The 111,586-nt window shown below is 70.6% G+C and carries 108 protein-coding genes, 3 tRNA genes and 1 pseudogene; 64 read left to right on the top strand and 48 right to left on the bottom strand.

The annotated features are described in order from the left end of the window. The first annotated feature begins 142 nt into the window (after positions 1-142). Together AB0J40_RS37715 and AB0J40_RS37710 are read left to right on the top strand one after the other, a co-directional pair. Positions 143-571 carry a MarR family transcriptional regulator gene (locus tag AB0J40_RS37715; protein ID WP_364463301.1) on the top strand — a complete coding sequence of 143 codons (429 nt, stop codon included), beginning with the start codon at positions 143-145 and terminating at the stop codon, positions 569-571. Next, entirely contained in the window at positions 568-1,647 is a 1,080-nt protein-coding gene (locus tag AB0J40_RS37710; RefSeq protein ID WP_364463298.1) for an FAD-dependent monooxygenase, read from the top strand. The genes AB0J40_RS37715 and AB0J40_RS37710 overlap by 4 nt, the downstream gene beginning before the upstream one ends. On the opposite strand, the gene AB0J40_RS37705 is transcribed toward AB0J40_RS37710, so the two are convergent. Further along, positions 1,625-2,098, bottom strand: coding sequence for an Lrp/AsnC family transcriptional regulator (locus AB0J40_RS37705; protein WP_364463295.1), 474 nt, complete (start codon positions 2,096-2,098; stop codon positions 1,625-1,627). The genes AB0J40_RS37710 and AB0J40_RS37705 overlap by 23 nt on opposite strands. 213 nt (positions 2,099-2,311) lie before the next feature. Between AB0J40_RS37705 and AB0J40_RS37700 the strand changes: the two genes are divergently transcribed. Next, entirely contained in the window at positions 2,312-3,301 is a 990-nt protein-coding gene (locus AB0J40_RS37700; protein ID WP_364463292.1) for a beta-ketoacyl-ACP synthase III, read from the top strand. Here the strand turns inward: AB0J40_RS37700 and AB0J40_RS37695 are convergent. Then, positions 3,289-4,788, bottom strand: a complete 1,500-nt coding sequence (locus AB0J40_RS37695) for an adenylate/guanylate cyclase domain-containing protein (RefSeq protein ID WP_364463289.1) — start codon at positions 4,786-4,788, stop codon at positions 3,289-3,291. The genes AB0J40_RS37700 and AB0J40_RS37695 overlap by 13 nt on opposite strands. 64 nt (positions 4,789-4,852) lie before the next feature. Between AB0J40_RS37695 and AB0J40_RS37690 the strand changes: the two genes are divergently transcribed. Then, positions 4,853-5,350 carry an FBP domain-containing protein gene (locus AB0J40_RS37690; protein ID WP_364463286.1) on the top strand — a complete coding sequence of 166 codons (498 nt, stop codon included), beginning with the start codon at positions 4,853-4,855 and terminating at the stop codon, positions 5,348-5,350. Here AB0J40_RS37690 and AB0J40_RS37685 read toward each other — a convergent pair. Then, entirely contained in the window at positions 5,347-6,159 is an 813-nt protein-coding gene (locus AB0J40_RS37685; protein WP_364463283.1) for a class I SAM-dependent methyltransferase, read from the bottom strand. The genes AB0J40_RS37690 and AB0J40_RS37685 overlap by 4 nt on opposite strands. Next, on the bottom strand, positions 6,159-6,842 hold the full coding sequence (locus AB0J40_RS37680; protein ID WP_364463280.1) for a FadR/GntR family transcriptional regulator: 684 nt from the start codon (positions 6,840-6,842) through the stop codon (positions 6,159-6,161). The genes AB0J40_RS37685 and AB0J40_RS37680 overlap by 1 nt, the downstream gene beginning before the upstream one ends. Positions 6,843-6,886: 44 nt before the next feature. Here AB0J40_RS37680 and AB0J40_RS37675 point away from each other — a divergent pair, with 44 nt between their 5' ends. The 3 genes from AB0J40_RS37675 to AB0J40_RS37665 all read left to right on the top strand — a co-directional run bounded on the left by AB0J40_RS37675 (position 6,887) and on the right by AB0J40_RS37665 (position 8,806). Then, positions 6,887-7,510 (top strand): GNAT family N-acetyltransferase, encoded by a 624-nt coding sequence (locus AB0J40_RS37675; protein ID WP_364463277.1) that lies wholly within the window; start codon positions 6,887-6,889, stop codon positions 7,508-7,510. After that, on the top strand, positions 7,507-7,860 hold the full coding sequence (locus AB0J40_RS37670) for a VOC family protein (RefSeq protein WP_364463274.1): 354 nt from the start codon (positions 7,507-7,509) through the stop codon (positions 7,858-7,860). Before AB0J40_RS37675 ends, AB0J40_RS37670 begins: the two co-directional genes overlap by 4 nt. Positions 7,861-8,032: 172 nt before the next feature. After that, entirely contained in the window at positions 8,033-8,806 is a 774-nt protein-coding gene (locus tag AB0J40_RS37665) for a sulfite exporter TauE/SafE family protein (protein WP_364463271.1), read from the top strand. Here the strand turns inward: AB0J40_RS37665 and hisC are convergent. Beyond that, entirely contained in the window at positions 8,796-9,851 is a 1,056-nt protein-coding gene (gene hisC / locus AB0J40_RS37660; protein WP_364463268.1) for a histidinol-phosphate transaminase, read from the bottom strand. The two genes, AB0J40_RS37665 and hisC, sit on opposite strands and share 11 nt — an antisense overlap. Positions 9,852-9,997: 146 nt before the next feature. Between hisC and AB0J40_RS37655 the strand changes: the two genes are divergently transcribed. The 8 genes from AB0J40_RS37655 (at position 9,998) to AB0J40_RS37620 (ending at position 19,487) form a co-directional block, all read left to right on the top strand. Then, complete coding sequence (locus AB0J40_RS37655) at positions 9,998-10,627, top strand: dienelactone hydrolase family protein (protein ID WP_364463265.1); 630 nt, start codon at positions 9,998-10,000, stop codon at positions 10,625-10,627. A gap of 18 nt (positions 10,628-10,645) precedes the next feature. Beyond that, positions 10,646-12,625 carry an acetoacetate--CoA ligase gene (locus AB0J40_RS37650; RefSeq protein ID WP_364463262.1) on the top strand — a complete coding sequence of 660 codons (1,980 nt, stop codon included), beginning with the start codon at positions 10,646-10,648 and terminating at the stop codon, positions 12,623-12,625. Between the two features lie 37 nt (positions 12,626-12,662). Then, positions 12,663-14,378 carry a phosphatidylglycerol lysyltransferase domain-containing protein gene (locus AB0J40_RS37645; RefSeq protein WP_364463259.1) on the top strand — a complete coding sequence of 572 codons (1,716 nt, stop codon included), beginning with the start codon at positions 12,663-12,665 and terminating at the stop codon, positions 14,376-14,378. Between the two features lie 65 nt (positions 14,379-14,443). Beyond that, positions 14,444-14,533 (top strand) — tRNA-Ser (locus AB0J40_RS37640). Between the two features lie 46 nt (positions 14,534-14,579). Continuing rightward, positions 14,580-14,653 (top strand) — tRNA-Arg (locus AB0J40_RS37635). 274 nt (positions 14,654-14,927) lie between these two features. Further along, complete coding sequence (locus AB0J40_RS37630) at positions 14,928-16,313, top strand: T3SS effector HopA1 family protein (RefSeq protein ID WP_364463256.1); 1,386 nt, start codon at positions 14,928-14,930, stop codon at positions 16,311-16,313. A gap of 205 nt (positions 16,314-16,518) precedes the next feature. After that, positions 16,519-18,141: a glycosyl hydrolase family 18 protein gene (locus tag AB0J40_RS37625; RefSeq protein WP_364463254.1), complete on the top strand. Its 1,623-nt coding sequence runs from the start codon at positions 16,519-16,521 to the stop codon at positions 18,139-18,141. Next, positions 18,138-19,487 (top strand): cellulose binding domain-containing protein, encoded by a 1,350-nt coding sequence (locus AB0J40_RS37620; RefSeq protein WP_364463251.1) that lies wholly within the window; start codon positions 18,138-18,140, stop codon positions 19,485-19,487. The genes AB0J40_RS37625 and AB0J40_RS37620 overlap by 4 nt, the downstream gene beginning before the upstream one ends. A 59-nt stretch (positions 19,488-19,546) precedes the next feature. On the opposite strand, the gene AB0J40_RS37615 is transcribed toward AB0J40_RS37620, so the two are convergent. From AB0J40_RS37615 to AB0J40_RS37605, 3 genes are all read right to left on the bottom strand, one after another. Then, positions 19,547-19,750 carry a DUF6186 family protein gene (locus tag AB0J40_RS37615; RefSeq protein ID WP_364463248.1) on the bottom strand — a complete coding sequence of 68 codons (204 nt, stop codon included), beginning with the start codon at positions 19,748-19,750 and terminating at the stop codon, positions 19,547-19,549. Then, complete coding sequence (locus AB0J40_RS37610) at positions 19,747-20,316, bottom strand: hypothetical protein (RefSeq protein WP_364463245.1); 570 nt, start codon at positions 20,314-20,316, stop codon at positions 19,747-19,749. The genes AB0J40_RS37615 and AB0J40_RS37610 overlap by 4 nt, the downstream gene beginning before the upstream one ends. 73 nt (positions 20,317-20,389) lie before the next feature. Beyond that, complete coding sequence (locus tag AB0J40_RS37605) at positions 20,390-21,715, bottom strand: aspartate aminotransferase family protein (RefSeq protein WP_364463242.1); 1,326 nt, start codon at positions 21,713-21,715, stop codon at positions 20,390-20,392. A gap of 87 nt (positions 21,716-21,802) precedes the next feature. Between AB0J40_RS37605 and AB0J40_RS37600 the strand changes: the two genes are divergently transcribed. Next, positions 21,803-22,723, top strand: a complete 921-nt coding sequence (locus AB0J40_RS37600; protein ID WP_364463239.1) for a LysR family transcriptional regulator — start codon at positions 21,803-21,805, stop codon at positions 22,721-22,723. Here the strand turns inward: AB0J40_RS37600 and AB0J40_RS37595 are convergent. The 5 genes from AB0J40_RS37595 to AB0J40_RS37575 all read right to left on the bottom strand — a co-directional run bounded on the left by AB0J40_RS37595 (position 22,720) and on the right by AB0J40_RS37575 (position 31,238). Next, positions 22,720-24,765 carry a hypothetical protein gene (locus AB0J40_RS37595; RefSeq protein WP_364463236.1) on the bottom strand — a complete coding sequence of 682 codons (2,046 nt, stop codon included), beginning with the start codon at positions 24,763-24,765 and terminating at the stop codon, positions 22,720-22,722. The two genes, AB0J40_RS37600 and AB0J40_RS37595, sit on opposite strands and share 4 nt — an antisense overlap. Next, a complete protein-coding gene (locus AB0J40_RS37590) occupies positions 24,762-27,581 on the bottom strand; it encodes a helicase HerA-like domain-containing protein (protein WP_364463233.1) in 2,820 nt (939 codons plus the stop codon). Before AB0J40_RS37590 ends, AB0J40_RS37595 begins: the two co-directional genes overlap by 4 nt. Then, complete coding sequence (locus tag AB0J40_RS37585) at positions 27,581-29,485, bottom strand: hypothetical protein (RefSeq protein ID WP_364463230.1); 1,905 nt, start codon at positions 29,483-29,485, stop codon at positions 27,581-27,583. The genes AB0J40_RS37590 and AB0J40_RS37585 overlap by 1 nt, the downstream gene beginning before the upstream one ends. 140 nt (positions 29,486-29,625) lie before the next feature. After that, positions 29,626-30,123, bottom strand: a complete 498-nt coding sequence (locus tag AB0J40_RS37580) for a hydrogenase maturation protease (RefSeq protein WP_364463227.1) — start codon at positions 30,121-30,123, stop codon at positions 29,626-29,628. Between the two features lie 71 nt (positions 30,124-30,194). Continuing rightward, on the bottom strand, positions 30,195-31,238 hold the full coding sequence (locus tag AB0J40_RS37575) for a tetratricopeptide repeat protein (RefSeq protein ID WP_364463225.1): 1,044 nt from the start codon (positions 31,236-31,238) through the stop codon (positions 30,195-30,197). Between the two features lie 178 nt (positions 31,239-31,416). Between AB0J40_RS37575 and AB0J40_RS37570 the strand changes: the two genes are divergently transcribed. From AB0J40_RS37570 to AB0J40_RS37555, 4 genes are all read left to right on the top strand, one after another. Continuing rightward, positions 31,417-32,097 carry an HNH endonuclease family protein gene (locus tag AB0J40_RS37570; protein WP_364463222.1) on the top strand — a complete coding sequence of 227 codons (681 nt, stop codon included), beginning with the start codon at positions 31,417-31,419 and terminating at the stop codon, positions 32,095-32,097. A gap of 10 nt (positions 32,098-32,107) precedes the next feature. Then, complete coding sequence (locus AB0J40_RS37565) at positions 32,108-32,749, top strand: alpha/beta hydrolase (RefSeq protein ID WP_364463219.1); 642 nt, start codon at positions 32,108-32,110, stop codon at positions 32,747-32,749. Positions 32,750-32,892: 143 nt separating this feature from the next. Beyond that, positions 32,893-33,636 (top strand): 3D domain-containing protein, encoded by a 744-nt coding sequence (locus AB0J40_RS37560; RefSeq protein WP_364463216.1) that lies wholly within the window; start codon positions 32,893-32,895, stop codon positions 33,634-33,636. 11 nt (positions 33,637-33,647) lie between these two features. Beyond that, complete coding sequence (locus AB0J40_RS37555; protein WP_364463213.1) at positions 33,648-34,970, top strand: cellulose binding domain-containing protein; 1,323 nt, start codon at positions 33,648-33,650, stop codon at positions 34,968-34,970. A gap of 105 nt (positions 34,971-35,075) precedes the next feature. On the opposite strand, the gene AB0J40_RS37550 is transcribed toward AB0J40_RS37555, so the two are convergent. Together AB0J40_RS37550 and AB0J40_RS37545 are read right to left on the bottom strand one after the other, a co-directional pair. Then, a complete protein-coding gene (locus AB0J40_RS37550; RefSeq protein WP_364463210.1) occupies positions 35,076-35,714 on the bottom strand; it encodes a nitroreductase family protein in 639 nt (212 codons plus the stop codon). Between the two features lie 18 nt (positions 35,715-35,732). After that, positions 35,733-36,710, bottom strand: a complete 978-nt coding sequence (locus tag AB0J40_RS37545) for an aldo/keto reductase (RefSeq protein WP_364463208.1) — start codon at positions 36,708-36,710, stop codon at positions 35,733-35,735. Between the two features lie 33 nt (positions 36,711-36,743). Between AB0J40_RS37545 and AB0J40_RS37540 the strand changes: the two genes are divergently transcribed. Further along, positions 36,744-37,235 carry a MarR family transcriptional regulator gene (locus AB0J40_RS37540; RefSeq protein ID WP_364463205.1) on the top strand — a complete coding sequence of 164 codons (492 nt, stop codon included), beginning with the start codon at positions 36,744-36,746 and terminating at the stop codon, positions 37,233-37,235. On the opposite strand, the gene AB0J40_RS37535 is transcribed toward AB0J40_RS37540, so the two are convergent. The 3 genes from AB0J40_RS37535 to AB0J40_RS37525 all read right to left on the bottom strand — a co-directional run bounded on the left by AB0J40_RS37535 (position 37,236) and on the right by AB0J40_RS37525 (position 38,903). Continuing rightward, positions 37,236-37,655: an ATP-binding protein gene (locus tag AB0J40_RS37535; protein ID WP_364463202.1), complete on the bottom strand. Its 420-nt coding sequence runs from the start codon at positions 37,653-37,655 to the stop codon at positions 37,236-37,238. A 61-nt stretch (positions 37,656-37,716) separates the two neighbouring features. Next, positions 37,717-38,490: a SigB/SigF/SigG family RNA polymerase sigma factor gene (locus AB0J40_RS37530; RefSeq protein ID WP_364463199.1), complete on the bottom strand. Its 774-nt coding sequence runs from the start codon at positions 38,488-38,490 to the stop codon at positions 37,717-37,719. After that, positions 38,487-38,903 (bottom strand): anti-sigma factor, encoded by a 417-nt coding sequence (locus AB0J40_RS37525; RefSeq protein WP_364463196.1) that lies wholly within the window; start codon positions 38,901-38,903, stop codon positions 38,487-38,489. Before AB0J40_RS37525 ends, AB0J40_RS37530 begins: the two co-directional genes overlap by 4 nt. 162 nt (positions 38,904-39,065) lie before the next feature. Here AB0J40_RS37525 and AB0J40_RS37520 point away from each other — a divergent pair, with 162 nt between their 5' ends. The 3 genes from AB0J40_RS37520 to AB0J40_RS37510 all read left to right on the top strand — a co-directional run bounded on the left by AB0J40_RS37520 (position 39,066) and on the right by AB0J40_RS37510 (position 40,780). Then, entirely contained in the window at positions 39,066-39,374 is a 309-nt protein-coding gene (locus tag AB0J40_RS37520; RefSeq protein ID WP_364463193.1) for a WhiB family transcriptional regulator, read from the top strand. 206 nt (positions 39,375-39,580) lie between these two features. Beyond that, the gene (locus AB0J40_RS37515) at positions 39,581-39,934 is read left to right on the top strand and encodes an STAS domain-containing protein (protein WP_086862300.1); all 354 of its coding nucleotides are present in this window, start codon (positions 39,581-39,583) and stop codon (positions 39,932-39,934) included. Between the two features lie 57 nt (positions 39,935-39,991). After that, positions 39,992-40,780 carry a metal-dependent hydrolase gene (locus tag AB0J40_RS37510; RefSeq protein WP_364463440.1) on the top strand — a complete coding sequence of 263 codons (789 nt, stop codon included), beginning with the start codon at positions 39,992-39,994 and terminating at the stop codon, positions 40,778-40,780. On the opposite strand, the gene AB0J40_RS37505 is transcribed toward AB0J40_RS37510, so the two are convergent. Further along, positions 40,743-41,513, bottom strand: a complete 771-nt coding sequence (locus AB0J40_RS37505; protein ID WP_364463190.1) for a nuclear transport factor 2 family protein — start codon at positions 41,511-41,513, stop codon at positions 40,743-40,745. The two genes, AB0J40_RS37510 and AB0J40_RS37505, sit on opposite strands and share 38 nt — an antisense overlap. Before the next feature lie 96 nt (positions 41,514-41,609). On the opposite strand from AB0J40_RS37505, the gene AB0J40_RS37500 reads away from it, so the two are divergent. Continuing rightward, positions 41,610-42,170: a TetR/AcrR family transcriptional regulator gene (locus AB0J40_RS37500; protein WP_364463187.1), complete on the top strand. Its 561-nt coding sequence runs from the start codon at positions 41,610-41,612 to the stop codon at positions 42,168-42,170. Here AB0J40_RS37500 and AB0J40_RS37495 read toward each other — a convergent pair. After that, positions 42,144-43,460: a helix-turn-helix transcriptional regulator gene (locus tag AB0J40_RS37495; protein ID WP_364463184.1), complete on the bottom strand. Its 1,317-nt coding sequence runs from the start codon at positions 43,458-43,460 to the stop codon at positions 42,144-42,146. The two genes, AB0J40_RS37500 and AB0J40_RS37495, sit on opposite strands and share 27 nt — an antisense overlap. A 9-nt stretch (positions 43,461-43,469) precedes the next feature. Next, the gene (locus AB0J40_RS37490) at positions 43,470-44,702 is read right to left on the bottom strand and encodes an MFS transporter (protein ID WP_364463181.1); all 1,233 of its coding nucleotides are present in this window, start codon (positions 44,700-44,702) and stop codon (positions 43,470-43,472) included. 127 nt (positions 44,703-44,829) lie between these two features. On the opposite strand from AB0J40_RS37490, the gene AB0J40_RS37485 reads away from it, so the two are divergent. Both AB0J40_RS37485 and AB0J40_RS37480 read left to right on the top strand, forming a co-directional pair. Further along, positions 44,830-45,153: a hypothetical protein gene (locus AB0J40_RS37485; RefSeq protein WP_364463179.1), complete on the top strand. Its 324-nt coding sequence runs from the start codon at positions 44,830-44,832 to the stop codon at positions 45,151-45,153. 40 nt (positions 45,154-45,193) lie between these two features. After that, entirely contained in the window at positions 45,194-45,664 is a 471-nt protein-coding gene (locus AB0J40_RS37480) for a hypothetical protein (RefSeq protein ID WP_364463176.1), read from the top strand. Here the strand turns inward: AB0J40_RS37480 and AB0J40_RS37475 are convergent. Both AB0J40_RS37475 and AB0J40_RS37470 read right to left on the bottom strand, forming a co-directional pair. Continuing rightward, positions 45,661-47,298 carry an ABC transporter permease gene (locus tag AB0J40_RS37475; protein WP_364463173.1) on the bottom strand — a complete coding sequence of 546 codons (1,638 nt, stop codon included), beginning with the start codon at positions 47,296-47,298 and terminating at the stop codon, positions 45,661-45,663. The genes AB0J40_RS37480 and AB0J40_RS37475 overlap by 4 nt on opposite strands. Next, the gene (locus AB0J40_RS37470; protein ID WP_364463170.1) at positions 47,295-48,191 is read right to left on the bottom strand and encodes an ABC transporter ATP-binding protein; all 897 of its coding nucleotides are present in this window, start codon (positions 48,189-48,191) and stop codon (positions 47,295-47,297) included. Before AB0J40_RS37470 ends, AB0J40_RS37475 begins: the two co-directional genes overlap by 4 nt. Positions 48,192-48,284: 93 nt before the next feature. Between AB0J40_RS37470 and AB0J40_RS37465 the strand changes: the two genes are divergently transcribed. Next, complete coding sequence (locus AB0J40_RS37465; RefSeq protein ID WP_364463168.1) at positions 48,285-48,773, top strand: MarR family transcriptional regulator; 489 nt, start codon at positions 48,285-48,287, stop codon at positions 48,771-48,773. On the opposite strand, the gene AB0J40_RS37460 is transcribed toward AB0J40_RS37465, so the two are convergent. Then, positions 48,770-49,342, bottom strand: coding sequence for a TetR/AcrR family transcriptional regulator (locus AB0J40_RS37460; protein ID WP_364463165.1), 573 nt, complete (start codon positions 49,340-49,342; stop codon positions 48,770-48,772). The genes AB0J40_RS37465 and AB0J40_RS37460 overlap by 4 nt on opposite strands. 84 nt (positions 49,343-49,426) lie before the next feature. On the opposite strand from AB0J40_RS37460, the gene AB0J40_RS37455 reads away from it, so the two are divergent. From AB0J40_RS37455 to AB0J40_RS37440, 4 genes are all read left to right on the top strand, one after another. After that, positions 49,427-50,035: an NAD(P)H-binding protein gene (locus AB0J40_RS37455; protein ID WP_364463163.1), complete on the top strand. Its 609-nt coding sequence runs from the start codon at positions 49,427-49,429 to the stop codon at positions 50,033-50,035. A gap of 9 nt (positions 50,036-50,044) precedes the next feature. Then, positions 50,045-50,710 carry an SGNH/GDSL hydrolase family protein gene (locus AB0J40_RS37450; RefSeq protein ID WP_364463160.1) on the top strand — a complete coding sequence of 222 codons (666 nt, stop codon included), beginning with the start codon at positions 50,045-50,047 and terminating at the stop codon, positions 50,708-50,710. A 423-nt stretch (positions 50,711-51,133) separates the two neighbouring features. After that, positions 51,134-51,739, top strand: a complete 606-nt coding sequence (locus AB0J40_RS37445) for a sigma-70 family RNA polymerase sigma factor (RefSeq protein ID WP_086673579.1) — start codon at positions 51,134-51,136, stop codon at positions 51,737-51,739. Then, positions 51,736-52,209 carry a carboxypeptidase regulatory-like domain-containing protein gene (locus AB0J40_RS37440; protein ID WP_364463157.1) on the top strand — a complete coding sequence of 158 codons (474 nt, stop codon included), beginning with the start codon at positions 51,736-51,738 and terminating at the stop codon, positions 52,207-52,209. The genes AB0J40_RS37445 and AB0J40_RS37440 overlap by 4 nt, the downstream gene beginning before the upstream one ends. On the opposite strand, the gene AB0J40_RS37435 is transcribed toward AB0J40_RS37440, so the two are convergent. Together AB0J40_RS37435 and AB0J40_RS37430 are read right to left on the bottom strand one after the other, a co-directional pair. Next, positions 52,206-52,952, bottom strand: coding sequence for a polysaccharide deacetylase family protein (locus AB0J40_RS37435; protein ID WP_364463437.1), 747 nt, complete (start codon positions 52,950-52,952; stop codon positions 52,206-52,208). The two genes, AB0J40_RS37440 and AB0J40_RS37435, sit on opposite strands and share 4 nt — an antisense overlap. Positions 52,953-53,073: 121 nt before the next feature. After that, entirely contained in the window at positions 53,074-53,511 is a 438-nt protein-coding gene (locus AB0J40_RS37430) for an SRPBCC family protein (protein WP_364463154.1), read from the bottom strand. Between the two features lie 68 nt (positions 53,512-53,579). Here AB0J40_RS37430 and AB0J40_RS37425 point away from each other — a divergent pair, with 68 nt between their 5' ends. Both AB0J40_RS37425 and AB0J40_RS37420 read left to right on the top strand, forming a co-directional pair. After that, a complete protein-coding gene (locus AB0J40_RS37425) occupies positions 53,580-55,547 on the top strand; it encodes an FUSC family protein (RefSeq protein ID WP_364463151.1) in 1,968 nt (655 codons plus the stop codon). Between the two features lie 23 nt (positions 55,548-55,570). Then, positions 55,571-55,768 carry an antitoxin gene (locus AB0J40_RS37420; protein WP_364463148.1) on the top strand — a complete coding sequence of 66 codons (198 nt, stop codon included), beginning with the start codon at positions 55,571-55,573 and terminating at the stop codon, positions 55,766-55,768. Here AB0J40_RS37420 and AB0J40_RS37415 read toward each other — a convergent pair whose 3' ends face one another. The 3 genes from AB0J40_RS37415 to AB0J40_RS37405 are packed head-to-tail and all read right to left on the bottom strand — an operon-like array spanning position 55,769 to position 59,327. Beyond that, entirely contained in the window at positions 55,769-56,722 is a 954-nt protein-coding gene (locus AB0J40_RS37415) for a prephenate dehydrogenase (protein WP_364463434.1), read from the bottom strand. It abuts the gene before it with no gap. Positions 56,723-56,772: 50 nt separating this feature from the next. Then, positions 56,773-58,785, bottom strand: coding sequence for an NADPH-dependent 2,4-dienoyl-CoA reductase (locus AB0J40_RS37410; RefSeq protein ID WP_364463146.1), 2,013 nt, complete (start codon positions 58,783-58,785; stop codon positions 56,773-56,775). Next, entirely contained in the window at positions 58,785-59,327 is a 543-nt protein-coding gene (locus AB0J40_RS37405; protein WP_364463143.1) for a PadR family transcriptional regulator, read from the bottom strand. Before AB0J40_RS37405 ends, AB0J40_RS37410 begins: the two co-directional genes overlap by 1 nt. Positions 59,328-59,431: 104 nt before the next feature. Between AB0J40_RS37405 and AB0J40_RS37400 the strand changes: the two genes are divergently transcribed. Then, the gene (locus AB0J40_RS37400) at positions 59,432-60,370 is read left to right on the top strand and encodes a patatin family protein (RefSeq protein ID WP_364463140.1); all 939 of its coding nucleotides are present in this window, start codon (positions 59,432-59,434) and stop codon (positions 60,368-60,370) included. On the opposite strand, the gene AB0J40_RS37395 is transcribed toward AB0J40_RS37400, so the two are convergent. Both AB0J40_RS37395 and AB0J40_RS37390 read right to left on the bottom strand, forming a co-directional pair. Further along, complete coding sequence (locus AB0J40_RS37395) at positions 60,367-61,209, bottom strand: SAM-dependent methyltransferase (RefSeq protein ID WP_364463138.1); 843 nt, start codon at positions 61,207-61,209, stop codon at positions 60,367-60,369. The two genes, AB0J40_RS37400 and AB0J40_RS37395, sit on opposite strands and share 4 nt — an antisense overlap. Next, positions 61,206-61,655, bottom strand: a complete 450-nt coding sequence (locus AB0J40_RS37390; RefSeq protein WP_364463136.1) for a MarR family transcriptional regulator — start codon at positions 61,653-61,655, stop codon at positions 61,206-61,208. Before AB0J40_RS37390 ends, AB0J40_RS37395 begins: the two co-directional genes overlap by 4 nt. 149 nt (positions 61,656-61,804) lie before the next feature. Here AB0J40_RS37390 and AB0J40_RS37385 point away from each other — a divergent pair, with 149 nt between their 5' ends. Both AB0J40_RS37385 and AB0J40_RS37380 read left to right on the top strand, forming a co-directional pair. Beyond that, positions 61,805-62,767, top strand: a complete 963-nt coding sequence (locus AB0J40_RS37385) for an alpha/beta hydrolase (protein WP_364463134.1) — start codon at positions 61,805-61,807, stop codon at positions 62,765-62,767. A gap of 146 nt (positions 62,768-62,913) precedes the next feature. Continuing rightward, the gene (locus AB0J40_RS37380) at positions 62,914-64,122 is read left to right on the top strand and encodes an alpha/beta hydrolase-fold protein (RefSeq protein WP_364463132.1); all 1,209 of its coding nucleotides are present in this window, start codon (positions 62,914-62,916) and stop codon (positions 64,120-64,122) included. 3 nt (positions 64,123-64,125) lie between these two features. On the opposite strand, the gene AB0J40_RS37375 is transcribed toward AB0J40_RS37380, so the two are convergent. Beyond that, a complete protein-coding gene (locus AB0J40_RS37375; RefSeq protein WP_364463130.1) occupies positions 64,126-65,028 on the bottom strand; it encodes a hypothetical protein in 903 nt (300 codons plus the stop codon). Positions 65,029-65,218: 190 nt separating this feature from the next. Between AB0J40_RS37375 and AB0J40_RS37370 the strand changes: the two genes are divergently transcribed. After that, complete coding sequence (locus tag AB0J40_RS37370) at positions 65,219-65,869, top strand: DUF4383 domain-containing protein (protein WP_364463127.1); 651 nt, start codon at positions 65,219-65,221, stop codon at positions 65,867-65,869. 12 nt (positions 65,870-65,881) lie between these two features. On the opposite strand, the gene AB0J40_RS37365 is transcribed toward AB0J40_RS37370, so the two are convergent. After that, a complete protein-coding gene (locus AB0J40_RS37365; protein WP_364463124.1) occupies positions 65,882-66,874 on the bottom strand; it encodes an SCO0930 family lipoprotein in 993 nt (330 codons plus the stop codon). A 118-nt stretch (positions 66,875-66,992) separates the two neighbouring features. Continuing rightward, positions 66,993-68,507: a lyase family protein gene (locus tag AB0J40_RS37360; protein WP_364463121.1), complete on the bottom strand. Its 1,515-nt coding sequence runs from the start codon at positions 68,505-68,507 to the stop codon at positions 66,993-66,995. Between the two features lie 68 nt (positions 68,508-68,575). Between AB0J40_RS37360 and AB0J40_RS37355 the strand changes: the two genes are divergently transcribed. Further along, positions 68,576-69,205, top strand: coding sequence for a TMEM175 family protein (locus AB0J40_RS37355; RefSeq protein ID WP_364463119.1), 630 nt, complete (start codon positions 68,576-68,578; stop codon positions 69,203-69,205). Between the two features lie 4 nt (positions 69,206-69,209). Here AB0J40_RS37355 and AB0J40_RS37350 read toward each other — a convergent pair whose 3' ends face one another. Next, on the bottom strand, positions 69,210-69,752 hold the full coding sequence (locus tag AB0J40_RS37350; protein WP_364463116.1) for a DinB family protein: 543 nt from the start codon (positions 69,750-69,752) through the stop codon (positions 69,210-69,212). A 213-nt stretch (positions 69,753-69,965) separates the two neighbouring features. Between AB0J40_RS37350 and AB0J40_RS37345 the strand changes: the two genes are divergently transcribed. Then, positions 69,966-70,808 (top strand): hypothetical protein, encoded by an 843-nt coding sequence (locus tag AB0J40_RS37345; protein ID WP_364463114.1) that lies wholly within the window; start codon positions 69,966-69,968, stop codon positions 70,806-70,808. Positions 70,809-70,815: 7 nt separating this feature from the next. On the opposite strand, the gene AB0J40_RS37340 is transcribed toward AB0J40_RS37345, so the two are convergent. Continuing rightward, the gene (locus AB0J40_RS37340; RefSeq protein WP_364463112.1) at positions 70,816-71,352 is read right to left on the bottom strand and encodes an AAA family ATPase; all 537 of its coding nucleotides are present in this window, start codon (positions 71,350-71,352) and stop codon (positions 70,816-70,818) included. A gap of 111 nt (positions 71,353-71,463) precedes the next feature. On the opposite strand from AB0J40_RS37340, the gene AB0J40_RS37335 reads away from it, so the two are divergent. After that, positions 71,464-71,536, top strand: a tRNA-Lys gene (locus tag AB0J40_RS37335). Between the two features lie 481 nt (positions 71,537-72,017). Here AB0J40_RS37335 and AB0J40_RS37330 read toward each other — a convergent pair. Next, positions 72,018-72,437 (bottom strand): tyrosine-type recombinase/integrase, encoded by a 420-nt coding sequence (locus tag AB0J40_RS37330; protein ID WP_364463431.1) that lies wholly within the window; start codon positions 72,435-72,437, stop codon positions 72,018-72,020. A 14-nt stretch (positions 72,438-72,451) separates the two neighbouring features. On the opposite strand from AB0J40_RS37330, the gene AB0J40_RS37325 reads away from it, so the two are divergent. The 4 genes from AB0J40_RS37325 to AB0J40_RS37310 all read left to right on the top strand — a co-directional run bounded on the left by AB0J40_RS37325 (position 72,452) and on the right by AB0J40_RS37310 (position 79,626). Further along, positions 72,452-72,577 (top strand): hypothetical protein, encoded by a 126-nt coding sequence (locus AB0J40_RS37325; RefSeq protein ID WP_364463457.1) that lies wholly within the window; start codon positions 72,452-72,454, stop codon positions 72,575-72,577. A gap of 925 nt (positions 72,578-73,502) precedes the next feature. Beyond that, complete coding sequence (locus tag AB0J40_RS37320; RefSeq protein ID WP_364463110.1) at positions 73,503-75,248, top strand: class I SAM-dependent DNA methyltransferase; 1,746 nt, start codon at positions 73,503-73,505, stop codon at positions 75,246-75,248. Beyond that, positions 75,245-76,489, top strand: a complete 1,245-nt coding sequence (locus AB0J40_RS37315) for a restriction endonuclease subunit S (RefSeq protein WP_364463107.1) — start codon at positions 75,245-75,247, stop codon at positions 76,487-76,489. Before AB0J40_RS37320 ends, AB0J40_RS37315 begins: the two co-directional genes overlap by 4 nt. After that, positions 76,489-79,626 (top strand): DEAD/DEAH box helicase family protein, encoded by a 3,138-nt coding sequence (locus AB0J40_RS37310; RefSeq protein WP_364463104.1) that lies wholly within the window; start codon positions 76,489-76,491, stop codon positions 79,624-79,626. Before AB0J40_RS37315 ends, AB0J40_RS37310 begins: the two co-directional genes overlap by 1 nt. A 295-nt stretch (positions 79,627-79,921) precedes the next feature. Here AB0J40_RS37310 and AB0J40_RS37305 read toward each other — a convergent pair whose 3' ends face one another. From AB0J40_RS37305 to AB0J40_RS37280, 6 genes and pseudogenes are all read right to left on the bottom strand, one after another. After that, the gene (locus AB0J40_RS37305) at positions 79,922-80,182 is read right to left on the bottom strand and encodes a contact-dependent growth inhibition system immunity protein (protein ID WP_364463101.1); all 261 of its coding nucleotides are present in this window, start codon (positions 80,180-80,182) and stop codon (positions 79,922-79,924) included. Positions 80,183-80,774: 592 nt separating this feature from the next. Beyond that, positions 80,775-81,191 (bottom strand): hypothetical protein, encoded by a 417-nt coding sequence (locus AB0J40_RS37300; protein ID WP_364463098.1) that lies wholly within the window; start codon positions 81,189-81,191, stop codon positions 80,775-80,777. Positions 81,192-81,195: 4 nt separating this feature from the next. Further along, positions 81,196-81,762 (bottom strand): hypothetical protein, encoded by a 567-nt coding sequence (locus AB0J40_RS37295; RefSeq protein WP_364463454.1) that lies wholly within the window; start codon positions 81,760-81,762, stop codon positions 81,196-81,198. Between the two features lie 100 nt (positions 81,763-81,862). Further along, positions 81,863-82,399: pseudogene (locus AB0J40_RS37290) on the bottom strand (putative T7SS-secreted protein); the annotation flags it as partial. Beyond that, positions 82,399-82,722 (bottom strand): hypothetical protein, encoded by a 324-nt coding sequence (locus AB0J40_RS37285; protein WP_364463095.1) that lies wholly within the window; start codon positions 82,720-82,722, stop codon positions 82,399-82,401. The gene AB0J40_RS37285 and the pseudogene AB0J40_RS37290, both read right to left, overlap by 1 nt. After that, entirely contained in the window at positions 82,719-83,150 is a 432-nt protein-coding gene (locus AB0J40_RS37280; protein ID WP_364463092.1) for a hypothetical protein, read from the bottom strand. Before AB0J40_RS37280 ends, AB0J40_RS37285 begins: the two co-directional genes overlap by 4 nt. 119 nt (positions 83,151-83,269) lie before the next feature. Between AB0J40_RS37280 and AB0J40_RS37275 the strand changes: the two genes are divergently transcribed. Both AB0J40_RS37275 and AB0J40_RS37270 read left to right on the top strand, forming a co-directional pair. Next, positions 83,270-83,770: a histidine phosphatase family protein gene (locus AB0J40_RS37275; RefSeq protein ID WP_364463090.1), complete on the top strand. Its 501-nt coding sequence runs from the start codon at positions 83,270-83,272 to the stop codon at positions 83,768-83,770. Positions 83,771-83,858: 88 nt separating this feature from the next. Continuing rightward, positions 83,859-85,154, top strand: a complete 1,296-nt coding sequence (locus tag AB0J40_RS37270) for an alginate lyase family protein (protein WP_364463087.1) — start codon at positions 83,859-83,861, stop codon at positions 85,152-85,154. Positions 85,155-85,195: 41 nt separating this feature from the next. Here the strand turns inward: AB0J40_RS37270 and AB0J40_RS37265 are convergent, their stop codons facing one another. Beyond that, positions 85,196-85,912, bottom strand: coding sequence for a trypsin-like serine protease (locus tag AB0J40_RS37265; protein WP_364463085.1), 717 nt, complete (start codon positions 85,910-85,912; stop codon positions 85,196-85,198). A 260-nt stretch (positions 85,913-86,172) separates the two neighbouring features. On the opposite strand from AB0J40_RS37265, the gene AB0J40_RS37260 reads away from it, so the two are divergent. Further along, on the top strand, positions 86,173-88,032 hold the full coding sequence (locus AB0J40_RS37260) for a glycosyltransferase family 39 protein (RefSeq protein ID WP_364463082.1): 1,860 nt from the start codon (positions 86,173-86,175) through the stop codon (positions 88,030-88,032). Here AB0J40_RS37260 and AB0J40_RS37255 read toward each other — a convergent pair. Both AB0J40_RS37255 and AB0J40_RS37250 read right to left on the bottom strand, forming a co-directional pair. Further along, positions 88,022-88,393, bottom strand: a complete 372-nt coding sequence (locus AB0J40_RS37255; RefSeq protein ID WP_364463428.1) for a hypothetical protein — start codon at positions 88,391-88,393, stop codon at positions 88,022-88,024. The two genes, AB0J40_RS37260 and AB0J40_RS37255, sit on opposite strands and share 11 nt — an antisense overlap. 22 nt (positions 88,394-88,415) lie before the next feature. Next, entirely contained in the window at positions 88,416-88,781 is a 366-nt protein-coding gene (locus AB0J40_RS37250) for a hypothetical protein (protein ID WP_364463080.1), read from the bottom strand. 450 nt (positions 88,782-89,231) lie between these two features. On the opposite strand from AB0J40_RS37250, the gene lanKC reads away from it, so the two are divergent. From lanKC to AB0J40_RS37230, 4 genes are all read left to right on the top strand, one after another. Continuing rightward, positions 89,232-91,793: a class III lanthionine synthetase LanKC gene (lanKC, locus tag AB0J40_RS37245; RefSeq protein ID WP_364463077.1), complete on the top strand. Its 2,562-nt coding sequence runs from the start codon at positions 89,232-89,234 to the stop codon at positions 91,791-91,793. A 37-nt stretch (positions 91,794-91,830) separates the two neighbouring features. Further along, positions 91,831-91,974, top strand: coding sequence for a SapB/AmfS family lanthipeptide (locus AB0J40_RS37240; protein WP_086673630.1), 144 nt, complete (start codon positions 91,831-91,833; stop codon positions 91,972-91,974). Between the two features lie 128 nt (positions 91,975-92,102). Next, positions 92,103-93,767, top strand: a complete 1,665-nt coding sequence (locus AB0J40_RS37235; RefSeq protein ID WP_364463074.1) for an ABC transporter ATP-binding protein — start codon at positions 92,103-92,105, stop codon at positions 93,765-93,767. Then, the gene (locus tag AB0J40_RS37230; protein ID WP_364463071.1) at positions 93,764-95,815 is read left to right on the top strand and encodes an ABC transporter ATP-binding protein; all 2,052 of its coding nucleotides are present in this window, start codon (positions 93,764-93,766) and stop codon (positions 95,813-95,815) included. The genes AB0J40_RS37235 and AB0J40_RS37230 overlap by 4 nt, the downstream gene beginning before the upstream one ends. Positions 95,816-96,049: 234 nt before the next feature. Here the strand turns inward: AB0J40_RS37230 and AB0J40_RS37225 are convergent, their stop codons facing one another. After that, positions 96,050-96,463 carry a thioesterase family protein gene (locus tag AB0J40_RS37225; RefSeq protein ID WP_364463068.1) on the bottom strand — a complete coding sequence of 138 codons (414 nt, stop codon included), beginning with the start codon at positions 96,461-96,463 and terminating at the stop codon, positions 96,050-96,052. Beyond that, a complete protein-coding gene (locus AB0J40_RS37220; RefSeq protein WP_364463066.1) occupies positions 96,457-97,737 on the bottom strand; it encodes a hydroxyacid-oxoacid transhydrogenase in 1,281 nt (426 codons plus the stop codon). Before AB0J40_RS37220 ends, AB0J40_RS37225 begins: the two co-directional genes overlap by 7 nt. A gap of 135 nt (positions 97,738-97,872) precedes the next feature. On the opposite strand from AB0J40_RS37220, the gene AB0J40_RS37215 reads away from it, so the two are divergent. From AB0J40_RS37215 to AB0J40_RS37160, 12 genes are all read left to right on the top strand, one after another. After that, the gene (locus tag AB0J40_RS37215) at positions 97,873-99,531 is read left to right on the top strand and encodes a thiamine pyrophosphate-dependent enzyme (protein ID WP_364463425.1); all 1,659 of its coding nucleotides are present in this window, start codon (positions 97,873-97,875) and stop codon (positions 99,529-99,531) included. A gap of 214 nt (positions 99,532-99,745) precedes the next feature. Beyond that, the gene (locus AB0J40_RS37210) at positions 99,746-99,919 is read left to right on the top strand and encodes a hypothetical protein (protein WP_364463063.1); all 174 of its coding nucleotides are present in this window, start codon (positions 99,746-99,748) and stop codon (positions 99,917-99,919) included. A 206-nt stretch (positions 99,920-100,125) separates the two neighbouring features. Further along, entirely contained in the window at positions 100,126-100,329 is a 204-nt protein-coding gene (locus AB0J40_RS37205) for a cold-shock protein (RefSeq protein WP_086855961.1), read from the top strand. Between the two features lie 64 nt (positions 100,330-100,393). Further along, positions 100,394-100,618 (top strand): heavy-metal-associated domain-containing protein, encoded by a 225-nt coding sequence (locus AB0J40_RS37200; RefSeq protein WP_364463061.1) that lies wholly within the window; start codon positions 100,394-100,396, stop codon positions 100,616-100,618. A gap of 255 nt (positions 100,619-100,873) precedes the next feature. Beyond that, complete coding sequence (locus tag AB0J40_RS37195) at positions 100,874-101,908, top strand: NAD(+)/NADH kinase (protein WP_364463058.1); 1,035 nt, start codon at positions 100,874-100,876, stop codon at positions 101,906-101,908. Next, complete coding sequence (locus AB0J40_RS37190) at positions 101,905-102,795, top strand: thiamine pyrophosphate-dependent dehydrogenase E1 component subunit alpha (RefSeq protein ID WP_364463055.1); 891 nt, start codon at positions 101,905-101,907, stop codon at positions 102,793-102,795. Before AB0J40_RS37195 ends, AB0J40_RS37190 begins: the two co-directional genes overlap by 4 nt. Before the next feature lie 18 nt (positions 102,796-102,813). Then, positions 102,814-103,758 (top strand): alpha-ketoacid dehydrogenase subunit beta, encoded by a 945-nt coding sequence (locus AB0J40_RS37185; RefSeq protein WP_364463052.1) that lies wholly within the window; start codon positions 102,814-102,816, stop codon positions 103,756-103,758. A 93-nt stretch (positions 103,759-103,851) separates the two neighbouring features. Further along, on the top strand, positions 103,852-105,114 hold the full coding sequence (locus AB0J40_RS37180) for a GAF domain-containing protein (RefSeq protein WP_364463050.1): 1,263 nt from the start codon (positions 103,852-103,854) through the stop codon (positions 105,112-105,114). Between the two features lie 22 nt (positions 105,115-105,136). Beyond that, complete coding sequence (locus AB0J40_RS37175) at positions 105,137-106,264, top strand: histidine kinase (protein WP_364463047.1); 1,128 nt, start codon at positions 105,137-105,139, stop codon at positions 106,262-106,264. A 107-nt stretch (positions 106,265-106,371) separates the two neighbouring features. Beyond that, on the top strand, positions 106,372-107,793 hold the full coding sequence (locus AB0J40_RS37170; RefSeq protein WP_364463044.1) for a hypothetical protein: 1,422 nt from the start codon (positions 106,372-106,374) through the stop codon (positions 107,791-107,793). Further along, positions 107,790-108,758 carry a glutamate ABC transporter substrate-binding protein gene (locus AB0J40_RS37165; RefSeq protein ID WP_364463042.1) on the top strand — a complete coding sequence of 323 codons (969 nt, stop codon included), beginning with the start codon at positions 107,790-107,792 and terminating at the stop codon, positions 108,756-108,758. The genes AB0J40_RS37170 and AB0J40_RS37165 overlap by 4 nt, the downstream gene beginning before the upstream one ends. A gap of 53 nt (positions 108,759-108,811) precedes the next feature. Then, complete coding sequence (locus tag AB0J40_RS37160) at positions 108,812-111,490, top strand: tetratricopeptide repeat protein (RefSeq protein WP_364463039.1); 2,679 nt, start codon at positions 108,812-108,814, stop codon at positions 111,488-111,490. Positions 111,491-111,586 lie beyond the last annotated feature (96 nt).

Here is a 111,586-nt window from a genome sequence, read left to right as displayed (position 1 = left end):
GCCGGGCATCGCGGTCATGACGAAGAAACTCTCACGTTCACTTGATCGGTTGCATCCGTCCATTGTGGTGTAACGTCCGGCACCTTTCCCTTGCGTCCGGCTCCGGCTGAGGCCGCTTCAGAAGATGCTAGTCTCTACTAGCATGGACGAGCGAACAGCATGGTCGGAACGCGCCGCGGCCTTCTTCGCCGAGCAGTACGGCATCCCGCCGATCGCCGGCCGCATCCTCGGCTGGCTGATGGTCTGCGACCCGCCGGCCCAGTCGGCGACCGCGATCGCCGAGGCCATCGGCGCGAGCCGGGCGTCGCTCACCTCGAACATGAACCTGCTGACGGCGGCCCGCCTGGTCCGCAAGCACCGCGTGCCCGGCGACCGCACGACCTACTTCCGCATCGACGACGACGCCTGGCCGCGCGTGGTCCGCGAGCGCATCGCGACCCTCGCTTCGTTCGTGGCCATCGCCGACGACGGCCTGGCGCTGTTCGAACCCGGCGACGAGCGCGCCGCCCGCGTCCGCGCGGCGCGGGACACGTTCGCCTGGCTGGCCGAAGCCCTGGAGGGACCGAAGTGAAAGCAGTGGTTGCGGGGGCGGGCATCGGAGGCGTCACGGCGGCGCTCGCGCTGATGAAGGCCGGCTGGGACGTCGAAGTGCTCGAACGCGCACCCGAGCTGGGCGAAGTCGGCGCCGGGCTCTCGATCGCGCCGAACGCCCTGCGCGCGCTGGACGCGCTGGGCGTCGGGGAGAAGGTCCGGGCGGCCGCCACGCCGTCGCAGGCCGCGTACAACCTGTGCCTGCCGTCGGGGGAGTTCCTGCGGCGCTTCGACCCGGCGCACGACACGCCGTTGTCCTGCTTCCACCGCGCGGACCTGCACCGCCTGCTCGCCGCCGAGCTGCCGCCGGACGTCGTTCGGACCGGCTGCGCGGTCCGCGAGGTGACCCCGGACGGAGACGTCGTCCACGACACCGGACAGGTGACGGCCGACCTGGTGGCCGGTGCGGACGGCATCCACAGCGCGGTGCGCGAGGCGCTGTGGCCCGGGATCGCACCCCGCTTCCGCTACACGGTCTGGCGGGGCGTGACCGAGCCGGGCGTCGAGGACGCGGGCACGTTCACCTTCGGCCGCGGCGCGTACTTCCTGGTCCACCCGATCGGCGGCGGCCGGGTGTACTGGGCGCTGGCGGTGCACGAGACCCGGCCGGGCGTCCGGTACGACGACGACCTGGCCGAAGTCCGGCGCCGGGTGCGCGGCTGGCACGTCGAGCCGCTCCTCGACGTGACGCCGAAGGTGCTGCACAACGACGTCACCGATCTGCCGCCACTACCCTCGTACGTCCGCGGCCGGGTGGCGCTGCTCGGCGACGCGGCCCACGCGATGACCCCCGACATGGGCCAGGGTGCGTGCCAGGCGATCGAGGACGCGGTGACGCTGGCGGCGGTCGGCCTCGAGGGCTACGACCGGGCCCGCCTCGCCCGCACCCACGGCATCGCCCGGATGGCCCGCCGCAAGGGCGCGATGGCGCTGACGCCGTCCCGGCTGGGGTACGCGCTCAACCGGCTCGGCATGCGCGCGCCGGCGTCGGTGGTCCGGAAGCAGACGGAGAAGCTGTGGGCCTGGACCCCGCCTACGGTCCCAGCGGGAGCGTGAGCCCGACCTTCACCCGGTCCATCGCCACGCTCGTGGTGAAGTGCCGGACGTTCGGGTTGTCGAAGAACATCCGCCGGGTGAAGGCCTCGAAGCCCGTCATGTCCGGGCACGTCACGACCAGCACGAAGTCGGCGTTGCCGGTGACGTAGTAGCACTGCTGCACGCAGTCGTCGGCCAGGACCTGGCGGCGGAACGCGTCCAGCACCGCGAGGTTCTCCCGCTCCAGCTCGACCATGACCACGAACGTCATGCTCAGCCCGAGCGCCTCCGGCGACAGCACCGCGACCTCGCGCTCGATCACGCCCGCCTCGCGCAGCCGCTTGATCCGCCGCTGCACCGCCGCGGCGGAGAGGCCGACCTTCGCGCCGATCGTCTCGGCGATCGTGCGGGCGTCCTCCTGGAGGCAGGCGAGGATGGCGATGTCCAGCTGGTCGAGGTCGGGTGTCTGCACCCCAGCAGGCTAACCGGGACCCCCGACGATTTGGCGCGGGTTCGCGGCCGGCTCACTCCACCGTGACGCCGCTCACTACTCCGTCCGAGACGAAAGTGAAACAACTTTTTCCGTGACCTGGAACACAACTGACCGGTCTACCAGGGGGTAGCCCATACAAGTGGAAGACCAGCCGGTCGCTCCGCCAACCCGCCGGCGTGGGGAGGCTCTCCCGTGCCCGCACCTGCCGCCGTGCTGACCGGCCTCGGTTCGTGGTTGCCGACGAAAGTCCTGGACAACCATGAGATCGCCGCCCGGCTCGACACCACGGACGAGTGGATCCGGACCCGCACCGGCATCCGCGAGCGCCGCGTCGCGGGGCCCGAGGAGTCCACTGTGGACCTCGCGGTCGGGGCGGGCCGCGAAGCGCTGGGCGGCTCGAGTGCCGACGTCGTCGTCCTCGCCACCGCCACCCCGGACCAGCCCTGCCCGGCCAGCGCGCCGCAGGTCGCCGCCCGGCTCGGGCTCGGCACGGCCGCGGCGTTCGACGTCAACGCCGTCTGCAGCGGCTTCGTCTACGCGCTGGCCACGGCGGCCGGCTTCATCGCGGGCGGCATCGCCGAGCGGGTCCTGGTGATCGGCGCCGACACCTTCACCACGCTCGTCGACCCGGAAGACCGCACGACCGTCCCGATCTTCGGCGACGGCGCGGGCGCCGTCCTGCTGCGCGCGGGTGAGCCCGGCGAGCCCGGCGCGTTCGGCCCGTTCGACCTGCACAGCGAGGGCGAGCACGCCGACCTGCTGTGGGTCGAGGCCGGCGGCGCGCGGCGGCGGCTGTCCGACCAGCCGGGCGACCGCTTCCTCGCGATGCAGGGCACCGCGGTGTTCCGGCACGCCTGCGCGCGGATGGCCGAGTCGTCGCGGACGGTGCTGGACCGCGCGGGCTGGATGGTCGGTGACGTCGACCGCTTCGTCGGGCACCAGGCGAACATCCGGATCCTCCAGGCGACGGCGAAGCAGCTCGGCATGCCGGCCGACGCCGTCGTCGCCAACATCGACCGCGTCGGCAACACCAGCGCCGCGTCGATCCCGCTCGCGCTGGCCGACGCCCGGGCCGACGGCACCCTCGCGCCGGGGCACCGCGTGCTGCTCAGCGCGTTCGGCGCGGGCCTGACGTGGGGCTCGACGGTGCTGCGCTGGCCGGACCTGGGTCAGCTGTCCTGAGGTTTCGGGCGGGCCGTCCAGGTCGGTGTCGCCTCCTGGCGGCCGCGCAGCTCCAGCTCGCCGTGCTTCTCCCAGTGCGCGCCTTCGCTCGGCAGCGCGGCCGAGACGACGGCGTCGCTGGCGAGGATGCGTGACGGCACGGCCTTGGCCAGCTCGGTCAGCCGCGCGGCCTCGTTGACGGCGTCGCCGATCACCGTGTATTCGAGCCGGCTGCTGGTGCCGAGCTGCCCGGCGAACACCGGCCCGCTGGAGACGCCGATGCCGAGGTCGAGCTCGCCGTCCGCGCACACCTCGTCCCGGATCGCGCGGGCCGCGGCGAGGGCGGCGGTCGGGGCGTCCGCGAGCCGGGTCGGAGCGCCGAAGATGCACAGCGCGGCGTCGCCCTGGAACTTGTTGACGAGCCCGCCGCGGGCGTTCACCGCGGCGACGACGGCGGCGAACAGCCGGTTCAGCTTGCGCACGAGTTCTTCCGGCGGGGTGCGGTAGGCGAGCGCGGTCGAGTCGACGACGTCGACGAACAACGCCGTGACCTCGCGGACGTCGCCGGACAGGGACGCGCCGTATTCGAGGGCGTGCCGGGCGACGTCGGCGCCGACGTGCCTGCCGAAGAGGTCCCGCATCCGCGCCTGCTCGCGCAGCCCGGCGGCGAGCTGGTTGACCGACGTCTGGAGCAGGCCGATCTCGCTGGAGTCGTCGACTTCGACCGCGACCTCGTTGTCGCCGCGGGCGATCCGGTCGAGGGCCACGCGCAGCCGGTGCAGGGGCGCCGCGACGGCCCTGGCCAGCAGCGCGGTCCCGATGGCGCCCACCGCGAGGCCGATGACCGACAGCATGATCAGGCTCGCGGTGTGGTCGCCGGAGCCGAGGTCCGGTGGCGTGGCGACGAGCAGGACGCCGACGAACGGGACGCCGCTGGCCAGTGCCCAGGTGACGACCAGCCGGGTCAGCACGGTGACGGGCAGCGACCCGCGCGGCGGCAGGACGTCGAGGGCGATGGTCATCACCGGCCGCGCGACCCATTCGGCGGCTAGGTAGGTGAGCCCGACGGTGGTGAGGCCGCCGAGCCCGATGACGGTCGCCATGCCGACGGCGTCTTGGGCGGACCCGAGCGCGCCGGCCAGCACGCTGAGGACGACGGTCCCGACGAGCCAGAGGGTGCCGCTGACCACGGCCATGTCGACGGGCAACCGCAGGGCCCGCCGGGCTTCGCTTTCCGACGGCGGCCGGCCGAGCACGAACCAGACGGCGGTGCGCCGCTGCAGCCAGGCGGTCCACAGCGTCCCGGCGAGCAGCGAGCCGGCGACGATGGCGGCGGCGGTCAGGCCGAGGACCCACCCGCGATCGCCGACGTCGCCGGGCAGGCCCTGGAAGAGCAGGAGCAGGGCCACGACACCGGAACCGGCGACACTGGACCCGACGCCGAGCCCGGCGAAGCCCAGGCTGGTGCGCAACACGACCCGGAAGTTCTTCACGGCGATCTTGCGCACGGCGTTGATCGTACGGCCGAAAATGCGTGGCCACCGCCGGTGCCCGGTGGTTACGGTGCGGATCATGGACCCACTCGGCCAGGACGAGGTGCGGGCCTCGTTCGTCAACTGCACCCGCGGCGAAGCCAAGGGCGTGACGCTGCCCGCCCGCCCCGAGGACATCCCCTGGGAGCGGCGGGAGTTCCTCGGCTGGCGCGATCCGAAGGCGCCGTCGCGCGCCTACCTCGTGCTGCCCTTCGGCGGTGAGGTGGTCGGGCTCGCCCTGCGTGCCGCTCCGGCGCCGAAGTCGCGCCTGCGCAGCAACATCTGCGGCTTCTGCACCACGACCCACGGGCTCGCCGACGTCACGCTCTTCTCCGGCCGGCGCGCCGGGAAGGCCGGCCGCGAGGGCAACACACTGGGCATCTACGCGTGCGGGAACCTCGGCTGCTGCCAGTACGTCCGCGGCGAGCTGAAGTCCGACGTGCCCCAGCCGTACGAGACGCTCACCCTCGACGAACGCCTCGCGCGGCTGGAGGAGAAGCTGCACAAGTTCGTGGCACGCGTGCTGGAGTCGCGTTAGAAGCGGTACCGCACGATGTGTGCGGTACGGGCCAGTGGCCGGAAGACCTTCAGCATCCGCAGCTGGAACCGGGTGATCGGGCCCATCTTGGTCAGCACGTCCGGGGTCGCCCAGTGCGCGGCGTCCAAAGAGGACTCCAGCGTGAGGCCGCAGCGTTCGAGCTCGCGCGGGTCGTCGATGCCCCAGTACAGCGTCGCGCCCGCCTTGCGCACCGGCGCGTTGAGCTTCTGGATCTTGATCGCTGTCCGGTTGAACAGGTCGCAGATCAGCTCGCCGGACGGGAACTTCGCGGCCAGCCGGCGGAACAGCTCGGTGCCGGTCTCGGGCTTCAGGTACATCGTGAGGCCTTCGGCGACGATCAGCGCCGGCCGGTCCGACGGCACCTGGTCGAGCCACCCGAAGTCGGTGACCGACGTGCTGATGTGCGACTGGTTCGGCGCCTTGTCGTAGAGCTTTTCGCGCAGCTCGACGACTTCGGGGTAGTCGACGTCGTACCAGTGGACGGTCTCCGGTGGCGAGAGGCGCTGGAACCGCGTGTCCAGACCGCAGCCCAGGTGCAGCACGATCGCGTCCGGGTGCGCGCGCAGGTACTCGGCGGCCCAGTCGTCGATCGGCTTCGCCCGCAGGACGACCGACACCGCGCGGTCGGGGGAGATGCCGATCTTGGTGAAGTCGTAGTCGATCCGGCGGACGGCGTCGTCGGCCGCCTGGTCGCCGAGGATCGGGTGGGCGCTGCGGTAGTCGAGCGCGCGGCCGTAGAGCGTGGCCAGGTTGGTGGCCTTCTCCTCGGTGAAGTGCACCTTCTCCATCAGCGTTCCTCCGCGGCGAAGTCGTGCGCGTACGTCTTGGCGTCGACCAGGTGCTTCAGCGTCAGCTCGCGGGCCGCGGCCGGATCGGACCGGCGGATCGCGTCGAGGATCGCGCGGTGGTCGTCGACCGCCTTGCGGATCTGGCCCGGCAGCCGCAGCGCCGCCCGCCGCTCCTCGCCGACCAGGGCGAGGACCGACCGCAGCAGCCCGGCGACGTCGTCGTTGCCCGCGTTCTGCGCGATCACCCGGTGGAACTCGGCGTCGGCGGCGATGACGTGCAGCATGTCGCCGTCCTCGGCCGCCTGCGCCATCTCGGCGACGTTGTCCTCGAGGCGGCTCACGGTCTTCGCCGTGGCCTGCCTGGCGAGCCGTTCGGCGAGGGTCGGCTCGACGGTCGCGCGCAGGTCGAAGAGCTTTTCGACGAGCTGGTCGTGCTCGGTGAACCACGTCCGCAGCGGCTGTTCCTGCTGCTCGCGGACGTAGGTGCCGGAGCCGGCGCGGATCCGGACGTACCCGATGGAGTCGAGGACGCGCAGGGCCTGCCGCAGCGACCCTCGGCTGATGCCGAGGTCCTCGCAGAGCACGCGTTCGGCGGGCAGCCGCGACCCCGGCGGCAGCTTCCCGGAGTCGATCAGCGACCGCAGCCGGTCGACGGTCGCGCTCCAGACCTGCTCGGTGTCCACGCCGCCATCCTCTCAGCTCGCGGAAACTGTCGGGGGTGCCTGCCATGATCGCGGACATGGACATCCTGGGGGCGTGGGTGCGGGGCTGGGTGGTCTCGCGGGCGGTACCGGAGCCGGTCGTGGAGCCGGACGGCTTCCGCATCGACGTCGGCCTGCCCGGCCATCGCGTCCGCTACCTACTCCGGTCGCCGCCGGCGGTGGCCGCGCGGGCGTGGACGGTGGCCGAGCCGGGCACGTGGCTGAAGACGTGTGGCGCGCGGGCTGCTGTGCTCGCGGGTCTGACACCCGAGTGGGAGGCGCGGGCGACGGAGTACCTGATGACCTTCGACGGCGGCATCCCGCCCGCCGAGGCGCCCACGGGATACGAGGTGACGGTGCGCGGCGACGGGCCGGTGTGGTCCGTCGCGGTGACCTCCGGCGGCGACGAGGCGGCCCGTGGCTGGGTCGCGGTGGCCGGCGGCGTGGCGGTGTTCGACCGGATCGTCACCGAGCCCGCCCACCGGCGGCGCGGGCTCGGCCGGGTGGTGATGCACCGCCTGGGCGTCGCCGCCGGCGCTCGAACGAACGCATTGCTGGCGTCGGAGGCCGGGCGCGGGCTGTACGGCGCGCTCGGCTGGCGGGTGGCGTCCGAAGTGGTGCCCGCCCACGTACCGGAAGGAGCGCGATGACCGCGCAGTTCAAGGACCTCGCCCTCGACGCGGCCGACCACCAGGCCCTGGCCGACTGGTGGTGCCGGGCGATGGGGTACGTCCGCCGTGACTCGCTGACCGGCGACGAGCGCCCGGCCGGCTGGCCGGTCCCGATCGTCGACCCGGCCGGCGGCGGGCCGTTGATCTGGCTCAACCCGGTCCCGGAGCCGAAGAGCGGCAAGAACCGCATGCACCTGGACGTCTTCGGCGACAAAGCCGAGCTGCTGGAGCTGGGCGCGACCGTGGTCCGCGAACGCGACGACGACATCGAATGGGACGTGCTGGCCGACCCGGAAGGGAACGAATTCTGCGTCTTCACCCCACGCTGAGTGAGGCTTGTTCAGCCGTCGCCCGCCGCATGACTTTCCGCGCCGGCCGACGTCCGTGTGCGGGGCGCGGCGGGCTGACCAGAACAAGCCTCACTGTCTCGCCTGCCACATCTGGGCCCATCCACTTCGCGGGCCCGAGCCGAGATGCTTAGGCTCCGCACGTGAGTGCGCTATGACGTGGTGGCACGCGGTGATCGTCGTGGTCGCCGGGATCTGGGCGGGCACCATCAACGCCGTCGTCGGGTCGGGGACCCTCGTGACCTTTCCCGTTCTCGTCGCGCTGGGCTACTCGCCCGTGACCGCGACGACGTCCAATGCCATCGGCCTCGCGCCCGGCACCCTCAGCGGTGCCTGGGGCTACCGGCACGAGCTGACCGGCTACTGGCGGCAGACCGCGAAGTTCGCCGTCGCGTCGTTCCTCGGCGCCATCGGCGGCACCATCCTGCTGCTGTCGCTGCCGAAGGACGCCTTCGAAGCCGTCGTCCCCGTGCTCGTCGGCCTCGCCGTGATCCTCGTGATCGTGCAGCCCAAGGTGTCCCGGTGGGTCGCCAAGCGCCGCGAAGAGAACGGCGAAGAGCACAAAGCCGGTCCGCTGCTGATGTTCTTCATCTTCCTCATCGGCATCTACGGCGGTTACTTCACCGCCGCGCAGGGCGTGATGCTGATGGCGGTCATGGGGATGCTGCTGTCCGAGCCGCTGCAGAAGCTCAACGGCGTCAAGAACGTCCTCGCCGCCGTGGTCAACGTCGTCGCCGGCGTGATCTACGCGTTCGTCGCGCCGATCAGCTGGCCCGTCGTGCTGTGGCTGGCCGTCGGCTCGACCGCCGGCGGCTTCCTCGGCGCGAAGATCGGCCGGAAGCTGCCGCCGGCGGTGCTGCGCGGCGTGATCGTCGTGATCGGCCTCGCCGCCGTCGTCCAGCTGGTCGTCAAGCAGTTCAGCGACTGAATTCCCGGGCCGCGGCCAGGAAGAGGTCGTTCTCCTCGCGGGTCCCGATGGTCACGCGCACGCCGTCGCCGGCGAACGGGCGCACCACCAGCTTGCGGTCCAGCGCGTGCTCGGCGAACGGCACGGCCTGCTCACCCAGCGGGAGCCAGACGAAGTTCGCCTGCGTCTCGGGCACCCGGTAGCCGGCCGCGATCAGCTCGTCGCGCACCCGGCCGCGCTCGGCGACGATCTCCCGGCAGCGCGCGAGCAGCTCGTCGGCGGCGTCGAGCGAGGCCAGCGCGGCCACCTGGGCCAGCATGTTCACCGAGAAGGCGACGTACACCTGGCGAAGCGCGTCCGCGATCGGCTCCGGCGCGACGGCGTAACCGACGCGCAGGCCCGCGAGGCCGTACGCCTTCGAGAACGTGCGAAGCACCATGACGTTCGAGCGCGTCCGCGTGTACTCGACGCCGTCGGGAACCTCCGGGTCGGTGACGAACTCCTTGTAGGCCTCGTCCAGCACCACCAGCACGCGCTGCGGGACCGCGTCGAGGAAGCGCTCCAGCTCGGCGCGCCGGATCGCCGTGCCGGTCGGGTTGTTGGGGTTGCAGACGAAGACCACGCGCGTCCGGTCGGTGATCGCCGCGAGCATCGCGTCGAGGTCGAGCTCCTGGCCCTCGGTGATCGGGACCAGCACCGGCTTCGCGTGCGCCACCTGCGTCACGATCGGGTAGGCCTCGAACGACCGCCAGCCGAAGAGCACCTCGTCACCCGGGGCGCAGGCGGCCTGGATCGTCTGCTGGCACAGCGACACCGAGCCGCAGCCGATCGCGACGCGCTCGACCGGCACGTCCAGCTCGCGCGCCAGCCGCTCGCGCAGGGCCTGCGAGCCGGTGTCGGGGTAGCGGTTGATACCGGCCGCGGCCTCGGCGATCGCCTGCGCGACGCTCGGCAGCGCGCCGCCGGGCACCTCGTTGCTCGCCAGCTTGATCGCGCCTTCGATCGTCCGGCCGGGCACGTACTTCGGCAACGATTCGAGGTCGGCACGAGGGGACACGGACGACATCTTCGGCGCTCCTCCGGTTGAACGGGACAACCCCGTCACCGTATCTTTTCCGCCCGCCGCCCCGCGACTCCCTTCAGGCGGTATGTGACCGGGAGAGCTGGTTAACTGGGTTCCTTCCGTTCACCTCAAAGTGATTGAGTGACGCAATGACGTCGACCAGCACCGTGGACTACCAGCGCACCGACGGCCGGGCCCTGACTCTCACCTTCTCCGAACCCGAAGGGTCGCTACGCGGCGGTTTGGTGGTCCTGCACGAGGCGGACGGCGTCACCGACGGCGTGAAACTGCTGCTCGCCAGCCTCGCCTTGGAGGGCTGGCTGACCGTCACGCCGCACCTCGAGAACGCGGAGCTGACGCAGCAGGACCTGCTCGACGCGACGGACATCACACTCGCCTGGCTCGTCGACCGCGGGGTCCAGGCCGACCTGCTCGGCGTGATGGGCTTCGACCTGGGTGGCACCGCGGCCCTCGTCGTCGCTTCGCACCGACGGCTGGGCGCCGCCGTGAGCGTCGGCGGGCAGCAGGCCGCGGAACTGCCCGCGCTGGTCGAGATCGCCGGGAAGCTCACCAGCCCGTGGCTCGGCATGTACGGCGACGCCGGCGACGAGGCGGGCGGCGCCGACGTCGAGCGGCTGCGTGACGCCGCGGCGTCGGCGAAGGTCGCCACCAACGTCGTCCACTACCCGGGCGCGAACCACCGCTTCGACGCCGACCCCGGCGCCGCCGCCGAGGCCTGGCAGCGCACCCTGAACTGGTTCGACGCGCACCTGCGGTAGGCGCATTACGCTCGTGACGTGACGCACACCGCCGACGCCCCCGAAGTGCTCTGGCGCCCTGAGCCGAGCCACGTTGCCGACACCAAGATCGAAGCCTTCCGCCAGTGGCTGCGTGCCGAACGCGGCGTCGAGGTGGACGACTACCGCTCGCTCTGGGAGTTCTCCGTCGAGCGCGGCCCGGACTTCTGGACGGCGGTCGCGGACTTCCTCGGCGTCCGCTGGCACGACCAGCCCGGCGAGGTGCTCTCCGGCGAGATGCCGAACGCCGTCTGGTTCGACGGCGCCACGCTCAACTACGCCGAGCACGCGCTCACCCCCGGCGTCGCGGGGGCGACGAAGGCCGACGACGAAACGGCGGTGATCTTCCACCGCGAAGACGGCTTCGCGGACCACCTCACCTACGGCGAGCTTCGCGCGCAGGTCGGCGCCGCACGGGCGGCGCTGCTCGAACTGGGCGTCGGCAAGGGCGACCGGGTCGTCGCGCTGGCCCCGAACTGCCCGCAGACGCTGGTCGCGTTCCTCGCCGCGGCGAGCATCGGGGCGATCTGGTCGTCGTGCTCGCCGGACTTCGGCGTCCGCGCGATCGCGGACCGGTTCGTGCAGATCGAGCCGAAGGTGCTCTTCGCGGTCAACGCCTACGCGTACAACGGCCGACAGTTCGACATCCGGGGGACGGTCACCGACCTGCAGGCGAAGCTGCCGTCGCTGGCCGCGACGGTGCTCGTCGAGTACGTCGGCGAGGGCCGGCTGGACGGTGCCCTCGACTGGGCCGAGCTGCTCGCGAAGCACGAGGGCGCGCCCCTGCTGTTCGAGCCGGTCGAGTTCGCGCACCCGCTGTGGGTGCTCTACTCGTCGGGGACCACCGGCCTGCCGAAGGGCATCGTGCACGGCCACGGCGGCATCACCCTCGAACACCTCAAGGCCCTCGCGCTGCAGACGGACCTCGGGCCGGGCGACCGGTTCTTCTGGTTCAGCACCACCGGCTGGATGATGTGGAACTTCCTCATCTCCGGCCTGCTCGTCGGCACGACGATCGTGCTCTACGACGGCAGCCCCGGCCACCCGGACCTCAACGCGCTCTGGCACCTGGCCGAGCAGCACCGCGTCACGTACTTCGGGACGTCGGCGCCGTTCATCCAGAGCTGCCTGAAGGCCGGCATCAAGCCCGCCGAGCGCTACGACCTCACGGCGTTGCGCGCGCTCGGCTCGACCGGGGCGCCGCTGAGCGTCGAGGGCTTCCGGTGGATCGTCAACGAGGTCGGGAAGGGCGTCCAGATCTGCTCGGTTTCCGGCGGCACCGACCTGTGCGCGGCGTTCGTCGCGTCGGCACCCGACGTCCCGGTGTGGCTGGGGGAGCTGTCCTGCCCCGCGCTGGGCGCCGCGGTCAACGCGTTCGACGAGGCGGGCAACGCCGTCGTCGAGGAGGTCGGTGAGCTGGTCATCACGAAGCCGATGCCGTCGATGCCGGTGTTCTTCTGGAACGACCCGGACGGCTCGCGCCTGCGTGAGGCCTATTTCGAGATGTACCCGGGGTTGTGGCGCCACGGCGACTGGATCCGGGTCACCAACCGCGGCTCGGCGGTGATCTACGGCCGCAGCGACTCGACGCTCAACCGCGGCGGCGTCCGGATGGGCACCGCGGAGTTCTACCGGGTCGTCGAGGGGTACGACGAGATCGCGGACTCCCTGGTCGTGGACACTTCGGCGGCCGGGAACGAGGACGGTCAGCTGATCTGTTTCGTGGTGCTCGCCGGCGGTGCTTCGCTCGAAGACGTCGAGCCCCGGCTGAAGCAGGAGCTTCGTAGCGCGCTGTCACCGCGGCATGTACCCGATCGGTTCGTCGTGGTTTCGGAGATTCCCCGGACTTTGAACGGTAAAAAGTGTGAAGTACCGGTGAAGAAGATTCTGGCCGGTGTGGCTCCCGACCGGGCCGTCAGCCGCGACGCGCTGGCGAACCCGGCGGCCTTGACGCCGTTCGTGGAGCTCGCCGGGGGATAGATGGGGGAAGCATGATCGTCTGCAACGGGTTGTACGGGTGGTGACGGGGACCCGCGCGCAAACCACCTGGCGGGTGGCGGGAGCCACCACCGTGGGGGTGATCACCTGGGTGACCCGGCTGGCCGGACTGATGACGCTCGTGTCGGTCCTGGTGCCCGCCGGGCGCCGCAACCTGCGCGGGCACCTGTCGGAGTGGCTGGAGCTGCCGCAGGAGGCGACGGTCGCGGCGGCGACCGTCGCGCTGGTCACCGGCGTGCTGCTGGTGCTGCTGGCAGCCGGCCTGCGGCGGCGCAAGCGCCGGGCCTGGCAGCTGGCGGTCGGCGCGACGGTGCTGCTCACGGTGTCGCACATCGGCCTGCGGCACGTCTTCGGCGCCGGGATGGTGTCCGTCGTCCTGCTGGTGGGCCTGATCGCGAGCCGGCGCTACTTCGTCGCGAAGCCGGACCCGGTGGTCGGGCGCTGGCGTGCGGTGCGGGTGTTCCTGCAGCTGGCGCTGGCCGGGTTCGTGATCAACGTCATCCTGCTGTCGGTGGCGTCGCGGGCGGTGCTGGAGCCGATGAGCTTCCCGGACCGGGTGGCGGAGTCCGCGCTCGCGCTGGTCGGCGCCAGCGGGCCGGCGGTGTTCCACCAGATGTGGCTGGAGGACATGACGGCGGCCGTCGGGCTGCTGTTCGGCCTCGCCGCGGTCCTGGTGTCGGCGTACTTCCTGCTGCGCTCGGCCGAGCCGGCGCCGCGGCTGTCCGATGAGGAGGTCGACCGCCTCCGCAAGCTGCTCGACGAGCACGGCGACCGGGACTCGCTCGGCTACTTCGCGCTGCGGCGGGACAAGTTCGCGGTGTTCTCGCGGACGGGCAAGGCGGCGGTCACCTACCGCGTGATCGCCGGGGTGGCGCTGTGCTCGGCCGACCCCTTGGGCGACCACGAGGCGTGGCCGGGCGCGATCGAGGAGTACCTGGAGGTCTGCCGCCGCAACGGCTGGGTGCCGGCGGCGATGGGTGTCTCGGAGCTGGGAGCGACGGTCTGGGCCCGGTTCGGCCTGGAGGTGCTGGAGATCGGCGACGAGGCGGTCGTGGACGTCGACGGGTTCACGTTGGACGGACGCGTGATGCGCGGCGTCCGCCAGGCCGCGGCCCGCACGAAGCGCGCGGGCTACAAGGTGCTGGTGCGCCGCACCGAGGACCTGCGGCCCGGCGAGCTGGCGGAGCTGGAGGTCCTGGCGGCCAACTGGCGCGGCACGGACACCGAGCGTGGCTTCTCGATGGCGCTGGGCCGCATGGGCGACCCGGGATCGGTCCTGGTGACGGCCGAACAGGGCGGCCGCGTGCGAGGCGTGCTGCAGTTCGTCCCATGGGGGTCGACGGGCCTGTCCCTGGACGTGATGCGCCGCGACCGGTCGGCCGACAACGGCGTCAACGAGCTGATGATCTCGGAGCTGTTGCTGGCGGCCCGCCGCCACGGCGTCACGCAGGTGTCGTTGAACTTCGCGGCGTTCCGGGCGCTGATGGAACAGGGCCAGCGCATCGGCGCGGGCCCGGTGGCGCGCATGTCGGCGAAGGTCCTGCACTTCTTTTCGCGGTGGATCCAGATCGAGACGCTGTACAAGTTCAACGCGAAGTTCCAGCCCCGGTGGGCGCCGCGGTACCTGGTTTATCCGGGCGTCCGCGAGCTACCCCGGGTGGGCATCGCGACGTTCGAGGCGGAAGGCCTGGGCGGACGGTCCCCGCGCCTGCTCAGGCTGCTGCAACGTGCGTGAGGGGGGTGCCGTTCGGGGGTGATCCGGGGGTGTGTAACCTATCTGAGCAGTGGTCGTTGGGCCCAGGAGGCTTCGCCTAGTCTGGTCTATGGCGCCGCACTGCTAATGCGGTTGGGGGTAACCCCCCCTCCCGGGTTCAAATCCCGGAGCCTCCGCTGGTACCCGGTTCGCCGGGTGCTAGGTTAGAGAACAACTGAACACGCGCCCGTAGCTCAGCTGGATAGAGCATCTGACTACGGATCAGAAGGTCAGGGGTTCGAATCCCTTCGGGCGCACGTCTGGTTGAGACAGCAGTACCGAGCAGGGCCTCGTTTCCGGTTGGAGACGAGGCCCTGCTTGTTTTCCCGCCTGGGCAGCCGGCGCTGCCCGTGGAACCGCCCGTGCGCCCGTGGTCCGCCGGCTCGGCTCGTGCCACCGTTGATCGATCACCGGGTTCGGTGCCGATGCGAAAACAGCCGACCCGGGCTCGTGACGGGAGGGCCGGTCTTCGTGAAAGCCCACTGGCCCGGTGACCGTGAGCGCGTACCCCGTGGCCGTCCGGTCGTGCCCGTGCGCCGCCCCGAACCCGAGCAGCTGCTGCGGCTCAACCGGCTCGCCGGCAACGCGGCCGTGGCGTCGCTCGTCGTGCAGCGGGTACGGCTTTCCGACGCGGACAAGCAGCGGATCAAGGCACTGGACAAGAAACCGGCTGCCACCGCCAAGAAGCGGATCAAGGCGTTCTCCACCAGCGAGGGCGGGCTGTGGAACCTGCTGATCAGCTTCGCGGTCGGTTCGAAGATCCCGGGACCGGAGCGGGAGGTGTACCTCGCCGCGCTGTACCGCGCGCTCGGCGAGGACCAGCCGCTGGACGCGCTCATCGATCTGCGGGCCCTGCTCGACCGGAAGTACGGTGAAGTCTCGGTGCTGCCGGACAAGCCCGGCAAGCAGGAGCCGCCGCCGCGCTTCCTCCCCCCGGGCGGTGTCGGCTTCGCCCCGTCACTCGACCAGATCAAGTCGACCCGCGAAAAGCTGGTCAAGCACGTCGAGGAGAAGAAACCACCGGCGGCGTGGTCCGCCTTTCCCGTGGGCGTCCGGAAGCAGCTGATGGAAATGTGGGACAAGTGGCAGCGGGGCGAAACCGACGCGGCGAGCTTCTACGACGACTTCTACAAGCAGTCCGACGCGAAGCGGGCGATGGACGTCCCATCCGCCGGTCAGTACGTCGCCGCGCTCGCCGCGCAGGACCTCCTCGGTTCCACGCCGAAGGAACAAGCCGCGGACTCGAAAAGCGGTTACCCGCTCACGCTCGGCCACAAAGGTGGCTCGCCGCGGAGCCGGCTCTACCTGAACCCGCACCCGCGGCACGTCGCGGACGTGTACCGGTTCGTCAAGGACCACGTCGACTCGATCCCCGGCGTCATCTGGGTCAAGCTCGCCGACCACGCGCGGGCCATGACGGTGCGGGACGTCATCGTCATCTACCTCTCGACCGAGCACCCCGGCGCCGAGCAGGCGGTGGTCGGCGTCCTCAGGGACTACCAGTCCCGCCACGGCGGCCACTTCGTCGACGAGGTGCCCCGCTTGACGCGCGGCCTGCTCCCCGGTGTCGGTGTCGGCGACGAACCGCCCAACAGCGGCCTGGTGGGCATGGTCGAGAAGCAAACCCAGGCGATGACCAGCGAGGAACTGAATCGGCACGAGATCGACTTCGGCTCGTTCTCGTTCTCCACCTACCGCTCCACGCTCGTCGTGCGGGCCATCGAGGACGCCGGCGGCATCGGCGGCCGGGTGGACGTGTTCCAGTCGCTCGTCGCGGAGTACTTCGCCCGCGCGGGCATCGATCTCACCGACCCGGCCCGGCAGCGCCCGGCTGATCCGAGCGCTCTCCCGATACTGGGCATGCTCCGGCAGGCCCGGGAAGAGGACCGGGGAGAGAAGGAAAAGGAACACTCCTGACCGCGGCGATCGCTGCTTTCCGTAACTGGACTGGACCAGTGAGCTGACCTTCGTCCCGGCTGGTCAGCCCGTGGTCGGCACTCTCCGTGGTTGTTCTTCCCTAATTGGTCTGGACCACGTAACGTCTTCGCAAACGGTTCGAAAAACACCGCCTCGGTCCCCCCGCGGTGCCGGGCCGTTCCCGTACCTGGCTCAAGGGAGAGCGATGTCCAGAAAGAGATGGCACCTCCTCGGTTTGTTCACCGCGGTCGGCGCGCTCGCGATCGGTCTCGTGACCGTTCCGGCCAGCGCCGCCGGCGGCGTCAGCGCCAGCTTCACCAAGGGCTCCGACTGGGGCACCGGCTATGAAGGCAAGTACACGATCAACAACGGCTCCGGCTCGACGCTGGCCGCCTGGACGGTCGAGTTCGACCTCCCGTCCGGCGCGAAGATCTCGTCGCTCTGGGACGGCAGCTACACCGCGTCCGGCCAGCACGTCACCGTCAAGAACACCTGGAACGGCAACGTCGGCAACGGCTCGACCGCGAGCTTCGGCTTCAACGTCGCCTACTCCGGCACCTACTCGGCGCCGGCGAACTGCAAGCTGAACGGCGGCTCCTGCGACGCCGGCGGCGGCACCCCGACCACCACGCCGACCACCCCGACGCAGCCCACCACCAATCCCACGACGCCGACCACCCCGCCGACCACGACCACGCCACCGCAGACCGGTGGGCTGAAGAACGTCGGCTACTTCGTGCAGTGGGGCGTCTACGGCCGCAACTACCACGTCAAGAACATCGAAACCTCGGGCTCGGCGAGCAAGCTGACCCACATCAACTACGCCTTCGGCAACGTGACGAACGGGCAGTGCACGGCGAACGACGACCCGTACGCCGACTACCAGAAGACCTACGACGCCGCGGGCAGCGTCGACGGCGTCGCCGACACCTGGGACCAGCCGGTCGCGGGCAACTTCAACCAGCTGCGCAAGCTGAAGAAGCTGCACCCGGGCCTCAAGGTGATCTGGTCGTTCGGCGGCTGGACCTACTCCGGCGGCTTCGGCCAGGCGTCGCAGAACGCCGCCGCCTTCGCGCAGTCCTGCTACAACCTGCTGAAGGACCCGCGCTGGGCGGACATCTGGGACGGCATCGACATCGACTGGGAGTACCCCAACGCGTGCGGTCTTTCCTGTGACACCAGCGGTGCCGCGGCCTACAAGAACCTGATGTCGGCGCTGCGGGCGAAGTTCGGCTCGTCGTTCCTCATCACCTCGGCCATCACGGCGGACGGCAGCAGCGGCGGCAAGCTCGACGTCGCCGACTACGGCGGCGCCGCGCAGTACGTCGACTGGTACAACGTCATGAGCTACGACTACTTCGGCGCGTGGGCGGCGCAGGGCCCGACGGCTCCGCACTCGCCGCTGACGTCGTACTCGGGCATCCCGACCGCCGGGTTCTACTCCGACGCCGCGATCCAGAAGCTGAAGAGCAAGGGCGTCCCGTCGAGCAAGCTGTTGCTGGGCATCGGGTTCTACGGCCGCGGCTGGACCGGCGTCACGCAGAGCACCCCGGGCGGCACCGCGACCGGGCCGGCGCCGGGGACGTACGAGCAGGGCATCGAGGACTACAAGGTCCTGAAGAACAGCTGCCCGTCGACCGGCACGATCGCCGGCACCGCGTACGCCAAGTGCGGCAGCAACTGGTGGAGCTACGACACCCCGGCGACCATCGGCGGGAAGATGTCCTACGCCAAGCAGCAGGGTCTCGGCGGCGCCTTCTTCTGGGAGCTGACCGGCGACACCACCGGCGGCGAGCTCATCACCGCGATGAAGAACGGCCTGTCATGAGGCGCCGGTGGTTGCCCGCACTCGGGCTGGCGGCCGCGGCCGCCACGATCGGCGCGATGTTCGTGATCGCCCCGGCGAACGCGGCGGGCGGCGTGTCCGCGACCTTCTCGAAGGGCTCCGACTGGGGCACCGGGTACGAGGGCAAGTACACGATCGCCAACGGCTCGGGCTCGACGCTCGCGACCTGGACCGTCGAGTTCGACCTGCCGAGCGGCGCGAAGATCTCGTCGCTCTGGGACGGCAGCTACACCGCGTCCGGCCAGCACGTCACCGTCAAGAACACCTGGAACGGCAACGTCGCCAACGGCGGTAGCGCCAGCTTCGGCTTCAACGTGGCGTACTCCGGTTCGTACGTCGCGCCGTCGAACTGCAAGCTGAACGGGGGTTCGTGCTCCGCCGGGGGCACACCCCCCACGACCACGACGCCTCCTACGACGACGACCCCGCCGACGACCACCACGCCGCCCCCGCCGGGTGGCCGGGGCGCGCCCTACCTCTACATGGGCTGGGGCAGCCCGCCGAACCCGCAGACGGTGATGAACGCGACCGGGATCAAGTGGTTCACCATGGCGTTCATCAACGCCTCCGGTGGCTGCAACCCGGCGTGGGACAGCAGCCGTCCGCTCTCGGGCAGCGCCGACGCCACCGCGATCTCGCAGATCAAGGCGGCGGGCGGCCAGGTCGTCCCGTCGTTCGGCGGCTGGAGCGGCAACAAGCTCGGACCGAACTGCTCGACGTCCACCGCGCTCGCCGGCGCCTACCAGCAGGTGATCAACGCGTACGGGCTGAAGGCGATCGACATCGACATCGAGAACTCCGACGAGTTCGAGAACGAGGCCGTGCAGGACCGGATCCTGGGCGCGCTGAAGATCGTCAAGCAGAACAACCCGGGGATCCAGACGATCCTCACGTTCGGCACGTCGACGACCGGCCCGAACTACTACGGCAACCGGCTCATCGACCAGTCGAAGGCCCTCGGCGCGAACGTGGACGTGTTCACGATCATGCCGTTCGACTTCGGCGGCGGCGCGAACATGTACAACAGCACGGTCAGCGCGGCGAACGGCCTGCGGGACAAGCTGAAGTCGACGTTCGGCTGGAGCGACGCCACGGCGTACGCGCACCTGGGCATCTCGGGCATGAACGGGCTGTCCGACCAGCAGGAGCTGACGGACCTGTCGACGTGGACCCAGATCACGAACTGGGCCAAGTCGAACAAGATCGCCCGCCTGGCGTTCTGGTCGGTCAACCGCGACCGGGGCTGCCCCGGCGGCGGCGTCCAGTCGGCGTGCAGCGGCATCGCCCAGAACGACTGGGACTTCACCAAGGTGACGGCGGGCTTCTGACGTCGTCGTGAACGAAGGCCTCCTTTGCCGGCTCCCCGGGCCGGCAAAGGAGGCCTTCTTCAATGCCCCACGAAGAAGTGCCAGCCGACCCACCACCAGGCCAGCACGAACGCGATCCGCGCGCTCCGCCGTCGCATCACCACGGCCAGCACGCTGGTCAGCTTCGGCACCCGCTTCGGCCACACGTGGCTCGCCACGCCCAGCCCGATCGCGACCAGGACGATCAGGCCGAACCCCAGCTCCGTGAGCACCCGGGTGCTCACGACCGCCTCGCCTCGGCCGCCGCGCGGAGCATCGCCAGGCCCGCCGCCAGCCAGCCCGTGATCGCCAGTGCCTGGACCCAGCGGTGCGTCAGCAGCGGGTCGACGAGGTCGCTCATCGTCGGGTGGGTGAGCGACAGCCCGCCCGCCGCCTGCTCGTACACGAACGACAGCAGCTCCCAGCCGCACCAGCCGAGCGCCACCGCCGACCACAGCCACGCCCGCCGCGGCACCGGCCGGTCGGCGGGCAGCGACGGGTCGCGCCACTCGGCGACCAGCGCGACCAGGCCGATCGCCGAGATCGCGACCGCCACCGGGACGCTGTCGCGGCCGAACGCCAGCACCAGCAGCCCGGCCGCGATCACCGCGAACCCCGGCACCCGGAACGGCTCGCCGAGTTCCGCGATCTCCGTGCGCGGCCGTTCGGTGACCAGGAGAACCAGCGTGACGGCGAGGAAGATAAGCGCGTCCGCCGGCGCGCCGCGGATCCAGTGCGCGATCGCCGCGAGGGTGAGCGCGACGACCGGGAGGTCGACGGTGAGCGGGTGACTGCGGAAGCCGAGAGCCATGGCGTAGCTCCTTCGCGACAGGTCCTTGTCATTGCTAACAAAAAACCCGGCGCGCGGCCAGCGGATTCCGCCCTCAGAGCGTTTTGACGGCGTCTCCGATCGCTTCGTCGAGGATGGACAGGCCCAGTGCAATCTCCTCTTCGGACGCCGTCAGCGGCGGCGCGATCCGGAACACCCCGCCCATCCCGGGCAGCTGCACGATGTTCATGTGCAGCCCCAGCTCGAGGCAGCGCCGCGTGACGCGCCCGCCGAGCTCGTCCGAACTGCGCTTCGTCTCGCGGTCGACGACCAGCTCCAGCCCCGCCAGCAGGCCGCGGCCGCGGATGTCGCCGACGACCTCGTGGCGGTGGGCGATCCGCTCGAGACCGTGGCGCAGCAACGAGCCCAGCTGCAGGGCGCGCTCGTCGAGGTGGTCGCGGTGCAGGACGTCCAGCACCGTGTTGCCGACGGCCGCGGGCAGCGGGTCCGCGACGTGCGTCGTGAAGAACAGGAAGCCGCGCTCGTGCGCCTCCTGCTCGATTTCCGCGCTGGTCAGCACCGCCGCCAGCGGGAGGCCGGCGCCGAGCGTCTTCGACAGCGTCAGGATGTCCGGGACGACGCCGTCGCGCTCGAACGCGTACCACGTGCCGGTGCGGCACAGGCCCGTCTGGGCCTCGTCGAGGATCAGCAGCATGCCGCGTTCCCGGCACTTCCGCTGCAGCGCGGCGAAGTAGCCGGGCGGCGGTTCGATGATGCCGCCCGAACTCAGGATCGGCTCGACGATGCACGCCGCGAGACTGCCGACCGACTGCGCGTCGATCAGGTCGAAGCCGAAGTCGAGCTGGCGGCGCCAGTCGAGGTGGCCGTCGGCGTCGGTGAAGTCCGGCCGGTACGCGTTGGGCGCGGGGATGGCGAAGTTGCCGGGCGCGGCGGGGCCGTAGCCCTTGCGGCCGGCGCTGTACGTCGCGCTCGCCGCGGCCTGGGTCATGCCGTGCCACGACCGGGCGAACGAGACGATCTCGTGCTTGCCGGTGACGAGCTTCGCCATCCGGATGGCGGCTTCGTTGGATTCGGCGCCCGTGGTGAGCAGCAGCGCCTTCTCCAGCGGCGCCGGCAGCGTCTCGGCCAGGCGGCGCGCGAGGTCGACGACCGGGCGGCTCAGCATGCCGCTGAAGAGGTGGTCGAGCTTCGCGACCTGGCGCTGGACGGTGTCGACGATCTCCGGGTGCGAGTGCCCGAGGATCGCGCTCATCTGGCCGGAGGTGAAGTCGAGGATGCGGCGGCCGTCTTCGGTGAAGACGAAGCTGCCTTCGGCGTGGTCGATGATTTCGCGGGTGAAGGTGCCGCCGTAGCGCACGAGGTGCCGGTCGGCGTCGGTCCAGAACGCTTCTGCGGTGGTTTCGGAGGTCGGGGCAGCCATGCCTTCGACGGTAAGGCGTCGCCGAGCGACACGTCCATCTCACGATTCCGGCTTTCTTGTTCGGTTCTGCCGCACAAGAATGGGCGGATGCTGAACCCGTGGCGCCTGCGGCTGCTGAGCCGGCTCGACACACTGGGGACCGTCCGCGCGGTGGCCCACGACGCGAACCTGAGCGCGTCGAGCGTGTCGCAGCAGCTGGCCGTGCTCGAAGCGGAAACCCGCACCCAGCTGCTGGAACGCACCGGCCGCCGGGTCCGCCTGACGCCGGCGGGGCTGATGCTGGCGCGGCGCGCGCGGGCGATCCTCGACCACATGGACACGGTCGAGGCGGAGCTGCGCAGCCTCGGCGAGGAGCCGGTCGGCCTGGTCCGGCTCGGCGCGTTCCAGAGCGCGATCCACACGATGGCGGTCCCGGCGGTGACGCGGCTGGCGGGCGCGTACCCGCACCTGGAGGTCGAGCTGTTGGAGCTGGAGCCGCACGCGAGCATCCCGGCCCTGCGCGGCGGCGACGCGGACGTGATCATCACGACGACGGACTTCGTCCAGCTGCCCCTGGGCCCCGACCTCGACATCGTCCCGCTGGCCACGGACCCGATCGTGCTGGTGACCTCCGCGGAAGGTCGCGGCCCGGCGGTGTTGTCGGCGTACGCGGATTCGCCGTGGGCGCTGGATGTGCCGCAGTCGTACATGGCGGACCTGACGCTGCGGTTGTGCCGCGAGTCGGGCTTCGAGCCGCGGGTGGTGTGCCGGTTCAGCAACTACCTGATGACGTTGCAGCACGTGGAGGCTGGGTTGTCGATCGCGCTGCTGCCGTTGCTGGCGGTGGACCGCCGCTACCGGGTGGTGACGCGCGAGCTGGCCACCCCGGTGACCCGCACGATCGCGGCGGTGGTGCGCCGGGGAACGCCGTTGCGGGCGGGGGTGAACGTGGTGCTCGACGCGTTGCGGCAGCCGCCGGACCTCCCGGCCCTGACGGAATGGGCCGGGAGCCGGCGGCCACCGAGCTAGTCGTTCTTCCCGTGCCCGCGGAGGCGGTCCCGCAGCTCCCGGAACTTGGCCTCGACGTAGATCTGCATCCCCTCGCGGTTCTTGTACGCCTCGGCGAGAGCCGCGCCGAACGACTGCATGACCTCGCCGAAGGCTTCCACACCGTGGGGCATTTCGCGGCCGAGCAACTCGGCGAACGTCCCGGCGGCGTGCGCGGCGGTGTCGACCTTCTCGATGGCCTCGGCCGAGGCTTCGTCCCTGGCTTCGTGGTCGTCCGACGACTCGCCGGATCCGGCCGGGTCGTCGGGGCCACCGGGACCGTCCGGCCCGTGGGGCCCGCCGGGGCCACCAGGACCGTCCGGTCCATGTGGGCCGTTGGGTCCATCCGGGCCGTCGGGGTCATCGGGCGGGGAACCGCCGTCGGCCGCTTCGGGTGCCGCCGGTTCCTCGGGCATCATCGACGGCTGGTCTCCCCGCAAGGCACTGACCATGCCCTTGAGCCCGTCGAGACCGGTTTCGTACATCGCGCCGGCCGTGAAGGCGGTGGCGGCCAGAGCGCCCAGCGTGTGGTCGGCCGGCGCCGGCACCGCGTCGACCCTGACCTCCTGACCGGTGTGGATCTCGGTGTGTCCGGGGGTTCCGTAGGCGTCGGTCACCGCATTGGTGAGCTTCTCCGCCTTCTCGGCGCCCTTCGCCATCTCCGTGGACGACCGTTCCTTCGGTTTCTGTTCGAGGGCCGGTTCCGTTTTCCGCTCGACGCCGGTTTCGTCGCGGTTCGGCTCGTCCGGCGAATTCGCGGCGTCCGGCTCGGGGCGCTGCTTCTCCACGAGTTCTCCGCGCTCGTTCACGACTGCCACGTAGTCGTTCGGCCCCAGCTCCGGGATCCGTGACTCCGGTCCGCCGGGTGAGTTGTCGCCTCCACCCCGCGTGCCGGAATCCGTCCGCGTGCCGGAATCCGTCCGCGTTTCGGCGCCGGGTGCGACCCGGACTTCGGGCGATCCCGCCGAGCCCCGGTCGGGGTTTTCGGATCGGCCGGAAGCCTGAGCCTCAACCACCGGCAGCTCCCGGGAAGCCTGCTCCGGCCCGGGAACCTCGGACCGGACGGCTCGCTCCGGCGACCGGCCGGGATCGGTGTCCTGGCCGGACTCCAGCCTCACGGGCTCTTCGAACACGACCGGCTGTTCGGTCCGCGATTCGGCCGCCGTCGTGCTCGACGGGCCGTCCCACATCGGACCGGGCAGGGTGAGTTCCCGCTCCCGCTCGAAGTCGTCCGGATCGTCGCCGCCGGTGTCTTCCCGATCCGCTTGCTCCGGTTCCTCGGCGCGATCGTCTTCGGGGCGGTCAGGGTCTTCAGCTTGGTCGGCGCGGTCGTCGGTGTCCTCGGGCGGCTGTTCGTCGTCGCGGCGATCCGTGTCGTCGGGCGCCACGTCGTCTTCGGGACGGTCGGGGTCTTCGGTGCCGTCGGTGTCCTCTGGCGGCTGTTCGTTGTCGCGGAGGTCGTCTTCGCCGCGGCGGTCGGCTTCTTCGGCGCGTTCGTTGGCGGCGTCGTCTTCGGGGTGGCCGGGGTCTTCGGCGTCGTCCGTGTCCTCCGGCGGCTGTTCGTCGGCACGCAGGTCGTTCTCGTCGCGGTGGTCGGCTTCTTCGGCGCGCTCGCCGGCGGCGTCGTCCTCGGGCTGCTCGGTGGCATCCGGCTCGTCGTCCGGCGGGTCGTCGTCGGCCGCCCGGTCCTCCGCCTGGTCGGGGGTTTCTTCCGTGCCTGGGTCGGGTTCGTCGTCCGGGGGATCGTCCGGGACGTCGTCCGGGTCCTCGGGCGGTGGTTCCTCCGCGCTGTCGTCCGGCGGATCCTCCGCGCCGGGATCGTCCACCGCGGCGTCGTCTTCGCGGGGCTGGTCCGGCTCGTCGTCGGGTGGGTCGTCGGGTGTGCCGGTCTCCTCGGGCCCCTGATCCGGGGTGTCGTCCGGTGAGTCGTCCTCCGCCGGGCCTTCGGGGTGGTCCGGCTCCGTGTCCGCGGGTTCCGGTGGGGGCTCCGGCGCTTCGGGTGCTCCCTCGCTGGTCTCGTTCATCGTTTGGCCCCCTCGGCGTCCAAGCGCAGCACGCGGTCGGCGCGGAACTCGATGTTCAGGAACTTCGTCGCCGCCTGGACGCGGGCGGTCTCCGTCTTCGCGTTGCTCAGCTGGGCCGCCGCCTTCAGGATCAACGTCGGCCGGGTCGTGCCGATGACGGTTGGTCCGTCGTCGGACCACTGCTCCGGGCGCCGGCGCAGGGCCGCCAGCTGCTCCGCGCGTGTCGCACCTTCGAGGAGCAATCCCCGGTCCGCCCACGACGACGTCAGCGGATGCGGCCCGGTGTCCGGCTCATCGGCCTTCAGCGCCAGCAGGACGTCGTACCAGCGGTAGCTCCCCGCCTGCCACCGGACCTCCGGACCCGCGCAGCCCGGCTCACCCGCCAACGTCCGCCGGGCGCTGTCCGCCAGGTGGGAGATGAACCCGGCCGCCGGGTTGTAGCGGGTGATCCCCGCGTAGCGGGCGTCCACCGCCGTCTGGATCCGGTGTGCCACCGCGCATTCCAGCGTCCGCGGGTCGTACTTCGCGTGTACCGAAGCGATCCACGAGTCGGACGGCGTAGGCGCCGGGCGGCCGGCGATGTGCGCGACCGTCAGCAACTCCAGCCACAGCACCAGTTCCGGGTCCTCGTCCGCGCGGTACACCGCGTCGCCCAGCTCGCGCAACGTGCACGCCCGCGCCGCGCACAACTGTCCACATGCGACACTTCGGCGGGCCGCCAGCGGTGGTGACGACGAGGCCGAAGACGCGTCCTCCAGTGACGCACCGAGCGGCATGGCCAACCGCAACGGCCGGTCCATTCCGTCCGTGAACACCGCCGCCCGGCCCGGGGGCAGCGTCACCACGTGGCGGGATTGGGCTTCGCTCAGGTTCATCGTCGCTCCGACCGCCTCGCGGTCGTCCGCGGCCGGCAGCCGGTGGAGGATCTTGCACGCCGTGTTCTTGATGACGTCCGGAACGATCTTGCCCGGGATCTGCTCCGCCACCACGATTCCTTCGCCGTACGCGCGGATCTCGGCCAGCAGCGACGTGAACAGCTCCACCGCGTGCTCGGTCGGGCTGCCCGGCTCCGCCCGCTTCAGCAGCCGGTGCGCCTCCTCCAGCACCAGCACGTGCTTCAGCCCGGCCGAACCGGCCACGTGGTGGACGCGCAGGTGCTCGAACAGCCGGATCAGCACCGCGCCGATGAAGAACGCCTTGTCCATGTCGGAGCCGATGTCCTCGATCTCCAGCACGACGTTGCCGCGCAGCAGCCGCGCGATGTCCAGGGGGTGGCCGCCCTCGAAGAAGCGGCCCGGTGTGCCCAGTCGCAGCGACCCGATGCGGACGTCGACGAAGCCGCGGACGTTGTCGGCGACCTCCTTGCCGTAGCCGATGCCCTTGACCACCTCGATCGCCGTCTGCTGCAGGTCGCCCAGGCTCGGGTACTTCACCCGCCCGACGCGGCCGCGGACCTCGCCGGTCACCGGGTCCCAGCCCTGTTCGGTATAGCACCGGGTCAGTGCCTGCGCGAGGACCTGCGGGAACGGCTCGTCCGCGTCGAACGCCGCCAGGAACAGCGCGCGGGTCAGGTCCAGGTGCGTCTGCAGCGGGAAGCCCGCCGCCGGTTCCAGGGGGTTGAGCCCGGCCGGGTACGCGCCGGGGTCGCCCGGGCGGATCACCGTGACCTCGCCGGACGGGCCGAGCCGGCCCGCCATCGCCGCGTACTCCGCCTTCGCCGGCTCGATGACCAGCCACGGGACGCCCGCGGTGTGCAGCCCCTCCAGCAGATGCCGGACGGTCTGAGACTTGCCGGACCCGGTGGCGCCCGCGACGAACGTGTGCCGGTTGAGCGTGTCGAGCGCGACGCGGAACTCGCCCACCTCCTGGTCCGCGTCGTCGAGGACGGTGCCGAGCGGGATCTCGCCGTCGGCCTCCGGGGTGACGTCGAACAGCGGCGGCTCGGTCATCCGGATCCCCGGCAGCTCGCGCCGCGGCGGGCGGGCGATCGCCGCGACGAACTCGCCGGGCGCCGCGAACGCGCCCTCGCTCTTCCACGCCGACGCCAGCGGGACGCAGTCGGTGCCCGGTGTCAGCACGTACGGCAGCGCGTCGAGGTCGCTGGCGCTGCACAGCAACGCGGCCGCCGCGCGCGTGCTCGGCTCGTCCGGGCCGCCGACCAGGACGTGCACCGTCCACAGCCCGGCGGACTTGGCCCGCGACAGCTCCCGGTACCGGCCCTCGGCCCGCAGCAGCGCGATCCGGTCCGGTTCGGAGTTCTCCCGCTGCCGCAGCCGCGGGATCGTCGTCTCGAGGCCGACGAGCTCGCGTTCGACGGCGTCGGTGCCCAGCGGCTCGGCGACGACCAGCCAGACGAACTCGCCGGGCAGGTGGGCGACGTAGTCGTCGAAGCCGCCGCGGCCCGGCGCGTCCGCACCGGACTGGGGTGTCCACAGTGGATCGTGGGCGCCCGCGCACCGCGTCCACGCCGGCAGTGCCGCCCACTCTTCGACGGTCTCGGCGACGGGTGTGCCGAGGCTGCCCGGCGGGTAGAGGATCGGCACCGGGCCGTCGGCGGGCCGCGCGACCGGCGAGTGCGGGCGCCCGCCGACCAGCACGCGCAGCGACCGCGCCCCGCCCGTGCGGTCCCAGGCGACCGCGAACGCCGCGTCGGGGCCGCGGAACCGCAGGTCGGCGTGGGCCGCGGTGAGCGCGGCGAACAGCTGCGCCGGGGCGCGGCCGCCGGTCTCGTCGGGCCGGTCGGCGTCCGTGGCGAGGTCGTCGCCGCGCGGCACCGACAGCAGGCGGTGGAAGCCGAAGCCGGCGAGCGGGGACATCAGCGCGGGAGCGCGACCCGGTCGAGCAGGACGATGCCGGGGTTGCAGTCGCCCATGACCACCCGCCGCCCGCTCGGACCCGCCTCGACGAGCACGAACGCCGTCGGCGCGAGCGACTGCAGCGCCGTCGGCTCGACCTGGAACTCGTACACGCGGGCGCGCGTCTCGCCTTCGCTGCGCGAGATGGCTTCGGACTGGTTGACGGTGTCCTGCCAGTTGCTCTCGCGGGAGGTCGACGAGCTGAAGTTCCGGCTCCAGTTCGAACCCGACGACCACGACCCGCCGCTGCCGCCGCTCCCGCTGGTGAAACTGCTGCTGCCGCCGTAGCTGTAGCCGCGGCTGCTGGAGGAGCCGGTGGACCCGCCCGTGCTGGACGAGTTGCCTTCGGTGAACGTCTTGCCCATCTCCGCGGTCAGCTGGGAGAGGACGAACTTGAAGCCGCGGCCGATGAACTCCGCCGCGTTCGCCGCCTCGTTCGCGTTGCCCAGCTGCATGAGCAGGCTGACGCTGCCGGAGCCGCCGAGCAGCTTCTGCAGGTCGTCGCGCAGGTGCCGGAGCAGGAAGACGAGCCGGACCCCGGCGCGGCGGGCCTGCTGGGCCATGGACTCCAGCGCGTCGAGCCCGATCTGGTCGGCGCCGGCGACGATCAGCACCTCGCGGCCGGTCGTCTCCCGGGAGTGCAGCTCCTGCAGGGCGCGGTGGAAGACGACGTGGTCGAGGAACCGCTTGTGCCGCCCGATCTTGGTCCGGGTCGCGACGACGGACAGGCCGCGCGACGGCCAGCTCGCGCGGAACCCGGTGGGCGTGCCGTCGGTGGGCTGCTCGGTCCGCGCCAGCCCGCGGATCTCGCCTTCGAGCGCGATGAGCTCGTTGCGCACCTGCTCGGTGTTGCCGACGGTGTCCACATAGGAGTTGAGCTTGCGCAGCTCGTCGGCCGACAGCGTTTCGTCCGAGCCCGCGTCGTACACCCGGCGCAGCACCTGCAGCCCGGCGACGAGCTTGGTGAACGTGACCGGCCCGGTCAGCCGCTCGGCCACGGTGGTGAGCAGGTCGGCGTGCAGGCCGCGCAGGTCGGCGCCCAGCGCCGTGCGGTTCAGGTTGTGCATCGCCTCGGCGACGACCTCGGCCAGCTCGTGCGGGTCGAGGTCGGCGAGCAGGCCGAACGCGCCGAGGTCGCGCGGCAGCTCGTGCACGGCGACCTCGTAGCCCTTGGCCGCCGCGGCCAGCGTCAGGTCGTCGGCGACGGCCATGTCGGTCAGGTCCAGCAGCAGCATCGACGCGCCGCCGGCCAGCTGGGCGGCGCCGCTGGTGGCGAGCAGGCTCGCCCAGCCGTCCTCGGTCCCGCCGAAGACGTCGACGCGGTTGGGCCGGGTGTTCAGCTTCACCGGCTGCCACAGCATCGCGGAGCCGAACCGCTCGCGTTCCCGGCGGTCGTGCTCGGCGACCCGCTGCTGCCACGCGAAGTGGGCCTGCGTGTACGACTCGAGCGCGCGGTTGTAGTGGGACTCGTAGCCGCGCTTCATCACGGTGAACCGCCGCCGCGTCCGGAAGAAGTGCACGATCGCCAGGACGACGCCGACGACGAGCACCACGCTGGTGGTGATCTGGGCGGCCAGCGGGACCTGCTTCGAGACGGACTCCATCATCCCGCCGACCATCACGACCAGGACGACGGTCAGGGCGAGCCAGCCGAGCAGCCCGAGCCAGGCGCGCTTGCTGCGCTTCTCCCGCAGCAGGTAGTCGTGTGGCGCGTACACCTGCTCGGCGACCGGTGGGGTGGCCGACTCCGGGCTCACAGTGACCGGCGCGGGTGGCGTGTACTCCCAGCCCCACGTTTCGCGCGCGCCGAACAGCCGCTCCCACATCTCGGTCGTGCCGCCGACCGCAACGTCCCGCCCCTGCACTGGCCCCTCCGGAGTCCGCCATTCGCCCGGTTGCCGCACGATTGTGCCCCGGCGGACCGACAAAAGTGACAGCATTCCCCCGATCGTCCACATCCGGACACTGTCCGGGGGACGGCCGGCCGCGGGCGGACACCCGGCGCTCAGACCTCCGCGTTCTCCTTGCGCGGCAGCTCCGGGCTGGTTCCCCAGGCGAGCTCGGTGACCGCGCGGACCGCGGCCGGGACGGCGGCCGCCACTTCCGGCGACAGGCCGATCCCGCCGTCGAGGCAGGCCGGTTCGCAGCCGACGACCAGGACGCGCCCGGCGTCGCCGCCGAGCAGGCCGAGCAGCCGGAACACCGCGTCCGGGCGCAGGCCGTGCGCGTCGATGGCCGGCGAAGCGGCCAGGTCGTCGGTGTCCGCCTCGATCAGCGAGAGCGTGCCGGGCGGGCGGCCGTGCGGGGTCGCGTCGAGCAGGATCGTCGTGTCGTAGCCGCCCGTCAGGTCGTAGGCGAGGTGGGTGACCGCGATGCCGTAGTCGGCGATCTGCACCCACGGCGGCAGGTCGGCCGCCTCCAGCTCCTTGATGACCTCGACGGCGAAACCGTCGTCGCTCAGGAAGATGTTGCCGATGCCGGCGACCAGGACCCGTGGCCTCATTCCGCGACCTCCACAGTGCGGTGGCTCGTCCCCGGTCCAGGCTAGAACTGTGAAGTGGATCACACAATAGGTCAGAAGTGGTGCTCGCGGTCGTCCTGGACGTGCTCCGCGCGGGCGAGCCACTGCTCCGCCTCGTGGGCGGCCCCTCGCGACCGCAGCATCCGGGCCAGGCTGAGCATGCCCTGGACGTCGCCGGTGTCGGCGGCCCGGCGGAACCACCGCTCGGCCTCGCCGAAGTCCTCCCGGTGCTCGGCGAGGTGCCCGAGGTTGGTGAGCGCGGGGACGCTGCCGTGCTCGGCGGCCTTGCGGTACCAGGCCGCGGCCTCGCCCTCGTCGCCGCGGTTGCGGGCCAGCACGCCGAGGTTCGTCATCGCCGCCGGGTCACCGCGCTCGGCGGCGTCGAGGTACCAGTTCTCGGCTTCTTCGAGGTCGCCGCGGCGGTGCAGCAGCAGCCCGAGCCGGACGATCGCCTCGACGTGCCCGCCGGTCGCGCCCTGGCGGTACCACGACTCGGCGTCGCCGGGCCTGCCGAGCCGTTCGGCCTGCCTGCCCAGCTGGCAGGTGGCGGCGAGGTCGCCCGCCTGCACGGCCGAGCGCCACCAGCGGGAGGCTTCGGCGGCCTGGCCGCGGTCGCGCAGCACGATGCCGAGGTCGACCATCGCGCTCGTGATCCCGGCGTCGGCGGCCTGCCGCAGCCACGTCTCGGCCTCTTCGGTCCGCCCCTGCTCGCGCAGCATGTGCCCGAGCGCGGCGATCGAGGGCAGGTCGCCGGTGCGGGCGGCCTCGGCGTACCAGTGCTGGGCGTCTTCGCGCTTGCCGCGCCGCTCGTAGGAGCGGGCGAGGTTCAGCATCCCGTGCGGCTCGCCGGCCAGTGCGGCCTCGTGGTACCAGCGCTCGGCTTCCTCCTGCGCGCCGCGTTCGGCGAGCAGGTGCGCCAGCGACGTCATCGAGACGCGGTCGCCGCCCATCGCGGCCTTGCGGAACCACGACTCGGCCTCGGCGAGGTTCCCCTGCTCGCGCATGGCGGAGCCCATCCTGGCCATGGCGACGACGTTGCCGCCCTCAGCGGCTTTGCGCTGGAAGAACTCGTCGAACTTCTTGAGCCGGCCGGGCATCGGCTGCTCCCTCCGGATGGGTCCTGCTCCGGTAGTCGCAGATGATCGGCTCGGTGTGACACCCCTGCCGTGGGTGGGCGAGGTCACATTCGCGCCAGGTCGTCGTGTCGGCGCGGTTTTCCCAGGCCGGCAGGGGTGAGACTACGCCGCGCTCAGGTGAATTCGAGAGGAGAAAATCGTGGCGGCCCGCGGCTTTCGGCTCAGCGTGACCCAACGATCTCTGCTGGTAGTCGCGATCCTGGCGGTGGCCTTCTTCGGGTACTGGGCGACGAGAAGCTCCGGTGCGACCCCGCCGCCGTCGCCGTCGTCCGCGGCACCGGTTCCGGTCAGCGCGGCCGACGCGCAGAAGCAGCTCGGCGAGCTGACCATCGCCGCGCGGACGTCGATGGACGGCTACTCGCGTGAGAAGTTCCCGCACTGGGACAACCAAGGGTCAGGCTGTGACACCCGCGAAGTCGTCCTCAAGCGGGACGGCAAGGACGTCAAGACCGACAAGGACTGCCGGCCGACGTCCGGGACGTGGCACAGCGTCTACGACGACGAGACCTGGACCAAGGCGACCGACGTCGACATCGACCACATGGTCCCGCTCGGGCAGGCGTGGGCCAGCGGCGCGAAGACGTGGACGACCGAGAAGCGCGAGCAGTTCGCCAACGACCTGACCCGGCCGCAGCTGTTCGCCGTCACCGACAACGTCAACCAGCAGAAGAGCGACAAGGCGCCGGACCAGTGGAAGCCGCCGCTCGTGGCGTTCTGGTGCACCTACGCGACCGACTGGATCGTGGTGAAGCACTACTACGGCCTGACGATCACCGAAGGCGAGAAAACCGCCTTGACGGACATGCTGCGCCGCTGCTGAGCTGGCCGGCATGACGACGTTCGCGCTGATCCACGGTGGCGGCGGCAGCGGGTGGGACTTCCACCTGCTCGGCCCGGAGCTGGAGGCGCGCGGCCACAGCTTCGTCGCGCCGGACCTGCCGATCACCGACCCTTCGGCCGGGCTCTCGGACTTCGTCGACACCGTGTTGGCGGCGTTGGGCGACACTTCGGACGTCGCCGTCGTCGGGCATTCGTACGGCGGGTTCACGGCCTCGCTGGTCGCCGCGAAGGTGCGCGCGCGGCTGCTGGTCTACCTGGCCGGGATGATCCCGGCGCCGGGGGAGCCGCCGGGCCAGTGGTGGTCCAACACCGGCTTCTCCGCCCCCTCGGGGCTCACGGAGATCGAGACGTTCTTCAACGGCGTCGACCCGGCGCTCGCCGCGGAAGGCATGGCGCACGGGCGCGAGCAGGTGAGCCGCGAGGGCGAGGACCCGTGGCCGCTGCCGGCCCACCCGGACGTCCCGACCCGGGTCCTGCTGTGCCGCGACGACCGGTTCTTCACGCCGGACTTTCAGCGCCGGGTGGCCAAAGAGCGCCTGGGCCTGACGCCGGACGAGGTCGACGGCCCGCACTGCGCCCCGCTGAGTCACCCCGCGCAGATCGCCGACCGCCTGGTGAGTTACCTCGGCTGAGCCGATCGGGGTACCGGAAAACTTAAAGGTCTAGACCTATTGACTGTGTGGTCCAGGCCACTTAACGTCAGGTGCGCGGCGAACCCGCACCTCCCCACCCGCGTCACCTCCACCCCGGTCCCCACCATGGAGGTCTCCTCGTCATGCGCTTGGCCAGAGTCCTCGCGCTGGCGGCCTTCGCCGCCGGCAGCCTGCTCGTCGCGCCCGCCGCGTCCGCGGCCACCTTGCCCGCCTGCCAGCACTTCTACCCCGGCCCGATCCCGGACCGCCCGGTCACCGGCGGCCACGGTCCCGGCACGCTCGTCGGCGCCGTCGACGTCAGCAACCGCCTGCCCGCGCCCGGTTCGGTCAGCGGCGGCCTCGGCGCGGACGGCAAGGTCACTTTCACCTTCGCCCGCGTCGCCGGCGCGAAGGCCTACCGCGCGTTCCGCAACGGCCAGGCCCTGCAGTGGATCAGCGACTGGGGCCAGCCGACGCTCACCGTCACCGACGCGAGCCCGTGCGAGAACGCGAACTACCAGCTCTACGCGATGACGGCCGAGGACAACTCGCCCGGCTCGCTCGGTCAGATCTCGACGGCGTACCGCCTCGACGGCACCAGCCGGCTCGCGCCCTACCGCATCCCGGCGGGCACCACGCTGAACTACCGCGTGACGTCGTACAACGACGTCGCCCAGACCGCGCTGGGCTATAACGCCGGGCCGGGCTTCTGCGCGGTCGACGCCCGGATCATCCCGTGGGGCACCAGGTTCTCCGTGCCGGGCTACGGCGAGTGCTACGCGGCGGACATCGGCAGCTGGATAAAGGACGACATCGTCGACGTCTGGCTGCCCGGCTCGCAGGCCGACGCCTGGGGCATCCAGCGGCTCACCCTGACCGTGCGCTGAAAGGGCCCGCCATGAAAGCCAAGCTCGCCCTCGCGGCGACGATCCTCTCGGCGGCGACGGTCCTCGTCGTCTCGCCCGCGACCGCGGCCACCGCGCCGTCGGCGGCGTTCGCCAAGGACTCCGACTGGGGCTCCGGCTACCAGGCGAAGTACACGATCAGCGCGGGCACGTCCGCGCTGACGAGCTGGAAGCTGGAGTTCGACCTGCCGTCCGGCTCGTCGCTCGGGTCCTACTGGGACGCGATCGACACGCCATCCGGCACGCACCACTCGTTCGCCAACCGCGAGTACAACGGCTCGGTCGCCGCCGGTGCGTCGACGAGCTTCGGGTTCCTGGTCAGCGGCAGCGGGTTGCCCGCGAACTGCAAGCTGAACGGGCAGCCGTGCACGGGCGGGACGTCTCCGACGACCACTACCCCTCCTTCGACGACGACGACGACCACCACCACCACGCCGCCGACCGGCGGGAGCGCCCGGGTGTCGCCGTACATCGACATCACGATGGCGACCCCGTCGCTGGTTTCGGTGGCGAACGCGACGGGCCAGAAGAACTTCACGCTGGCCTTCGCGCTCGGCAGCAGCCTCGGCTGCGACCCGCAGTGGGGCGGCACGGTCCCGCTGCTGGACTCCCGGATCATCAACGACGTCAACGCGTTGCGCTCGCTCGGCGGCGGCGTCACGGTGGCCTCGGGCGGGGCGCTGGGCCCGTACCTGGAGAACGTCTGCGGCTCGGTGGACGCGCTGTACAACGCGTACGTGAAGACGCTGGACGCGGTGGGCAGCAACAGCCTGGACGTCGACGTGGAGGCGTCGATCCCGACGGCGATGGTCAACCAGGCGCTGCTGCGGTTGCAGCAGCAGCGCGGCACGCACATCAGCTACACGATGCGGATCCAGGGCCAGGACTACGGGATGGACCCGTTCTCGGTGTCGATCCTGCAGGACGCGGCGGCACGCGGGCTGAACGTGGTGGTCAACCCGATGCTGATGGACTTCGGCTACAGCGGCTCGTGGGGCGACGCGCTGGTGTCGGCGGCGAACGCGACCTTGGGCCAGATGAAGACGATCTGGCCGGCGAAGTCCGACGCCGAGATCAAGGGGCTGCTGGGCTTGACCCCGATGATCGGCCGCAACGACACGGGTTCGGTGACGGACCAGGCTGCGGCACGTCAGCTGCTGGCGTTCGCGCAGGCGAACCACGTGGCGAGCATCGGCTTCTGGTCGGCGGGCCGCGACAACGGCGGCTGCCCGGGCGGGGGAGCGGTGGCGACGTGCTCGGGGATCGCGCAGTCGCTGTACGAGTTCACGAACATCTTCAAGGCCTACACGGGCTGAGCCCCGGCCTCCTCGCCGACGTCCCCCCCCTGCCCCGGTGAGGAGGCCGCCACGGGGTCGTGAGTGAGAAACAGTGTTCCAACGCTGTTTCTCACTCACGACCGGCTACCAGCGGTCGAGGTGCAGGACCTCTTCCAGGGGCTGGCGCGCGGCCGGTTTGAACGTCTCGCCCGTGTAGAACGCCGTCGGGATCAGGGCCGCCTGGTGGACGTTCTTCGGCAGCCCCAGCACCTCCGCCGCCTCCTGCTCGTACGCCAGGTGCAGCGTCGTCCACGCCGTGCCCAGCGTCACCGACCTCGCCGCCAGCATGTAGCTCCACACCGCCGGCAGCAGCGACGCCCACAGCCCCGCCTGGTTGCCCGCCGGGAGCTCCGCCGAGGGCGTCTCCAGGCAGGGCACCACGAGCACCGGCACGTCGCCCATCCGGTCGGCCAGGTACTCGACGCTGCTGCCGACGCGCTGCTGGACCGCGGCCCGGGAAGGGTCGTCAGCGAACAGCTTCCCGGCCGCGCGATCCGAAGCCAGGTACTCGTGGCACGCCCGGCTGTAGATGCTCCCGAGCGCCGCCCGCTGCTCCGCGTCCGTGACCACCAGCCACTGCCAGCGCTGGGTGTTCGAGCCGCTCGGCGCCTGCAGTGCCACCTGCACGCAGTGTTTCACCAGGTCGAGCGGCACGGGCCGGTCGAGGTCGAGCCGCTTGCGGACGGTCCTGGTGGTCGTCAGGAGCTCTTCGGGCGTCATCATCGGCCCATCATGCCGGGACTACCAGCGATCGTGCACGAGCGGACGGACCAGCTCGTCGTAGGTCTCCCGCACCCCCGCCAGCGCCTCCGCGGACAACGGCGGCAAAGCAGCCGCGGCCGTGTTCGCCGTGGCCTGCGAAGCGTTGCGCGCGCCCGGGATCACCGTGCTCACGCCCGGCTGGTCGATGATCCAGCGCAGGGCGAACTGCGCCAGCGTCTGGCCTTCGGGCACCAGCCCGCGCAGCCGCTCGACCGCCTCCAGCCCGACCTCGTACGGCACGCCCGAGAACGTCTCGCCGACGTCGAACGCCTCGCCGTGGCGGTTGAAGTTGCGGTGGTCGTCGGCGGCGAACGTCGTCGAAGCCGTGTAGCGGCCGGACAGCAGGCCCGACGCCAGCGGCACCCGCGCGATGATCCCCGCGCCAGCCTCGGCCGCCGCGGGCAGCACCCGCTCCAGCGGCTTGAGCCGCAGGCAGTTGAGGATGATCTGCACCGAAGCGACGTTGGGCCGCGCCAACGCCGTCAACGCCTCGTCACAGGTCTCGACGCTCACGCCGTACGCCTTGATCCGGCCTTCTTCGACCATCGCGTCGAGCGCGTCGTACACGGCGTCGGACGAGTACACCGCAGTCGGCGGGCAGTGCAGCTGGACCAGGTCGAGCGTGTCCACCCCGAGGTTGCGGCGCGACCGGTCGTTCCACTCGCGGAAGTTCGCGGCGACGTAGTTCTCCGGCACCTGCTCGACCCGGCGGCCCATCTTGGTCGCCACGAACACGCCGGGACGCCCGGCCGCGAACCGGCCGACCAGCCGCTCGCTGCGCCCGTCGCCGTAGACGTCCGCGGTGTCGAAGAAGGTGACGCCGGCGTCGGCCGCCGCGTCCAGCACCGCCAGTGCGTCCTTTTCGTCGACTTCGCCCCAGTCCGCGCCGAGCTGCCAGCAGCCGAGCCCGACGACGGACACCTCGCGGCCCAGCCGGGCGATCTTCCGGTTCTCCATGCCGCGATCCAAGCACACCTATGATCGGCCGTCATGGCCATGACATCGGGTCCGGACGGGCTCGGGACCCGGATGCGGCACGTCCTGGAAATCCTCGAGGGCGACGTCGCGCAGTTCCTCGCCGACATCGGCCTCGCCGACTACCGCCCGCGGTACTCGGGCGTGGTGCGGGCGCTGCTCGCGCGCGGCCCGCTGGCCATCCGCGACCTCGCCGCCGAGATGGGCGTGACGCACTCGGCGGCCAGCCAGACCGTCGCGCAGATGAACCGCGCCGGGCTCGTCAGCCTCGAACCGGGCGCGGACGCCCGCCAGCGGATCGTGTCCCTGACCGAGAAGACGCGCGGCCTGCTGCCGCTGATCGAGGCGGAGTGGACGGCGACGACGGAGGCGTCGGAGGCGCTGGAAGCCGAGCTGCCCTACCCGTTGCGCGGGGTGCTGGCGGCGATCGTGGAGGCGCTGGAGCGGAAGCCGTTCCGGCAGCGGATCGCCGAGACCGCCGCCGCGCGGGAGCTCCTGGAGCGCTGATCAGGCGCCGGCGACGCGGAAGACGGCCCAGACGAGCTTGCCGCCGGGGCAGCGCTCGAAGCCCCAGTCCTCCGAGAGGGCCTGGACCAGCACGAGCCCGCGGCTACGCGCCTCGGCCGGCGACGGCGCCCGCAGCTCGGGCAGCAGCTGCCCGGCGTCGTACACCCGCAGGGTCAGCAGCCCCTCGGCGTACCCCAGCTCGAGACGCCGCGGACGTTCGCCGTGCTCGAAGGCGTTGGTGACCAGCTCGGACGTGGCCAGCAGGACGTCGTCCAGCTGCGCCTCGCACAGGCCGGCCGCGAGCAGGGCCGAGCGCACCTCGTGCCGCGCCCGGGCCGGGGCCGTCACGTCGTCCGGGAGGGGCACCGTCAGCGGCGCGGCCTGCACAGCTGCGCGCTGAGGCAGCTCCGACGTCGTCATGCGTCCCCCTCCCGTGAGTTCGGGTACCGTCCGCTTGGTACCCAAGCGGGTCAGCGGCTAATCAGGTGCCGTCGGCCAGCTCGGATTCGTCCAGGCCCGAACGCAGCTTCTTCAAAGTCGCGGCCAGCAACCGCGACACCTGCATCTGGGAGACCCCGACGCGGCGGGCGATGTCCGACTGGCTCATCCCGGACCCGAACCGCAGCGCGACGATCTTGCGCTCCCGCTCGGGCAGGCTCTCCAGCATCGGACGCAGTGCCTCGCGCAGCTCGGCCTGGCCGAGCTCGGCGTCCGGCGCCCCGAACCGCGTGTGCGCGGCGTTCTCCAGCAGGTGGTCCAGCGACGCGCCGTAGCGGCCCTGACCGGCGCGCAGGCCCTCGTAGACGTCCTCGATCGGCACGCCGAGCCGCGCGGCGATCTCACTGGGCTTCGGTGCCCGCGAAAGCTGCACCGTGAGCTCCTCGCGCGCGGCGGAGATGTTCGCGTTCAGCTCCTTGAGCCGCCGCGGCACCCGCACCGACCAGCTGTTGTCGCGGAAGTGGTGGCGCAGCTCCCCGGAGATGGTGGGAACGGCGAAGGCCAGGAAGTCCGTCCCCTGCTCGGGGTCGAACCGGTCGACGGCGTGGATGAGCCCGACCGTGGCGATCTGGACCAGGTCCTCCATCGCCTCGTCGCGGTTGCGGAACTTGCGGGCCAGGTTGCGCGCGAGCTCCAGGTGCGTGCGCACGAGCGTGTCGCGGATGCGCTCCCGCTCCGGGGAGTCCGCCGGCAGCCCGGCGAGTCGGGTGAACAGCGCGGCGACGTCTTCCCCGCTGCCCCCGGCGGGATCGCTCACGAGTCCGCCGCCTGGCTCTCCCGGACGAGGTCGACCCGGGACAGGTAGCGCCCGTTCTCCGGGGTCACCGTGCGCTCGGCCGACGTCGCGAGCGCGGTCAGCAGCTGCCACGACAGACCGGAGTCGTCTTCGTGGTCGGGTGTGTCCGAAAGCACCGACACGGAGACCTCGATGCGCGGCCCGCTCCACGAGAAAACGCAGGTCAGGCGGCCGTCCGAGCTGGCGGGGAGCAACAGCGAGCACGCTTCGTCCACCGCCATCCGGAGGTCCTCGACGGCGTCGAGGTCGAAGTCCTGGCGCATGGCGATGTCCGCCACGATCGTGCGCAGCGTCGGCACGACGTGCGGGATCGCGGCCGTCCGCACCTCGATGACCTGCGCGCCTTCCGGGACGAGCGGGGCGTTGTCCTCCACGTTTGTTCCTTTCTCCGGCTCGCGCTCAGGGGGTCGGCGGTGTCCTCTTCACGCCCGGTCGCGAGATGCCCGTGGGGTGAGCAAACCAAACCCGGGTTTGATCCGCTGCACCGGCGGGCATGTAGCGGTCGACATGCTCATCCTGGGAAAGGCAGGGACGACATGGCTGACGTCAGCCGGCTGCCCAACGTGGTTGCTGAAGAGTGGGAATGGCAGCTGCGCGGTTCTTGCCGCGGCGCGGACAGCAGCCTGTTCTTCCACACGGACAACGAGCGGGGTTCGGCGCGCGAGCGGCGCGAGTCCCGGGCCAAGGCCATCTGCCAGACGTGCCCGGTGCTCGCCCAGTGCCGCCGGCACGCGATGACCGTGCAGGAGCCGTACGGCATCTGGGGCGGCCTCGGCGAGATCGAGCGGCGGCAGCTGTTCCTGCGCCAGCGCAGGGCGGCGCGCAAGGCCGTGAGCGCGCACTGACCAGGCAGGATCCGATCGCGAGTGAACAGTCCACGCGAATGGGCGGCGGCCGTGGCGGGCTCGGTCGCTTCCTGGGTTAGGGTTGGCCCCGGAGTTGCCTTTGACCGTGCCGGCGCGAGCTTCAGGAAGGCACGGTGACACGGTTGCCGCTTGAGACAGCAGGCGCGTACCCGGCGCAGGAGCAGCGCCTGACGAGGAGAAACTGCATGCCCGCAGCCGACCAGAACGCCACCCCGCCCGGGTTCGGCATCACGCTGGACACCGACGCGACGGAGCCCCGGGTGGTGGTCACCGGCGAGCTCGATCTGCTCACCAGCCCGCAGCTGCAGGAGGCCCTGGCGGGGCTGATCGCGGACAAGCGCGCGCAGCGGGTCGTGGCCGATCTGACCGGGGTGACCTTCTTCGATTCCTCCGCGCTGAACGTGGTGCTCCGCGCACAACGCCAGGCCGGCGAGCAGGACGTCGAGCTCGAGGTCGTCCCGAGTCCCGCCGTGAGTCGCGTGATCGAGCTCACCGGCGTGGCCGAACACCTGAGCGTGTCGGAGGACCCCCAAGCCTGACCGCCCGCTACGGTTCCGCGGACTGATTTCCGCGTGGACCTGGGGGACGGCACGATGATGGGGCGGACGCACGCCCTGACCGGCTGGTGCGCGGGCTTGGCCCTGGCGCCCGCGGTCGGGGCCGGTTCGGTGCACCAGGCGGTGGTCTTCGCGGCCACCACGGCGGGGTTCGCCCTGCTGCCCGACCTCGACCATCCCGGCGCGAGCGCGTCCCGCCTGCTCGGCTGGCTGACGGGCGCGCTGTCGTGGCTGCTGCGCCGCGTGTCGGCGGCGTTCTACGCCCTGACGAAGGGGCCTCGCGACGAGAAGCTGACGGGCCAGCACCGCCACCTCTCCCACACGGTCCTGTTCGCGGCGGGCCTGGGCGCGTTGACGTCGTGGGGCACCGAGGCCGGTGGCCCGTGGGCGGTCGTCGGCGTGGTGATCTTCGGGCTGATGCTGGCGGAAGGCGCGCTGGGCGACTGGCTGCTCCCGGTGAGCGGCGCGGCGGTGGCCTGGTGGTTCTTCACCGCGCCGCCCGACCGGGCCGGCGAACTCGAAGCCATTTCGGGCTGGCTCGGCATCGCGGTGGCGGCGGGCTGCCTGACCCACTGCCTCGGTGACGCGCTGACCGAGTCCGGCTGCCCGTTCCTCTTCCCGATCCCGATCGCGGGCGAGACCTGGTACGAGCTGGGGCCCCCGAAGGCCCTCCGGTTCAAGACGGGCAAGAAGGTCGAAAAGCGGCTCGTCTTCCCGGTGTTCGTGGTGCTGGGCGTGCTGCTGGTGCCGGGGGTGTGGGACTGGTCGGTGCACACGTTCGAGCGGCTGTTCATCCCGCCGGCGAGTCAGCAGGCGACGACTCCCTGAACCGCTTGATCCGCTCCGCCGAGGCGGCGGTGTCCGCGTAGTCGCGGGTGTGGGTGATCAGGCCGTTCTCGACGGTCATGACCATCACGTAGGAGGCCACGAAGGTCTCGCCGCCGAGTTCCTGGTGCAGGTCGAACTCCGCGACCAGCACCGACGGGTCGTTCGTCTCGTGGACGACCACGTTGCCGGCGGCGGTGATCCGCCGGACCGCGGCGGCGGCGTGGAACCGGCGCCGGAGCTCTTCCCGGCCTTTCGTTTCGCGGGGCACGCCGGCCGGGGTGAACGGCATTTCGACGGTGACGTCTTCGGCGTAGAGGTCGGCGAGGTCGTCCCAGCGGTTCGCCACCGAGGCGGCGAGGAAGCGGTCGAACACTTCGCGGGTGCGCAGCGAGGCGAGGGCCAGGTTCGGGTAGTCGCGGTAGGCCGTGATCTCCCCGTCGGCCACCGTGACCACCCCGACCGACGACGGGTGCCCGGACACCGCGAGTTCCAGGACGAACCCGGTCTCGCTGATCGTGACCTCGACCTGGGCCTCCGTCACGCCGATCGCCCGAGCCCGCTCGCGGCCGGTCGCGAGCTGGGCGACGATCGCGTCCCGGCCCTCGGTGCGGTGCCCGAGGAACGGCAGCTCGTACACCGCGTCGGCGGCGAAGAGGTCGGCGAACGGCGCGGTGTCCAGCGAAGACATCCCCGCGCGGACGCGAGCGGCGATTTCGGGCACGGTGCGTGGCATCGGAATTCTCCTGGAAGACTGGGCGTTGAATCGGAACGGTGCACCCGCTTACAACGATACGGAGCCAGCGTTCCGGTTGTCAACGAGGAGACGAACATGGAGAAGATGCGCGCGGACGCGCGGCGCAACCGGGCCAAGGTCCTGGCTGCCGCCGAGGAGGCGTTCGCCGCCGACGGGCTCGCCGTGCCGCTCGACGACATCGCGCGGCTGGCCGGCGTCGGCGCCGGCACCGTCTACCGGCACTTCCCCAGCAAGGAGGCGCTCTTCCAGGCCGTCGTCCTCGAGCGGATCGAGCAGTTCGCCGAAGAGGCGCGTGGGCTCGCCGCCGCCGACGACCCCGGTGCGGTCTTCCTCGACTACTTCGTCCGGGTAATCAAGCAGGCCTCGCTCAACCGGGCCATCTGCGACGCGCTCGCCGAGTCCGGCGGCCACGCCTTCAAGGCCGGCGCCGGCGACGACTTCCGCGCCGCGCTCGCCGAACTGCTGAAGCGGGCCCAGGACGCCGGTGCCGTCCGGCGGGACATCGACGGCGACGACCTGCGGGCGCTCATCGTCGGCTGCCTCGCCGTCGAGCGGTACTCGCCGGGCAGCGGGCACCTCGTCCGGATCGTCGTCGACGGGTTGCGGGCGTCAGCCGGGGAGGGCGACGTCGCGTAGCTGCGCCCGGCTGGCGATGCCGAGCTTCGGGAACAGCTTGTACAGGTGGTAGCCGACGGTTCGCGGGCTGAGGAACAGCCGCGCGCCGATCTCGCGGTTGGACAGCCCGGCCGCCGCCAGTTCGGCGACCTGGCGCTCCTGGGCCGTCAGCCGCCCGGTGCCCGGCGCGGCCGATCCGGCCGCCCGCAGCTCCCGGCCGGCGGTGGCGGCCCACTCCGCCGCGCCCAGGCTTTCGAACGTCTCGAGCGCCGCCCGCAGCTCGGCCTTCGCCTCGGTGATCCGCCGTTCCCGGCGCAGCCGCTGACCCCGCCGAAGCCGGCCCCGCGCCTGTTCGAACGGCAGATCGGGCCCGGCGACCCACTCCGCCGCCGCTTCGGCGCGGTCGAACGCGGCCGCGGCGACGACGTCCCGGTGCCCGAGCGCCGCGAGCCGTTCCGCCGCCTCGGCGAGTTCGCCACGCGAAAGGTGCAGCGCGCCCCATGCCCACCGGGCGTGGGCGGCCGCCAGCGCGTTGTCCTGGGCCGGGGCTTCCCGCAGCACGAGTCCCGCGTACCGGCGGCAGCCGGCGGCGTCGCCGCGCAGGGCGGCGAGACGCGCCAGCACCGCGTGGGCGTCGGTCACCGTCACGCGCTGCTCGGCCGCGGTCCGCAGTGCCTCTTCCGCGTGCGCCTGGGCGTCGGCCCAGCGGCCCAGGTCCAGTTCCAGCTCGGCCAGCCAGACCAGCAGGACCGCGTAGAGCGCGAGAATCCCGTTGGCGCGCAAGCGTTCCGCGGCGACGAACCCGAACTCCCGGGTGGCCTGCCGGTGCTGGCCGCGGCGGCTGATCGCCATCGTGACGAGCCAGCGGTGCGCGTGCCGTTCGGTGAGCGTGTCGGGCACGGCGTCGACGATCTGCCACGGATCCGGCGTCTCGCGATCGCCGACGAGTAGTTCGGCCAGCACGTGGAAGCCGGGTTCGCAGGGCAGCGCGGTGATCCGCCGGGCGAGCGCGACGACGTCGTCCCAGCGGTCGCGGTGGTGGGCGGCGTCCATGGCGAGGAACAGCAGCCGGGCGGCGTGGCTGGGGTCGGTCTGCCCGGCGACGGTGACCAGGTGCTCCTGCGCGGCGGCCAGGTTCCCGCCGTAGAGCTCGATGAGCCCGCGCAGCCGCCCGGTGAACGGCCGGGCGACGGGCTCGGGCACCTGCGCGGCCATGACTTCGAGCAGCCGCCGGGCCCGCGCGGGAGCACCGGCTTTCCACGCGGAGTGGGCGGCTTCGCAGAGGCCGTGGGCCCGCGCGGTCTCGTCCATGCTTCGAAGCTAGGGGTGGCCGGCTGAGACGCCGTTCAGGTCCCGCAGCCGCCGCAGCGGCGACCAGTGCAGGATCGCGGCCGACGCCAGGACGCCCGCCGCCGCGATGTGCAGCGTCGCTCGCATCCCGAACGCGCTCGCCAGGACGCCGCCGAGGAGGCTGCCGAGCGGGATGGCGCCGAAGACCAGCGTGTGCGTGATCGAGTTGACCCGGCCGAGCAGCTCCGGTGGCGCGGCGGCCTGCTGGAAGCTCATGCCGAAGACGTTGAGCACGATGACGCCGAAACTGGCGAAGTACCCGGCGACGACGTAGCACGTGAGCCCCCAGCCCGGGCCGGTGAACGGGTAGAGCTGGTAGGCCAGGCCGTACAGCACCGCCGCACCCCAGAGCGCCCGCGCGCCGCCGATCCGAGCGCCGATCCGCCGCGCGGTGAGCCCGGCGGTGAGGGCGCCGGTCAGCGTGACCGTGCCGAGGAGCCCGATCGCCCACGGGGAAAGGCCGACATCGCGGGCGAGGAACACCACGACGATGGCCAGGTGCACCGACTGGAAGAAGCTCGACACGGCGCCGTGGACGCTGATCGCCAGCAGGATCCGGTCGGCGCGGACGACGCGCAGGCCGTCGCCGATCTCGCGCAGCAGCCGCCGTGGCCGGGGTTCGGGCCGTACGTCGGGCGTTTCGATCCGGCGCAGCCACAGCGCCGACCACAGGTAGCTGACGGCGTCGACGGCCAACGCCGCCGCGTTGCCCAGTGCCTGGACGACCAGCCCGGCCAGGCCGGGACCGGCGACCGCGGCCATCGACAGGTTCGTCTGGAGCCGCGAGTTCGCGTCCGGCAGCTGCTCGCGCGTGACCAGCCGTGGGACGTAGGTCTGGTGCGCGATGTCGAAGAACACGCCGAGCAGCCCGACCCCGAGCACGACGACCAGCAGGTGCGCCAGGCCGAGCACGCCGAACAGCGCGGCGACCGGGATCGAGGCGATCAGCGCCGCGCGGCCGACGTCGGCGGCGATCAGCACCGGGCGGTGGCGCATCCGGTCGCACCACGCGCCGACCTGCAGGCCGAGCACCAGGTACGGCAGGCTCTCCGCCGTCCGCAGGAGCGAAACCTCGAAGACCGACGCGCCGAGCGCGGTGACGGCGAGCAGCGGCACCGCCAGCACGTCGACCCGGCTCCCGAACTGGCTCACCAGGTCGGCGAGCCACAGCCGGCGGAAGTCGCGGTTCGCCAGTGCCCCCACGATCCCAACGTGGCACGCCCGGCAAAGTTGAGTCAAGTCGACTCAAGGTGCACGTTCGGTAACAACAGCTAAGATCAACGCGAGTTATTCCTCGTACCTGCGCTGCGCGTGGCGAGGGGGTGCCCGGATGCACGGCCGACCTACCTGGGGCTCCGCCGCGGTCACCGGGCTGGCGGGGTTCTCCGCCGGACTGCTGGTCGCCGCCCTGCTCATCGCCGGCCGGACGGCTCCCAAGCCCGCCGATCCCGCCACGCCGCCGCCCACGACCGTCTCCGCCGTGCCCGTCACCGTCACCGCGTCCGTGCCGCCGTCCACCGTCACCGCGGTGGAGACTTCGCCGCCGACCACCACCACGAGCGTCGTCGAAGTGACCGTGACGCCGCCGACCACCAGCACCTCGGCGACGCCGACCTCGCCCGCTCTGCCGCTGACCAGCGGGTGGCGTGACTGACCCGTGCAACCCGCGGGCCCGGAACCGACGTCCAGACCGCATGCGAAGGATTCCGTGGATCGCGGTGCTGCTCGTCGCCGGCTGCGGCCAGGCGGGCAGCGGCGGGGTGGCCTGCCCGGACATCGGCACCCGGGTCGGGATCGGCCTCACCGTCCCGGACCCCGCCGGCGTCACCCGCGCGACGCTCGACGCCTGCTGGGGCGACCAGTGCGTCACGCGGCCCGTCGACCTCCAGCCGGAGACGGCCGCCGGTCCCACGTCCTGCACCGGGACCGGCCCGGACGCCGCCTGCGGTGCCGCGATGGTCCCGACCGGCGGCCTCCAGGGCTTCGCCGACATGCCCGGCCTACCCGCCGAGCCGGTCAAGGTCACCGTGCGGTTCGACGACGGCCGCCCGCACACCGTCACCGTCACACCGGGCTTCCTGCACCCCGGCGGGCCGGCCTGCGGGCAGGGCGGGCCACAGGCCCAGCTCGTGGCCGGGCCCGGCCACGAGCTGAAACCGCGTTAGCCGACGTCGCGGCGGCGCCAGCCCACCAGGCCGGCCACCAGCGCGGCCACGACGACCGCCATGAGCCAGACCAGCGGCGTCGCGACGAACTCCTGGCCCGGGATCTTCGGCGGGTGCTGGAACGGTGACACGTCCAGCACCGCCTGCGGCAGGTTGACCACCGGCCCGAACAGGCTCAGCAGCAGCGCCAGCGCACCCACCGCCCACGCGGCGGCCGAGAACCCCGGCAGCAGCCCGAAGATCGCCACGGCCAGCGCGACGACCACCCAGGCCGCCGGCAGCTGGACGAGCATCCCGGCGAGCGCGTCGCCGACCGAGCCGCCGACGTCACCGGTGCGCAACCCGTTGGCCAGCCCCATGAACAGCCCGCCGGCGAGCAGCAGCAACGCCGTGCCGAAGAACGCGAACACGAGGTGGCCGCCCGCCCAGCGCAGCTTGCCGACGCTCGTGGCCAGCACCGGCTCCAGCCGGATCGCCGTCTCCTCGCCGCGCATCCGCAGCACGGCCTGGACCCCGTACAGCGCCGCGACCATGGCGAACATCCCGGCCATCGCGGCGAGGAACGCCTGCGTGAGCGCGTGGCTGCCGCCGAGCCGTTCGAAGATCTGCTGCGCCTGCGGGCTCGACCCGACGAGGTCGCCGATGCCGCTGGCGATGGAGCCGAACACCGCGCCGACCACGGCCGTGCCGATCGTCCAGCCGAGCAGCGGGCCGCGGTGCAGCCGCCAGGCCAGTGCCAGCGGCGACCGCAGGCTCGCCGCCGCCCTGGCCGGTCCCGGCCGCGGCGGCAGGATGCCGACGCCGACGTCGCGGCGGGGGAGCAGCCAGTACCCGGCCGCGCCGACGACCAGCGCGAACACGACCGGCAGCGCGAGCACCCACCAACGTTCGCCGGCGAACGCGCGGACCTGCTGCACCCAGCCGATCGGCGACAGCCACGACAGCCAGCGAGCGTCCACAGTGGAGTCTCCGGCGCCGCGCAGCAGGAACGCCGCGCCGACGACGGCGGTGCCGATGCCGTTGGCCGTGCGGGAGTACTCGGCGAGCTGGACGGCGACCGCCGCGACGGCCGTGAACACCAGTCCCGCCAAGGCTTCCGACGCTGCGAAGGCGACCGAACCGGCGGCGGGCAGGCCGGCACCGATCATGCTCGCGGCCTGGATCAGTCCGATGAGGACACTCGCACCACCGGCCACCAGCAGCGCCGACGTCAGCGCCGCGTACCGGCCGACGACCGCGGACGCGAGCAGCTCGGCGCGGCCCGTGTCCTCCTCCGCGCGGGTGTGCCGGGTGACCGTGAAGACGACCATCAGCCCGGTGAGCAGCGCCAGGAACCCGCTCATGCGCCAGGCGATGAAGCCGCCGGCGGTGGTCAGGTCGAACGGCGGCCCGTAGAGCAGCGCGTACGACGGGTTGGTGTTCGCGCCGGCCTGCAGGGCCAGCCGGTCGGCGACCGTCGGGTAGAACTGCGTGAACGTGTTGACGGTGCTCGCCGGGACGATGCTGAGCAGCACGATCCAGATCGGCAGGACCACGCGGTCGCGGCGCAGCGCGAGCCGGGTGAGGTGCCAGGTGCCCGCCAGTTCGTGCGCGGGCGCGACCTCGGCTTCGGCGCGGGAGAGCGTCGCGGTCATTTCGCGCTCGCCTCGGTCGTGTAGTGCCGCAGGAACAGCTCCTCGAGTGTCGGCGGCTGGCTGACCAGGCTGCGGACGCCGACTTCGGTGAGCCGGCGCAGGGCCTCGTCGAGCGAGCGCGTCTCGACGTCGAAGCGGACGCGGTTGCCCTCGACCTTGAGGTCGTGGACGTTGGTCAGCTTCGTCAGCCCGTTGGGCGGGCCGGCCAGCTCGGCGGTGATCGACGTCCGGGTCAGGTGCCGCAGCTCGGCGAGGGTGCCGGACTCGACCGTACGGCCGTTGCGGATGATGCTGACCTTGTCGCACAGCGCCTCGACCTCGGCGAGGATGTGGCTGGAGAGCAGCACGGTCCGGCCCTGCTCGCGCTCCTCCTGGATGGCGTACTGGAAGGTCGCCTCCATCAGCGGGTCGAGGCCGGACGTCGGCTCGTCGAGGATCAGCAGGTCGACGCGCGAGGCGAGCGCGGCGACGATGGCGACCTTCTGCCGATTGCCCTTGGAGTACGTCCGCCCCTTCTTCTTCGGGTCGAGGTCGAACCGCTCGATGAGGTCGGCGCGGCGCTTCTCGTCCAGGCCGCCGCGCAGGCGGCCGAGCAGGTCGATCACCTCGCCGCCGGAGAGGTTGGGCCAGAGGTTGACGTCGCCGGGCACGTAGGCCAGGCGGCGGTGCAGGCTCGCGGCGTCCTTCCAGGGGTCGCCGCCGAGCAGCCGGACGTCCCCCGAGTCCGCGTGGAGCAGGCCGAGCAAGACCCGGACGGTGGTCGACTTCCCGGCGCCGTTCGGGCCGAGGAAGCCGTGCACCTCCCCAGCGGGCACTTGCAGGTCGAGGCCGTCGAGGGCCTTCGTCCGGCCGAACGACTTGTGCAGGTCGATGACCGAAATGGCGTTTTCCATGCTTCGGAAGCTACACTCGATTCACGAAGTTGTGAAGTTAAGAAAATGTCTAGATTGAGTGATCTTGGGGGACGGGTACGGGAGGATGGGCCGATGACGACGCCTGACACGAAGAGAGACGAAGACGCCGTCCGCCGTTACGTCGAGAGCCTCGGGCTCGTGCTCTCGCAGATCGGGATGCAGCGCATGTCCGCGCGGGTGTTCGCGGCGCTGATGACCACCGACGACGCCCGGCTGACCGCCGCGGACCTGGCCTCGCAGCTGTCGGTCAGCCCGGCCGCGATCTCGGGCGCGGTGCGCTACCTCGAACAGATCGGCTTGGTCGCCAAGGAGCGCGAGCCCGGCGAGCGCCGCGACCACTACCGCCTCTACGACGACCTCTGGTACGCCACGTTCCTCAAGCGTGACCGCATGATCATCATGTGGCGCGACGCGGCCGAGAACGGCATCGAAGCGCTCGGCGAGGACTCGCCGGCGGGGAAGCGGCTCGCCGAGATGCGCGACTTCCTGTCCTTCATGCTGGTCGAGCTCAACGGCATGTACGAGCGCTGGCACAAGCTGCGCGAGGAGAAGAACGCCTAGAGGGCGGTGAGCAGCGTGTCCGCGAGCCGTCCGGCCAGCTCGGCCGGCTCGGCCGGCTCGCGCTCCTCGAACGTCGCCAGGAACGCCTGCTGGAAGCACGCCCCGAGGAGCAGGGCGGCCGCCGCCTCGACGTCGGTGTCCGCCTTGAGCCTGCCCAGTGCCACCTCGGCGCGCAGGTAGTCCTCGACCCCCTTCAGCGGGATGCGCGGCCCGGCGCCGCCCACGCGGTCGCGGTGCGAGCGCAGCAGCTCGCGCGAGGAGAACATCGAGATGGCGATCGGGAAGCTGTCGGCGTAGAACGCCAGGCCGAGCCGTGCGACGCGCACGAGGTTGTCCCGCAGCGGCGCCCGCCCGGGGTCGGCGGTCAGCTCGGCCAGGGTGGCGCCCAGCGCCGGCAGTTCGTCGGAGAGCACGCTGAGGAACAGGTCGGTCTTGTCGCGGAAGTGCTTGTAGAGCATCGCTTCCGAGTACCCCGCGGTCCGCGCGATGACCTTGGTGGTCGCGTGCGCGTAGCCCTGCTCGCGCATCACCTTCGCGGCCGCGGCGACGATCTCCTCACGGCTTCCCATGGCGGCTCCCTGAGTGCGTTCTCAGCGTGGTTAGTGAACACTCACCCTACCTGGTGAGTGTTCACTAACCACGAAGGAGACACCATGAAGATCACCGTGCTGGGGGCGACCGGCGGGGTCGGCGGCGAGGTCGTCAAGCAGGCTCTCGAACGCGGCTGGGACGTCACGGCCGTCGTCCGCGACGCGGCTCGGTTCACACAGCCGGCTCACGTCGTCGTCGCCGGCCTGCGCGACCACGACAAGCTGGCGGCCGCGATCGAAGGCCGCGACGCGGTCATCTCGGCGGTGGGATCCCGCGACCGCGGCCCGACGACGGTCTGCGTGGACGCCGCCCGCGCGGCGATCGACGCCGGCGCGAAGCGCTTGCTGGTGGTCAGCGCCAGCGGCATGCACACCGAAGGTGACGGCTTCTTCACGCGCAGCCTCGTGAAACCGCTGCTCAACACGTTTCTCAAGCACGGCTGGGCCGACATGCTCGCGATGGAGGACGTCGTCACGGCGTCCGGGGTGGACTGGACGGTGGTCCGCCCGCCGATGCTGCTGAACGGGCCGCGCACGGGCAAGGTCGCGAGCCGGCTCGACGGGAACGTCCGCACCTTCACCATCCGGCGCGCCGACGTCGCCGCGTACCTGCTCGACGCCGTGGCGGACCCCACGCTGATCAGGGCGAAGGTTTCGATCGCCCACGGCTAGTTTCGAAGGATGGTGCTCCTGGCTCAAGCCCTGTACGTCAAGCGCAAGACCCCGCGGCTCCCGGGTGCCGCGGGGCCGACCGAGGGACTCGTGCCGGGCGACGGCGAACCCTTCCGGCTGGCCGTGCTCGGTGAGTCCACTGTGGACGGCGTCGGCGCGGCGAACCACGAGGAAGCGCTCACCGGCTGCCTCGCCCGCGAACTCGCGCGCGGCGGCCGCGCGGTGCGCTGGCAGGCGGCCGGGCGGACCGGCGCCAACGCCCGGGTCGCCCGCGCCGAGCTGGTCCCGCTGCTGCGGCCGGCCGACCTGGTCGTGGTCGCCCTCGGCGTCAACGACACCATCGAGCTGCGGACGGCTCCCGCCTACCGCCGCGACCTCCTCGAACTGGTCGTCGAGCTGCGGCGGCGGCTCGGCCCGGTCGACGTCCTGCTGGCCGGGGTGCCGCCGATGTCGCGCTTCCCGGCGCTGCCGCGGCCGCTGCGGGACGTCCTCGCGGCCCGCTCGGCCGCCCTCGACAAGGCGGCCGCGACACTGGCGAAGATCCCCGGCGTCCGGCACGTGCCGATGGACCCCGCCCTGCTCGACCCGGCCGCCTTCGCCTCCGACAACTTCCACCCCGGACCCGCCGGATACGCGCGCTGGGCCCGAACTCTGGCACGCCCCGTGATCAGTTAGCCGCGCTGCGTCGATCTTCGAAAAAACTTGGAGATTCCGGTATCTGGCGGTGCCGCCACTGCGTCCTGTGGGGCAGCCAAGCACGGAGATGGGAACGAGGCAGGGGGTGCCGAGTTCGGAAATGCACGGTGGCCGGGAGCCGAGGGGGCTACCGGACACCGTAGGCCGGGTGCCCTTCGGGGGAGGGGACATCCGGCGGGGCCCGTTGGGGAGCGGGTCCTTGAGGGAGGGGAGTACCGGTCGGCGCGCGTTCACCCGGTCGCGTCGGCCGGTACCTCCCGCAGCCGTTTTTGCCCGCCCAGCGCGACCGACGAAGTAAGTGACTTGATGTATCCGAGATCCACCTGCACGCTCCTTCCCCCCGAAGGACCCGCGATACTGCCGTTGCCGACTCGAAGACTTTTCCGAAGAGGGGCAGATACCGTGACCGACGTGCAGACCACAGAGGTAGACCCACCGTGGGAGGGCTTGACCGGTGCCGAGCTGCACGCCGCGTGCATGCGGGCGGCCCGGGACGGCGACCGGCGGGCGATGGACCGCCTCGTCGCCGAGCTGACCCCGCTCGTCTGGCACGTCGCCCGGGCCAACGGCCTCGACCGCTCGGTCGCCGAGGACGTCGTGCAGACCGTGTGGCTGGCGCTGTTCAGCCAGCTCGGCAAGCTCCGCGACCCCAAGGCCCTCGCCGCCTGGCTCATCACGACCACCCGGCGCGAAGCCACCCACCCCTTCGGCCGCCGCATCCAGCCGGTGCCCTTGAGCGACGAGGTCGCCGAGGCCATGCCGAGCACCCAACCGGCACCCGAAGACGAAGCCGTCCGCGCCGACCGCGACCGCCGGGTCTGGCGCGCCTTCGTCCGGCTGCCCCAACGCTGTCAGGAACTGCTCCGGCTGACCGTCCTCGCGGGCCGCGCGGAGTACCAGCTCGTCGCCGAGGCGCTGCGCATGCCACGCGGCAGCGTCGGCCCGACCAGGGGGCGCTGCCTCGACCAGATGCGCGATCTCCTCGCCAGTGAAGGGGGAAGCCGATGAACGACCTCGGAGCGCCGGGCGAGGCCCATTCCGACGACATGATCCTGGCCGGCATCGGCCGCTTCCTCGACGAACTGGACCCGCCACCGGGTGACCTGGTGCAGCGGGTCCAGTTCGCGCTCGCCCTCGAAGACCTCGACGTCGAGGTCGCGCGCTGGGAACGGCTGGACAACCTCGCCGGCGTGCGCGGCGGCGGCACCGGGACGATCACGTTCACCGTCAGCGACCTGACGGTGATGATCAACCTGACGAAGATGGGCAAGCTGCACCGCATCGACGGCTGGCTGGTGCCCGCCGGCCAGTACGGCGTCGAGGTGCGCGTGGCCGAGCACGGCACGACGTCGACGACCGCCGACGAAGGCGGCCGGTTCGTGCTGGACAACGTGCCGCGCGGGACGACGCAGATCCTGGTGCACCTCGGTGACGTGTCGTGCCGCCGGACGGTCGTGACGCCGACGGTGGTGCTCTAACCGAGGAAGTCGGCCAGGGGGACGGGGGTCAGCCCGTCCTTCTTCGCCTGCTCGACGAACGCCGTGTAGTCCTCTTTGAAGGTCTTGCGGAAGTGCATCAGCACGATGTCGCCGGGCTTGAGCTTGTCGCCGGCCTGGAACTGGACGTGCCCGTCGTTGACCGCGGCCGTCCACAGCACGGCGACGCGCATCCCGCACGCGGCCGCCGCGCGCAGGGTGTTCTGGTCGTAGTTGCCGAACGGCGGCCGGAACAGCGACGGCCGGACGCCGAGCGACGCCTGGAAGTCGTCGGCGTCGTCGCAGATCTCCTTGCGCTGGAACTCGAACGGCTTGCCCTTGAGGTTCGGGTGGTCGACCGTGTGGTCGCCGAGCGTCGCGCCGGTCGCGTCGAGGATCTGCTTGAAGTAGGCCTCGTGGCCCTTCACGTACTTCTGGTTCAGGAACAGCACGGGGTGGGTGCCGTTCTGCTGCATCAGCTTCAGCGCGTCGGGGTCCTTGACCGCGCCGTCGTCCATGGTGAGGAAGACGTACGGCTTGTCGGTGGTGATCCGGCGGACCACGGGGACCTGGCCGTTCTCGACGGCCGGTGCTTTTTGCTGGACGGTGCCGAACGGGTACGGCGCCGACGTCGTCGCCCCGGGCCCGCCCCCGGGTGCCGGGTTCGGCTGGCTGGTGCCGAACTCCTTCTGGGCCGGTTCGCTCGTCGAGCAAACCGTCAAGGCGAGTGCCGCGGCGGTGACCACGGCTGCGACGCGCTTCATCCCGCGTCCCCCTTTCGCGTAGTGGAGAACTACCCGATCGGGTGACGCGGGGGTGTGGGCGGAAGTTGCGTCGGCTGATCTTCTGTGGCCGGGACCACCCAGGTCAGCGTCCCGTTTCGGCCGCCTTGACCAGCTTGCCGGAGAACAGCCGGATCACCCGTTCGAGTCCGGCCGCGAGGATCGGGCCGCTGCCCTTGACCGGTTCGGTGAACGACCCGGTCCACCGCAGGTGCGTGCCGCCGTCGGCGGTGGGGGTGAGGAGCACCTCGGCGCGGTAGTCCTTGAACGGCTTGCCGCCGAAGAACGTGTAGACGTGCTTGCGGCCGGGCTCGTACTCGACCGTCTCCTCGCGGATCAGCACCGGCCAGAGGCCGACCTCGCGGACGGCGCCGACGCCGGGGCCGGGGCGCTTCCAGCGGGCCTGGACGATCAGTGGCTTTCCCCACTCCGCCCAGCGCGGACCTTCGGCCTCGCGCGCGAACAACGCCTCCGGCGGAGCCGTGCTCGTGCGGTTGACCTCGAAGGAGAACTTGCGGCCCACCGGAACCTCCCACGTTGTTGACAGATTGATAATTAAGCGTTCCCGGCAGCGTAGGTCAAGATGGGGGCGTGAGCACGCCGCGTCCCGACATCGCCGCGCCGCACTGGCTTACCCAGCTCCTGCGCAGCAAGCCGGTCCCGGTGCCGTGGAACATGGTCGCCCGCGCGGTCGTCGCGCTGGCCGTGCCGCTCGCGGTCGCCTACGCGGCCGGGGACATCGCCGTCGGCGCGCTGATCTCGACCGGCGCGCTGCCCGCCGTGCTGTCCGAATCCGCCGGTCCCTACCGCTACCGCGCGCGCCGCCTGGGTGGCGCGACGCTCGCCGCGACCGCCGGGTACGTCGTCGGGCTGCTCACCGGCGGGACCCCCGCCCTGTCCGTGCCGGCGGTGATCCTGGTCGCGGCGGTGTCCGCGCTGATCAGCGCGGCCGGCAGCAACGCCTCGGTCGCCGGGCTGCAGATGTTCGTGTTCTGCGTCCTCGGCACCGGGCAGCACGCGACCGGCGTGCGCGTCGAGGTCCTGCTGGGTTTCTTCTGCCTCGGCGCCGTCTGGAGCCTGACGGTCGCGCTCGCCAGCTGGACGTTCCGGGCGACCAGCCCCGAACGCTCCGCCGTCGCGCACGTCTACGTCGAGCTGGCCGCGATGCTCTCGGCGACCGACGAAGCCGTCTCGCGCGTCGCCCGTCACCGGCTGACCACGGCCATGAACACCGCCTACGACCAGCTGCTCACCGCGCGCTCGTGGCTGTCCGGCCGCGACGCCGCCTACCGGCAGCTGCTCAACCTGCTTTCGGCGACGACGCCCGCCGTCGAGGCGTCGGTGGCGATGGTCAACGCCGGTCGTCGCCCGCCCCAGGACGTCATCGACCACTTCGTCGCGCTGTCGGCGTCGGTGCTGGCCAGCCAGCCGCTGCCGGAACCGCCGCCGATGTCCGCCGACGAAGGCGATCCGCTGCTCGCCGCGCTGTACGCCGGCCTGGTCCGGATCGGCAAGGGCGACGACCGCAAGCGCCGCGAGCCGACGCCCTGGCACCGGCGGCTGCGGACGTGGGCGGGCTCGCTCGCGTCCGGCCCGCTGACCTGGATCGCCGCGCTGCGGCTGACGCTGTGCGTGGCGATCGCCGAGGTCGTCGGGCTGCTCGTGCCGCTGGAGCGGTCGTACTGGATCACCTTGACGGTCGGGATCGTGCTGAAGCCGGACTTCGGCTCGGTCTTCGGCCGCGCGGTGCTGCGCGGGATCGGCACGGTCGTCGGCGTCGGCGTGGGGGCGGTCGTGCTCGGCGTCGGCGGGCACGGCTGGCTGCTGGTCGCGCTGATCGCGGTCTTCGCCGGCGGGGTCGCGGTCGGGAAGGTGCGCAACTACGGCATCCTCAGCGCGTTCGTGACGCCGTTGATCATCCTGCAGATGGACCTGGCGAACACCGGCAGCTGGAACGTCGTGGTGGCGCGGCTGGTCGACACCGTCCTGGGCTGCGCGATCGTGCTCGTCTTCGGCTACCTGCTGTGGCCGGGCAGCCGTCGCCCGCAGGTCGGCGGCCGGCTGGCCGACGGGCTGGACGCGGTCGCGAAGTACGTCTCGTGCGCGCTGGTCGAGGCTTCGTCCGGCGACGCCCGGCTGGCGCGGTCGCGGGCTCGCCGCGGTGCCTACCGGGCGCTCGCCGACCTGCGGACGGCGTTCCAGCAGGTCGTCGTCGAGCCGTCGGCGAACGGCCGCCAGGCGGTGGCGTGGTGGCCGGTCATCGCGGCGCAGGAACGCGTCGCGGACGCCGTCACCGAGGTCGGCGTGACCATCGGACGGGGTGCCCCACCGCCGGCGCCGGGTGACATCGAGCTGCTCACCGCGGCCCTGGACGAACTCGCGTCGGCGATCCGCGAGCAGCGCGAGCCGCGGTCGGTGCCGCTGCCGGACGCCCCGCAGCTGGCCGGGGTGGTCGACCAGCTGGAGTCGGCGTTCGACGCCGTCCGTGGGCCCGACCTGGTGGAACGCACGCCGTTGCGGCTGGTCCGGCGGTTCCTGCCCTACCACAGGCGCACGTGAGGTCCGTGCTGTTCAATTGCCGCATGGGAATCGACTTCGACGCGTTGAAGGGCAAGGCCGAAGAGGCCCTGCGCGAGCACAACGACAAGATCGAGGAGGGCCTGGACAAGGCCGCGGACTTCGCGAAGTCCAAGTTCTCCGGCCACGACTCGCAGATCGACAGCGGCGTCGAGAAGGCCAAGGACTTCCTCAACAAGTTCGACGACACGCCGGACCGATAGCTACTGGACCTCGCCCGTCGCGATCCCGTCGGACAGGCCGGTGATCCGGCCGCCGCGCTCGCCGAGCGCGATCAGGCCCTGCCGGGCGTCCGGCGCCGAAAGGCTGATCCGGACCCCGGCGCGGTCGACGTCGAGGCTGGCGGCGAGCGCCTGCGCGCCTTCGTAGCCCGCGTTGATCGTGGCCGCCAGCCCGCCGGTCGACGCGAGCGAGCCGCGGGCGGCGCCGAGCCGGCCGAGGGCTTCGTCGACGATCGGCAGCAGCGCGTCCCGGTTGCCTTCGGTCATCGCGCGCACGAGGTGCGGGTTCGAGCCCGCGACCCGCGTGCCGTCGCGGTAGGATCCGGCGGCCAGCGACATGGCGAGCGGCCCGCCCTCGGCGCCGATCGTGGCGAGGATCGCCGCGAACAGGTGCGGCAGGTGCGAGATCCGGGCGACGGCTTCGTCGTGCGACTCGGCGGGCAGCGGCACGACGTGCGCCCCGACGTCCAGCACGAACCCCGCGACCTCGGCCCAGGCCTCGAGGTCGGTGTCCTCCTCGACGGCGACGACCCAGGCCGCGCCCTGGAACAGCGCAGCGTCCCCGGCCAGCCAGCCCGAGTTCGACGTCCCGGCCATCGGGTGCCCGCCGACGTACCGCGTGTACGGCACGCGGCGGCGGACGGCGTCCAGTACCGGCGCTTTCACGCTGGTCACGTCGGTGAGCAGGCAGTGCGACGCGTGCTGGGACACCAGGCGCAGCAGGTCTTCGACGGCGGGCAGCGGCACCGCCAGCACGACCATCGCGTCGTCGGCGGCGGCCCGGTGCAACGCGGCTTCGACGTCCGTCGTGACGTCGTAACCCGCTCTGCTGGCCGCGTCGGCGTCCACTTCGGAAACCGCGGCGCCGAACGCCGTGCGGCCGCTGGCGGCCGCCGCGCGCAGCAGCGACCCGCCGATCAGCCCGAGCCCGATCACGCATACGTCTCGCACGGGGCCCATCCTGCCAGTGCCGGACGCATTCAGGGCTACAGCGCGGCGGCGAGCCTCGTTCCCTGGTCGATCGCGCGTTTCGCGTCGAGTTCCGCGGCGACGTCGGCCCCGCCGATCAGGTGCACCGGCACCCCGGCGGCCCGCAGTTCCTCGGCGAGGTCCCGCACGGGCTCCTGACCGGCGCAGACGACGACCGTGTCGACTTCGAGGAGCCGCGGGGTGCCGTCGACGGTGATGTGCAGGCCGGCGTCGTCGATCTTCTCGTACGTCACGCCGGGGATCTGCTCGACGCGTTTCGCCTTGAGCGCGGCGCGGTGCACCCAGCCCGAGGTCTTGCCGAGCCCGGAACCGATCCCGGACTTCTTGCGCTGCAGCAGGTACACCCGCCGCGGCGAAGGCTCGGGCTTTCGTTCGGTGAGCCCGCCCGCCGCGGTCTCCGGGTCGGTGACACCCCACTCGGCCATCCACGCGTCGAGGTCGAGCGCGGGCGAGTCGGTGTGCGTGAGGAATTCGCTGACGTCGACGCCGATCCCGCCGGCGCCGATGACGGCGACCCGCTCGCCGACCGGCTTGCCGTGCTTCACGACGTCGACGTACGACAGCACCTTCGGGTGGTCGATCCCGGGCAGCGACGGCACGCGCGGCGCGACGCCGGTGGCCAGCACGACCTCGTCGAACCCGGTGAGCCCGGCCGCGGACGCGCGCTTTCCGAGGTGCAGCTTCACGCCGGTCACCTCGAGCCGCCGCCGGTAGTAGCGGATGGTCTCGGCGAACTCCTCCTTGCCGGGGATCTTCCGCGCGATGCCGAACTGGCCGCCGATCTCGTCGTCGGCTTCGAAGAGTTCGACGCTGTGGCCGCGTTCGGCGAGCGCGGTCGCCGCGGACAACCCGGCGGGACCCGCGCCGACGACGGCGACGTGCTTCGCCCGCCGCGTCGGCGCCAGCGTCAGCTTGGTCTCGTGGCCCGCGCGCGGATTCACCATGCAGGACACGAGCTTGCGCTTGAAGGCGTGGTCGAGGCAGGCCTGGTTGCAGGCGATGCAGGTGTTGATCTCGTCTTCGCGGCCGGTCTCGGCCTTGCGGATCCACTCGGGGTCGGCGAGGAACGGCCGCGCCATCGACACGAGGTCGGCGGCGCCGCTGCTCAGCGCCTCCTCGGCCACCTGCGGCATGTTGATCCGGTTCGACGTGACGACCGGGATGCCCACGTGCGGCTTGAGCTTCCCGGTCACCCAGGTGAACGCGGCGCGCGGCACCGACGTCACGATCGTCGGCACGCGGGCCTCGTGCCAGCCGATGCCGGTGTTGATGATCGTGGCCCCCGCCGCCTCGACTTCTCGGGCGAGCGCGACGACGTCCTCCCAGCGCTGGCCGCCTTCGACGAGGTCGAGCATCGAAAGCCGGTAGACGATGATGAAGTCGTCGCCGATCTTTTCCCTGGTGCGCTTGACGATTTCGACGGCGAACCTCCGCCGCTTCTCCGGCGTGCCGCCCCAGGCGTCGGTGCGCTTGTTGGTGCGCTCGGCGAGGAACTGGTTGATCAGGTAGCCCTCGGAGCCCATGATCTCGACGCCGTCGTAGCCCGCTTCGCGCGCGAGAGCTGCGCAGTTCGCGAAGGCGTTGATCTGCTGCTTGACGCCGTGGTTGGTGAGGCCACGCGGGCGGAACGGGTTGATCGGCGCCTTGATGCTCGACGCCGACACGCTCAGCGGGTGGTAGGCGTACCGGCCCGCGTGCAGGACCTGCAGCGCGATCTTGCCGCCGGCGTCGTGCACGGGTGCGGTGAGCTGCCGGTGCTGCTTGGCTTCGGCCGACGTCGTCAGCTTGGAGGCGAGCGGCAGCAGCCAGCCGGTGCGGTTCGGCGCGAACCCACCCGTGACGATCAGCCCGACGCCGCCGCGGGCGCGTTCGGCGTAGTACTCGGCCAGCTCGGGGAAGTGTGCGGCTTTGTCTTCGAGACCGGTGTGCATCGAGCCCATCAGGACGCGGTTGCGCAGCGTTGTGAAGCCGAGGTCGAGCGGGGACAGCAAGTTCGGGTACGGGGTCATCAGGCGTCCTTCGGGTGGTGGAGGGCGGCGAGAACTTCGTCGAACCACTCGACCTGGCCCTCTTCGACGCGGATGCCGCCGCGCAGGACCAGGTACTGGTGCAGCTGCCTGCCGTGCAGGCCCGCCGGCGCGGGGAAGTCGCGCTTCTCGATCTGGCGGTAGACGTCGAGGCGTTCGGCGTGCTTCGCGCGGTGCCGGACGATCTCCTCGGCGACTTCGGCCGGATCGCCGAAGCTCGCGCCGCGGATCTTCACGGCCAGTTCGACGGGGCCCGCGTTGGGATCGGGTTCGGCCAGCCAGCGGACGAGTTCGGCGCGGCCGCTCTCGCTGACCGTGTAGACCTTCTTGTCCGGCCGGCCCGACTGCGCGACGACGTCGACGGCGACCCAGCCGGCCTCTTCCATCCGCTTCAGCACGCGGTAGATCTGCTGGTGGGTGGCGCTCCAGAAGAGCCCGATCGACTTCTCGAACCGGCGCGTCAGCTCGTAGCCCGAGCCGGCGCGCTCGGACAGCGAGACGAGGATCGCGTGTTCCAGTGCCATGGACCGAGGGTGCTATGCAACGAGTTGCAGTGCAACGAGGCGCTCATCACTTCACCCCCTCGGGTGGGATAAATCGGGTCGACTCCGCGTGCAAAACGACCAGGATGGAAAGCGTGCACCCGGTACTCGAACTGATCTCCGAACGGATGGCGGCGGGCAGTGTCCCGGGAGAACGCACCGACGGCCGGCGGCTCGCGCTCGCCATCGAAGGCGGCAGCAGCCGCGGCACGTACTCCAGCGGCATGGTCCTGGCGCTGGACGAGCTCGGCGTGACACCCGCGTTCGACGCGGTCTACGGCTCGTCGGCGGGCGCGCTGAACGGCGCGTGGCTGCTGTGCGGCCGCTCGTCGACCGGCGTCCGCACGTGGTGGAACCCGGTCGTCATGCGCCGGATCATCAACCCGCTGCACACCCTGCGCGGCCGCGCGGTGATCGACCTCGAGTACCTCGTCCACCAGGTGTATTCGGTGCTGGAGCCGATGGACTTCCCGGCGATCCTGGCCAACCCGGTGACGTTCCACCCCCTGGCCACCGACGCGGACACCGGGGAGTCGACCGACCTGCACCCCTTCCTCGACGACGTCGACGCGATCAAGATCGCGCTCGCGGCGTCGTCGTGCATGCCGGTGCTGGCCGGCCCGCCGATCCCGATGGCGGGCCGCCGGTTCGTCGACGCGGGCGTCGCCGAGCCGATCCCGTACCGGACGGCGCTGGCCCAAGACGCGACCGATGTCCTCGTGCTGCGCACCCGCCGCGCCGACGAGCTGCCGCTGCCGCCGCCGCGCGTGCACGACGTCGTCGTCCCGCGGTTCCTGCGCCGCCAGGCCCCGGGCGCGATCCCGGCGTGGCGCGACACCTACCGCCGCGACGTCGAGGACGAGGAGACCCTGGCGTCGGACCCGCGGATCCTGACCGTCCGGCCACCGGCCGGCTCACCGGACGTGGCGGTGCTGGAGCGCGACCCCGAGGTGCTGCGCAAGGCCGTCGACCTCGGCAAGAGCGCGGTCCTCGACGTGCTGGAAAGCCTGCGCGAAGCCTCCTAGGGCTTGCGCGCGACGCCGCCGATCACCCGCGACTGCGACGGCGATCCGGCGAACACGGTCTGCTCGTCCGGATGCCACGCCGGCGCGTAGACGAGCCCGGGTTCGAGCAGCGGCCAGCCGCCGAAGAAGCGTTCGAACTCGGCCATCGTCCGCAGGAAGCCGGGGTTCGTCGTCGTCTCGTAGTACTCGAGCAGGTCGATCAGCGCCTGCCGCTCGTCCTCGTTGACCGGGTTTTCGTTCGTCATCTGCGACAGCACCAGCAGCGAGCCCGACGGCAGCCGGTCGCGGTAGAACGCCAGCAGCTCGTCCGGGCGCTGCTCGTCCTTGACGAAGTGCATGACCGCGTTGATCACCAGTGCGATCGGCTCGCGCACGTCGATGACGTCGGAGGCGGTGACGCGGTCCCAAAGGTCTTCCGGCTGCAGGAAGTCCGCGGCGATCGCGTGGTGGCGTCCGGGATCGGCGGTGTCGGCGAGCAGCAGCGTCGAGTGGGCGAGCGCGATCGGCTCGTTGTCGATGTAGAGCACGCGCGTGTCGAGCTGGGTACTGGCGTCGTCGGCGACTTCGTGGACGTTGCCCGCGGTCGGCAGGCCGGAGCCGATGTCGACGAACTGGCGGATGCCCTGCCGGACGCACTGCCTGACCGCGCGGCCGAGGAACTGCCGGCTCGTCTTGCAGTACTCGCCCATCAGCGGCAACCGCGCGCGGACCTTCTCGGCGAAGTCGCGGTCGATCGCGTAGTGCGTGGTGCCGCCGATGAAGTAGTCGTAGATCCGCGCCGCGGACGGCCGGTCGAGGCTGGCTTCGACGGCCTTCAGCGCGTCGTCGTGGTTGATCATGCCGGTGCGGTGGCCTCCCGATAGGCGTTCACCGACTCTGTCAGGCGGTCGAGTTCCGCGCGCAACCGGGCCACGCCGGCGTCGTCGAGGCTCATCGCCGTGCCGATCACGTCGGGGATGCCCTCCGCCTTCTCGCGCAACGCCTTCCCGGCGTCGCTCAGGCTGACGCGGACCGAGCGTTCGTCGTCGGCCTGCCGGTTCCGCACCACCAGCCCGGCGGTCTGCAGCCGCTTGAGCAGCGGTGAGAGCGTGCCCGAGTCGAGGTTCAGCTCGGTGCCGAGCTCCTTGACCAGCCGGTGGTCCCGCTCCCAGAGCGCCAGCATGACCAGGTACTGGGGGTAGGTCAGGTCGAGGTCTTCCAGGACGACCCGGTACAGCGACGTCACCGCGCGCGACGCCGCGTACAGCCCGAAGCAGAGCTGGTCGTCCAGCCGCAGCGAAGCCATCGCGTCCTCCTCTCTCGTAACACTCCATGGTTCCCGACATCGGACTGCGCGGCAACTTAAGTGCCCTGCATCTCATTGTGCAACATTCAGTTGTGCACAACTGAGTTGCGAGCTACTTTGGTGACACCAGCCCGACCCAGGAGGACGACATGACCGCCAACCCGCACAACCTGGCCCTCGAACCGGCCGCGCAGGCGTTCGCCGAGGCCACCGACCAGCCGCCGTACCTGTTCCAGCTGCCGCCGGCCGAGGGGCGCAAGGCCGTCGACGGCGTCCAGGACGGCGACGTCGCCATGGCCGACGCGTCGATCGAGGTCATCAAGGTTCCCGGCGGCCCGACCGGCGAGGTCGAGACCCGGATCGTCAAGCCGGCCGGCGTCGAGGGCCCGCTCCCGGTGATCCTCTACATCCACGGCGCCGGCTGGGTGTTCGGCGACTTCCACACCCACCAGCGGCTCGTGCGCGAACTCGCGGCCGGCGTCGGCGCGGCCGTCGTGTTCCCCGAGTACGACCGCTCGCCGGAGGCCCGCTACCCGGTCGCCATCGAGCAGAGCTACGCCGTCGCGAAGTGGGTCGCCTCGAACGGCGCTTCGCAGGGGCTGGACCCTTCGCGCATCGCGATCGCGGGCGACTCCGTCGGCGGGAACATGACCGCGGCGCTGACCATCCTGGCCAAGCAGCGCGGCGACGTCACCTTCAAGCAGCAGGTGCTCTTCTACCCGGTGACCGACGCGAACTTCGACACCGAGTCCTACCACCGGTTCGCCGAGGGCTACTTCCTCGGCCGCGAAGGCATGAAGTGGTTCTGGGACCAGTACACGACGGATCCCGCGCAGCGCGCGGAGATCACGGCGTCGCCGCTGCGCGCGTCGCTCGACGAGCTGGCCGGGCTGCCGCCGGCGCTCGTGATCACCGGCGAGGCGGACGTGCTCCGCGACGAAGGTGAGGCGTACGCGGCGAAGCTGCGTCAGGCCGGTGTGCCGGTCACGGCCGTCCGGTACCAGGGGATCATCCACGACTTCGTGATGGTCAACGCGCTTCGCGAGACCCACGCCGCCGAGGCCGCGATCACCCAGGCCATCACCGTCCTGACCCGCGCTTTGGGGAAATAACTGAGAAATCGCTGAGTGCGGCGCACGTTGCGGACCTATGACGCAACTCACAGGTTCGCAACGTGCGCGCCCGCTCAAACGTGATATATACGCGAGTCCGGGGGGTTCCGGGTGCGCATTCACTGCCCGCCCGGAAGGACCGTCCCATGAACTTGAGCAGCATCCGGCTCGATTCGCCGGTCAACATGATCGTGGTGGTCGTGCTGACGCTGCTCGCGATCATCGCGGTCCCGTGGTTCTGGGACCGCTGGAAGCGCAAGCGGTTGTGGCGCAGCGCCACGATCCTGCTCGCGGTCGTCCTCCTGGTGCTCACGACCGGCATGGCGGGCAACATGATCGGCGGATTCTTCCCGACGGTCGGCTCGCTGCTCGGCACCGGCTCCTACGCCGGTCAGGGAACCGACGCCGAGGCGTCGCAGAACGGCGAAGACCTCGAAAAGCTGCGCGACACGGGGGTGGCGCACGCGAAGGAGGGCAAGGGCACGGTCGTCCACATGAAGGTGACCGGCCGGCGCACCAAGCTGACCCGCGACGTCACGGTCTACCTGCCCCCGCAGTACTTCGACGCCGCGTACAAGGAACTTCGGTTCCCGGCGATCGAGTGGATCCCGAACTACCCGTCCGGCCCCGAGGTCTTCACGAGCGGCTACCACATGCCGGAGCAGCTCGACACGGCGATCGCCCGGCACGCGCTGCCGCCGGCGGTGGTGATCGTCCCGGACCCGACGGGCGTCCCGAAGGTCGGCCACGACACGGAATGCGTCGACGAGGTCAACGGAACGGCCAACGACACCTACCTGACGGCGGACCTGCGCGACTGGGCCCTGCAGAAGCTGGGCGTGTCCGCGAACCGCCGCGCGTGGACGATCGCGGGCTGGTCTTCGGGCGGCTACTGCGCGATGAACCTCGTGACGCGCCACCCCCAGTGGTACGGCCAGGCGGTCAGCGTGAGCGGCTACGACAAGGCCCAGGTCGACGCCGAGACGGAAGACCTGTTCCACGGCCGTCAGGACATCAACGACGCCAACAACGTCCGCGTGAACGTGCGCCTCCACCCGTCGCCGGTGGACATCCTGGCGATCTCGGGGGAGAAGGAGAGCTACGAGAGCTTCGCGATCGACCAGATCCGCGCGGCGGCCCGGCCCCCGCTGCAGATTTCGTCGTGGCGGGTCCGGGACGCGGGCCACAACATGAACACCTTCAAGTCGCAGATCCCGGACGTGCTGGCGTGGATCGGCGCGCACACCTCGGCACCGGCCCCGGCGGGGCGGCAGGCCGAGACCACCGGCGGCGTGCTGCCGTGGCCGCTGCCGCGGTCGGGCGCGCACGGGGCGCTGGCGGACACCGACCAGTAGCGCTCAGCCCAGCAGCGCCGAAACCACCGCCGTCACGCGCTTCGAAGCCGTCGCGTAGCTCACCGACGCCGGGTGCTCGGTCAGCACCACGACGATGTACCGGTCGTCCTCGCCGAGCACACCGGACGTGTGCAGCATCCGCGTCGGGGCGCAGCACGACCAGCCCTGCTTCACCGCCCACGGCCGGCCGCCGGCGGCGTCCGGGATGCCGAAGTACTGCCGGAAGCCGTCCGAGCCCCGCTCGGTCGCGGCGCGCAGCGCGCTCATGATCGCGGCGGGCGCGTGCGCCAGCACGTACTGGTAGATCTTCACCACGTCCTTCGCGGTGATCCGCGTGTCGCCCCACCGTCCGGGATCCGCGGGCGCCCGCGTGCCGCCGAGGCCGATCTTCTTGGCCCACGCCGTCACGATCGCCGGCCCGCCGTAAGCCGACCAGAACCGGCTCGCGAGGTCGTCGTCGCTGCGGGAGAGCATCCGCTGCACGTCCGCCGTGGGACCGCCCCGGTCCAGCACCGTCAGCGCGATCAGCAGCTTCACGAGCGACGCCGAGGTGTACGCGCGGTCCGCGTGGACCGAGAGGGTCGCCGCCCCGCTCTGCCGGTCGAACACGACGGCGCTGACCTCGCCGCCGGCCACCAGCCGGTCCAGCTCGGCGGCGTCCACCTTGGACGGTGGCTGCTCCTTGGCGGATTCCTTGGGCGTTTCCTGCGGCGTTTCCTTGGGTGGCGCCGACGGCGTCGGCGTCGGTTCGGGGCTCGGCCGCGCCGATTCCGACATCGTTGTCACCGCTTCGGTGGCGGCGCTCGCCCGCGGCGGCCGGACCGCCCCGTGACCGATCGTGATCGCCACCGCGCCGATCGCCCCCACGCACAGTCCCACCAGGAAGATGCCGCTCAGCTTGCGCATGTTCCGGATTGCCGGGAGCGCGCTCCGGCGTTCCCCGGATCGGGTGACTTTGTGGGATAGGTCTCGAACCGGCCCGGATCCGGGAACGCTCCGGGGGCCTGCGGGCAAGCGCCGTCGTTTCGCTGCCCGTGTTCGCGGGGTACCTGTGTGCGGTGACGATCGTCACCACACTCTGGGAAGGACTGGAGTCATGACTCACGCGAAAGGCGCACGCATCCGGGTTCGCGGCCTGCAGCCGGCGCAGGTGCTGGCCGGGTTGGCCGGGATCGCGTTCCTCGTCGTCGGCATCATCGGGTTCACCAGGACCGGGGTCGGGAACTTCGCCGGCCACCACGACGCCGGGTTCTGGCGGTTCTCCGGCAACCCGCTCATGAGCCTGGTCCGGGTCGTGACCGGCGTCGTCGGCCTGCTGCTGGCGTTCGGTTCGGGCCGCGCCCGGACGTTCGGCTGGCTGCTGTTCCTCTTCTACGGCGCCCTGTTCGTGTGGGGCCTGATGATCGACGGCCTCATCTCGACCAACCCCTTCGCCAACGCCGGCAACCCGATGGACCTCGGCCGTGCCGACACGTGGCTGCACCTCGGCGTCGCCGCGCTCGGCCTGCTGATCGCCGTCCTGCCGGCCCGCCGCACGATCCTCGTCCCCGAGGACGAGGTGGCCGACGAGCCGACGGTCGCCGACCAGCGCACCGACCGCATTGCTGCCACCGATCGCACCGCCGACACCGACCGCGTGGTGACCTCCGACGAGCGCCCGCGCCGCCGGTCGTTCCTGCGCCGTGACCACGACGAGCGAGGCCCGGAGGTCGCTCGTGAAGAGCGTCCGCCGGGCCTCGCCCACTAGTTCGTTCGTGGCTCAGTAGGTCGTGCCCCCCGAGCCGGAGTTGTTGCTGCTCCCAGCGCCACTGTCAGCCGCCGGAGCCTGGTTGGCGGTGGAGCTGGGGGTGGTACCGACCTTGCAGCCGTTGGGCTCGATGACGAACCAGGTGCCGTTGACGCCCATGCCGTTCGCGTCGCCCGGCTTCAGGTCCTTCGAGAAGGTGTAGACCGGCCAGCCGCCGATGGTGACCTGCTCGGTGCCGTCGGAACGCTTGATGCTGCCGAGGAGCTTCGAGTCGATGCCCTGCAGCTCGACCTTGCCGTTGGAGAGGACCGCCGGCCAGGTCTTGGCGCAGTCGCCGTTGCAGGCGGACGTCTTGGCCTTCTTGGTGTCCTTCGTGAAGAGGTAGAGCGTCATGCCGTTCTGGTCGACGATCGCTTCGCCGAGCCCGTCGATGTTGCTGGCGCTCAGCTTGACGGTGCCGGCTTCGCTCGCGGCCTGGCCGGCCTTGCCGCCCTTGGCGTTGGCCGCGTACCAGGCGCCGCCGACGCCCTGGCCGGTCGCCTCGCCGGCCTTGGTGTCCTTGGCGTAGCGGTAGAGCGCCCACCCGCCGACGGTGATCTGCTCGGTGCCGTCGGAGCGCGTCACCTTCCCGACGAGGTTCTTGTCGATGCCCTGCACCTGAACGTCCCCGGTGGCCAGCACCGGCGGCCAGGCCTTGGCGCAGTCACCGTCGCAATTGGACTTCGGCGGCTTGGCCGTGTCCTTGTCGAACCGGTAGAGGGTCATGCCGTTCTGGTCGGTGATCACCTGCCCGACGCTCGCGACGTCCGCGACGACGAGTTTCGACTCGTTCGACGCCGGGGCGGCGTTCCCGACCTGCCCGTTGGCGAGCTGACCGCCGCCGGTGCCACCGGCCGCTGCGGGGGCGATGACCGGCTGAGCAGTTTCGGCACCCGAGCAAGCGGTGAGCACTGCCAGCCCGGCTGCCGCCGCGGCGACGGAGACGGCGATGCGCGTGCGAAGCATGGAAGTTCTCCTTGTGTCCGTTGGGGTTTCCCGCCGCTCGGTGCGGCTGCCTGATACCCACTACACGGACCCCCGCCGGAGGCGGTTCAAAGAATTTTCGCCGCGGTTCCGCCCCAGGTCAGCAGGCGCCACCCAGCGCCCGGTCGACGAGCGCCCCCGCGGCCCCGGTGTAGGCGGCCGGGTCCAGCAGGGCGTCCAGCGCCGCCGGGGTGAGGACGTCGGTGATGGCGGGCAGCTCGTCGAGCACGTCTCGCAGCGGCCGGTCTTCGCGGACCGCGCGTCGGGACGCCTCGCCGAGCAGCTCCTTGGCCTTCGCCTTGCCGAGCAGCGGCGCGAGGACGGCGGAAAGCCGCTCGGAGACGATCAGCCCGTGCGTCGACGCCACGTTCGCCCGCATCTGTTCGGGCTTCGCGGTGAGCCCGCGCGCGAGTTCGACGGCGGTGTGCGCGGCACCGCCGGTCAGCCGCAGGCATTCACGGATCAGGTGCCATTCGGCGTGCCAGACCCCGGCCGAGCGTTCGTCCTCGGTCAGCATCGACTGCGTGACCCCGGCGGCCAGCACCGGCACCTGCAGCGCCGCCGACCGGATCAGCGTCGCGAGCACGGGGTTCCGCTTGTGCGGCATGGCGGAGGAGCCACCCCGCCCCTCACCGGCGGGCTCGACGACCTCGCCGAGCTCGGTCCGGGTGAGCGTCGCGACGTCGACGGCCAGCTTCCCCAGCGCGCCCGCGGCAAAGGCGAGCGCCCCGGCGAGGTCGGCGACCGGCGTGCGCAGCGAGTGCCACGGCAGCACGGGCGCGGCCAGCCCGGTCTCCTCGGCGAACGCGGCGACGAGCCGTGCGGCGTAGTCGCCGTCGGCGGCGCTGCCACTGCGTGCGTCGACGCGGCTGCCAGTGCCAGTGTCGGCGGGTCCGGTGTCAGCGGCCGCGTCGGGGAGATCCTGGCCCCCGCCCCCGCCCCCGCCCCCGCCCTCCCGCTCGCCCGCCCCGGCGTCGGCCAGGCGGCCGTACTCCACGTACGCCGCCAGCGTCCCGGCCGCGCCGCCCAGCGACACCGGCAGCCCGCCGTCCAGCACGCGCCGGACCCGCGTTGCCGCGTCCAGCACCAGCTGCCGCCAGCCCGCGGCCTTGAGCCCGAACGTCGTGGGCACCGCGTGCGCCGTCAGCGTCCGGCCGGCCATCGTCGTGTCCCGGTGCTCGCGCGCCAGCGCCGCCAGCGCCTCGGCCGTCGCGTCGAGGTCCGCGACCAGCGGCCGGAGCGTCCGATCGGCGACCAGCATCATCGCCGTGTCGAAGATGTCCTGGCTGGTCGAACCGCGGTGTACGTACTCCGCGGCCTCGGGCGCGATCTCGCCGACGGCCGACGTCAGCGCCTTGACCAGCCCGACCACCGGGTTCGCGGTCGCCCGCGACCCTCGCGCCAGCTCGACGACGTCGATCCGCGCGCCGCCCGCCGCCTCCGTGATCGCGTCCGCGGCCTCGGACGGCACCGTCCCGAGCCGCGCCTGCGCCCGCGCGAGCGCCGCCTCGGCGTCGAGCATGGCGCGCAACCAAGCCTCGTCGCCGGTCGACGCTTCGGCCGGCGTACCGGCCCGCACCGGGGACAGGAGTCCGGAATCGGGGTCGACGGTCATGGCGTCAGCATCGCACGCACCCAGCCTCGGCTGCCTTCCCACAGCCGCCTCTGGCAAGCTCACCCGCCATGAGCAGCGCCACACCCGACGCGGACACCGCCGCCGGCGAGACCCGCGGCTTCGCCGCCGAGCGCCTCATCTTCTTCTCGGACGCCGTCGTCGCCATCGCGATCACCCTGCTCGCGCTCGAGCTGCCCCTGCCGGAGGGCCCCACCAGCGCCGAGCTGCTGCGATCACTCGGGCACCATCGTTCCGAATACATCTCCTTCCTGATCAGCTTCGCCGTGATCGGCGGCAACTGGCGCGCCCACCACCGCCTGTTCCACTACGTCACCACCGTGCGCGGCGGGCTCCTGCGGCTCTCCTTCGGCTGGCTGCTGATGATGGTGCTCATGCCCTTCGCCACGAAGGTGCTCGCCGAAGACGGCGGGTTCGAGTTCCGCTTCGTCCTGTACGCGCTCGTGCAGGTCGTCGCGCTCACGCTGTTCGTCGTGATGACCCGGCAAATCCAGCGTCACCGCCTCCACCGCGCGGACACCCCGCCGGAGCTCTTCGGCGAGTTCTACCGCGGGCTCGGCACGATGATCGCCGCCTTCGCCGCCTCGATCCCGGTGGCCTTCTTCACGCACTGGGCCTACGTGTGCTGGATCGTCATCCCGGTCGTGGGCAACCTCCTCATCCGGCTCCGCCGAGCCTGAGCCGTCATTCGCCGGTGGCGCCGTCGATCCGTTCGCGAACCAGGTCGGCTTGGCCGATGTGGCGCGCGTACTCGCCGATCATGCGCAGCATGAGCCACCGCAACGTGAACGGCTCGCCCGTGCTGATCCGCGTCCCGGTCTGGTCCATCGACGCGCCCGCGACGATCTCCCGCGAACGCGCGCATTCGGCGTGCCACAAGGCAAACGCCTCGCCGACGTCACCGTCGAGCGACGTGAAGTCCTGTTCCGGGTCGTCGTCGGAGTAGTAGAGGTTCGGGAGGTCCTCACCCGCGAACTGGATCCGGAACCACCAGCGTTCGACGCCGGTGAGGTGCCGCAGCAGGCCGTGCAGCGTCAACGTCGACGGTGGTACCGAGCGTTCGGACAGCCGCGCCGGGTCCAGGCCTTCGCACTTCATCTCGAAGGTGCGCCGGTAGTAGTCGAGGCTTTCGGTCAGGGCCTGGCGCTCGCCCGCGACCGGCGTCGGGTCGGCCCGCTCGCCGGTCAGGCGGGCCGGGGCGGCCACTGGTGCCGTGTGTTCGGTCATGTGCGGAGCGTGCCACGGGGGTCCGACAATTTTCGGGCCGTCGGTGCGCCCGGTGACCCGGCAACGGCGCGAAAGCCCAGTTCAGACACGGTTTCAAGAACCTGGTAACGAATGCCGGGGTGCGGCGATCTGATCTTCGTCAGCTGCTGCGATCACCCGTCCCCACCCCCGGTCGGAGCGGCACCCCTCGTCCGGAATCAGGAGATCACGACCATGGAGCGAACCGGCCGAAGAACCGCCGTGCTGGCCGCGCTGACCGCAGCGGCCCTCTTCGCGGCTCCCGCCGTCGCGTCCGCGGCGCCGGCCCCCAGCACGATCGACGTCAGCGACACGTCGCTGCACGCCGGCGACACGTTCACGGTCACCGAGCAGCTGTACAACCCGACGGACTTCACGGTCACCGGCGCGAAGGCGGCGGTCTACACCAAGGAAAAGCCGATCGTCGACCTGGTGGACCTGGTCTCCTGCGCCGGCACGATCGGCTGCGACCAGTACCTCAGCAGCTACCGCGGCGGCGTCGGCGACCTGGGCGCGGGCGAGAGCCGGACCGTGACGTTCACCTTCCGCGTGAAGGAGGACGCGGCCGGCCAGTTCACGCTGCAGCACCAGTTCGCGGGCGACAACTACGCGTTCGGCGTCGAAGACGGCCCGGCCGTCACGATCGCGCCGCCCGCGAAGGCCGACGTCAAGGTCGCGCTGACCGCCACCCCGCGCGTCGGCCTGGTCGCGCGCGTCGACTACGTGATCACGGTGTCGAACACCGGCCCGGCGTCCGCGACCGGTGTCCGCGTGACGGCCAACGCCGGATCGGGCCGCACGGTCACGTCCATGACCGGCTGCACCCGCGCGGGAGCGAGCCTGAGCTGCGCGATCGGCACACTGGCACCGGGAGCGTCGGCCACGGCGAAGTTCACGTCGGAGGGCGGCTTCTTCGCGTGGGGCGCGTTCACGGCAACGGCCCAGCGCGCGGCCAGCGCCCCGGCCGACCCGACGGCGGCGAACGACACGGCGTCGAAGAAGTGCACGGCCTACACGGGGCTGTACGTGACCTGCTGAGTCCACATCAGAGCGAGTACGGCGCCGAGCGAGCTCGGCGCCGTACTGCGTTCACGGTCTCGTCGACGGTCTGGTCCGTCGTGTCCATGACGTGCTTCTCGAGCCCACCCAGGTCGGCGAAGGCGCGGTGCATCCCGGTGAGCGGCTCGACGTCGGTGAGTTCCGCGGCATCCCTCGCGGTCCCGCGGGCGAGGGTGACCTCGAGACTGGGCCGCAGGACGACGTAGAAGAGGTCCAGACCGTCCCGTTTCGCGGCGTCGCGGAACGGTTCGAGCGCCCAGGGCCCGACGACCCCGTCGAGGACGACGTCGTAGCCGCCACGGGCATAGCCACAGGCGGCCTCGGCGATCACCCCGAGCACGACATCGTTCTGCCGCGCGGCCTCGGGCAGGTAGGGCGGAACGAACCCGGTCCGGATCCAGACGTAGAAGCTGTCGGTGTGCAGGTGCACGGCAGGCCGCGAGGAGTGTTCGGTGACCAGCCGGGCAACGGTGGACTTACCGGCCCCGGGCGGCCCGGTGAGGATCAGCAGCGAACCGGACATGCAGGCATCATGCGGCCCCGGCGGCGGGAGAACCAGTCTTGACCTTGGCGCCGGCGTCAGCCGGACCCGGCGTGCAGGCGGGTGCGGGGGTGCTGGCTAGACTTGGGGTGCGGGCCGTTAGCTCAATTGGTAGAGCTGCGGACTTTTAATCCGTAGGTTCTGGGTTCGAGCCCCAGGCGGCCCACTACAGTATGCGTCTGACCTGCGGAGACGCTTGATTGATGATCTTTTTGCAGGTCAGGCAAGTCTGTGTGGCCCGTTGTGTGGCCGAGGGTATGGGTTCCGGTGATCGAATGGGCCTGCGAGCGCATGCTGGCAGCGGATGTTCGATCTGGGGGCAGCGGTCGTTCTTCGTTGCTCCTGCGGGGAATCATCGCCGCGGCGATGGACGGGTGACGCTCTCTTGTCCTGGTTTCGCGTCCGTGTTCGCCTGGGCGTGGTGTGTCCGTGGGTGGGCCCGGCGGTACCGGGGCGGTTCGGCACGACGCGCGTAACGGGAGACGCATCGGAGCCCCTCATCCTGTGGCGTCACCCCCGTGCGACTGTTTCCGCAGCTCAGGGTCGATTTTGGTGCGTGGCGAAGGGGAGGAACCTGCGGACTTACCGTCCGAGGGTCAGGTTTCTGGCATTAGCTGGCACTGGGCGACACTTGGCGCCACTGCCCGCTACGCGTCGGCAGTGGATCGGGAGCCGGGCCCGGCGCAGACGGCCGGAGGGTGCGGCGAAGAGGGATGCGCCGATCTTCTCAGCGGCCTGGTGGCGAGCGCCGGGTAGAGCGAGACGTAGTAGTCGGCGGTGAAGGACATTGAGGCGTGTCCGAGCATATCCTGCACGCTCTTGAGGTCGTTGCCGGCGGCCAGCGACAGCAAGGCTGCGCCATGTCGGAGATCGTGCAGCCGGATCGGTGGCGGTGTCGTGCGCTCGACCAGCCGGTCCTCGAACTCGTGGGTGAACAGGTCGCGTCGGCATGGCATCCCCATAGGGGTGGAGAACAGGTACCGCTCTCCGTCTGCTCCTGCAGGCAGTCCGGCTCGAGCCGTGAGGTGGCGTCGCACCAGGCTGGCGGTGACGTGGTCAAGAGCGATGGTCCGTGTGCTGTGTGACGGCTCTTCAGCTTCCCGACGTCTTCCTGCTCTTCGGGGTCGGGTCGGGTGATGACGAACAGTTCGGTGTGTCGCAGGTCCACGTCGACCTCGCGCAAGGCAGCGGCTTCGCCGCGGCGTAGGCCGGTGACAGCCACGCAGTGGTAGTAGAGGTAGGGCTTGTGCTCGGCAATGGCGGTCAGGATCTCGATCGTCTGCTCTCGAGTCGACACGCACACAGATGGCCGTCCGCTATCTTCGAGGGCGCGGTTTCCAGCAGTTTGATGGTTGCCGGATCGTCCGCGTTATAAGGGACGGAACCGGTTGCCCGCGGCCCGTCCATTCGACTCCAACTGCATTTCGTGGCAGCGGGACCTGTTGCTGCCGGTGATCATGCCGGATGCCGGCGACGTCGCGGAAGCGGACCTGAATGGCCTCCAGGCGGGTTCTGCGGAACTCGGCAGCGATCTGGGAGCCATCGCGCCACTGGCTCTGGCCAACTGGTGGTACACGGCTCGGCCTCCGGCTGCTGCTCACCGAGTTCGCCCAGGTCTCGGTACCGAGCGCCGTGATCATCGAGCATGCTGGCGCCCCCTTTGGCGAATCGCATACTCCAGGGGCTGCTCGCGGTGATCCGCAGCGGGATCCCGGTCATTCCGCTGCGCTGCGACACAGCAAGCTTCTGTCCCTGATGCAGTGCTACGAACTTCGTTCCATCAACGAGTTGATCGGGCCGATGCCTGCCGCATGCCCTGCCCATGCCTGGCAGGCTGCGGGGTGGCCGAACACGAGCCAACGAAGACAACCAGGTTGACTACCGCGCGCCGAGACGCCGAGATTCATGCGCGGACCGGGCTCCACTTGTCCCCGGTTAGGGTCGACTCGACCGTCGGTTCGTCGTTCCGACGGAGGCGGTGCGGTGGCGGCGGCCGGAGGACTAGCTATGCGTCATGATGTTCCTGTGACGCGCCAGCTGTCGCAGACTGTGCGCCGCCTGGTCGGACGGTGCGCACGTCTTCAAGCTGGACGTCCACCATTCATCGTCGAGGGAACGTCGTTAGGAGCCGCGTGAGCACGCTCGGTAGTTTCATCTGGTCGATCGCCGACCAGCTTCGGGGCCCCTACCGCCCCAACCAGTACGGCAACGTGATTCTCCCGCTCACGATCCTGCGTCGCCTCGACTGCATCCTCGAACCCGACCGTGAGATAGTGCGCGAGCTGGCGGCGAAGTACGACAACCCGAATCGGCTCAGGGTCGAGGTCAAGAAGGCGACTGGTCGACCGTTCTTCAACACCTCGAACTACTCGTTCGCCAACCTCCTCGAAGACGCTGACGGGCTGGCGGACAACCTCGTCGACTACATCGACCGGTTCTCATCCGATGTCGACGTGTTCGAGTACTTTGACTTCAAGAAGGAGATTCTCGCCCTCGAGAAGGCGGAACTCCTGCGCGAAGTCATCACGTCCTTCAAGGCCGTCGACCTGCATCCGAACGTCGTTTCCAACGCCGACATGGGTGATGCGTTCGAGTACATCATCCGCAAGTTCAACGAGGCCGCGAACGAGACCTCCGGCGACCACTACACCCCGCGGGACGCGATCCGGCTGCTGGTCGACCTGCTCTTCGCCGAGAAGGACGTAGATCTCCACGAGGCCGGCATCATTCGTACACTGTACGACCCCACGGCCGGCACCGGCGGCATGCTCGCCTTGGCCGAGGAACACCTGCTCCTGCAGAATCCCGACGCGAAGCTGAGCTTGTTCGGCCAGGAGTACAACCCGCAGTCGTACGCGATCTGCAAGTCCGACCTGCTGGCCAAGGGTCATGACGCATCCAACATCGCCTTCGGTAACACGCTGACCGATGACGCGTTCAAGGGTCGCCAGTTCGACTTCTGCATGTCCAATCCGCCGTACGGCGTCGACTGGAAGCAGTACGCCAAGGCCGTCACGGCCGAACGCGACTCCGCCGGGCCCTACGGCCGGTTCGCCCCGGGCCTCCCGTCGACCTCGGACGGGCAGATGCTGTTCCTGCTCCACCTCGTCCACAAGATGCGCGTCCCGCAGGACGGCGGCGGCCGCGCCGGTATCGTGATGAACGGCTCGCCGCTCTTCAACGGCGCCGCCGAGTCCGGCCCCTCCAACGTCCGCAAGTGGCTGTTGGAGAACGACCTGGTCGACGCCATTGTCGCGCTGCCGACGAATATGTTTTTCAACACCGGTATCGCGACCTACATCTGGATCCTCGACAACACCAAGCACCCCGACCGCAAGGGCCTGGTTCAGCTCATCGACGGGACGTCGTTCTGGACCAAGATGCGCAAGAATCTCGGTGCCAAGAACCGTGAGCTCAGCGAGGCGGACCGAGCCAAGGTGGTGAAGTTGTACGATGAATTCCTCGATGCTGATCCCGACTATTCCAAGGTGCTGCGCAACGACGAGTTCGGCTACTGGACCATCACTGTCGAGCGCCCGCTGGTGGACGAGGACGGGAAGCTAGTCGTGGACCGCAAGGGCAAGCCCAAGCCGGACTCGAAGAAGCGCGACACCGAGAACGTCCCGTTCACCTACGGAGGCTCGACCGCCGGTGTGGCCGGCAAGGCTGACGTCATCCAGGCGTACTTCGACGCCGAGGTCAAGCCGCACGTACCCGATGCCTGGATCGACTGGGCCAAGGTCAAGACCGGCTACGAGATCCCCTTCATCCGCCACTTCTACAAGTACGTCCCGCCGCGTCCCCTCGCCGAGATTGACGCCGACCTGGAGAAGCAGGTTGCCAAAATCCTTGACCTCCTCCGGGAGGTCGAAGGATGACTTCCGCAGCGGCGATTCCCAGTCATTGGCAAAGCGGCAATATTCGTCGATTCGCTCAAATGAAGACCGGTCATACGCCGAGCCGTTCGGTCCCGGAATATTGGGAGAGCGCGGAGATCCCATGGTTTACACTCGCCGATGTGTGGCAACTGCGGGATGGCCGGCAGACCTACTTGGGCGAGACCGAGAATAAGATCAATGAGCTAGGTCTCGCGAACTCTGCTGCCGAACTGCTTCCCGCTGGAACCGTGGTCCTTTCGCGGACAGCTTCTGTGGGATTTTCCGGCATCATGCCGAGGCCTATGGCGACCAGTCAGGACTTCTGGAACTGGGTGTGCGGTCCGACTCTGCTTCCCGAGTATCTGAACTACCAGTTCAAGTCGATGGCCGCAGAGTTCAAATCACTCAACATGGGTTCGACCCATCAGACGATATATCAGAAGGATGCTGCAGCCCTTCAGATCGTGGTCCCACCTCTCGACGAGCAGCGCGCCATTGCCGACTACCTCGACCGCGAGACCGCCCGCGTCGACACGCTCATCGAGGAGCAGCAGCGCCTGATCGAGATGCTCCGCGAACGGCGGGCAGCCGTCATCTCGTCCGCCTTGGCGCCGACCAATTCATGGGTGCGTCGCCGCGTCAAGCACATCGGTGAGACCAGTCTGGGGAAAATGCTCGACGCCGGCCGTTCGGTCCGCGCCGGAGAGCGGCCGAGGCCGTATGTGCGGGCAGCAGATATTCGCGCCGATGGTTCTGTGAACCTCCTAAGCCTCAACGAGATGCCGTTCTCTGATGCAGAGATGGAAATGTTCGACCTCCGCGCCGGCGACGTCCTCTTAATCGAGGGCGGCGCTACCGTCGGCCGTCCAGGGTTCATGTTCGAGTCGGCGCCGGGGATCGCCTTCCAGAAGACCGTCAATCGCCTCCGGGTCGGGCCACAGACGAATGCTCGGTTCGTGTACTGGTCGATGCTCCGCCTCTACGAGTCCGCCTACTATGTCAATCATTACGGGTCGGTTTCATTCGTTCACCTCACCGGCGAGAAGCTGAGGGAGATCGAACTTCATCTCCCGCCATTCCAAGAGCAGCGGGCAATTGCGGCATACCTTGACGAGGAGACCACGAAGATCGACACACTGGTAGCCGAGACTGTGCAGTTCATTGAGCTCTCGAAGGAACGGCGGGCGGCGTTGATCACGGCGGCGGTGACGGGGCAGATCGACGTACGGGAGATGGCCTGATGGCCGTTCACAACGAGGTCGTCTTCGAGACCGAGATCTGCGACTACCTGGCTGACCATGGGTGGCTGTACTCGGAGGACGACACCGGCTACGACCGGGAGCGGGCACTCTTCCCCGATGACCTGTTCGCCTGGCTGAAAGGGACCCAGCCGGCACCATACGAAAAGGCGCTGAAAGCGGCAGGGTCTGAGGCGAAGTTCCTCGACGTGCTGACCACAGCGCTCGACAAGCCTCTCGAACATGGTGGCGGGTCGCTGAACATCCTGCGCAACGGGGTGCAGTACATCGGCGGCGGCCGGTTGAAGATGGCGCAGTTCCGCCCCGAGACCAGCCTGAACGCGACCACCAACAAGCAGTACGCGGCGATGCGGTTGCGGGTGATGCGGCAGGTGTACTTCTCTACCGCCGACCAGCGCAGCATCGACTTGGTCTTCTTCGTCAACGGGCTCCCTGTCGCCACCGTCGAGCTGAAGACCGACTTCACCCAGTCGGTCGATGAGGCGATCAACCAGTACCGCAAGCACCGGCACCCGCTGACAAACGGGCGGCCGGAGCCGCTGCTGTCGTTCGGGCGCAGGGCGCTGGTCCACTTCGCGGTCTCCAACGATCTGGCCGCGATGACGACCAAGCTGGAGGGCGAGAAGACGCACTTCCTGCCGTTCAACATGGGCCACGACGGTGGTGCCGGGAACCCTCCGGGCGGGGATGGGCGGTCGGCAACCGCGTACCTGTGGGAGCGAGTCTGGGAGAAGCACGCCTGGCTCAACATCATCGGCCGGCTGATGATCGTGGAGACCAAGGAGGAATGGGACGTCGCGACCGGGACGTCCGTGCGCCGCACGAGCATGCTTTTCCCGCGATACCACCAATGGGAAGCCGTAACGAAAATCGTGGCCGCGGTGATCCAGGAGGGAGTGGGGCATCGTTACTTGATCGAGCACTCCGCAGGCTCGGGCAAGACGAACACCATCGCTTGGACCGCACACCGGCTGGCGCGCCTGCACGTGAACAACGAGAAGGTCTTCGACTCGGTGATCGTGGTCGTGGACCGCACCGTGCTCGACGGGCAGCTCCAGGAGGCGATCCGGCAGATCGACGGCTCGGGGAAGATCGTAGCGACGATCAGTCCAGAGGACGTGCGCAAGGCGGGGGCCAAGTCGAAGTCGGGGCTGCTGGCGACCGCGTTGAAGAACGGGGAGCTGATCATCGCGGTGACGGTGCAGACCTTCCCGTTCGCACTCGACGAGATTCGGGCCGAGAAGGGTCTGAAGGGCAAGCGGTTCGCGGTAGTCGCCGACGAGGCGCACTCCTCGCAGTCCGGACAGATCTCCTCCAAACTCAAGGCAGTGCTGACCGCTGAGGAAGTCAAGGAGATCGAAGAGGGCGGCTCCGTCGACGTCGAGTCGATCCTGGCCTCGGAGATGACCGAGCGGGCTGAGTCGAAGAACATCTCCTACTTCGCATTCACCGCGACGCCGAAGAACAAGACCTTGGAACTCTTCGGTCGCAAAGGCCCGGACGGCAAACCCTTCGAGTTCCACCTGTACTCGATGCGGCAGGCGATCGAGGAGGGCTACATCCTCGACGTGCTCAGGGGCTATCAGTCCTACGACACCGCGCTGAAGATTGCCGGTCAAGCGGAGACCGGCGACGGCGACGTAGTAGTGGACGAGGCCGCGGCCCGTAAGGGCCTGATGCGGTGGGTGAAGCTGCACCCGACCAACATCAGCCAGAAAGTGCAGATCATCGTCGAGCACTTCCACGTCAACGTCGCCCACCTGCTGGAGGGCAAGGCGAAGGCGATGGTCGTGACCGACTCTCGTAAGTCCGCAGTGAAGTACAAGAAGGCGATCGATGCCTACATCGCCAAGCGGGCTGTCCAGGACGCCTCGTATAACTACCGCACCCTGGTTGCGTTCTCAGGCTCGGTGACGATGGCCGAGGATGAGCAGTGGGCTGCGGACTGGGGGCCACAGCCGACCAAGGACGATGAGTTCACCGAAGCCAACCTGAACCCCGGCGCCGGCTCGGATCTGGCCGCTGCCTTCAAGGGCGCGACCTACAAGATCATGCTGGTCGCCAACAAGTTCCAGACCGGGTTCGACCAGCCGCTGCTCTCGGCGATGTATGTCGACAAGAAGCTATCCGGGGTCACTGCCGTCCAGACGCTTTCGCGGCTGAACCGCACCCATCGCACTGCTGGCGGAGAACAGAAGCGCAAGACGTTCGTCCTCGACTTCGTGAACAAGCCCGAGGACATCCGGGCTGCGTTCGAGCCCTACTTCACCAACGCCACCCTGGAGACCGAGACCAACCCGTACGTCGTCTTCCACCTCGCCACCAAGCTCGACCAGGCTGGGATCTACACGCCAGAGCAGGTGCGCGAGGTCGCCGAACTGTGGGTCACCCGGAAAGGCAACAACGCGCTCTCGGCGGCGATCAGCCCAGCCAAGAACGAGTTCGCTCGCCGCTACGCGGCCGCGATCGAAGCCGACGACAAGGTCACCCTCAACACCCTCGACCTGTTCCGCAAGGACGTCTCCACTCTCGTCCGGCTCTACGACTTCATGAGCCAGATTGTCGACTATGGCGATGCGTACCTGGAGATGTTGTCGATCTTCTTACGCCTCCTAGAGAGGGTCATCGCAGACTCGTCCTGGGCCGCGGAGGTCGACCTGTCCGACGTGGTCCTGGTCGGCGTCAAGCACAGCAAGGGGACCGCGGTCGACATCTCACTGACCGGTGACGGGCAGCTCAAGGGCATAGGTGCCGCGGGTACCGGCACCCGAAAGGAGCCGAAATACGTCGCGCTCCAGGTCGTGATCGACAAAATGAACGACCTCTTCGGCGCCGAGTCGTTCGCCGAGTCCCAAGTCTGTGCGTTCGTGCAGGGACTGGTACAGCGGCTGCTCGCCCACCCGGACCTGGTCAACCAGACCAAGGTGAATTCCAAGAAGCAATTCATGGAGTCACCGGACTTCCAGGCCGCTGTCACCGAGGCGGTCGTCGAGAACCAGGAGGCCCACAACACCATGGCCGACTACTTCTTCAGTGACGGGCCTGGCATCAGTGCTGTGATCGTGGCGCTCGCGGACGCCTTCTACGAAGCCGCGATCGATCAGCAGAAGAATGTGTGAGCAGCCTGGGTGCCATACCGCGAAAGGTGTTTCGGCATTCTCGATGAGACTCGAGCTTGCCGGCGGTGGCCTGAGGGTGATGGCGAACGGACAGGTGACGTGCAGGCACACGTAAGTTCCGGCCGACCATCGCAGCGGTAGCGAGAGCGGCTCATACAGTTGGCGACCGCAGATCGGATGACCGTGGCTGTCCTGGTTGTGGATGGTCAGCCGCGGAACACGTCGATCTGTTGCCAGACGGTGTCGTGTGGCGCGTCGTGATCGTCGAGGTTGGCAAGGGCCTCGACTGATGTGATCACGGCTGAAACACGATGGCGTTGGTGGGGTGCTGCTGCCAGTACTCCTGCGGGATCTTCAACGCGGCTGTGAGCAGGTCGCCGGGGGAGAAGTGGTTCTGCTCGAGGTGGGTCAGTGCGATGGGGACCAGCACCTCGACGCTCTCCTGCTGGAGCAGCAGGAGGCGGAGGTCCTCGGTGTCCATGGCGCCGACTGGCTTGTGGCGCAGTTCGTGGGCTGTTTTGATCAGCTGGGTCGCGTCGGCTGATGGATTGCCCAAGCGGCGATCTTCGATTTGCTCGAGGGTGAGCGATTCGTCGACATCAGGTCTGGTCCCCATGGCTCCTCGTGCCAGCTGTCGTGGTCGCATGCGTGAGACTGCTATCCGCGTGGCACCCAATACCCACTGTAGTCGAGACGTTTCCGATGGCCATCGTTCCGCCGACGGCGATGCCGCTCCAAACACGACGTCGAGGGGCCCTGCGCCTTTCGCCTGCCGAGCTGATCGCGATCGGCACCATGCGACGACCGCGGCGACGGTGCCGATCGGGTGTTGAGCATGGCGTTGCCGAACGAGGCGAGGCTGTTGGCCGCGCGGGTGTCGAGATTGGCGAGGAAGTCGCTGACAGGAAGGGCAAGCCCCAGTTATCGAGCGTTCCCGGCAGGGTGCTGACCCTTTCCGCGGTGCGCAGGTCTTGCGCGCGATCTCCACCATCCCAAGCAGCCGCGGCTTGAGCGCGTACTCCTTCCGGCGGGTACCTTCCCGGAGGCTGACCTGGAGCCGCGCGGTCGGCGCTGCGTGCGGTGTTCACTCTGTACCGGTCGCACTGCCAAGCGAACACGCAAAACCTGCTGACGAGCCGGTGGCTCGATCAAGCGGTCGTGTTGCCGTCCGGGTTCGATGGGTTCGGGGCTTCCGAGGTAAGGGTGAAGCGCGGCGCCGCGCTCGAGTAGATCCGGACGTGGCCCCAGTCGCCGGTGATTTCGTAGTGGTTGTCGTGACGCTGGAGGCTGTCGATGTTGCCGAGGTCTTCTTCTCCGGTGGCGTCGCGGTAGGTCCGGGACGACCGTGTGACCCATTCGATCTTGGTGGCGTCGGCGATGGTCAGCACGGCGTCGGCGTAGCAGTGTGCTTCGCCCGGTCGCGGCTGGTGATAGCGCGGGTGTGACGAGGTCAGTACGGCCTCGAGCCGGAAGGTCAGCGAGGTGGGTTTCTCGTCGATGGCGAGGACGAAGCTGTCTTCGAGGTAGATGTGGGCGAGGTCGGGGAAGTCGGTGTAGTTCGTCATGCGCTCAGTGGTCCCAGGTGATCGGTGTGTGGTTTCCCAGGCTTCTCCTGGTGACCGGGTTGCCTTGCGGATCGATGCGGACACCGTCTTCGTTGCGGAGTTCGACGTGGGGATTCTCGCTGCCGGGAGCGCGGCCGCTGCCTTCCTTGAGGGTCATCCGGATGATGCCGTTGTCGTCGACGTACTTCGGCGGGCCGTTCGGGCTCTGCTGTTTCGTCCAGCCTTTGGACTCCGCGTAGCGGGCCAGATCGGATGCCTTTGGTGGTGTGCCCTGGTCGAAGTACTCGTGCAGGGCCGCCTTGACGGGCGGTGGTTTCGGCGCGGCCGGGTCGGGTTTTTCTCCTGCGCGGGTGCCTTTGAGCAGCTTGCCGGCCGCGCCGCCGATCAGCAGGCCGCCCACGATTTGGCCGGTGGCCCGGCCCGGATGATCTGCCCAGTCGTCCCAGGCGATGAGGTTCTTGCCGAAGTCCACGGGGTGGGTGACGTTGTGCCACGCGGCCGAGGCGATGTCGGTCAGGCCCTCGTAATCGGGGTTGCCGGGGTCGCCGATGGCGTAGACGAGGTTCCACACGCCTTCGCCGAACCCCCTTGAACGCGTTCCAGGCGCCTTCGCCGAAGTCGGCGAAGAAGCCGCCGACGTCGTCGAGCCAGTCTGAGGCCGTGGGCGCGCCGCCGGCCTCGTCGGAGATGGTTTCGGCGGTCCGGTCCCCGGCTTCGGTGAGTTGCTGGCGGGCGCGGCTGAGTGTGTCGCGCGCCGCTTGCCGGTCGGCCTCGCCGGGATCGGAGAACGGCTCGACGGTCCTGGTGGGGTCACCGTTGGCGGCGTGCTGCCGGTTCTGGGTGACGTCGCGGTCATAGCGGGCCTTCGCGTCCGCCGTCGCGGCCTGGCCTCGGTTCCACAGCTGGATGGCGTCGCCGGCCTGGCCTTGTGCCCAGCGCAGTGTCCGCGCGTACCCGTCGAGCGCTTCGGCGACCGCGTCGAAGGAGTCGGAGGCGGCCAGCCACTTGGCCGGTTCGTAGCTGAACTTGTCGTGGAACCTGGCCGCGGCCGGACCGGACCATGAGCCGGTGTCGATTCGGCGGAGGCTGTCCGCGGCCTGTCCGGTTCCCCGGGACCGGGCGTGCAGCACCCGGGCGTTCTCCTCGATCGCGGCCGGGTCGCCGGGGACGAGGGCGCGCGGATCAGAGGTCTCACCGAGTTCGGCCATCAGTCACCGATCGCCGCGGTGCCGGGATCCGCGGGCAGCTGTCGTGCGGCCGCCTCGTCGATTCCCCGGTAGGCGTCAGCGGCATGCGTGAGGCAATCGCCGATCACGCCGGCATCCTCGGTCAGCGTGTCCAGCCCAGCGCTCCATCGCGCGCAGTAGTCCGCCAGCGCGTTGTGGACCCCGGCATGGCCGTAGAGTTCGGCGTCGCCGCACAAGCCGCGCAGCTCGAACGTCTCCTGGTCGTGGACGCTCTGGGTGATTCCCTTGCCCGCGTTGTCCAGTACGTCGACATCGACGTGGAACCCTGGCCCCTCCACACTCACTCGGCGTCTCCCTCGCGCTCGACGTCGACCTCGGTCGTGTGCCTGGTGCTTTTCTGCTCGGCTCGGCGCCGTATCGCGGTGAGCGCCCGCGGTGGCACCATCCGGTTCAGGATCGGGAGCCGATGTTCGTCATCCGGATCCAGCATCACGCCGATACCCATCGGCAGCAGTTCGAGAAGATCGGCGCCAGTGGTCGCATAGACGTCGCAATCTCCGAAGTGCGCGGCGAGCCGCTGCGGCGTGGAGAACACGAACGTCCACCGGCCACGGCCGACGACGTCGACTGTCTCGACACCGGGGCGAGCAGGTCGTCGCCCGTAGACCGTCGCCCGAGCGAACACCGGATCGAACTCGTGAAGACCCCACCGACCAGACGCCACCTCCCGTGCGCAGCTGGCCAGAACGGCTTCCGCACCTCCCCCTTTCATGGCTATGAGTGTACTGTCCGCTGCAAACAGTGACATCGTGGTGAGCGGCGTGGCCAGCGACTGGGACAGGTTCGCGCAGACGGTCGTGGCGGCGCCGACTCGGGCGACAGGCGGTGAACATGGACGCGACCAAGCGGCTGATCGTCCTCCGGCACGCCAAATCCGACTGGTCGGACGACCTCCCCGACCACGAACGTCCGCTGGCCCCACGCGGGATCCGCGACGCGCCCAAGCTCGGCCGCTGGCTCGTCGAAAACGGCTTCGTCCCCGAGCACGTCCTCTGCTCGAGCGCCCGCCGCACCAGGGAAACCTGGGCGCGGATCAGCGAAGTGCTCCCGCAGAAGCCGCCGGTCGAGTACGACGAAGACCTCTACGGCGCCGGTCCCGAAGAGTTCCTCGAAGCCGCGCGCCGGGTCCCCGAGAGCGTCACCACCCTCGCCCTCGTCGGGCACGAGCCCGGCGTCAGCGAGCTGACCCTGGACCTCGCCGGCTACGGCGACGACACCCGGTTGGTCCAAGCCAAGTTCCCCACCTGCGCCGCGGCCGTGCTCGTCACCGCCGACACCTGGGCGAACCTCGGCGCCGCGAAGCTCGAAGCCTTCTTCCGCCTACGCGACTGACCCTCTGAGGCATTGCCTCGGCGGAGTTCACATGCGTACTCTCCATTCACTCACAGGTCTGATGTTCATATTTGTGAATGGAGCGGACATGGTTCTCCGCCACACCGTCGTGGCCGCGCTCGCCGTGGCGGGCATCGTCGCCGCGACGACGACACCCGCCGAGGCGACGGCGACGTCGCACGGCTGCACCGTCCCGGTCATCGGGGCGATCTGCGCGCCGCAAACCGTCGTTCTCGACGGCAACCAGCTGCTGCGCACCAAGTTCGCCGCCCTCGTCGGGGAACGCACGGCCAAGACCGCCCTCGGCAACCTGCTCACGCAGGCCAAGACCGACCTCACCACCGGGCCCTGGAGCGTCACCACCAAAAAGCAGGTCCCGCCCAGCGGCGACAAGCACGACTACCTCAGCCTCGCGCCTTACTGGTGGCCCACCACCGAGCCGACCGCCGAGAACCCCTGGGGCTGCCCGTTCGTGCAGAAGGACGGCCAGCGCAACCCGATCGTCGACGAGATCACCGACCACGCCTACCGCGGCGACGCCTTCGCCGCGATCTACCGGCTCGCCCTCGCCTGGTACTACACCGGCGACGCGCGCTACGCCCAGCGCGCGGCCCTCGACCTGCGCACGTGGTTCCTCGACGCGGCAACGAAGATGAACCCGAACATGAACTACGCCCAGGGCATCCCGTGCAAAGTGGACGGCCGCGGCATCGGCATCATCGAGTTCTCCTACACGCTCACCCAGGTCGTCGACGCCACCGCCATCCTCGCCACCGGCGCCCCGGGCTGGACGCCGACCGACCAGGCCGGCATGACCGGCTGGTACACGCAGTTCCTGACCTGGCTGCGCACCAGCAAGAACGGCACCGACGAGGCCAAGGCCCAGAACAACCACGGCAGTTTCTACGACATGCTGGCCGCCGCCCTCGCGCTCGGCACCGGGCAGCGGGACCTGGCGAAGACGATCACCCAGGACGCCGGGCCGAACCGCATCGCGGCGCAGATCAACGCCGACGGCTACCAGCCCGCCGAAGCGAGCCGGACACGCAGCTGGCACTACTCCAACTTCAACCTCGTCGCGCTGACCCGCCTCGCCCAGATCGGCAAGCACGTCGGCGTCGACCTGTGGCACTACACCGCACCCAGCGGCGCGACGCTCTTCAAGGCCGTCGACTTCCTGATCCCGGCCGCGACGACCGGGCAGTGGCCGTACCCCGAGCTGGACTTCCGGCAGTACGCCGCGCTCGACGTCCTCCACGCGGCGGCCGACGCCGGCGACAAAGCGGCGCGGACGGCGTTGCCGCGCGTGCCCGTCGAACCGGGCGGCGATCTCTACCCGGTCCGGCCCGCCGCGGAACAGCTCGACGACATTTCGACGTCCTGACGGGAAAGGGCCCGGCCGAACCGGGCCCTTTCCCCAGGAAATCAGACGCCCGCGACCTGCGAAATCCAGCTGCGATAACGCGTGATGTTCGTGTACGCCGTGTTGTTCGACCGGTCACTGGTCGACGCGACGCCGACCTGGCGGCCGGAAGCGAACATCGGGCCGCCCGAATCGCCGCCGGCGGTGATGCCGTTGACCCAGTTGGCGCACACCGCGACGCCGCCGGTGTAGTCGCTGCAGCCGATCGAATTCACGCGCACCGTCGCGACCTTGAGGTACCGCGACTGGCAGTTGATCTCGGAGCCGCACTGGCTGGTCGCGCCCCAGCCGTAGACCGAGACGTTCTGGCCGACCGAGACGTCACCGACGCTGCCGAGCGGCGAGTAGGTGGCGTTCACCGAGGTCGTGAGCCGGACGATCGCCAGGTCGGCGCTGCCCGGGTAGCGCGTGATGGTGGAGCCGGTGGCCATCGTCCCGCCGCTGGACTGGTCGAGGCTGCCGATCCGGAACGTGTACGTCCCGGAGCTGCTGACGCAGTGCTTCGCGGTCAGGATGTACTGCGGCGCGATGATCGTCGCGGTGCAGTTCTGCTGGCCGTTGACGAACAGCCGGGCCGCCCAGGGACCGCTCGTGGCGGTGCTGCCGCCGATGATCGACGGCTGTGCCTGCGGGGTGGTCTGGGCCGCCGCGGGGCCGCCGAGGCCGACGACGGCCAGCGCGGTACTCGCGGCCAGCAGCACGAACTTGCCGAACTTCACGCTCACTCCTTTGTGTGCGGAGAAACTCGCACGGGAAAGCCGGTGGGGACCGAACGAGAAGAGTGTCCGAGTTTTCGGGGAATGTCCGGAACCGACGAAAGTCCGCCTCGCCTCCGTATTTATTTCGCCGAATGGCCTACGTGCTGTTCCCGTACTGTTCCGCGCTCAACCCACGGGTGGACGCCCACTTCAATCCGGAGCTTGAGGACTCCGGCGCCGCGTCGCCCTAGCGTTTCCGAGGGGAGACCGGAGGGGGAGACATGGGCGTGAAGGCCGAGCGGGTCGCGCTGGGGACGGTGCTGGGGGTCGCGGCGGTGTTGTGGGGCTGGGCGCTGAGCAGGCCGCTCCAGCCGTACTACGCCGCCGCGGTGCACTCGATGTCCCACGACGTCTCGGCGTTCTTCTTCGCGGGCTTCGACCCGGCGGGCGTCGTGACGGTCGACAAGCCGCCACTCGCGTTCTGGACCCAGACGCTCGGCGTCGTCGTGTTCGGCTTCCACCCGTGGGCGATCGCGCTGGTCCAGGTCGTCGAAGGCGTGGCCGCGGTGTTCGTGCTGCACCGGGTGGTGCGCCGCTGGGCCGGTCCCGGGACGGCGCTGCTGGCCGCTGCGCTGTTCGCGCTGACGCCGATCACCGCGGCGATCACCCGCGACAACCTGCCGGACACGCTCCTGGTGCTCCTGCTGCTGCTTGCCGCCTACTGCGTGACCCGCGCGCTCGAGAACCCGCGGTGGCTGGTGTGGGCCGGGGTGTTCGTCGGCTTGGGGTTCATGACGAAGATGCTCGCCGCGTGGATCGTGCTGCCGGGGCTCGCGCTGGCGTACTTCGTCGCGGCGCGCGGCCGGCGGCTCGTGTGGCTGGGCGTGGCCGGCGCGGTGACGCTCGTCGTGTCGCTGGCCTGGCCCGTCGTCGTGACGTTGTGGCCGGGCGCGAAGCCGTTCGTCGGCAGCACGACGGACGGCTCGGTGTGGCAGCTCGCCTTCGGCTACAACGGCGTGACGCGGCTGGTCGGCGGGTCGACCGGGATCGGCGGCGGCTACGGCGCCACGGTCGGCGCGGCGCTCGGCGGCGGCGCGGGTCCGCTGCGGCTGTTCGACGCCGAGGTCGGCGGCCAGATCGCGTGGCTGCTGCCGCTCGCGCTGGTGTCCCTGGTCGTCGCTGTGTTCCGTGCTCGGGGCGCCGCGCCGCAGGTCAAGGCCGGCTGGGCGTTGTGGGGTGGCTGGCTGGTCGTCGGCGCCCTGGTCTTCTCGTTCACCGGCGGCATCTTCCACGCGTACTACACCGCCGAGCTGGCTCCGGCTGTTGCGGCGCTGGCCGCGTCTGGGCTGGTCACGGCGTATCGCTGGTCTCCTCGGTTGCTCCTGCCGGCTGCCGTGGCGGGGACGGCGGTGCTCGCGTACGTCCTCCTCGACCGGACGCCGGACTGGTTGCCGTGGCTGCGGTACACCGTCCTCGCGCTGGCGCTGCTCGCCGTCGTCGCGGCGCTGCTGAGGGCTCCGCGCGTCACGGCGGTGATCGGGCTGGTGGCCATCGTCGCCGGTCCTGCCGCCTTTGTCGTCGACACCGCGCTGCGGCCGGTCAGCGTGCTGGAGACCGCCGATCCGGGGGCCGGGCCGCCGTCGACGGCCGCGTTGCACACGGTCGTCGGCCTCAACACCGGCTCAGGCGCGGAAGCCGGGTACGTCCGGTTCATCGACAGCGCGTACCAGCTGAGTCCGGGGCAGCGGGAGGTGCTCGCGTACGCGCAGGCGTCGTCCGCGGAGATCACCCTGGCCGTCGAGGGCGGGACGTACGGCGCGGACCCGTTCCTGCTGAACACCGACGCCCGGGTCGCGCCGCTCGGCGGTTACCTCGGTTTCGACCCGGCGCCGTCGGCGGCCGACCTGCCGCGGTGGGTGGCGGACGGGCGGCTGCGGTACGTGCTGCTGCCCCAGGTCTTCGTCGACATCGGCCGCGGCGCCTCGAAGCAGCGGACGGCCGTGGCCGCCGCGACGGACGCGGGCGAGCTCACCCGGCGGGTCGGGTGGGAGGCGAAGCACTGCCGTCCGGTGCCGCCGTCGCGGATCGGCCCGGACGCCGCCGGCGCCGGCGTGCTGTTCGACTGCGGCGTCAGGCAGTGACTTTGGCCGGGGCGGTGCGGCGCAGCCAGTACAGGCCGACGACCGGCAGCACCAGCGGGATGAACAGGTAGCCCTCGCCGTAGACCGACCAGACGGTCGGGTGCCGGAACGCGGCCGCGTCGACCAGGCTGAGCGTGCCGATGGTCAGCACGCCGAGCAGCTCGATGGAGCACGCGGCCAGCGCGACGCGCCACCAGGCGTCGCCGCGCTTGGCCAGCGCGATCGTCGCGACGATGTAGACGACCGCGGCGAACGCCGAGAGCAGGTAGGCCAGCGGTGCCTCGTGGAACTTCGTGCCGATCTGGACCCCGGCTCGCGACGTCGCGGCCAGCGCGAAGATCGCGTACACGGCGACGAGCACCCGACCGGGGCCGGAGGCCGTCCTACGCTGTTGCTCCACTCCACACCTCGTTCAGTCGCAGCACCATCACCGGGATGGCCAGGCAGGCGATGCCGAGCACGACGGTGCTCGACCGGCTCCGCTCGGCCAGCGCCCAGGCGGTGCCGACGGGCAGCACGACCAGGCAGCCGATCAGGTAGGCCAGGTAGGTCGCCAGGCTGCCCGGCCGGTCGCCGCCGGCGAGCAGCACGATCCCGATCACCAGCTGGACGACCAGCAGGGCCTCGACGACCGCGACCCCGATCAGGAGCGGGTTGTCCGGCAGCCGGTTGCGGGCCGACTGGACGAAGCTCCAGAGCGCGACGAGCGTGGCGGCCCCGGCGACCGTCACGGCGAATCCGAAGATCACCCGTTCCTCCTTCCGGTCCGCCGGGCGCCAACTTACCCCGTGGTACCGGTGGGTCCGTCCGCCGAGGTGCCCGGGGCGTGGCGCGGGCCACCTGGCCTGTTCCACAATGGACAGTGCGGGAAACGAGGTGTGCCCGCGTCCGGAAAGTTGATCACCGGATGGGCTTGATGGCATTCTGCCAATTCGGTGGTTTATTCCGGGTAATCCTTGTGTGGACCTGGGGGAATGTCGTAATAAGCTTCGTGTTACACCCCGACAGAGTGGTTGGCGATCAGCCAAGAATTACCCTGGGTTCGGCTACCGGCTGGTAAGTGACCTTTTTGCCTACCTCGGATAGCCCAGTTGAACCGCCGGGTTGGCGGATAGGCGCGAGGCCGTCCGGCGTGGGGGAATATTCCTCGTCCCGGAGCCGCGACGCCCCCGGGAGAACGCACGGAGGGGTATCTTCAGATGGACCTGCGCTACGAAGCTTATTGCTTCGCCGACCCGTTGTTCTATGACGAACAACAGGAAATCGGTGCGCCGGTCGACGATTTCGCGCAAGCGCTGTCGGCGCCGGACGGCTGGATCACCGCCGACCGCGGCGTCTGGCGGGCACTGCGTCCCGAGGGCCGCCGGCTTCCCGGCCAAGGGTGGAAGATCCACGTTTCCGCTGGTCTGGACAACGCGCGGCGCGTGCTCGTGCAGGTGCACGAGTACTGCGTCGAGCGCCGGATCTCCTACAAGCACCTCCGCTCACCGATGATCCTGCTCGCCCGGAATTCCAAATACGCTCCCCGTGACGGCAGCGCCAAGCTGATCACCATTTACCCGGCTGACGAGGACGAGCTGGAGCGTGTTCTGGAAGATCTGGCGGCCCGGCTCGATGGCGAGCACGGTGCCTATATCCTGAGCGACCTCAGATACGGCGCCGGCCCGCTCTACGTCCGTTACGGCGGATTCGCCGAACAGTGGGTGGAGCACGACGGCAACCGCGTCCTGGCGATCCGCAGGCCGGACGGCAGGCTCGTACCCGACAAGCGGGAACCGACGTTCTCCGTCCCCGACTGGGTGAAGATTCCGGCCTGTCTGCAGAGCAGCATCGCCGCGCGCAAGGGCGGCGACCCGGATCAGTTCCCGTATCGGGTGACGCGCTCCCTGCACTTCTCCAACGGCGGCGGCGTCTACCTCGCCGACCCCAAGGCGGGTGGCGACGAGGTCGTCCTCAAGGAAGCCCGGCCGTACGCCGGCCTGGACAAGGCGCGCATCGACGCCGTCGAACGGCTGCGCCGCGAGCACGCCGTGCTCGACCGGCTGGCGGGCGTCCCCGGCGTGCCGCGGGTGTTCGAGCACTTCACGGTCTGGGAGCACCACTACCTGGCCATGGAGTACATGCCGGGCAACTCGCTGGGCAACTGGCTGGCCCGCAACTACCCGCTGACCAGGCGCGGCACGACGGACGCCGACCTCGCCGCCTACGCCGAACGCGCGTTGGAGATCGTCGCGCGCGTCGAGCGGACGATCGAGGCGATCCACGCCCGCGGCATCGTCTTCGGCGACCTGCACCCCCTGAACATCCTCATCGACGAGGACGACGACGGCCGCATCTCCCTGATCGACTTCGAGATGGCCTTCGACGTCGAGTCCGGCGACCGCCCGGCACTGGGCGCGCCGGGCTTCCGCGCCCCGGCCGACCGCACCGGCTTCGAGATCGACGAGCACGCGATCGCGGCGTTGCGGCTGTGGCTGTTCCTGCCGCTCTCGCAGCTGATGGAGCTCGCGCCGTCGAAGTTGCGCGGCATCGCCGTCTTCGCCGAACGCCGGTTCGCGCTGCCCGCGGGGTACGCGGACGCCGCAGTCGCGGTGCTGGCCCCGCGTGCCGCTCCCGCGGAGCCGGCACCGGTCCACACCGAGCTCGACCAGGCGAAACCCGACTGGCCGCTGGTCCGCAAGCAGATCGCCGAAGCGATCCTGGCCAGCGCGACGCCCGAGCGCCAGGACCGGCTGTTCCCCGGCGACATCGAGCAGTTCCGGGTCGGCGGCGCCTGCTTCGGCGTCGGTGCCGCGGGCGTCCTGCACGCCCTTGACGTCATCGGCGCCGGCCGGTTCCCCGAGCACGAGCGCTGGCTCATCGATTCGATCCGCCGTGACCCGCCGACCCGGCCCGGCTTCTTCGACGGCAGCTACGGCATCGCCTACGTCCTGGAGAACTTCGGCCACCACGCCGAGGCGACCAAGCTGCTGGCGTCGTCCGCCGGGCTCGTCGAGCAGACGACCGACCACGCCCTGGAAGGCGGCCTCGCCGGCATCGGGCTGACGATGCTGCACTTCGCGACGGTCCGCCAGGACAACGAGTTCGGCCGCCAGGCCCTGACCACGGCCGTCCGGCTGGCGGAAGCGCTGGAGACGGCGGCGCCGCCGGGGAACTTCGCCCGCGCCGGCCTGCTGTCCGGCTGGTCCGGCCCCGCGCTGCTGTTCATTCGGCTGTTCGAGCGCACGGGCGAGCCGGCGTGGCTGTCCTTCGCCGACCAGGCGCTGTGCCGCGACTTCGAAGAATGCGTCGAGTCCGACGACGGCTCACTCCAGGTCCGCGACGGCGCGGCCCGCACGTTGCCCTACGCCGGCATCGGCAGCAGCGGAATCCTGCTGGTCGCCGAGCAGCTGGCCCGCCACCGCCCGGACGCCGAAGCCTGCGAGAGCCTCCCCGGCCTGCGCGAATCGTGCCGCGGCGAGTTCGTCATCCACCCCGGCCTGCTGTTCGGCCGGTGCGGGCTGGCGGTCGCGCTGGGCATGGACCCGGACCCGTCGCCGCCGATCCGCGCGGCGATCGACCTGCACCTGGCGCGCCTGGCTTGGTATGCGGTGCCGTTCAAGGGCGGCCTCGCCTTCCCCGGCAACCAGCTGCTGCGGCTGTCCATGGACGTCAAGACCGGCAGCGCGGGAATCCTCCTCGCGCTCGCCGCCCTCCTGGACGGCAAGGAGGTGCTGCCCTTCCTGGGCGGCACGCCGTCCCCCCAGACCACCGGTCGCTGACCGGCGGACCCGAAGGAAAACGAAGGAAGGAACACCGATGGAACTCGTTCTGGACCTGCAGGCCATGGAGACCCCCGAGGTGCTCGACGGCGGCCACGGTGGCGGTGGCGGCGGCACGTCGAACCTCAGCCTGCTGGCCTCCTGCGCCGACAGCACCATCAGCCTGCTGACCTGCCACTGACCTGGCGGATCGCCGGCAAGTAGTGCCGAGGTGAAGGGTGCGGGAGCGGCACAGGCCAAGTGCGCCGCTCCCGCGCTTTCATTCTGGCCCCGGTACCGCCTCGGCGGTACCTCGTCCGAAGGAGTGAGATGCGCGGCCCCGCCGATCGGTTGCTGGCCAGGGTGGCCGGCCTCGATCGCCCCCGGCTGGCCGCCGTCGTGGGTACCGCGCTGGTCGCCACCGCGGCCGGCCTGCTCCTCCCCGGCGCGCTCGCGGCAGCGGTCGACAGCGTTGTCGCGGGCCGCCGGAGCTGGCCCGAGGTCTCGTGGCTGTTGCTCGTCGGCGGCGCGGAGATCGCGGCCGACGTCGTCGGCGGCATCCTGACGACTCGCCTCACGGCGACGGCATCCGCGTGGCTGCGCCGCACGGTGTCCGACAAGCTCTTCGCGCTCGGCACCCGTTCACGCTTCGCCGAGGGCGACGCGATCAGCCGCCTAACCGGCGACTGCGTAGGCGCCGGCGGAATCGTCACAATCGTCATCCAGTGCGGCTCGATGCTGGTCATTTCGACCGGCGCCGTCGTCCTGCTTGCCCTCCTGGACTGGCGGCTCGCGCTCGTCTTCCTGGGCAGCATCCCGTTCGCGTTGCTGCTGGCCCGCAGCCACCTCCGCCGCACCGCCGACGACGTCCTCACCTACCAACGCGTTTCCGGCGAACTCGCGGCCCGCATGGTCGACGCGGTCGCCGGCCTCCGCACGATCGCCGCGTCCGGTACCGCCGACCGCGAAGCCGAGCGAGTTCTGCGCCCCCTGCCCAAGCTGACGCTCGCCGGCCAGGGCCTCTGGCGCACCCAGGCCCGAATGGTCTGGCGCGCAGGTCTGCTGACACCGGCGGTGGAGCTGTCCGTGCTGGCCGCGGCCGGCTTCGGCGTCCTCGCGGGCCGGCTCAGCATCGGCGACGTCGTGGCCACGCTCGGCTACGTCGCCCTCGGGCTCGGCCTGGTCACCCAGATCCCGCTGCTCACCATGTTGTCCCGGGCGCGCGGGTGCGCCGAACGGCTCGTCGAGGTCCTCGACGAGCCTGAGCCGGTGCCCGGCAAGCTCCCGCTCTTGCCCGGCGATGGCACTGTCGACCTCCACCACGTCGGCGTCACGGGCGCGCTGACGGAGATCGACCTCCGCATCGACGGCGGGACCTTCCTTGCGGTCGTCGGCCGGTCCGGCGCGGGCAAGTCCGCGCTGGCCGGCGTGCTCGGCGGACTGATAACCCCCGACGAAGGCCAGGTCCTCCTCGATGGCCGCCCGCTCGAGCGCCTCCACCGCGAGGAGCTGCGCGCGGTCGTCGGCTACGCCTTCGAACGGCCCGCGCTGCTCGGCGCCACGGTCGCCGACGCGGTCGGCTACGGCTCCTGGGCAGGCGAGTCGGCGATCCGCAACGCTTGTCGGATCGCGCAGGTCGACGAAGTTGTCGTCCGCCTGCCCGACGGCTACCGCACACCGTTGACCGAGACGCCGCTTTCGGGCGGCGAAGCCCAGCGCCTCGGGCTGGCCCGCGCGATCGTGCACAACCCGCGAGTCCTGATCTTCGACGACGCCACAGCCAGCCTCGACACGGTCACCGAGGCCGCGGTCGAGCGCGCCGTGGCCGGAGCGTTGCCCGGCCGTACGCGTGTCGTCGTGACCCACCGCGCGAGCACCGCGGCCCGCGCTGACCTGGTGGTCTGGCTCGAAGAGGGCCGGATTCGCGCGGTGGCCCCGCATGCTGCGCTCTGGATGGAGCCCGGCTATCGAGGCGTCTTCACGGAGGACGAGTGAGCCTGCGCCGGTTGTACTGGTCCGCTCTCGCCGGGCAGTGGCGTGGCGGTGTCGTGCTGCTCGGGTGTTCGCTGCTCGAAGGCGTACCGGCCTTCTTTTCGGGACGGCTGGTCGAGCTGTCGGTGGACCGCGGGTTCTCGGTCGGCGCCCCGGCCGCCGGCCTCGGCTGGCTGGCGTTGTTCGGGCTGGCCGCCGTGCTCGGGGCGTTCGGCGCGCGGATGGTGTGGCACCAGCTCGGCAAGGTGGTCGAGCCGCTGCGCGACGCCTTGGTGACCGCCGTCGTCCGCGGCGTGCTGCACGACGACTCCCCGCCGCGCAACCAGCCGGACTCCAGTGGCGTCGCCCGGATTACCCAGCACGTCGAGGTGGTGCGTGACGCGACCGCCGGCCTGCTGGTTCAGGCCCGGGGCATGCTGGTGACGACGGCGTCCGCGTTAGCCGGGCTCGTGACGGTCGCCGGTGCGCTGGTCGTCCCGGTCGCGGTGCCCGTGATCGCCTCGCTGGTCGCGTTCGTCTGCCTGCTTCCGTCTCTTGCTCGTCGTCAGCGCGCGTTGGCGCTGGCCGACGAGCACACTGCCGCGACGGCAGGCGCATCCCTCGCCGGGATGCGCGACATCGTGGCCTGTGGTGCCGAGCCCATCGCCGCGCTGGCGATGTACGACGCGGTCGACAAGCAGGCGAACGCCGCGATCCGCGTGGCGCGGTCGAGTGCCCTGCGGGCGCTGGTGATCTCGCTCGGCGGGTTCATCCCCTTGTTGCTCGCGCTCGCGTTGGCGCCAGGCCTGGTGGCTCGCGGTGAACTGACCGCGGGCGCGGCGCTGGGTGCGCTGGTGTACCTGGCCACCACGATGCAGCCGGCTCTGCGCGGCCTCGCGGCCACGGCCGGCACCGTCGTCCTCCGGTTGCTGGTCGCGCTTCGCAGGCTGGCCGAGACGGCCGAACTACCTGACGTGTCCGATGGCACGGCGACCCCGCGCGGCACCGGCGTCCAGGTCCACGGCGTGACGTTCGGCTGGGGTGCGACGGCCGAGCCGGTGGTCCGTGGGCTGGACCTGAGTCTGCGGCCGGGCGAGCACCTCGCGGTCGTCGGGCCGAGTGGTATCGGCAAGTCGACATTGGCCGGCTTGCTGACCGGGATGCTGACGCCTCAGGAGGGCCGGGTACTGCTGGGCGGCGTCCCGGTCCGGGACGTGCCCGCGGCACTCCGCCACGAGCTCGTGGCGCTGATTCCGCAGGAGGCTTACGTCTTCGCGGGAACACTGCGGGACAACGTCGGTCTTTTTGCTTCGTCCGCTTCGGACGACACGCTGTCGTCAGCTTTGGACACGGTGGGCGCGGGCGCGCTGCTGCGGCGCCTTGGCGGTCTCGACGCCGAGATCGGTCACGGCGGCGAAGGAATCTCCGCAGGCGAAGCGCAGATGCTCGCGCTGGCCAGGGTCTACGCCAGTTCGGCGGAGTTCGTGATCCTCGATGAAGCCACCTCCCATCTCGACCCGGTGTCGGAAGCCCGCGCGGAACGGGCCTTCGCCGCGCGGGGTGGTGTTCTGGTGGTGATCGCGCACCGGCTCTCGTCGGCTCTGCGTGCGGATCGGGTGCTCGTCATGGACGGTCGCGAGACCGCCTTGGGCCGCCACGCCGACCTGATGACCAGGTCGGCGCGGTACGCGGAGCTCATGCAAGCCTGGACGACACCGGTGGCTGGGGATTCAGCCACCGGTGCCGGTCCGGAGGGGGATGCAGGCGGCCGACCGGCCCCCGGTACCGGGGGCCGGCGGCCTGCAGGCAGTGGTGGGTCTGTTGGCGGGGCGCCTACCGGCAACAGACCCGTATCCAGTGCGCCTCCGTCACTGGGCACGGCAACTGCAACCGCCTCCGGGGCGCCTTCCGGCGACGGAGCCGCAGCTGCTGTTGGTCCGCGGGTGGACACAGGGTCCGTGGCCGACATGCCTGCCGGCGACGAATCTGTGCCCGGGTCGCCTTCTCACAACGGTGCCACCGGATCGACGCCTAGGTCGCCATCCGTGTCGCGAGCCGCTCGAGTGAGCTGACCACCCGTCCACTATGGACCGATCTTTTGCGCTTCCCAGCTTATCGCCGTCGATCGGGTGCGGAAGCCCTCGAACCGAATCTGTGGACAACTCGCCGATCTTCGGGGCGCCTGTGGACAACTCGCGACGATCGACCGGTTCTGTCGGTGCCGTCGTGCATGATCGGAAGTGCAGGACGAACCCGGCCCGGAAACCGGCACCGTCAAAGAGGAGGTGAACCGCCGGCGGTGTACGTCATCCGGGCTGTAGTGCTTCCAACGCCTCTCGCAGCTTGCCGGAGACCGGCGTCGGCCGGCGGGACTCGCGGTCCACGAAGACGTGCACGAAGTGCCCTTCCGCGACCAGGGACTCGTCGGCGGCGTACATGCCGATCTCGTAGCGCACGCTGGACTTCCCGAGGTGTGCCACGCGCAATCCCACCCGCAACGCTCCAGGAAAGGAAACCGATGAGTGATACCCGCAGTGCGACTCGACGCACAGCCCGATCACCTCCCCGGATTCGATGTCGAGGCCACCCTGCTCGATCAGCCATGTGTTGATCACGGTGTCCATCAGCGAGTAGTGCACCACGTTGTTGACGTGCCCGTAGACGTCGTTGTCCTTCCAGCGCAACGGAACCGTCTGCCAGTGCGGGTACCCGTTCACCACAGCGACACCGACTCGCGCAGGATGCCGGACAGATCGTCCGCGGTCGCCTCGCGGGGTGCGGTCGCCAGCAACCGTTGCTGCTTCAGCGTTCCCTCGACCAGCGAGTCCACATCGGACTCCGCGTAGCCGACGGCGCCGATGCCGTCCGGGATGCCGATCTGCCGCATCAGGTCGATCAGCACCGCGGGCAGGTGGTCGGCGAAGTCGCCGGGCCACTCGAAGTCGGGCGCCAGCAGGCGTGCGACGCGTAGGTGGCGGTCCGGTGCCGCGTCGAAGGTGAAGCGGAACGCGGCCGGCGCTGTCAACGACACGGCCATGCCGTGCGGCACCATCGGCTCGTCACCCGGGTAACCGTCCGGGTGGAAATCGCGCACCTGGCCGGCGATCGGGTACGCGTTGGCGTGCGGGATGTGTACGCCGGCGTTGCCGAACCCGAGTCCGGCGAACGTCGCGGCCAAGGCCATGGCTTCGCGTGCCTTGAGGTCTTCGCCGTCGCGTACGGCGGCGGGGAGGGCCCACGACAGCAGCCGCAGTGACTGCTCGGCGAACATGTCGGCCAGCGGGTTCGAGCCGCAGTACGGCACGCGCTGCTCCGGGCGCTTGCGCTCGAACTCGGTGTACGGCTTCGCGGTGTAGCTCTCCGCGGCGTGGCAGAGGATGTCCATGCCGCTGGCGGCGGTGACGCCGGCCGGCTGGCTGACCGTGAGCCGCGGGTCGACGACGGCGAGGGCCGGGCGCAGCCGCAGATGGCTGATCCCGCTCTTGACGCGCAGGGAAAGGACGTCCAGGACGCAGACAGTGGTGCTCTCCGAACCGGTGCCGGTGGTGGTGGGGACCGCGACCAGCGGCTTCAGCGGGCGGTCGGGCGCACGGCCGCCGCCGACCGGCGCGTTGACGTAGTCCATCAGCTCGCCGTCGTTGCTGGTCAGCAGGTTTGCGGCCTTCGCGGTGTCGATGGCCGATCCGCCGCCGACGGCCACGAAGGCGTCGTACGGGCCGGTTCCGCGCGCGAAGTCAACCGCCTTCTGCATGCTGACATCGGTGGGTTCGACGTGTACGCCGTCGAAGATCTCGGTCTCGATGCCGTAGCCCGCGATGCCGTCGGCGATGCGGCGCGGCCAGCCGGTCGCGGCGACCTGTGGATCCGTCACGACGAGCACGCGGTGCGCGCCGTACTGGGTCAGGTCGTAGCCGATCTCGTCGCTGGCGCCGGTGCCGTACTTCAACGCCGGTGCACCATAAGTAAAAACGGTTTCATGTTCGGTCGCGGTCAAGACTGCGGTCCTCGCTCCCTTGATCGGCTAGCAGTCGGTCAAAGCGGACATTCAGTCCATCCTTACCGGGTTTCGGCGAAGATCACTTGACTGCACTGAACGGTGCCCGCCTAAGCTCTCCTCATTAGATACCAACTGGGAGCGACCGTCGCCCAGACGGCCGTGCGGATCCTGACCGAGGCGCGTGTCCGCCGTGTGTACGCGGTGGTCGGTGAGTCCTTCCTCGAGCTGCTCGACGCCCTGCAGCGCGAGCGGGAGATCACCGTGGTCTCGGCGCGCCACGACGCGGGCGCTGCCTTCATGGCCGAAGCCGAAGGCAAGCTCACCGAACGGCCCGCCGTGCTGCTCGCCAGCCGGGGGCCGAGCGCGGCGAGCCTGGCGATCGGCGTCCAGACGGCGTACCAGGACGAGACGCCGATGGTCGTACTGCTGGAGACGCCGGCGACCGAACCGGTGCCGTCTTCGTCGGGGGAGCTGCCGACCTCGGACCTGACGGCCATGTTCGAGTCGATCGCCAAGTCGACTTTGCGGGTGACCGACCCGGACAGCCTGCCGGGGCTGCTCGCGCACGCGCTGACGACGTCGCAGGAGGGACGGCCGGGACCGGTCGTGCTCGGCGTGCCCTGCGACGTCTGGGGCATGCCCTACGACGCGGCGAAGCCGATGGCGCGGGTCCGGCCGCCGGCTTCCGGGACGCTGGGCCGTTCGGCGGACGCCGTCGCGCAACTGGTGGACGAGGCGAAGTACCCCGTGGTCATCGTCGGCGGGCGGGCTCGGTCCGCGCGCGACGAGCTGATCGCGGTCGCCGACGAGCTCGCGCTGCCCGTCTACAACGCCTTCCGGCGGCAGGACGCCTTCCCGGAGAACCACGCGCGGTACGCCGGCCACCTCGGGCTCGGCATCCCCGCGCGGCAGCTGGACGCCTTGGAACGGGCCGACCTGGTGCTCGCGCTCGGCACGCAGCTCGACGAGGTCACGACCCAGGCCTACCGCTACCCGACCGCCCAGCAGACGTTGGTCATGGTCGGCACCGGCATCGACGTCAGCCCGAAGCGGCGCGGCCTCACCTTCCGGGTCGACTCGGAGGTCGAGCCGTTCCTGCGAGAGCTGCGCGAGGTCGCTTCTCCGCGGACACGGCGGGCGTCGGCTGCCAACGCCGCGGTCCACACCTTCATGACGCCGCCGGACACCAGCGGCAACACGCGGGTGCACCCCGTCGACGTCGTCCGCGCGCTGCGGAAACTCGCGCCCGAGGACACCATCGTCACCAGCGACGCGGGCAACTTCGCGCAGTTCATGCACCGGTACTGGTGCTTCACCGCGCCGCGCAGCCAGCTCGGGCCGAGCAACGCCGCGATGGGCTACGCCGTGCCGGCCGCGGTGGCGGCGAAGCTGGCCGAGCCGCGGCGGACCGTCGTCGCCATGGTCGGCGACGCGGGTACGTTGATGACAGGACAGGAGATCGAAACCGCCGTCCGGTACCGGGCGCCGGTGATGGTCGTCGTCTTCCAGAACGGCGTCCACGGCGCCCTCGCCATGCACCAGGCCCGCACGCACGGGCGGCTGTCCGGGGTGTCCATCCCGCTGACCGACTTCGCGTCGTGGGCGCGTGGACTCGGCGCGGCGGGGTACACGGTGGACGACCGGGAGGAGCTCGAGCCGATCATCGCCAGCGCGCTGGTGCGGCAGCGGCCGTGCGTCATCGACGTGCGGACGGACCCGGACGTCGTGACCCCGGACGTGCGGCTTTCGGCCCTGCTCGGGCAGGCGCGCCCGCAACCTCCCGCCCAGTAAGGGTTTTGCTCGGTTTCGCTTCGGGAAACGCCGGGAAAGTTGTGTGGTAGCACAGCGATGGCTCGGGTAATCTGACGGTGTTCCGGTGGTGGTTCGCCGCTGAACGTTCCCGGCCGGGTCCCGGCGGGAGACAACCGGTTTCTGTCGGTGCCGCATGGCACCATCGCGGTCATCACCCGCAGGGAAGCGGGTAGGGAACGAGGGGAGTTTCGACGTGACCGATCACCAGCACGCATCCGAACCAGCGCGGAAGTCCTCCGGCGTCGTGCCGGTGCTGTTCAGCGCCAGTGCCGAGGCCCACGACGACGCCGTGGTCGCAGCGGAGCACGACACCGCCTGGCGGTCGCCGTTCGGCGCGGAAGGGCTGCGTCCGGCGAGTGGCGAATAGCTCACCCCGCCCGGGTGAAGACCGCTTGTCCGCCCTCCTCGAGGTGTGCTTTACTGCTCTAGGTCTCGATTTTTGTGTTCGTGTTGAGTCACGCTCGCAGAACTCAGCGGGCGTAGTGTCTCCTCGCCGAGGAAGCAAACCGTCCGGGTGTTGACCCGGGTCGCCGAAGTGGCTTCCTGTTTTGGTGTTGCATTTGGAGATTTTTGATGACTCAGGGCACTGTGAAGTGGTTCAACTCCGAGAAGGGGTTCGGCTTCATCACCCCCGACAACGGTGGCGGCGACGTCTTCGTTCACTACAGCGAGATCCAGGGTAGCGGCTTCAAGAGCCTCGAGGAGAACGCTCGCGTCGAGTTCGAGATCGGCCAGGGCCAGAAGGGCCCGCAGGCCACGTCGGTCACCGTGATCTGACTTTGATCTTGGGAAAGGGCCGTCACCCGTTCGGGGTGGCGGCCCTTTTCGTATGCTGCGCACCATGATCGAGCACGGTTACACCGTCTCCGGGATGAGCTGCGGACACTGCGCCCAGTCGGTCACCGAAGAACTCACCAGTCTGCCGGGAGTGACCGAAGTGGACGTCGACGTCGCGACCGGCCGGGTGGTCGTCCGCGCCGGGACGGCGTTGGCGGAAGACGACGTCCGTGGCGCGGTCGAAGAGGCCGGCTTCACCTACCAGGGCACGGCGAGCCTCGTCTCGTAGCCTTCCGCCGGCGCGCGGCCTCGGTTGGTTCTTCTCCGGCGACCGGCTCTCCAGGTTGGACAGTCCACTGGAGATCGAAACGCCGGTGTGACGTTCCGCTCAGTCGAGGTAGTGCCCGCAGGTGCACGCAACTGTGACCGGCGTCGCACGTCAAAGCCGGCGGTCTCATCGTGCACACTGCAACGCCCTGCAACCCTTCCGCTACCACCCGGTCTCGGGATCTCCTGTTCTCCAGTGCGGTCTCAGGAGGTCAGGTTGGGCGAAACGGTGGCGGGGATCGTCGCTAATCCGGCTTCGGGGCGGGACATCCGCCGGCTGGTTGCGCAGGCTTCCGTGTTCCCCACCGCGGAAAAGGCGAACATGGTCCAGCGGCTGCTGGCCGCCTTCGCCGTCACCCGGCTCGACCGCGTCCTCGTCTCCACCGACCTCGGGGGCATCTCCGCCTCCGTACTCAAGGCGCTCGGACGGGGCGGGAGCTGGCCCGAAGTCGACTTCTGCGACGACTACCCCCTCACCGGCACCGCCGCCGACACGACCAATGCCGTGCGGCGGATGGTGGAGGCCGGCGCCGGGGTCATCGTCGTCCTCGGCGGGGATGGCACTGCCCGTGTTGCCGCCGCTGCCTGCGAAGACGTTCCGATCCTCGCCCTCTCCACCGGGACCAACAACGCCTTTCCCCAAATGCGGGAGGCGACCGTCGCCGGGTTGGCCGCCGGGCTGATCGCCTCCGGGCAGGTCGATCCCGATCTCGTCACCCACCGCGTCAGCGTGCTCGAAGTCGTCACCAAAGCCCGGCGGGAGATCGCGCTCGTCGACGTCTGCGTTTCGCTCAGCCGACACATCGGGGCGCGGGCGCTGTGGGATCCCTCCTCGCTCACGGAGCTCTACTGCACCTTCGCCGAACCCGACGGCATCGGCCTCTCCAGCGTTCCTGGACAACTCTGCCCGAGCCCGCGGTCCAGTCCGACCGGCGTCGCGTTGCAGCTCGGGCCCGTCGGGGAGACGCCGTACGTCGTCCACGCACCCATCGCGCCCGGGCTCGTGCGGCCCGTCGGCGTCCGCGGGTGGGGCGTTCTCGAACCCGGTGTGCGTGTCGAACTCGCCGCCGCCGGGGGCGTCATCGCGCTCGACGGCGAGCGCGAACTCGAACTCAAGACCGGTGAAAGCGCCTTCGTCGAGCTCAAACCGGATGGCCCGTGGGTCGTCGACGTCCGGGCGGCGATGGCCGAGGCCGCGAGGAAAGGGCTGTTGCGCACGGAAACCGAGCTGGGGAAGGAGCGTCGAAGATGACGGACGCCCTGCGGGAGGCGTATCGGGTGATGCGCACCATCCGGACCTTCGAAGAACGCGTGCGCGACGAGGTCGCGACCGGCGAAATCCCCGGGTTCGGGCACCTCCACGCCGGTGAGGAGGCCTCGGCCGCGGGGGTCTGCGCCCACCTCGACGACCGCGACGCCATCGCCAGCACCCATCGCGGTCACGGCCACTGCATCGCCAAGGGCGTCGACGTCAAGGCCATGATGGCCGAGATCTACGGCCGCAAGACAGGATCCTGTCACGGCAAGGGTGGCTCCAGGCACATCGCCGACCTCTCGAACGGCATCGTCGGCGGCGGCCCGCCCCTCGTCTGCGGCACCGCCCTCGCCGCCAAGCAGCAGCACACCGGCGGCGTCGGCGTCGCCTTCTTCGGCGACGGCGCCGGCAACCAGGGCACCACGCTGGAAGCGCTCAACCTCGCCTCGGTCTGGGACCTGCCCGCCCTGTTCATCGCCGAGAACACCGGCTACGCCGAAGCGACGGCGAGCGCCTGGTCCGTCGCCTCGGACAACATCGCCGACCGCGCCGCCGGGTTCGGGGTGCCCGGCGTGATCGTCGACGGATTCGACTTCTTCGCCGTCCACGAAGCCGCCGGCGAAGCCATCGAACGCGCCCGCGGCGGCGGGGGCCCGACGCTCATCGAGGTCAAGTTCACCCGCTACTCCGGCCAGCGCGAAAGCCTCGACTGCCTCAAGTGGTTCCGGGACCGCGTCACCGACAGCGGCGAGCTGGACCCGAACGTCCTCGACGCCATCGACGCCGAGGTCGCGAAGCTCATCGAAGAAGCCGTCTCCGAAGCGAAGGCCGCGCCGAAACCCACGAAGGACGACCTCGAAACCGACGTCTACGTCTCGTACTGAGTACTGAAAGGGCAGGCCATGGCACGCACGATCAGCTACCGCGAGGCCATCGACGAGGCGCTCGCCCAGGAGCTGGCCCGCGACGAGTCGGTCATCGTCATGCGCGAGAACAACGCGGGCGTCACCACGGGCCTCTTCCGCAAGTTCCCCGGCCGCGTGCTCGACACGCCCACCTCCGAGTCCGCCTTCGTCGGCGCGGCGATCGGCGCCGCGACGCGCGGGCAACGGCCGGTCGCCGAAGTCGACTTCATGGGCGTCTGCTTCGACCAGATCTTCGACCAGGCCGCCAAGTTCCGGTACATGTTCGGCGGCACCGCGCGCACCCCCGTCGTCATCCGCACGATGTACGGCGCCGGGGCGCAGCACTCCCAGTGCCTGTACCCGATCTTCACGCACATTCCCGGCCTCAAAGTCGTCGTGCCGTCGAGCCCGTACGAGGCGAAAGGGCTGCTCATCCAGGCCATCCGCGACGACGACCCGGTGATCTTCTGCGAGCACAAGGCCCTCTACGACACCAGCGGCGACGTCCCCGAGGACAGCTACCCGATCCCGTTCGGCGAGGCGAACGTCGTCCGCGACGGCGGTGACGTCACGATCGTCGCGTTCGGCCGCATGGTCGCCGTCGCCGAAGAAGCCGCAAAAGAGCTGGCAGGCAACAAGATAGAAGCCGAGATCATCGACCCCCGCACCACCAGCCCGCTCGACACGGACACGATCCTGAAGAGCGTCGGGAACACCGGACGCCTGGTCGTCGTCGACGAAGCCTCGCCGCGCTGCAACCTCGCCACCGACATCTCCGCGCTCGTCGCGAAGGAAGCGTTCGGCGCACTGCGGGCCCCGATCGAGATGATGACGCCGCCGCACACGCCCGTCCCGTTCTCCGACGCGCTCGAGGACCTCTACCTCCCCGACGCGCAGAAAGTCGTCAACGCGGCGAAGGCGGTCGTGGAGTACCGGCGATGACCAACTGACCCACCCCGCCTCCGGCGAGATCGTCGCCACCTTCCGATCAGCGAACCGAAAAGGCAGACTGAGGCGGAGCGCAAGGAGTGGCGGTTGGGTCAGCGAGACCTCGAGGCAGCGTTGCCGGCCGGGGCCGACCCCCGGCGGCACGCCCGTGTCCTCGCCCAGGTGCACGAAGCGGCCCTGTCGGGCAAGGAGCTGCCCAGCAGGCCACGGCCGGTCGTCGACGCGTCCTGGCAGCGGATGCTCCGCCTCGGCATGGACCCCGACAGCCGCGCCGCCGCGCCCGTCCTGACCGTCGAACAGCTCGAAGCGCGCCGCCGCGCCAGCGGGCTCGCCGAGGCGCTGCCGACCTTGCGCGGCGGCCTGACCAGCGTCGCCGAGCAGGCCGCGCACATCATGGTGATCGTCGACGCGGGCGGCAAGGTCCTCTGGCGCGACGGCAGCGCCGCGATCCGCCGCCGCGCCGACGGCCTCGGCTTCGTCGAAGGCGTCGACTGGCAGGAGGAAGCCGTCGGCACCAACGCGATCGGCACCGCCCTCGTCGCGCGCCGCCCGGTCCAGATGTACGCCGCCGAGCACTACGTCCGCGCCCACCACTCCTGGACGTGCGCCGCCGCGCCGCTGCACGACCCGCGCGACGGCAGGCTGCTCGGCGTCGTCGACCTCTCCGGCCCGGCCTCGACCGTCCACGCGACGACGTTGGCGCTGGTCGACGCGGTGACGCGGCTCGCCGAGTCCCAGCTGCGCACCACCCACCTCACCGAACTTGAACGGCTGCGCGGCTTCGCCGTTCCCGTGCTCGCGAAGGTTGGGGGGCGCGCCGTCGTCGCCGACGAACACGGCTGGGTCGCCGCGGCCGCCGGCCTCGCCCCGGTCGACCGGATCGCGCTGCCCGCGAACCTCGCGCCCGGCGGGGTCTGGCTGCCGGCGTACGGCCACTGCGCGGTCGAGCCCGTCCCCGGCGGCTGGCTGATCCGCCCCACCGAGACCGAGGCCGCCCCGCCGACCCGGGTCGTCCTCGACGTCCGGTCGCCGCGCGCCCCCGAGCTCACGGTGGCCGGCGCGGCCGGCACCTGGACGCACCGGCTCAGCCCCCGCCACGCCGAGATGCTGTACGTCCTGGCCAGCCACCGCGACGGCCGCTCGGCGTCCGAACTGTCCTCGGACCTCTTCGGCGACGCCAGCCGCGCGGTGACCGTCCGCGCCGAGATGTCCCGGCTGCGCCGGCACTTCGGCGGCATCCTCGGCGCCAAGCCCTACCGCTTCGCCGACGACGTCGAAGTGCTGGTCCGGCGGCCGCCGAGCCCCGAAGCCGTGCTGCCGCACTCGCTCGCCCCGGCCATCCGCGGCTGAGCCCGCCCGGGAAGATGGGGCCGTGCCGAACCGCCCCCTGCTCCCGGACACCATCGCGCCGAGCTGGCTCGTGGTGCAGGTGCTCGGCACCCTCTTCATCGCCGGGACGCTGCTCACCGCGCGCGAGCCGAACCCGTGGATCTGGGTCGCGTACGGCGTCTCGAGCGCCTGCTGGCTCGGCTTCGTCGCGCTCGCGTCCCGGCGGCCGAAGACGGCGGCCGCGCTGCTCGCCGTGGCCGGCGCGCTGCCCGCGGCGTTCGTCGGCCGGGCCGCGGACTCCTCGGCGATCCTGATGGCCGTCATCCCGCTCGGCAGGCTCGCGGCGCTCACCACGGTCGGCGTCGGCGCGATCGTCGGCGTGGGCCTGCTGGAGATGGCCCTCGCCGGGACGGCGCACCTCGTCGCCGGGCACTCGCTCGGTGCCGCGCTCGCCGACGCCGCCGTGATGCTGCTGCTCGTCCTGGTCGGCCTCAACCGCCGCCAGTACGAGGTCCAGGCCACCCAGGCCGAGGCGCTGCTCGAACAGACCCGGCTCGCCCAGGCCGAACACGCCCGCGCCGCCGCGCTCGACGAACGCACCCGCATCGCCCGCGAGATCCACGACGTCCTGGCGCATTCCCTTGGCGCACTGGGCGTCCAGCTCGAACTCGCCGAAGCCCTGCTCACCGAACGGTCCGATGTGGACGGTGCACTGCGGTCGGTCCGGCGGTCGCGCCGCCTGGCCGCCGACGGGCTCGCCGAAGCGCGCAACGCCGTCGCCGCGCTGCGCCGGGACGTCCCGCCGCCGGCCGACGCCCTCGCCGCGATCGCCGCCGAGCACGCCGGCAACCACGGCGTCGAGGTCGGCTTCGAGACGGACGGCGAACCCCGGCCGTTGCCGTCCGCCGCGGTCGTCGCGCTCGTCGGCGTGGCCCGGGAAGCGCTGACGAACGCGGGCAAGCACGCGCCCGGCCAGGACGTCCGGATGCGGCTGGAGTACGACTCAAAAGAGGTCCGGCTCGAGGTCCGCAACCCGCAAAGCGAATTCACTCGGACAGGTGAAGGTTTCGGGTTGGCGGGCATGCGGGAGCGGCTCGCGCTGGTCGGTGGCACGCTCGAATCGGGCCCCGAGGACGGCTACTGGCGCGTACTCGCCGAAATCCGGGGCTGAAGGCGCGCCCCGAGATCACGTGCTGGTGACGGCGGGTGGTGCCCGTGCCCGCACACGAGGCCACTCGGCTACCTTCTTGCGGGAAGGCTTTCGGGGAGGAATCGGGGATGACCAGCACTGCGACGGCCCCGGGTCCCACGGCGCCCGCGCCGGGACCCCCACCGCCGCCGCCACCGGACGGCCGGGACCGCGCCGGGGGCCGCAGCGGCCTCCTCGGGCTGCTGGATCTGCCCGGACAGGCGGTCCGCGCGATCATCCGGTCCGCCGCGACCACCCCCGGCAGGCTCACCGTCATCGCCGTCGCGCTGGTGCTCCTCGCCCTGGTCGCCGGCACCGTCGCGACGCTGTCGGTGCAGGACCGCGACGACACGATCAGCGGCGTCATCGACCACCGCGAACCCCTCGCCGCCGCCGCGCAGCAGGTCTACAAGTCGCTCTCGGACGCCGACGCGACCGCCGCCAGCGCGTTCCTCTCCATCGGCACCGAACCGCCCGAGCTGCGGTCCCGCTACGAGCGTGACATCGCCGAAGCCGGCGCCGCCCTCGCGAAGGCCGCCTCCGACTCCTCCGACGTCGCCGCCGCGGCCGCCCCGGTCGACGTCCTCAACCAGTCGCTGCCCGTCTACACCGGCCTCGTCGAGACCGCCCGCGCGAACAACCGCCTCGGCTATCCCGTCGGCGCGTCCTACCTGCGCGAGGCCTCCGAGCTGATGCGCGCGAAGATCCTGCCCGCCGCGCAGGACCTCTACCGCGTCGACACCGAGCGGCTGATCGAGGAGCAGGACAGCTCCACCGGCTTCCCGTGGCTCGCCACGATCCTGATGGTCGCGCTGCTGGCCGCGCTCGTCGTCGCGCAGGTCTACCTGACCCGGCGGACCAACCGGGTGCTCAACATCGGGCTGGTCGTCGCCACGGCCGCCGTCGTCGTGTCGCTGCTGTGGGGCTCGGTCGCGCTGATCGTGCAGGGCAGCCTGGTCGGCAGCGGCCAGGACGACGGCTCGCACCGCGTCGACGTGCTCGTCCGCGCGCGGATCGCCGCGCTGCAGGCCCGCGCCGACGAGACGCTGACGCTGGTCGCCCGCGGCGACGGCGCCGCGTACGAGAAGGACTTCGGCGCCAACGCCGCCCAGCTCGTCGGCCCCGACGGCCAGGGCGGCCTCCTCGGCGAAGCCCGCGGCCTGATCACCGACGGCGACGGCGCGAAGAAGGTCGCCGACGCGACCAAGGCCGCGCAGGACTGGCTGGCCGCGCACAAGCAGGTCCGCGGCCAGGACGACTCCGGCCAGTACCAGGAAGCCGTCGACACCGCCGTGCTCGAGGACCGCAAGACCGGCTCCGCCCCGGCGTTCCGGCGGCTCGACGACAGCCTCCAGTCGGCGATCGACGTCGGCAGGCAGCAGTTCCTCGACGACACCCACGACGGCGACGCCGCGCTGACGCTGCTGGCGCCCGGCCTCGCCGTGCTCGCGGTGGTCGCCGCGGCGGGTGTCACCATGGGAATCCGGGAACGACTGAGGGAGTACCGGTGAGCAGGCGGGGGAACACGGTCCGGGCGGGCGTGCTGGCGCTCGTCGCGCTGCTCGCGGCGTCCTGCGGCAGCCCCGGAAAGCCGGTCGACCCGGCGCCGGTGAGCAACGCGGCCTGGCCGCAGCCCGCGCACGTCGGCGGGCCGGACTCGACCGCCGGCGGCGGCGCCGACACCAGCTGCAACCCGCTGGCCAGCCTGCCCGCCAACGGCACCATCGCCGCCGACTCGACCATGGCGAAGATCAAGGAACGCGGGAAGCTGATCGCCGGCGTCGACCAGACCACCTACCTCTTCGGGTTCCGCAACCCCACCTCGGGCAACCTCGAGGGCTTCGACATCGACATGGTCAACGCGATCGCCCGCGCCCTGTTCGGCACCTCCGAGGGGCACGTCCAGTTCCGCGCGATCCCGTCTTCGCAGCGCGAGGACGTCCTGCAGGCGCACCAGGTCGACGTCGTGGTCCGGACCTACAGCATCACCTGCGACCGGCGGAAGAAGGTCCAGTTCTCCTCGGTGTACTACGTCTCCGGGCAGCGGATCCTGGTCGCCAAGGAGTCGAAGGCCGAGAAGCTGTCCGACCTGACCGGCAAGCGCGTGTGCGCGGCGAAGAAGTCGACGTCGCTGGCGAAGATCGCGACCGACCCGGCGAAGGTCGTGCCGGTCTCGGTGGACAACTGGTCCGACTGCCTGGTGATGCTCCAGCAGGGCCAGGTCGCCGCGGTGTCGACCGACGACACGATCCTCGCCGGGATGGCCGCGCAGGACCCGACGCTCAAGGTCGTCGGCGACCAGTTCACGCAGGAGAACTACGGCATCGGCATCCCCAAGGACAACGAGGACATGGTCCGCTACGTCAACGCGGTCCTCGACGAGATCCGCGGCACCGGCGTCTGGCAGGACAGCTACCGCAAATGGGTGGAGCCCTCGCTCGGGCCGGCGTCGCCGCCGTCGCCGCAGTACCGGTGAGCGCGTCGCGACTAGGATTGGTCCCCGCAGGCCGGGGATCTGGGAGGTAAGCAGTGTCGGAGGAGCCGCGCCGTCCTCGGCACGCCGCGCCGGACGAGGAGTCGCCGCCGGCCACGCCGAGCTGGCAGCCGCCGCCACCGGTGCGGTGGGAGACGCCCGAGCCGTCGATCTCGGGCCGCCTCGACGACGGCGCGCCGTCCGGGGGCTCCCGCGGCGAGGAGACCGTCATCCACGCGCCCGTGCGCCGTCCGCCGACCCCGCCGGGCGGCCAGCCCGCGGCCGTCCGCGGGACGATCCCGGGCGCCGAAGACCCGACCCGGCCGCCGGGCAGCATCAACCCCGTCCTGCCGCCGGTCCAGGCCACGCAGGCGGTCGCGCCGCCGACGCAGGCGGTCCGCCCGGACCCGAACGCGCCGCAGCCGACGAGCGTGCTCGCCGCGCCCGCCCCGGAGACCCAGAGCATCATGCCGCCGGCGCCGCGGCCGGACACCGGCCCCGACACGCCGCTGCCCGACCCGGGCACCGAAAGCGTGCTGCCCGAACGCAGCAGCGAAGGCAGGCACACGGGAACCGGCACCGGAACCGGGACGGGCACCGGCAGTGGTTCGGGCTCCGGCTCGTTCCCCGGCACCTCGCGGTGGACGTCGTCGCGGACGTCCCGCTCCCGCCGCGGCCGCCTCGGCGCCGGCCTGGTCGAGGTCCCGCCGGTGCCCGCGCGCGACCCGGCGTCGGCGGTGCTGAAGAACCCCGTGGTGTCGGAGGAAAAGCGCTTCTGCGGCAACTGCAGCGCGAAGGTCGGCCGCGGCAAGGACGGGAAACCCGGTGCCGCGGAAGGGAAGTGCGACAACTGCGGCGCGCCGTTCTCGTTCGTCCCGAAGCTGCAGCCGAACGAGCTCGTCGGCGGCCAGTACGAAGTCCTCGGCGCGCTCGCCTACGGCGGCCTCGGCTGGATCTACCTGGCGCAGGACCACAACGTCAGCGACCGCTGGGTCGTCCTCAAAGGACTGATCGACACCGGTGACCAGACGGCGATGGCCGCCGCGGCCAACGAGCAGCGGTTCCTCGCCGAGGTCGAGCACCCCAACATCGTCAAGATCCACAACTTCGTGCAGCACCCGGACGCGCACAGCGGCACGACCACCGGCTACATCGTCATGGAGTACGTCGGCGGCCAGTCGCTGCGGCAGCTCGCGCTGGCCCACCACCGCGAAAGCCGCCGCCCCGAGCCGCTGCCGATCGGCCAGGTCATCGCGTACGGGCTGGAGATCCTGCCCGCGCTCGGCTACCTGCACAGCCAGGGCCTGCTCTACTGCGACCTCAAGCCGGACAACGTGATCCAGACCAACGAGCAGCTCAAGCTGATCGACCTGGGCGCGGTCCGCCGGATGGACGACTACGAAAGCCCGCTGTTCTTCACCACCGGCTACAGCGCGCCGGAACTGGCGAAGCAGGGCGCGTCGGTCGCGTCGGACCTGTTCACCGTCGGGCGCACGCTCGCCGTGCTCAGCTTCGAGTTCACCGGCTACACCACCAAGTTCAAGACCACGCTGCCCGGCCCGGACACCGTCCCGCTGTTCGCGCTCTTCGGCTCCTACTACCGGTTCCTGCGCCGTGCGACGCACGCCGACCCGGACCGGCGGTTCCTCTCCGCCGAGGAGATGGGCGACCAGCTGACCGGCGTGCTGCGCGAGATCATGGCGCTCGGCACCGGCAAGCCGCGGCCCGGCGCGTCGACGGTGTTCGGTCCCGAGAGCCGCACCTTCGGGGTGCAGCTCGTCGTGCCGGAACAGGGCCAGAGCGTGCCACTGCCCGGCTCCGACGAGGTCGTCGCCGGCCTGCCCATCCCGCAGGTCGACACCGACGACCCGGCGGCCGGCGTGCTCGCGACGACGACCGCGCTCGACCCGCGCGGCGCGATCGAGGCGCTGGCCGGCGCGCCACGCGAGTCGATCGAGGTGCGGCTGCGGATCGTGCGCGCCCGGATCGAGCTGGGCGAGCTGTCCGAAGCACAGCGGCAGCTGCAGGCGGCGCAGTACCTGGCGATCAAGAACGGCTTCCCGCACGACTGGCGGATCGACTGGTACCGCGGCCTGATCGAGCTGGCCGGCGGCCGCTCGCGCGTCGCGCAGGTCGCGTTCGAATCGGTCTACGACGACCTGCCGGGCGAGATCGCGCCGAAGCTCGCGCTGGGCATCAGCGCCGAAGGCGTCGGCGACTACTTCGCCGCCGCGCGCTTCTACGAACTCGTCTGGCGCACCGACCGCACGTACGTCAGCGCGGCGTTCGGCCTGGCTCGCGTGTACCTCGCGCAGGGCGCGCGCAACAGCGCCGTCGAGGTGCTCGAGACGGTCCCGCCGTCCTCGACGCACTACGTCGACGCGCAGGTCGCGGCCATCAAGATCAAGACGACGGCGACCAAGGCCAACGGCCGCGAGACCCCGGTCACCGAACACGACCTGCTGGACGCGTCGTCCCGGCTCGAGCGGCTCCGGCTGGACCTCGAACGCCAGACGCGGCTGTCCGCGGGCGTGCTCGAAGCCGCGCACGACTGGCTCAAGCAGGGCAAACCGTCCCCGGGCGCCCGGGTGCTGGGGTGCCAGCTGGAGGAACGCGAACTGCGGTTCGGGCTGGAACGCTGCTACCGCGCGCTGGCCCGGCTGGCGAGCACGGTCGACGAGCGCGTCAAGCTCGTGGACCGCGCCAACGCCATCCGGCCGCGGACCCTGACCTAGGTGTACTGACCACGGTGGTTGGGTACGGGACGACACGTGATCGGATGATCTTGGTGTAAGGGAGGGCCTCCGGGTTCGGTGTGGATTGCGACATCT

It is taken from the genome of Amycolatopsis sp. NPDC049691 (assembly GCF_040675005.1).
GTDB lineage: Bacteria > Actinomycetota > Actinomycetes > Mycobacteriales > Pseudonocardiaceae > Amycolatopsis.
This window is presented reverse-complemented; position numbering and strand designations above follow the sequence as displayed.

Coding starts and splice junctions, on each gene's coding strand:
- AB0J40_RS37375 (WP_364463130.1), bottom strand. CDS start 65,028: ATGCGCAAGCTGAGCGGCATCTTCCTGGTGGGACTGTGCGTGGGGGCG.
- AB0J40_RS37550 (WP_364463210.1), bottom strand. CDS start 35,714: ATGATGACGCCCGAAGAGCTCCTGACGACCACCAGGACCGTCCGCAAG.
- AB0J40_RS37560 (WP_364463216.1), top strand. CDS start 32,893: ATGCGCTTGGCCAGAGTCCTCGCGCTGGCGGCCTTCGCCGCCGGCAGC.
- AB0J40_RS37470 (WP_364463170.1), bottom strand. CDS start 48,191: ATGGAAAACGCCATTTCGGTCATCGACCTGCACAAGTCGTTCGGCCGG.
- AB0J40_RS37240 (WP_086673630.1), top strand. CDS start 91,831: ATGGAACTCGTTCTGGACCTGCAGGCCATGGAGACCCCCGAGGTGCTC.
- AB0J40_RS37310 (WP_364463104.1), top strand. CDS start 76,489: ATGGCCGTTCACAACGAGGTCGTCTTCGAGACCGAGATCTGCGACTAC.
- AB0J40_RS37675 (WP_364463277.1), top strand. CDS start 6,887: ATGATCGCGGACATGGACATCCTGGGGGCGTGGGTGCGGGGCTGGGTG.
- AB0J40_RS37455 (WP_364463163.1), top strand. CDS start 49,427: ATGAAGATCACCGTGCTGGGGGCGACCGGCGGGGTCGGCGGCGAGGTC.
- AB0J40_RS37280 (WP_364463092.1), bottom strand. CDS start 83,150: ATGAAAGGGGGAGGTGCGGAAGCCGTTCTGGCCAGCTGCGCACGGGAG.
- AB0J40_RS37600 (WP_364463239.1), top strand. CDS start 21,803: ATGCTGAACCCGTGGCGCCTGCGGCTGCTGAGCCGGCTCGACACACTG.
- AB0J40_RS37535 (WP_364463202.1), bottom strand. CDS start 37,655: ATGACGACGTCGGAGCTGCCTCAGCGCGCAGCTGTGCAGGCCGCGCCG.
- AB0J40_RS37235 (WP_364463074.1), top strand. CDS start 92,103: ATGCGCGGCCCCGCCGATCGGTTGCTGGCCAGGGTGGCCGGCCTCGAT.
- AB0J40_RS37495 (WP_364463184.1), bottom strand. CDS start 43,460: ATGGACGAGACCGCGCGGGCCCACGGCCTCTGCGAAGCCGCCCACTCC.
- AB0J40_RS37465 (WP_364463168.1), top strand. CDS start 48,285: ATGACGACGCCTGACACGAAGAGAGACGAAGACGCCGTCCGCCGTTAC.
- AB0J40_RS37390 (WP_364463136.1), bottom strand. CDS start 61,655: ATGGCTTCGCTGCGGCTGGACGACCAGCTCTGCTTCGGGCTGTACGCG.
- AB0J40_RS37715 (WP_364463301.1), top strand. CDS start 143: ATGGACGAGCGAACAGCATGGTCGGAACGCGCCGCGGCCTTCTTCGCC.
- AB0J40_RS37685 (WP_364463283.1), bottom strand. CDS start 6,159: ATGGAGAAGGTGCACTTCACCGAGGAGAAGGCCACCAACCTGGCCACG.
- AB0J40_RS37480 (WP_364463176.1), top strand. CDS start 45,194: ATGCGAAGGATTCCGTGGATCGCGGTGCTGCTCGTCGCCGGCTGCGGC.
- AB0J40_RS37370 (WP_364463127.1), top strand. CDS start 65,219: ATGACTCACGCGAAAGGCGCACGCATCCGGGTTCGCGGCCTGCAGCCG.
- AB0J40_RS37340 (WP_364463112.1), bottom strand. CDS start 71,352: ATGTCCGGTTCGCTGCTGATCCTCACCGGGCCGCCCGGGGCCGGTAAG.
- AB0J40_RS37485 (WP_364463179.1), top strand. CDS start 44,830: ATGCACGGCCGACCTACCTGGGGCTCCGCCGCGGTCACCGGGCTGGCG.
- AB0J40_RS37205 (WP_086855961.1), top strand. CDS start 100,126: ATGACTCAGGGCACTGTGAAGTGGTTCAACTCCGAGAAGGGGTTCGGC.
- AB0J40_RS37565 (WP_364463219.1), top strand. CDS start 32,108: ATGACGACGTTCGCGCTGATCCACGGTGGCGGCGGCAGCGGGTGGGAC.
- AB0J40_RS37420 (WP_364463148.1), top strand. CDS start 55,571: ATGGGAATCGACTTCGACGCGTTGAAGGGCAAGGCCGAAGAGGCCCTG.
- AB0J40_RS37270 (WP_364463087.1), top strand. CDS start 83,859: ATGGTTCTCCGCCACACCGTCGTGGCCGCGCTCGCCGTGGCGGGCATC.
- AB0J40_RS37475 (WP_364463173.1), bottom strand. CDS start 47,298: ATGACCGCGACGCTCTCCCGCGCCGAAGCCGAGGTCGCGCCCGCGCAC.
- AB0J40_RS37200 (WP_364463061.1), top strand. CDS start 100,394: ATGATCGAGCACGGTTACACCGTCTCCGGGATGAGCTGCGGACACTGC.
- AB0J40_RS37460 (WP_364463165.1), bottom strand. CDS start 49,342: ATGGGAAGCCGTGAGGAGATCGTCGCCGCGGCCGCGAAGGTGATGCGC.
- AB0J40_RS37605 (WP_364463242.1), bottom strand. CDS start 21,715: ATGGCTGCCCCGACCTCCGAAACCACCGCAGAAGCGTTCTGGACCGAC.
- AB0J40_RS37540 (WP_364463205.1), top strand. CDS start 36,744: ATGGCCATGACATCGGGTCCGGACGGGCTCGGGACCCGGATGCGGCAC.
- AB0J40_RS37610 (WP_364463245.1), bottom strand. CDS start 20,316: ATGGCTCTCGGCTTCCGCAGTCACCCGCTCACCGTCGACCTCCCGGTC.
- AB0J40_RS37380 (WP_364463132.1), top strand. CDS start 62,914: ATGAACTTGAGCAGCATCCGGCTCGATTCGCCGGTCAACATGATCGTG.
- hisC (WP_364463268.1), bottom strand. CDS start 9,851: ATGTCGTCCGTGTCCCCTCGTGCCGACCTCGAATCGTTGCCGAAGTAC.
- AB0J40_RS37170 (WP_364463044.1), top strand. CDS start 106,372: ATGACCAGCACTGCGACGGCCCCGGGTCCCACGGCGCCCGCGCCGGGA.
- AB0J40_RS37190 (WP_364463055.1), top strand. CDS start 101,905: ATGACGGACGCCCTGCGGGAGGCGTATCGGGTGATGCGCACCATCCGG.
- AB0J40_RS37300 (WP_364463098.1), bottom strand. CDS start 81,191: ATGACGAACTACACCGACTTCCCCGACCTCGCCCACATCTACCTCGAA.
- AB0J40_RS37555 (WP_364463213.1), top strand. CDS start 33,648: ATGAAAGCCAAGCTCGCCCTCGCGGCGACGATCCTCTCGGCGGCGACG.
- AB0J40_RS37505 (WP_364463190.1), bottom strand. CDS start 41,513: ATGCCACGCACCGTGCCCGAAATCGCCGCTCGCGTCCGCGCGGGGATG.
- AB0J40_RS37360 (WP_364463121.1), bottom strand. CDS start 68,507: ATGACCGTCGACCCCGATTCCGGACTCCTGTCCCCGGTGCGGGCCGGT.
- AB0J40_RS37520 (WP_364463193.1), top strand. CDS start 39,066: ATGGCTGACGTCAGCCGGCTGCCCAACGTGGTTGCTGAAGAGTGGGAA.
- AB0J40_RS37515 (WP_086862300.1), top strand. CDS start 39,581: ATGCCCGCAGCCGACCAGAACGCCACCCCGCCCGGGTTCGGCATCACG.
- AB0J40_RS37350 (WP_364463116.1), bottom strand. CDS start 69,752: ATGACCGAACACACGGCACCAGTGGCCGCCCCGGCCCGCCTGACCGGC.
- AB0J40_RS37315 (WP_364463107.1), top strand. CDS start 75,245: ATGACTTCCGCAGCGGCGATTCCCAGTCATTGGCAAAGCGGCAATATT.
- AB0J40_RS37670 (WP_364463274.1), top strand. CDS start 7,507: ATGACCGCGCAGTTCAAGGACCTCGCCCTCGACGCGGCCGACCACCAG.
- AB0J40_RS37625 (WP_364463254.1), top strand. CDS start 16,519: ATGTCCAGAAAGAGATGGCACCTCCTCGGTTTGTTCACCGCGGTCGGC.
- AB0J40_RS37260 (WP_364463082.1), top strand. CDS start 86,173: ATGGGCGTGAAGGCCGAGCGGGTCGCGCTGGGGACGGTGCTGGGGGTC.
- AB0J40_RS37185 (WP_364463052.1), top strand. CDS start 102,814: ATGGCACGCACGATCAGCTACCGCGAGGCCATCGACGAGGCGCTCGCC.
- AB0J40_RS37365 (WP_364463124.1), bottom strand. CDS start 66,874: ATGCTTCGCACGCGCATCGCCGTCTCCGTCGCCGCGGCGGCAGCCGGG.
- AB0J40_RS37395 (WP_364463138.1), bottom strand. CDS start 61,209: ATGATCAACCACGACGACGCGCTGAAGGCCGTCGAAGCCAGCCTCGAC.
- AB0J40_RS37690 (WP_364463286.1), top strand. CDS start 4,853: ATGGACCCACTCGGCCAGGACGAGGTGCGGGCCTCGTTCGTCAACTGC.
- AB0J40_RS37450 (WP_364463160.1), top strand. CDS start 50,045: ATGGTGCTCCTGGCTCAAGCCCTGTACGTCAAGCGCAAGACCCCGCGG.
- AB0J40_RS37410 (WP_364463146.1), bottom strand. CDS start 58,785: ATGACCCCGTACCCGAACTTGCTGTCCCCGCTCGACCTCGGCTTCACA.
- AB0J40_RS37545 (WP_364463208.1), bottom strand. CDS start 36,710: ATGGAGAACCGGAAGATCGCCCGGCTGGGCCGCGAGGTGTCCGTCGTC.
- AB0J40_RS37580 (WP_364463227.1), bottom strand. CDS start 30,123: ATGAGGCCACGGGTCCTGGTCGCCGGCATCGGCAACATCTTCCTGAGC.
- AB0J40_RS37575 (WP_364463225.1), bottom strand. CDS start 31,238: ATGCCCGGCCGGCTCAAGAAGTTCGACGAGTTCTTCCAGCGCAAAGCC.
- AB0J40_RS37275 (WP_364463090.1), top strand. CDS start 83,270: ATGGACGCGACCAAGCGGCTGATCGTCCTCCGGCACGCCAAATCCGAC.
- lanKC (WP_364463077.1), top strand. CDS start 89,232: ATGGACCTGCGCTACGAAGCTTATTGCTTCGCCGACCCGTTGTTCTAT.
- AB0J40_RS37590 (WP_364463233.1), bottom strand. CDS start 27,581: ATGTCCCCGCTCGCCGGCTTCGGCTTCCACCGCCTGCTGTCGGTGCCG.
- AB0J40_RS37405 (WP_364463143.1), bottom strand. CDS start 59,327: ATGGCACTGGAACACGCGATCCTCGTCTCGCTGTCCGAGCGCGCCGGC.
- AB0J40_RS37655 (WP_364463265.1), top strand. CDS start 9,998: ATGACGTCGACCAGCACCGTGGACTACCAGCGCACCGACGGCCGGGCC.
- AB0J40_RS37385 (WP_364463134.1), top strand. CDS start 61,805: ATGACCGCCAACCCGCACAACCTGGCCCTCGAACCGGCCGCGCAGGCG.
- AB0J40_RS37595 (WP_364463236.1), bottom strand. CDS start 24,765: ATGAACGAGACCAGCGAGGGAGCACCCGAAGCGCCGGAGCCCCCACCG.
- AB0J40_RS37510 (WP_364463440.1), top strand. CDS start 39,992: ATGGGGCGGACGCACGCCCTGACCGGCTGGTGCGCGGGCTTGGCCCTG.
- AB0J40_RS37400 (WP_364463140.1), top strand. CDS start 59,432: ATGGAAAGCGTGCACCCGGTACTCGAACTGATCTCCGAACGGATGGCG.
- AB0J40_RS37500 (WP_364463187.1), top strand. CDS start 41,610: ATGGAGAAGATGCGCGCGGACGCGCGGCGCAACCGGGCCAAGGTCCTG.
- AB0J40_RS37440 (WP_364463157.1), top strand. CDS start 51,736: ATGAACGACCTCGGAGCGCCGGGCGAGGCCCATTCCGACGACATGATC.
- AB0J40_RS37665 (WP_364463271.1), top strand. CDS start 8,033: ATGACGTGGTGGCACGCGGTGATCGTCGTGGTCGCCGGGATCTGGGCG.
- AB0J40_RS37345 (WP_364463114.1), top strand. CDS start 69,966: ATGGAGCGAACCGGCCGAAGAACCGCCGTGCTGGCCGCGCTGACCGCA.
- AB0J40_RS37620 (WP_364463251.1), top strand. CDS start 18,138: ATGAGGCGCCGGTGGTTGCCCGCACTCGGGCTGGCGGCCGCGGCCGCC.
- AB0J40_RS37355 (WP_364463119.1), top strand. CDS start 68,576: ATGAGCAGCGCCACACCCGACGCGGACACCGCCGCCGGCGAGACCCGC.